General features: G+C 62.1%; 90 protein-coding genes and 2 tRNA genes (2 of these 92 only partly in view). 37 read left to right on the top strand and 55 right to left on the bottom strand.

Annotation, left to right across the window (positions count from 1 at the left end):
* From ACR9Y2_RS31780 to ACR9Y2_RS31760, 5 genes are all read right to left on the bottom strand, one after another.
* On the bottom strand, window positions 1–431 hold the 5' portion of the coding sequence (locus ACR9Y2_RS31780) for a recombinase family protein (RefSeq protein ID WP_435046347.1). Its footprint begins 187 nt before the window's first position; the window shows 431 of its 618 coding nt (coding positions 1–431); its start codon is at window positions 429–431; its stop codon lies beyond the left edge, outside the window.
* 60 nt (window positions 432–491) lie between these two features.
* On the bottom strand, window positions 492–983 hold the full coding sequence (locus tag ACR9Y2_RS31775; protein ID WP_435045904.1) for a recombinase family protein: 492 nt from the start codon (window positions 981–983) through the stop codon (window positions 492–494).
* Window positions 984–1,280: 297 nt separating this feature from the next.
* Window positions 1,281–1,354: transfer RNA gene (locus ACR9Y2_RS31770), tRNA-Gln, on the bottom strand.
* A 49-nt stretch (window positions 1,355–1,403) separates the two neighbouring features.
* Window positions 1,404–4,613, bottom strand: coding sequence for an SNF2-related protein (locus ACR9Y2_RS31765; protein WP_435045903.1), 3,210 nt, complete (start codon window positions 4,611–4,613; stop codon window positions 1,404–1,406).
* A gap of 75 nt (window positions 4,614–4,688) precedes the next feature.
* A complete protein-coding gene (locus ACR9Y2_RS31760) occupies window positions 4,689–7,958 on the bottom strand; it encodes a S41 family peptidase (RefSeq protein ID WP_435045902.1) in 3,270 nt (1,089 codons plus the stop codon).
* Window positions 7,959–8,069: 111 nt separating this feature from the next.
* Between ACR9Y2_RS31760 and ACR9Y2_RS31755 the strand changes: the two genes are divergently transcribed.
* Together ACR9Y2_RS31755 and ACR9Y2_RS31750 are read left to right on the top strand one after the other, a co-directional pair.
* Window positions 8,070–8,597, top strand: coding sequence for a MerR family transcriptional regulator (locus tag ACR9Y2_RS31755; RefSeq protein ID WP_435045901.1), 528 nt, complete (start codon window positions 8,070–8,072; stop codon window positions 8,595–8,597).
* Between the two features lie 5 nt (window positions 8,598–8,602).
* Complete coding sequence (locus ACR9Y2_RS31750; RefSeq protein WP_435045900.1) at window positions 8,603–10,045, top strand: sulfatase family protein; 1,443 nt, start codon at window positions 8,603–8,605, stop codon at window positions 10,043–10,045.
* A gap of 6 nt (window positions 10,046–10,051) precedes the next feature.
* Here ACR9Y2_RS31750 and ACR9Y2_RS31745 read toward each other — a convergent pair whose 3' ends face one another.
* From ACR9Y2_RS31745 to ACR9Y2_RS31735, 3 genes are all read right to left on the bottom strand, one after another.
* A complete protein-coding gene (locus ACR9Y2_RS31745) occupies window positions 10,052–11,860 on the bottom strand; it encodes a glycoside hydrolase family 35 protein (RefSeq protein WP_435045899.1) in 1,809 nt (602 codons plus the stop codon).
* Between the two features lie 32 nt (window positions 11,861–11,892).
* The gene (locus ACR9Y2_RS31740) at window positions 11,893–12,909 is read right to left on the bottom strand and encodes a DUF2891 domain-containing protein (RefSeq protein ID WP_435045898.1); all 1,017 of its coding nucleotides are present in this window, start codon (window positions 12,907–12,909) and stop codon (window positions 11,893–11,895) included.
* Window positions 12,910–13,103: 194 nt separating this feature from the next.
* Entirely contained in the window at window positions 13,104–13,307 is a 204-nt protein-coding gene (locus ACR9Y2_RS31735) for a hypothetical protein (RefSeq protein WP_435045897.1), read from the bottom strand.
* A gap of 259 nt (window positions 13,308–13,566) precedes the next feature.
* Here ACR9Y2_RS31735 and ACR9Y2_RS31730 point away from each other — a divergent pair, with 259 nt between their 5' ends.
* The 5 genes from ACR9Y2_RS31730 to ACR9Y2_RS31710 all read left to right on the top strand — a co-directional run bounded on the left by ACR9Y2_RS31730 (window position 13,567) and on the right by ACR9Y2_RS31710 (window position 19,742).
* The gene (locus tag ACR9Y2_RS31730; protein ID WP_435045896.1) at window positions 13,567–14,784 is read left to right on the top strand and encodes a site-2 protease family protein; all 1,218 of its coding nucleotides are present in this window, start codon (window positions 13,567–13,569) and stop codon (window positions 14,782–14,784) included.
* Window positions 14,781–16,037 carry an acetate/propionate family kinase gene (locus ACR9Y2_RS31725; RefSeq protein WP_435045895.1) on the top strand — a complete coding sequence of 419 codons (1,257 nt, stop codon included), beginning with the start codon at window positions 14,781–14,783 and terminating at the stop codon, window positions 16,035–16,037. The genes ACR9Y2_RS31730 and ACR9Y2_RS31725 overlap by 4 nt, the downstream gene beginning before the upstream one ends.
* Window positions 16,030–18,390: a phosphoketolase family protein gene (locus tag ACR9Y2_RS31720; protein ID WP_435045894.1), complete on the top strand. Its 2,361-nt coding sequence runs from the start codon at window positions 16,030–16,032 to the stop codon at window positions 18,388–18,390. Before ACR9Y2_RS31725 ends, ACR9Y2_RS31720 begins: the two co-directional genes overlap by 8 nt.
* A gap of 71 nt (window positions 18,391–18,461) precedes the next feature.
* Entirely contained in the window at window positions 18,462–18,767 is a 306-nt protein-coding gene (locus ACR9Y2_RS31715) for a zf-TFIIB domain-containing protein (protein WP_435045893.1), read from the top strand.
* 114 nt (window positions 18,768–18,881) lie between these two features.
* Complete coding sequence (locus ACR9Y2_RS31710; RefSeq protein WP_435045892.1) at window positions 18,882–19,742, top strand: universal stress protein; 861 nt, start codon at window positions 18,882–18,884, stop codon at window positions 19,740–19,742.
* Between the two features lie 26 nt (window positions 19,743–19,768).
* Here the strand turns inward: ACR9Y2_RS31710 and ACR9Y2_RS31705 are convergent, their stop codons facing one another.
* From ACR9Y2_RS31705 to smc, 6 genes are all read right to left on the bottom strand, one after another.
* A complete protein-coding gene (locus ACR9Y2_RS31705; RefSeq protein ID WP_435045891.1) occupies window positions 19,769–21,340 on the bottom strand; it encodes a sulfatase family protein in 1,572 nt (523 codons plus the stop codon).
* 132 nt (window positions 21,341–21,472) lie between these two features.
* Window positions 21,473–22,072, bottom strand: a complete 600-nt coding sequence (locus ACR9Y2_RS31700) for a hypothetical protein (protein WP_435045890.1) — start codon at window positions 22,070–22,072, stop codon at window positions 21,473–21,475.
* The gene (locus ACR9Y2_RS31695) at window positions 22,065–22,610 is read right to left on the bottom strand and encodes an RNA polymerase sigma factor (protein ID WP_435045889.1); all 546 of its coding nucleotides are present in this window, start codon (window positions 22,608–22,610) and stop codon (window positions 22,065–22,067) included. Before ACR9Y2_RS31695 ends, ACR9Y2_RS31700 begins: the two co-directional genes overlap by 8 nt.
* 101 nt (window positions 22,611–22,711) lie before the next feature.
* The gene (locus ACR9Y2_RS31690; RefSeq protein WP_435045888.1) at window positions 22,712–23,692 is read right to left on the bottom strand and encodes a SelL-related redox protein; all 981 of its coding nucleotides are present in this window, start codon (window positions 23,690–23,692) and stop codon (window positions 22,712–22,714) included.
* A 118-nt stretch (window positions 23,693–23,810) separates the two neighbouring features.
* Window positions 23,811–24,428, bottom strand: coding sequence for a uridine kinase family protein (locus ACR9Y2_RS31685; RefSeq protein WP_435045887.1), 618 nt, complete (start codon window positions 24,426–24,428; stop codon window positions 23,811–23,813).
* A 3-nt stretch (window positions 24,429–24,431) separates the two neighbouring features.
* Complete coding sequence (gene smc, locus ACR9Y2_RS31680) at window positions 24,432–28,331, bottom strand: chromosome segregation protein SMC (RefSeq protein WP_435045886.1); 3,900 nt, start codon at window positions 28,329–28,331, stop codon at window positions 24,432–24,434.
* A gap of 607 nt (window positions 28,332–28,938) precedes the next feature.
* Between smc and ACR9Y2_RS31675 the strand changes: the two genes are divergently transcribed.
* The 3 genes from ACR9Y2_RS31675 to ACR9Y2_RS31665 all read left to right on the top strand — a co-directional run bounded on the left by ACR9Y2_RS31675 (window position 28,939) and on the right by ACR9Y2_RS31665 (window position 34,331).
* The gene (locus ACR9Y2_RS31675) at window positions 28,939–30,063 is read left to right on the top strand and encodes a pyridoxal phosphate-dependent aminotransferase (RefSeq protein WP_435045885.1); all 1,125 of its coding nucleotides are present in this window, start codon (window positions 28,939–28,941) and stop codon (window positions 30,061–30,063) included.
* 199 nt (window positions 30,064–30,262) lie between these two features.
* On the top strand, window positions 30,263–33,700 hold the full coding sequence (locus ACR9Y2_RS31670) for a TonB-dependent receptor (protein WP_435045884.1): 3,438 nt from the start codon (window positions 30,263–30,265) through the stop codon (window positions 33,698–33,700).
* Window positions 33,701–33,836: 136 nt separating this feature from the next.
* Window positions 33,837–34,331 carry a DinB family protein gene (locus ACR9Y2_RS31665; RefSeq protein ID WP_435045883.1) on the top strand — a complete coding sequence of 165 codons (495 nt, stop codon included), beginning with the start codon at window positions 33,837–33,839 and terminating at the stop codon, window positions 34,329–34,331.
* Between the two features lie 2 nt (window positions 34,332–34,333).
* On the opposite strand, the gene ACR9Y2_RS31660 is transcribed toward ACR9Y2_RS31665, so the two are convergent.
* The 6 genes from ACR9Y2_RS31660 to ACR9Y2_RS31635 all read right to left on the bottom strand — a co-directional run bounded on the left by ACR9Y2_RS31660 (window position 34,334) and on the right by ACR9Y2_RS31635 (window position 39,663).
* Complete coding sequence (locus ACR9Y2_RS31660; RefSeq protein ID WP_435045882.1) at window positions 34,334–34,564, bottom strand: YgjV family protein; 231 nt, start codon at window positions 34,562–34,564, stop codon at window positions 34,334–34,336.
* Between the two features lie 8 nt (window positions 34,565–34,572).
* Entirely contained in the window at window positions 34,573–35,397 is an 825-nt protein-coding gene (locus ACR9Y2_RS31655; protein WP_435045881.1) for an HAD-IB family phosphatase, read from the bottom strand.
* Window positions 35,398–35,667: 270 nt separating this feature from the next.
* Window positions 35,668–36,438, bottom strand: coding sequence for an enoyl-CoA hydratase/isomerase family protein (locus tag ACR9Y2_RS31650; protein ID WP_435045880.1), 771 nt, complete (start codon window positions 36,436–36,438; stop codon window positions 35,668–35,670).
* Complete coding sequence (locus ACR9Y2_RS31645; RefSeq protein ID WP_435045879.1) at window positions 36,435–36,761, bottom strand: AtuA-related protein; 327 nt, start codon at window positions 36,759–36,761, stop codon at window positions 36,435–36,437. The genes ACR9Y2_RS31650 and ACR9Y2_RS31645 overlap by 4 nt, the downstream gene beginning before the upstream one ends.
* On the bottom strand, window positions 36,758–38,092 hold the full coding sequence (locus ACR9Y2_RS31640; protein WP_435045878.1) for an acyclic terpene utilization AtuA family protein: 1,335 nt from the start codon (window positions 38,090–38,092) through the stop codon (window positions 36,758–36,760). The genes ACR9Y2_RS31645 and ACR9Y2_RS31640 overlap by 4 nt, the downstream gene beginning before the upstream one ends.
* Window positions 38,089–39,663, bottom strand: coding sequence for an acyl-CoA carboxylase subunit beta (locus ACR9Y2_RS31635; RefSeq protein WP_435045877.1), 1,575 nt, complete (start codon window positions 39,661–39,663; stop codon window positions 38,089–38,091). The genes ACR9Y2_RS31640 and ACR9Y2_RS31635 overlap by 4 nt, the downstream gene beginning before the upstream one ends.
* A 259-nt stretch (window positions 39,664–39,922) precedes the next feature.
* Here ACR9Y2_RS31635 and ACR9Y2_RS31630 point away from each other — a divergent pair, with 259 nt between their 5' ends.
* From ACR9Y2_RS31630 to ACR9Y2_RS31620, 3 genes are all read left to right on the top strand, one after another.
* On the top strand, window positions 39,923–40,126 hold the full coding sequence (locus ACR9Y2_RS31630; protein ID WP_194451566.1) for a cold-shock protein: 204 nt from the start codon (window positions 39,923–39,925) through the stop codon (window positions 40,124–40,126).
* Between the two features lie 118 nt (window positions 40,127–40,244).
* Window positions 40,245–41,756 (top strand): hypothetical protein, encoded by a 1,512-nt coding sequence (locus ACR9Y2_RS31625; RefSeq protein WP_435045876.1) that lies wholly within the window; start codon window positions 40,245–40,247, stop codon window positions 41,754–41,756.
* The gene (locus tag ACR9Y2_RS31620) at window positions 41,753–42,817 is read left to right on the top strand and encodes a P1 family peptidase (RefSeq protein WP_435045875.1); all 1,065 of its coding nucleotides are present in this window, start codon (window positions 41,753–41,755) and stop codon (window positions 42,815–42,817) included. Before ACR9Y2_RS31625 ends, ACR9Y2_RS31620 begins: the two co-directional genes overlap by 4 nt.
* Before the next feature lie 56 nt (window positions 42,818–42,873).
* Here ACR9Y2_RS31620 and ACR9Y2_RS31615 read toward each other — a convergent pair whose 3' ends face one another.
* Genes ACR9Y2_RS31615 through ACR9Y2_RS31560 form a run of 12 tightly spaced genes read right to left on the bottom strand, consistent with a single transcriptional unit; the run spans window position 42,874 to window position 55,527 of the window.
* The gene (locus ACR9Y2_RS31615) at window positions 42,874–43,275 is read right to left on the bottom strand and encodes a cytochrome C oxidase subunit IV family protein (RefSeq protein ID WP_435045874.1); all 402 of its coding nucleotides are present in this window, start codon (window positions 43,273–43,275) and stop codon (window positions 42,874–42,876) included.
* 18 nt (window positions 43,276–43,293) lie between these two features.
* On the bottom strand, window positions 43,294–43,962 hold the full coding sequence (locus ACR9Y2_RS31610; protein ID WP_435045873.1) for a cytochrome c oxidase subunit 3 family protein: 669 nt from the start codon (window positions 43,960–43,962) through the stop codon (window positions 43,294–43,296).
* Between the two features lie 31 nt (window positions 43,963–43,993).
* Window positions 43,994–45,646: a cytochrome c oxidase subunit I gene (gene ctaD / locus ACR9Y2_RS31605; RefSeq protein WP_435045872.1), complete on the bottom strand. Its 1,653-nt coding sequence runs from the start codon at window positions 45,644–45,646 to the stop codon at window positions 43,994–43,996.
* A gap of 13 nt (window positions 45,647–45,659) precedes the next feature.
* Window positions 45,660–46,601, bottom strand: coding sequence for a cytochrome c oxidase subunit II (gene coxB, locus ACR9Y2_RS31600; protein ID WP_435045871.1), 942 nt, complete (start codon window positions 46,599–46,601; stop codon window positions 45,660–45,662).
* Window positions 46,598–47,494 carry an SCO family protein gene (locus tag ACR9Y2_RS31595; protein ID WP_435045870.1) on the bottom strand — a complete coding sequence of 299 codons (897 nt, stop codon included), beginning with the start codon at window positions 47,492–47,494 and terminating at the stop codon, window positions 46,598–46,600. Before ACR9Y2_RS31595 ends, coxB begins: the two co-directional genes overlap by 4 nt.
* Before the next feature lie 10 nt (window positions 47,495–47,504).
* Window positions 47,505–48,044 carry a hypothetical protein gene (locus ACR9Y2_RS31590; protein WP_435045869.1) on the bottom strand — a complete coding sequence of 180 codons (540 nt, stop codon included), beginning with the start codon at window positions 48,042–48,044 and terminating at the stop codon, window positions 47,505–47,507.
* Between the two features lie 20 nt (window positions 48,045–48,064).
* The gene (locus ACR9Y2_RS31585) at window positions 48,065–49,267 is read right to left on the bottom strand and encodes a quinol:cytochrome C oxidoreductase (RefSeq protein WP_435045868.1); all 1,203 of its coding nucleotides are present in this window, start codon (window positions 49,265–49,267) and stop codon (window positions 48,065–48,067) included.
* An 8-nt stretch (window positions 49,268–49,275) separates the two neighbouring features.
* On the bottom strand, window positions 49,276–49,887 hold the full coding sequence (locus ACR9Y2_RS31580; RefSeq protein WP_435045867.1) for a c-type cytochrome: 612 nt from the start codon (window positions 49,885–49,887) through the stop codon (window positions 49,276–49,278).
* 5 nt (window positions 49,888–49,892) lie between these two features.
* Window positions 49,893–50,480, bottom strand: coding sequence for a DUF3341 domain-containing protein (locus tag ACR9Y2_RS31575; RefSeq protein WP_435045866.1), 588 nt, complete (start codon window positions 50,478–50,480; stop codon window positions 49,893–49,895).
* Window positions 50,480–51,889: an NrfD/PsrC family molybdoenzyme membrane anchor subunit gene (nrfD, locus tag ACR9Y2_RS31570; protein WP_435045865.1), complete on the bottom strand. Its 1,410-nt coding sequence runs from the start codon at window positions 51,887–51,889 to the stop codon at window positions 50,480–50,482. Before nrfD ends, ACR9Y2_RS31575 begins: the two co-directional genes overlap by 1 nt.
* A 3-nt stretch (window positions 51,890–51,892) precedes the next feature.
* Window positions 51,893–54,862 carry a TAT-variant-translocated molybdopterin oxidoreductase gene (locus tag ACR9Y2_RS31565; protein ID WP_435045864.1) on the bottom strand — a complete coding sequence of 990 codons (2,970 nt, stop codon included), beginning with the start codon at window positions 54,860–54,862 and terminating at the stop codon, window positions 51,893–51,895.
* A gap of 17 nt (window positions 54,863–54,879) precedes the next feature.
* Window positions 54,880–55,527: a cytochrome c3 family protein gene (locus ACR9Y2_RS31560; protein ID WP_435045863.1), complete on the bottom strand. Its 648-nt coding sequence runs from the start codon at window positions 55,525–55,527 to the stop codon at window positions 54,880–54,882.
* Window positions 55,528–55,665: 138 nt separating this feature from the next.
* On the opposite strand from ACR9Y2_RS31560, the gene ACR9Y2_RS31555 reads away from it, so the two are divergent.
* Both ACR9Y2_RS31555 and ACR9Y2_RS31550 read left to right on the top strand, forming a co-directional pair.
* Window positions 55,666–57,141: a sensor histidine kinase gene (locus ACR9Y2_RS31555; protein ID WP_435045862.1), complete on the top strand. Its 1,476-nt coding sequence runs from the start codon at window positions 55,666–55,668 to the stop codon at window positions 57,139–57,141.
* Between the two features lie 18 nt (window positions 57,142–57,159).
* Window positions 57,160–57,792: a response regulator gene (locus tag ACR9Y2_RS31550; protein ID WP_435045861.1), complete on the top strand. Its 633-nt coding sequence runs from the start codon at window positions 57,160–57,162 to the stop codon at window positions 57,790–57,792.
* A gap of 6 nt (window positions 57,793–57,798) precedes the next feature.
* Here the strand turns inward: ACR9Y2_RS31550 and ACR9Y2_RS31545 are convergent, their stop codons facing one another.
* Both ACR9Y2_RS31545 and ACR9Y2_RS31540 read right to left on the bottom strand, forming a co-directional pair.
* Window positions 57,799–60,447: an ADOP family duplicated permease gene (locus ACR9Y2_RS31545; protein ID WP_435045860.1), complete on the bottom strand. Its 2,649-nt coding sequence runs from the start codon at window positions 60,445–60,447 to the stop codon at window positions 57,799–57,801.
* Between the two features lie 12 nt (window positions 60,448–60,459).
* Window positions 60,460–60,807: a PadR family transcriptional regulator gene (locus ACR9Y2_RS31540; RefSeq protein ID WP_435045859.1), complete on the bottom strand. Its 348-nt coding sequence runs from the start codon at window positions 60,805–60,807 to the stop codon at window positions 60,460–60,462.
* A gap of 103 nt (window positions 60,808–60,910) precedes the next feature.
* Between ACR9Y2_RS31540 and ACR9Y2_RS31535 the strand changes: the two genes are divergently transcribed.
* The 4 genes from ACR9Y2_RS31535 (at window position 60,911) to sthA (ending at window position 66,161) form a co-directional block, all read left to right on the top strand.
* Complete coding sequence (locus tag ACR9Y2_RS31535) at window positions 60,911–63,031, top strand: amylo-alpha-1,6-glucosidase (RefSeq protein WP_435045858.1); 2,121 nt, start codon at window positions 60,911–60,913, stop codon at window positions 63,029–63,031.
* 252 nt (window positions 63,032–63,283) lie between these two features.
* Window positions 63,284–64,093, top strand: a complete 810-nt coding sequence (locus tag ACR9Y2_RS31530; RefSeq protein WP_435045857.1) for a response regulator — start codon at window positions 63,284–63,286, stop codon at window positions 64,091–64,093.
* Window positions 64,094–64,253: 160 nt separating this feature from the next.
* Window positions 64,254–64,610, top strand: a complete 357-nt coding sequence (locus ACR9Y2_RS31525) for an IPT/TIG domain-containing protein (RefSeq protein WP_435045856.1) — start codon at window positions 64,254–64,256, stop codon at window positions 64,608–64,610.
* A 96-nt stretch (window positions 64,611–64,706) separates the two neighbouring features.
* Window positions 64,707–66,161: a Si-specific NAD(P)(+) transhydrogenase gene (gene sthA, locus ACR9Y2_RS31520; RefSeq protein ID WP_435045855.1), complete on the top strand. Its 1,455-nt coding sequence runs from the start codon at window positions 64,707–64,709 to the stop codon at window positions 66,159–66,161.
* On the opposite strand, the gene ACR9Y2_RS31515 is transcribed toward sthA, so the two are convergent.
* The 3 genes from ACR9Y2_RS31515 to ACR9Y2_RS31505 form a co-directional block, all read right to left on the bottom strand.
* Window positions 66,162–67,127, bottom strand: coding sequence for a transglutaminase family protein (locus ACR9Y2_RS31515; protein WP_435045854.1), 966 nt, complete (start codon window positions 67,125–67,127; stop codon window positions 66,162–66,164).
* Between the two features lie 2 nt (window positions 67,128–67,129).
* Window positions 67,130–68,104: an alpha-E domain-containing protein gene (locus ACR9Y2_RS31510; protein WP_435045853.1), complete on the bottom strand. Its 975-nt coding sequence runs from the start codon at window positions 68,102–68,104 to the stop codon at window positions 67,130–67,132.
* Between the two features lie 200 nt (window positions 68,105–68,304).
* A complete protein-coding gene (locus tag ACR9Y2_RS31505; RefSeq protein WP_435045852.1) occupies window positions 68,305–69,762 on the bottom strand; it encodes a circularly permuted type 2 ATP-grasp protein in 1,458 nt (485 codons plus the stop codon).
* 98 nt (window positions 69,763–69,860) lie between these two features.
* Between ACR9Y2_RS31505 and glgC the strand changes: the two genes are divergently transcribed.
* Window positions 69,861–71,081 (top strand): glucose-1-phosphate adenylyltransferase, encoded by a 1,221-nt coding sequence (gene glgC, locus ACR9Y2_RS31500; protein WP_435045851.1) that lies wholly within the window; start codon window positions 69,861–69,863, stop codon window positions 71,079–71,081.
* Between the two features lie 22 nt (window positions 71,082–71,103).
* Here the strand turns inward: glgC and ACR9Y2_RS31495 are convergent, their stop codons facing one another.
* From ACR9Y2_RS31495 to ACR9Y2_RS31475, 5 genes are all read right to left on the bottom strand, one after another.
* Complete coding sequence (locus ACR9Y2_RS31495; protein WP_435045850.1) at window positions 71,104–72,996, bottom strand: hypothetical protein; 1,893 nt, start codon at window positions 72,994–72,996, stop codon at window positions 71,104–71,106.
* Window positions 72,986–73,765, bottom strand: a complete 780-nt coding sequence (locus ACR9Y2_RS31490) for a tetratricopeptide repeat protein (protein ID WP_435045849.1) — start codon at window positions 73,763–73,765, stop codon at window positions 72,986–72,988. The genes ACR9Y2_RS31495 and ACR9Y2_RS31490 overlap by 11 nt, the downstream gene beginning before the upstream one ends.
* Window positions 73,766–73,788: 23 nt before the next feature.
* A complete protein-coding gene (locus tag ACR9Y2_RS31485; protein WP_435045848.1) occupies window positions 73,789–76,275 on the bottom strand; it encodes a transglycosylase domain-containing protein in 2,487 nt (828 codons plus the stop codon).
* 38 nt (window positions 76,276–76,313) lie between these two features.
* Complete coding sequence (locus tag ACR9Y2_RS31480; RefSeq protein WP_435045847.1) at window positions 76,314–76,754, bottom strand: hypothetical protein; 441 nt, start codon at window positions 76,752–76,754, stop codon at window positions 76,314–76,316.
* A gap of 65 nt (window positions 76,755–76,819) precedes the next feature.
* On the bottom strand, window positions 76,820–77,731 hold the full coding sequence (locus ACR9Y2_RS31475) for a proline dehydrogenase family protein (protein ID WP_435045846.1): 912 nt from the start codon (window positions 77,729–77,731) through the stop codon (window positions 76,820–76,822).
* Window positions 77,732–77,901: 170 nt separating this feature from the next.
* Between ACR9Y2_RS31475 and ACR9Y2_RS31470 the strand changes: the two genes are divergently transcribed.
* Window positions 77,902–78,192 carry a hypothetical protein gene (locus ACR9Y2_RS31470; RefSeq protein ID WP_435045845.1) on the top strand — a complete coding sequence of 97 codons (291 nt, stop codon included), beginning with the start codon at window positions 77,902–77,904 and terminating at the stop codon, window positions 78,190–78,192.
* Here ACR9Y2_RS31470 and ACR9Y2_RS31465 read toward each other — a convergent pair whose 3' ends face one another.
* On the bottom strand, window positions 78,193–80,463 hold the full coding sequence (locus ACR9Y2_RS31465) for a heparinase II/III domain-containing protein (protein WP_435045844.1): 2,271 nt from the start codon (window positions 80,461–80,463) through the stop codon (window positions 78,193–78,195).
* A 61-nt stretch (window positions 80,464–80,524) separates the two neighbouring features.
* Between ACR9Y2_RS31465 and ACR9Y2_RS31460 the strand changes: the two genes are divergently transcribed.
* Entirely contained in the window at window positions 80,525–81,796 is a 1,272-nt protein-coding gene (locus ACR9Y2_RS31460; RefSeq protein ID WP_435045843.1) for an amidohydrolase/deacetylase family metallohydrolase, read from the top strand.
* A 9-nt stretch (window positions 81,797–81,805) separates the two neighbouring features.
* Here ACR9Y2_RS31460 and ACR9Y2_RS31455 read toward each other — a convergent pair whose 3' ends face one another.
* From ACR9Y2_RS31455 to ACR9Y2_RS31445, 3 genes are read right to left on the bottom strand one after another with little or no spacing between them, the layout of a single operon-like run.
* Window positions 81,806–83,335, bottom strand: a complete 1,530-nt coding sequence (locus tag ACR9Y2_RS31455; RefSeq protein WP_435045842.1) for a VWA domain-containing protein — start codon at window positions 83,333–83,335, stop codon at window positions 81,806–81,808.
* A 59-nt stretch (window positions 83,336–83,394) separates the two neighbouring features.
* Window positions 83,395–84,537, bottom strand: coding sequence for a YncE family protein (locus ACR9Y2_RS31450; RefSeq protein ID WP_435045841.1), 1,143 nt, complete (start codon window positions 84,535–84,537; stop codon window positions 83,395–83,397).
* Entirely contained in the window at window positions 84,534–84,806 is a 273-nt protein-coding gene (locus ACR9Y2_RS31445; protein WP_435045840.1) for a hypothetical protein, read from the bottom strand. Before ACR9Y2_RS31445 ends, ACR9Y2_RS31450 begins: the two co-directional genes overlap by 4 nt.
* Before the next feature lie 30 nt (window positions 84,807–84,836).
* Between ACR9Y2_RS31445 and ACR9Y2_RS31440 the strand changes: the two genes are divergently transcribed.
* From ACR9Y2_RS31440 to ACR9Y2_RS31395, 10 genes are all read left to right on the top strand, one after another.
* Window positions 84,837–85,670, top strand: coding sequence for a hypothetical protein (locus ACR9Y2_RS31440; protein ID WP_435045839.1), 834 nt, complete (start codon window positions 84,837–84,839; stop codon window positions 85,668–85,670).
* A 41-nt stretch (window positions 85,671–85,711) separates the two neighbouring features.
* Window positions 85,712–86,737 (top strand): rod shape-determining protein, encoded by a 1,026-nt coding sequence (locus ACR9Y2_RS31435; protein ID WP_194451605.1) that lies wholly within the window; start codon window positions 85,712–85,714, stop codon window positions 86,735–86,737.
* Between the two features lie 34 nt (window positions 86,738–86,771).
* Complete coding sequence (gene mreC / locus ACR9Y2_RS31430; RefSeq protein ID WP_435045838.1) at window positions 86,772–87,947, top strand: rod shape-determining protein MreC; 1,176 nt, start codon at window positions 86,772–86,774, stop codon at window positions 87,945–87,947.
* The gene (gene mreD, locus ACR9Y2_RS31425) at window positions 87,944–88,480 is read left to right on the top strand and encodes a rod shape-determining protein MreD (protein WP_435045837.1); all 537 of its coding nucleotides are present in this window, start codon (window positions 87,944–87,946) and stop codon (window positions 88,478–88,480) included. Before mreC ends, mreD begins: the two co-directional genes overlap by 4 nt.
* Before the next feature lie 9 nt (window positions 88,481–88,489).
* Entirely contained in the window at window positions 88,490–90,391 is a 1,902-nt protein-coding gene (gene mrdA / locus ACR9Y2_RS31420) for a penicillin-binding protein 2 (RefSeq protein ID WP_435045836.1), read from the top strand.
* Complete coding sequence (rodA, locus tag ACR9Y2_RS31415) at window positions 90,391–91,482, top strand: rod shape-determining protein RodA (protein ID WP_435045835.1); 1,092 nt, start codon at window positions 90,391–90,393, stop codon at window positions 91,480–91,482. Before mrdA ends, rodA begins: the two co-directional genes overlap by 1 nt.
* Window positions 91,483–91,774: 292 nt before the next feature.
* Complete coding sequence (locus tag ACR9Y2_RS31410) at window positions 91,775–94,405, top strand: Rne/Rng family ribonuclease (protein WP_435045834.1); 2,631 nt, start codon at window positions 91,775–91,777, stop codon at window positions 94,403–94,405.
* A 9-nt stretch (window positions 94,406–94,414) separates the two neighbouring features.
* Window positions 94,415–95,257: a hypothetical protein gene (locus ACR9Y2_RS31405; protein ID WP_435045833.1), complete on the top strand. Its 843-nt coding sequence runs from the start codon at window positions 94,415–94,417 to the stop codon at window positions 95,255–95,257.
* 86 nt (window positions 95,258–95,343) lie between these two features.
* Window positions 95,344–95,433 (top strand) — tRNA-Ser (locus ACR9Y2_RS31400).
* Window positions 95,434–95,628: 195 nt separating this feature from the next.
* A complete protein-coding gene (locus ACR9Y2_RS31395) occupies window positions 95,629–96,672 on the top strand; it encodes a FecR domain-containing protein (protein ID WP_435045832.1) in 1,044 nt (347 codons plus the stop codon).
* Between the two features lie 77 nt (window positions 96,673–96,749).
* Here ACR9Y2_RS31395 and ACR9Y2_RS31390 read toward each other — a convergent pair whose 3' ends face one another.
* Complete coding sequence (locus tag ACR9Y2_RS31390) at window positions 96,750–99,920, bottom strand: carboxypeptidase regulatory-like domain-containing protein (RefSeq protein ID WP_435045831.1); 3,171 nt, start codon at window positions 99,918–99,920, stop codon at window positions 96,750–96,752.
* Window positions 99,921–100,304: 384 nt separating this feature from the next.
* On the opposite strand from ACR9Y2_RS31390, the gene ACR9Y2_RS31385 reads away from it, so the two are divergent.
* Complete coding sequence (locus ACR9Y2_RS31385) at window positions 100,305–101,582, top strand: hypothetical protein (protein ID WP_435045830.1); 1,278 nt, start codon at window positions 100,305–100,307, stop codon at window positions 101,580–101,582.
* A gap of 17 nt (window positions 101,583–101,599) precedes the next feature.
* Here the strand turns inward: ACR9Y2_RS31385 and ACR9Y2_RS31380 are convergent, their stop codons facing one another.
* Together ACR9Y2_RS31380 and ACR9Y2_RS31375 are read right to left on the bottom strand one after the other, a co-directional pair.
* Entirely contained in the window at window positions 101,600–104,236 is a 2,637-nt protein-coding gene (locus ACR9Y2_RS31380; protein WP_435045829.1) for an ADOP family duplicated permease, read from the bottom strand.
* A 14-nt stretch (window positions 104,237–104,250) separates the two neighbouring features.
* Window positions 104,251–104,598 carry a PadR family transcriptional regulator gene (locus tag ACR9Y2_RS31375; RefSeq protein WP_435045828.1) on the bottom strand — a complete coding sequence of 116 codons (348 nt, stop codon included), beginning with the start codon at window positions 104,596–104,598 and terminating at the stop codon, window positions 104,251–104,253.
* A gap of 111 nt (window positions 104,599–104,709) precedes the next feature.
* Between ACR9Y2_RS31375 and ACR9Y2_RS31370 the strand changes: the two genes are divergently transcribed.
* The 3 genes from ACR9Y2_RS31370 to ACR9Y2_RS31360 all read left to right on the top strand — a co-directional run bounded on the left by ACR9Y2_RS31370 (window position 104,710) and on the right by ACR9Y2_RS31360 (window position 108,748).
* On the top strand, window positions 104,710–105,363 hold the full coding sequence (locus ACR9Y2_RS31370) for a LysE family translocator (protein WP_435045827.1): 654 nt from the start codon (window positions 104,710–104,712) through the stop codon (window positions 105,361–105,363).
* Window positions 105,364–105,442: 79 nt separating this feature from the next.
* Entirely contained in the window at window positions 105,443–108,082 is a 2,640-nt protein-coding gene (locus ACR9Y2_RS31365; RefSeq protein WP_435045826.1) for an ADOP family duplicated permease, read from the top strand.
* 141 nt (window positions 108,083–108,223) lie between these two features.
* On the top strand, window positions 108,224–108,748 hold the full coding sequence (locus ACR9Y2_RS31360; protein WP_435045825.1) for a hypothetical protein: 525 nt from the start codon (window positions 108,224–108,226) through the stop codon (window positions 108,746–108,748).
* 10 nt (window positions 108,749–108,758) lie between these two features.
* Here the strand turns inward: ACR9Y2_RS31360 and ACR9Y2_RS31355 are convergent, their stop codons facing one another.
* Together ACR9Y2_RS31355 and ACR9Y2_RS31350 are read right to left on the bottom strand one after the other, a co-directional pair.
* Window positions 108,759–109,994, bottom strand: a complete 1,236-nt coding sequence (locus tag ACR9Y2_RS31355) for a mandelate racemase/muconate lactonizing enzyme family protein (protein WP_435045824.1) — start codon at window positions 109,992–109,994, stop codon at window positions 108,759–108,761.
* 83 nt (window positions 109,995–110,077) lie between these two features.
* Window positions 110,078–111,559 (bottom strand): UbiD family decarboxylase, encoded by a 1,482-nt coding sequence (locus tag ACR9Y2_RS31350; RefSeq protein WP_435045823.1) that lies wholly within the window; start codon window positions 111,557–111,559, stop codon window positions 110,078–110,080.
* 249 nt (window positions 111,560–111,808) lie between these two features.
* Here ACR9Y2_RS31350 and ACR9Y2_RS31345 point away from each other — a divergent pair, with 249 nt between their 5' ends.
* The gene (locus ACR9Y2_RS31345) at window positions 111,809–112,387 is read left to right on the top strand and encodes a hypothetical protein (RefSeq protein WP_435045822.1); all 579 of its coding nucleotides are present in this window, start codon (window positions 111,809–111,811) and stop codon (window positions 112,385–112,387) included.
* Between the two features lie 70 nt (window positions 112,388–112,457).
* Here ACR9Y2_RS31345 and ACR9Y2_RS31340 read toward each other — a convergent pair whose 3' ends face one another.
* The 4 genes from ACR9Y2_RS31340 to ACR9Y2_RS31325 form a co-directional block, all read right to left on the bottom strand.
* Window positions 112,458–113,132 (bottom strand): BON domain-containing protein, encoded by a 675-nt coding sequence (locus tag ACR9Y2_RS31340; RefSeq protein WP_435045821.1) that lies wholly within the window; start codon window positions 113,130–113,132, stop codon window positions 112,458–112,460.
* Window positions 113,133–113,347: 215 nt separating this feature from the next.
* Window positions 113,348–114,055, bottom strand: a complete 708-nt coding sequence (locus tag ACR9Y2_RS31335; RefSeq protein ID WP_435045820.1) for a pseudouridine synthase — start codon at window positions 114,053–114,055, stop codon at window positions 113,348–113,350.
* A 30-nt stretch (window positions 114,056–114,085) separates the two neighbouring features.
* On the bottom strand, window positions 114,086–114,901 hold the full coding sequence (locus ACR9Y2_RS31330; RefSeq protein WP_435045819.1) for an alpha/beta hydrolase: 816 nt from the start codon (window positions 114,899–114,901) through the stop codon (window positions 114,086–114,088).
* Between the two features lie 50 nt (window positions 114,902–114,951).
* A protein-coding gene (locus tag ACR9Y2_RS31325; protein ID WP_435045818.1) for a cytosine permease crosses the window boundary here: on the bottom strand, window positions 114,952–115,343 show its 3' portion. 925 nt of this gene lie beyond the right edge of the window; only the last 392 of its 1,317 coding nucleotides appear in the window; its start codon lies beyond the right edge, outside the window; it ends in the stop codon at window positions 114,952–114,954.

Genomic DNA, 115,343 nt, shown 5'->3' with positions numbered 1-115,343 from the left:
GCCGTCGCCCGGCAGCGGTAGTAGCGGTAGACCTTGTTCCCATGGCGAGTGCTGTGAGGCGATAGCGGACGTCTGCAGGTTCCGCATTCCAGCCTCCCCTTCAACGGCCACATTGGTCCGTATCGGACACTCTTCGCATGCCGAGTTCGGCGTTTGGCCAGTGCGCTTCCGGCGGCATCGAACAACTCGTGGCTGACGATGGTGAGATGACATCCCAGCCGGAAGCTGCGACCATCCTTCAGCATTCCGACGTGCACCGGATTTCGCAGTGTAGCCAGAACCTGGCGGGCGCTCCACGGACCGCCGACTGGTGCCTTGGTTCGGCACCCGCGCGCGTTCGCCGCCTCGGCTATCTCCGATGGTTTCCGCCCCGAAGCGGCTTCTGAAAACATCCACCGGACGACCGCTGCTTCCTTTTCGTTCGGCGCCAATTGCTTCGTCCGCGCGTCGGAGTCATATCCGAACGGAACACCGCCGGCGAATCTCAATCGTCAGGCCTTCAACCGCGCCCTCGAATCCGCGATCCGCGCGGAGATCAACTCTCGTTCGAACTCAGCGAAGGATGCCATGATGTTCAACATGAAGTTGTCCTGTGCAGAGTGGCCAAGCTCCGGCGCGGTGACGATGACGAGCCCCACTTCGAGCCGCCGAAACTCGTCCAGCAACGCCACGCAGTGACGAACACTTCTCGACAGACGGTCGAGCCGGTGAATGAGGATCTGATCGACGACGCCGCGACGGACAACAGCTATCAGCCGGTTCAACCCAGGACGGTCGAGCGTCGCGCCGGAGTGGCCGTCGTCATCGAATCGCTCCGGCAGCAGCGTCCACTGGTGCCCGCGTTGCGACTGAAGATACAGGGAGCAGGCCTCGTGCTGGACTTCGCACGAAGACAAACCATCAGGCGAACTCACCGACTGGCGGGTGTAGATCGCGCACCGAACCGGCCTTCGGCGCAACCCCTGTTCAGCGGCATTGAACACTGATCCTATTCTCTGCCATCGCGATGCGGTTCGAAAGCGGTTGAGAAAGGGCGGCCTCTCCCAACAGGGCTGTCAACTTCAGCGGAGGCGTCAACGGAGAAACCGGAGAGTTCGAGCGGTTGAGGGAGGCAAACGCTCCGAACCAGCATGGTTGAGAGCGCACCCCGGTTTGCACTACTTCAAACTGGAGAAACCACGCGGAACGCAAATACCACGGAATGTTTGGGATACGGGAACGGCGGGAACCGGCAGATGGCGTCAACTACAACAGCGAGAGAAACTTAGCAAAACGGAAGTTGGCTCCCCGACATGGATTCGAACCACGATTCACGGCTCCAAAGGCCGCTGTCCTACCATTAGACGATCGGGGAGCAGGGTGGCAGTGACTACCGCCAACACTGTTAGTTTAACCTATCTCGGCTAGCTGAGCAGCAACTCCAAGTCCTCGCGAGTGAGGTTCTTGAGCAGGCTGTTGTCCTCGCTGAGAATCGCATCCGCCAGATCCCGCTTGCTCTTCTGCAGCTCCAGCACCTTCTCCTCTACCGTGCCCTTGGCGATCAGGCGGTATGCAAAGACCTGACGGGTCTGCCCGATGCGGTGGGCACGATCCACGGCCTGCGCTTCTACAGCCGGATTCCACCACGGATCCAGCAGGAACACATATTCAGCCGCCGTCAGATTCAGCCCGAGGCCGCCGGCCTTCAGGCTGATCAGGAACAGGCCGCATTCGGGGTCGTTCTGGAAGTTCTCGACGCGGGCCTGGCGATCGCGCGTCGCGCCGTCGAGGTATTCGTAGCGGATTCCGAGCTTGTCCAGACGTGCCCGAACGATGGCCAGCAGGCTCGTGAACTGTGAGAATACCAGCGCTTTGTGGCCCTCCTCGCGCAGTTCCTCCAACTGATCGATGAGGAGATCAATCTTGGCGCTTGGCTCGTTTGACCGGCGCGGATCCAACAAACCGGGATGGCAGGCCGCCTGCCTCAACCGAAGGAGTGCTTCGAGCACGTGCATCTTCGAGCGCCCCAGTCCGCGCGCCGTTACCCGCTGCAGCAGCGATTCACGATAGTGAGTCCGCAGCTCTTCATACTGGCGCCGCTGCGCCGGCTCCAACTCGCAATACACGGTCTGCTCAGTCTTGTCCGGCAGTTCCCGAGCCACCTGTTTCTTGGTCCTGCGCAGGATGAAGGGGCGCAGGGCCTGCGAGAGCAGCCTGCGCGCTTCGTCGCTCGGATTGCGCGCCAGGCCACCCGCCATCTGCAGCACCTTGGCCTCCCCGAGCATGCCCGGGTTCAGGAACTCAAACAGGCTCCACAGCTCCCCCAGGTGATTCTCAACCGGAGTGCCGCTGAGCGCTAACCTGTGCCGTCCGCGCAGCAGCCTTACCGCCTTGGCTGAAGCCGTGGAAGCGTTCTTTATCGCCTGTGCTTCGTCCAGAACCAGGTAATCGAACTCGATCTCCGCCAGGCGCGGAGCGTCCCTCAACACGGTTCCATAGGTGGTTAGGACCAGGTCATACTCCAGGATCTCAGCCGCGTCCCGGGCTAGGCCGCTGTATTCCAACACGCGGAGGGCCGGGGTGAAGCGGGCCGCCTCCTGACGCCAGTTGAAGATCACCGAACGTGGCGCGACCACCATGGACGGCCCATGCCCTTCGGCGCGCCTTTGCTCCAGCACGGCCAGGACTTGGGGGGTCTTGCCGACACCCATGTCGTCGGCCAGGCATCCGCCGAAGCCGAAGTCGCGCAAGAAGGCCATCCAACCGAGCCCGGCCCTTTGGTAATCCCTCAATTGCCCGACAAACCCAGCCGGCTGCTCCATCGAGGAGATGCCCTGGAAGCTGGTCATCCGTTCGCGAATGCCCTGGAACTGCTCGTCGAAATGGACCGCGGGCTGAGCGGCGAGCAGCGCGTCCAGCAGCATCGCCTGATTCATGCGAAAGCGAAGGTGGTCGTCCTGCTTCTGGCCCAGGCCGGCGAGCGGACCGAACTGCTGGAGCCACTTCTCCGGTAGCAGGCCGTACGTACCGTCGCCCAACTGGATCATCCCATCGCCCCGCCGGAGAGCGGCGAGCAGCGCCGGCAACTCCACCGTCGCATCGCCATAATCCACCGAGCCGTGCAGCTCAAACCAATCGATACCTGAGCGAACATCCACCCGAACCTCGCCGGCCCGACGGAACGCCTTGCCTTCCGCTTCCACATGCCAGGCTGCCTGCACTAGCTCGCGCACGACTTTGGGCATCGCCTTTGTGGCCAGGCGCCAGGCGCCGCGCCCGTCACTGGGCGGACGCAAGCCAAGGCTGCGCAGCATTCCACGCGCCTCTTCCTCCAAGCCCTGGTCCCGCAGGAAGAACACTCGTTCCTCCGCTAGCCAGAAGCCGCGGCCGGGCGACGCCTCTTCCTTCCAGCCAAACCCGTAATCGAAGATCAGCCGCGACTGGAAGTACTCCTCGCCCCACATCTCGCGTTTCTGCGAGATGCGTAGACCGACGCGGGCCGGGCCGCTGCGCTCCTCAAATTGGAGCTCCTCGCCCAAATCCATATGAGGCAGGACAGGGCTGGCCAGCAGCCGTTCCATGACGGTGTCGCGCTCGCGATCAGGGAACGGAATCCTCTTAAACTCGCGCAGCTGGGACATCCAGGGGTGCGAATCGGGCTGTTCCAGCCGGGCGACCCGTCCGCGGGCAAACAGGAATCCTGCGCTGGACATCAGGCTCGGCTCATCGAGCTCCATCCGCTCTTCCCCGCGGCGTAGCGAGCCTTCGATGCCCCACTGGTCGTGGTCGTCCTGCCGGATCTCGAGCCAGAACTGCCAGGGCGGCCCATCATCCCACTCAGCCGCCTCCAGGTCCCCGACTGCGCCCGCTCCGCGTACCATCAAACGGCCGGTACCTGCCATTTGGGGAATCACCCTTTGCGCCAGGGCGGCAGGAAGCGCCCGTCGGCGCTGCGACCCCAGGGCCGGAGCGTACATCATGTACGTCTCCTGTGCCCCCATCAGCGACGCCAATACTTCGACATCCACCGGATCGGGCAGCGAGGCGACCTGCTGCGCGTTGATCCGGAAGTCCTTCAAAGTAGTCCATTCGCCGTTCTTTTTCCGGCTGCGGAAGTAGATATCGAGCACCACGGCACCCGCTGACTGGGAGGCGGCACTCTCTACAACGTATTGAATCTCAAAGTCCGCCGGCAGTTCCGGCCCGTCCACGCGACGGCCCTGGAATTGCCTCTCGATGGAGCCCAACTGTTCGCTCCAAAGGGGCAACTGAGGGGCCGGAGGGGCGAAAGCAGGGGCCACCCCTGGCTGAGTCTGGGGCGGATCATCGCGCAATTGGAGGGTCCGCGCCTCGGCGGCCTCGGACAGGGATCCCCGGTCATCCGCCGCGATCACCGCTGCCCACACATGCTTGCAGGGACCTTCGTCGAGGAAGTAGGGACAATTGCACTCTACATACAACCGGTTGAGGTCGTAGCGGAGCGTCACCCTATAGGGCCGAGAGCCCTGAACATCCGCGATCAGATGGCGCGGGCTGGCCTGACGGACGGTAACCGCACCACCTGCGAAGAGATCCTGGCCCCGGAATTGAACCCGCCTGTCGAACTGATAGGCGAGTTTTGAAGAGATCGTCATTGAAGAGGAGGTAATCTTTCATTTTAGCGGCCTCCTCCTCTCTCATGCTGAAGCAAACGAAAATGAACTTTCGTTCTACTTGGTTTTTACAGGGTCCGGAGGCCGGTTCGGCAGCTTCCTGCCGCCCGCCTGGATGCGCTTCATCACCTCGTCGATGGCGCGTTCCAACTGCGGATCGTGGCCGGCGATGATCGATTTCGGGTCATTCTCGACAGTGATGTCCGGCTCGACACCGATGCCTTCGATGATCCATTCGCCTTTCGTGTTGGCGAAGCCGAACTCAGGCACGTTCACCACGCCCCCATCCACCAGGTTGCCGTGGTTGGTGATGCCGACCACGCCGCCCCAACTGCGCTTCCCGATCAGTGGACCGAGCTTCGCTTCGCGGAACATGGCAGGGAAGATGTCCCCATCCGAGGCGGAAGTTTCGTTCAGGAGACACACCATCGGGCCAATCATCACGCCATCGGGATAGGTAGTGGGTTCGTCCGAATTGCGCGAGAAACCAGTGGCCAGCATCTGGCGCCGCAGGCGTTCAATCAGCATGCGCGATACATTGCCGCCGCCGTTGCCCCGATCGTCGATCACCAGGCCATCCTTGCGAACCTGGCCGTAATACCACTTGATGAACTCGCGGATGCCCTCGGCGCCCATGTTCGGAACGTGGATGTAGCCCACCCGGCCGTTCGTCGCCTTGTCGACGCGGGCCCGGTTGGCTTCGATCATCTCGAGATAGATCAGGTCGGTCTCAGTGTCGACAGGCTGGAAGGTGATCTCCTTCGAGCCGTTCATCTCAGGCCGGCTATTCACCGTAAACCGCACGGCCTTGCCAGCCTTGCCCCGCAGCAGGCGGTAGGGGTCCTCACTGGCCTTCAATTCCTCACCATCCACCGCCAGGATGTAGTCGCCGGCCTTCACATCCACCCCAACTTCGGTCAAAGGCGAGCGGTAGACCGACTCCTCATTCTGTCCGGCGAAGATATGCGCGATCTTATACCGCCCGGAGGCTTCGTCCAGCTCAAACCGGGCTCCGGGCAGGGCTACCCGAGGCCGTTCCGGCCGGTCCCAGGCGCCGCCATCGATATAGGCGTGGCCCGAATTCAGTTCCGCAATCATCTCGCCGATGATGTAATTCAGGTCGGAACGGTGGCCGACATATTCCAGCATGGGCGCGTACTGCTGCCGCAGCGCCTCCCAGTCGTAGCCGTTCATATTCTTCGCGTAGAAGAAGTCGCGGTAACGGCGCCAGACCTCGTTGAAGATCTGCGCCCACTCCTGCGAAGGAATCCGCTCGATCTTCAGATCCGCCGTCGACACGGCCTTCTTGGAATCGCGGCCCTTCGGATTCACGTCGTACAGGGAGAAGCCGGCACCCTGCCGCACGAGCATCTTCGATCCGTCGAAAGATGTCGCGTAGCCGCCAGCACCCTCGGCCAAGGCCGATTCCTTGCGATCTTTCAGCGCAAAGATCTGGATGGACGGCTGCGTCTCGCTCTCACGGCCGTAGTATGGATTCCCTGCCTTGACATAGACCAGATGGCCCTTCACGGCGGTTAGGGAACCATAGTTCGCCGCTGGCAGCGGCACAGTCACCACTCTCGCGCTGATGCCATCGAAGTCGATGCGAAGCGGCTTCTTCTCTTCTGCCTTCTTCTCATCCGGCTTCTTCTCATCAGTTTTCTTGTCGTCGGCCTTCTTCTCATCCTGGATCTGCACCTGATCGTCCTCGGGCGCGAAGGGATTTTTCACATCCTTCCGCAGGGCGAGGCCGTAAATCAGGGTGTTGCGCGCCGTCGCGTAGTTGAATTCGGAAGCGCTGATGATGGGCGCGTACTCCCGGTCGCCCAGGAACCAAAGGTAGTTGCCCTCCGGATCCCAGGCCGGCGAGTATTCGTTGAACATCTCACTCGTCACCTGATGGGCCTTATTCTCGCTCGTACTCCAGATCCAGATCGACTGGAATCCGTTAGGATCGTTCAGGCTGTAGGCGATGTAGGCGCTGTCTGGCGACCAGACATACTCCTGCATGCTGCCTCGGCGGTCGCGGGCCACCTCCAACACCGACTTGTCCGACAAAGTCAGCACATACAGCTTGCCGTCCTTGTCGCTGAACGCAATCTTCTTTGAGTCAGGCGACCATGTCGGACGGTAGCGCATCGCTCGCCCGCCGGTGGTGAGCTGTTCCGGTTGACCGGAACCGTCCTGATTGATCAGCCACAGCTCTTCTTCACCCGAGCGGTCACTGATGTAAACGATCCGCCGCCCGTCCGGAGACCACTCCGCCGCCTTGTCATGGGCATTCGAACTGCGGGTCAGATTACGGACGACGCCCTTCTCGATCGGCGCCGTGAAGAGATCGCCGTGCGCCACAAACAGCGCGCGTTCGCCCTTCGGACTGAGGTCAAACCCAGCCACCTGTGCGCCGACGTTCACGAGCGAGGGCCGCGAGGCAACGCCGTCCGTCGGGACATCAATGGAGATCTTCTTCGACTGGCCGTTCTTCGCTTCGAGAACCTGCAGCTCGCCGTTCAGCTCATAGACAATGTGTCCCTGGCGATCGGCACTGGCCCACCGCACATCCCATTTGGTGGAGTTGGTCAGTTCCTTGACCTTCTTCGAGGCAGGATCGTACTCGTAAATGTTGTACGTCCCCGTACGGTCTGAGGAGAAGTAGACTTTCGAGCCAATCCACATGGGTTCGCGTTCGGTCCGCGGCGAGTTGGCAATCGCTTCCACGTCGTTCGTCTTCAGGTCGTAGATGTAGAGATCCTGCTGCCAGCCGCCCTGATACCGCTTCCAGGTCCGGAAGTCGCGGAACAGTGGCGAATAGAGAACCTTCTGCCCATCGGGGGACATCACACCGGGACCCGACTTCGGCATCGGCAACGCCTTCGCCGGGCCACCTGTTGCCGGCACGGTGTACAACCGCGAATCGGCCACAGCCCAGGAGTCGCGTACCGAGCGGAAGATGATCGACTTCCCATCCGGCGTCCAGCCATACACCTGGTTGTCGTAGCCCCAGCGAGCCGGCAGAGGCCCGCGCGCCGGGTAGTAGGTCAATTGCTTAGGCACCCCGCCCGAGGCGGGCATCACATATACCTGCTCATCCCCGTCATACTGCCCGGTGAAGGCGATCCATTTCCCATCCGGCGAGAATTTTGCGAAGAGCTCCATGCCGGAATGGGCGGTCAACCGGGTCGCTGTCCCACCGGACGCCGCAGCGGTCCAGATGTCACCCGAATAAGTAAAAGCCACCTTGTCGCCGTAGATGTCGGGGAACCGCAGAAGCTTGGTCTGGCCAAAGGCGAGCGATGCGCTCAGAAGAAGAAGACAAATCTGCCTCATACACCTCGAATCCTAGCATGCGGAGGGTGATTGACCCTGTAAACTCCAGTCGCCGCTTGACCCGACTACGGCTTCACACTTCAGAATGAAGACGTGAGGTGATCCGCTGTCATGAATATTACGGAACTGGGCCGCCGGCACGGCCTTTCCCGGTCCACCCTGCTCTACTACGACCGCATCGGCCTGCTCACCCCCACGGGCCGCCAGCTGAATGGTTACCGCCGCTATACCGCCTCGGATGAGCAACGCCTGGGGCAGATCTGCCTCTATCGCCAGACAGGACTGCCGCTTTCCGAGATCCGCAAAGTCATCGACAAGCCGCGCAAGGACCTCTCAGCATCGCTCGAGCGCCAACTGCAGCACCTCGCCACCGAGATCGAATCCCTCCGCAATCGCCAACGCATCATTGTCGGCCTGCTGCAGAACCGCCGGCTGCTGGAGCGCGTCAACATCATGAATCGCGAAACGTGGACCAAGCTGCTTCGCGCCTCCGGGTTCACCGACGCCGATCTGCATCGCTGGCACCAGGACTTTGAGCGCATGGACCCGGATTACCATCAGCGTTTTCTCGAGTTTCTCTGTATTCCGGAAGACGAGATCGCAGCTATTCGCAGTTGGTCGCGCGACGCCATAAAATAGCAGCCATGTTGCGCCGCAATTTCCTGAAGGCCGCCGGAGCCGTCGCCGCCCCCGCCTTCGCCAAGACCGATCGCCGCCCCAACATCCTGTTCATCATGGCCGACGATCATGCAGCCCATGCCATCAGCGCCTATGGCAGCACGATCAACGAGACACCCAATATCGACCGCATTGGGCGCGACGGCATCCGTCTGGACAACTGCTTCTGCACAAACTCCATCTGCACGCCCAGTCGCGCCGTCATCCTCACCGGCCAGTACAGCCATGTGAACGGCGTCAAGACTCTGAACGACCCGCTGGATCCCGGCCGCCAGAATGTAGCCAAGCTGCTGCAGGCTGGAGGTTATTCGACCGCCATGGTGGGCAAGTGGCATCTGCACAAGGATCCCACCGGCTTCGACTACTGGAACATCCTGCCCGGCCAGGGCGCGTATTACGACCCCGAGTTCATCGAAATGGGGCAGCGCAAGAAGCACACTGGTTATTGCACGGACCTCATCACAGATTTCTCGATCAATTGGTTGAAACAGCGCCCCAAGGATAAGCCGTTCTTCCTGATGTGCCATCACAAGGCCCCCCACCGGCCCTGGCAGCCCGCGCAATCTCACGCCTACGACGCGGCCACCCGCACGATCGAAGAACCAGTCACCCTGTACGACCACTACGAGAACCGGTCAGAGGCCGCACGCCGGGCCACAATGCGCGTGGGCGAGAGCATGACCAAGGCCGATGTCAAGACTGACCTGCCCGCGGACCTGAAGGGCGACGAATTGCGAAAGTGGGGCTATCAGCGGTACATCAAGGATTACCTGCGCTGTATCCAGAGCGTTGACGACGGAGTGGGCCGATTGTTGAGCCAACTCATGCGCGACGACCTGGAAGAGAACACCGTTGTCATTTACACCTCAGACCAGGGCTTCTTCCTCGGCGATCACGGCTGGTTCGACAAGAGGTTCATGTATGAGGAATCACTGCGCATGCCCTTCCTCATCCGCTATCCGAAGGAGCTCAAGCACGGCATCAACAGCGACATGATCCTCAACCTCGACTTTGCCGGGACGTTCCTGGATTTTGCCGGTGTTGCCGCACCTTCCGACATGCAGGGCCGCAGCTTCCGGCAGAATCTGCGCGGCAGAACCCCAAACGACTGGCGGAAGTCGATGTACTACCGCTATTGGATGCATCTCGCGGATCACAACGTCGCGGCCCACTACGGCGTGCGCACTGAGCGCTACAAGCTCATCTATTACTACGGCAAGGCGCTGGGCACCTCGGGCTCCATCGACAGGGACACACCACCCGAGTGGGAGCTGTTCGACCTGCTGAAGGATCCTCGCGAGCTCACCAATGTTTACGCGGACCCCGTCTACCAGAAAACAATTGTCGACCTCAAAACGCTGCTCGCGCGATTGCAGGCAGAGTATGGCGACCAGCCCTGTCCAGCCTAAACGTCGTCAGCTGTTGGCCCAAACCGGATCCTTGACACCCGCGAGCGTTCTGACGCCGCCGTCCTCCAGGTCGAGCACGACAACTTCGTTCACGCCGCGCTTGAGAAACTGCTTCGGACAATATAGCGTCTGCTGCGGCCCGATCTTCCAGTGCCGGCCCAGACAATGGCTGTTCACCCAGACATAGCCTTTGCCCCACCCCTGCGTGTCGAGATACGTGTCGGCGGCGGCGGCCAGCGCAAAACTACCGCGCCAGAACGCCGGCGCTGCTTCGGGCTGTTTGGCGAAGGTCAACTTCTGCAGCTTGCCAATCTGGTAAGGGCTCATGCTCCAGCCGCGCAGTTCCTCTCCGTTGAAAGTAACAGTGCCGAGAATGCCCTTACGATCCTCCATCAGCTTCAGGCCGAAGTTAATGCGGCCCATATTCTCGACCAGGATCCGCAATGGCTCGCCAGCCTTCAGTTCCACTTCGAGTGAATCCTGATCCAGGCGCCGGTCCAACCGCCCCAGCAGGCGACTCCCCTGCATGACAAGGGCGTAGTCATGCAATCCCTCGATTCTCAGTTTGCCCTGCCCGGCTGCCTCGATGGGCGTCTGGTACAGAACGAACCCATAGTCCAGCCCGATCGATTCGAAAGTCTGCGGCTTTTCCGCCGTCAGGACAGGCTTCATCTCGCGCAGCAGAGGAGCAGATTCTTTCAGTTCGAACCTCGGAATCTCGATCACCGGCAGCGGCGCGGGCAGTTCCGGTATGACTTCCCCAGGCAGCAGGTGCTTCTCGATCACGGCGCGGTAAGCGGCAAACTTCTTCGCCGGCCGGCCGGCTTCATCGATAGGCGAGTCGTAGTCGTAACTCGTAATGTCCGGCTGGTAGACCTTGTCGAAGTTCGCGCCGGCCATTGGGCCGAAGGAGGTTCCGCCATGGACCATATACAGGTTGAACGAGATGTTCCGCTCCAGCATCCAGTTCAGGCCGTCCAGGTGAACTTTGTTGTCGCCCGTGTGGTGCTTCTCACCCCAGTGGTCGAACCAGCCCACCCAGTATTCTCCGCACATCAGCGGCACGCCCTGACGGAACTTCGCGAAGTTCGCGAACTCTTCCCGCGGATCGCCCCCGAAGTTGACGACGGAGAGGAGATCCGGCAGCGTCCCGCCGCTCAACATGTAATCCAGCGACCCGTCCGAAGTGTAGAGCGTGATCTCCAGCCCGCCGTCGACCAGCATCTTCCGGATCGCGTTCAGATAGGCCTTGTCCTTTCCAAACGATCCGTACTCGTTCTCGACCTGGGCCAGAATCACGGGGCCGCCGCGAGTGATCTGCATGGGGACCACTTCCTTCACCAGGCGTTTCAAATAGCGGCTGGCGGGCTCCAGGAAGCGCGGATCCGTGGTGCGCACCTTGATGTCCGGATCCTTGAACAGCCACGAGGGATAACCGCCGAACTCCCACTCGGCGCAACTGTACGGGCCTGGCCGCACAATCACCCATAACCCTTCCTCCTGGGCTGTCCGGATAAACGCAGCGATGTCGAGGTTGCCGGTGAAATCGAACTCGCCCGGTCGGGGCTCGTGCAGGTTCCAGAAAGAGTACATGCAGAGGGTATTCAGCCCCATGGCCCGCATCTTCTTCATGCGGTCCCGCCAGTACTCCCGGGGGACGCGGGCGTAGTGCATCTCACCAGCCCGAATGACCCATGGCTGACCGTTCAGTACAAATCGGCCGCCCTCGACCCCAAATGTCTGACGTGCCGGAGCACCGATCAGAGGCTGGGCCGCCGCGGCCGCCAGCACACCCAAAGCATCACGCCGTCTCATATTTACCAGACTACCGCCGCAGCCAACCCAGTTCACTTGGAAATCACGCCGCGGCCGCTCACCAGGTAGACCGCAAAACTCCCCAGCCAATGGCCGCCTTCGTAGTGGTCTCCCGTAATGCTGGCCAATCCGGCCTGCCTCAAACGGCCCGCCAGGGCGCCCAGCGTTTTCCGGCGCGGCTCCACATCCGGCAGCCGGGACACGATTCCCTCCAGCATCCACGCACGGCTCAAGTTCAACCCAGCCAAATGCCACATCTTGCCATCCGTCACGTCGGTGACCACGGTCGGCTCCATTTCGATGCGGGGCAGAAACGCGGAAAGCCAAACGGAAAATTCCTTGGGAGGGAGAATCCTGCGCACGACGTCCGCTTCGGCCAGACAGGGAGACAGGAAGTCTTCGCCGGAAGGCTCATAGGATACCGGGCAAGCCCTGTCCTTCAAGTAATAATCGCGGGCTCGCGATTCAACCAGCCGGCCAAATTCAGTATTCCCGGTCACGCGGGCATAGTCGATCATCAGGCCGAGGGAAAAGGCGGTGTTGTTGTGCTCGCCGGTGCGGATGGGCCAGGCCAGTTTGGGCAGCCACGAACTAAGCCGTCCTGTGACTGCCTGTTCCAGGGGTTTCAGGTTGGCGGCCCAGCGCCGGGCATCGGGATCGTCCCATTCGTGCAGTTCCGCCGCGAGTTGCAGCAGCCAGGCCAGGCCATAAGGTCGTTCGAAGGTGCCGCGGCCGGGTGCATTCAGATACTTCACCTCCTGGGCGATGTTTTCCGGCGTCAGGCTCTGGTTCACGGCCCGGCGCGCCTGGGCAGCGAAGCCGGCGCGGGGGAACTGCCGCGCCAGGCGGACCAGCAGCCAGTGGCCGTGCACGCAGGAGTGCCAGTCGAAGCAGCCGTAGAACGCGGGCGTCAGCTCACGAGGCGGCTTCACATCCGCATCGGAGTTCAAGGCGTGCGCGATCTTATTCGGATATTCGGAGTGGACACAATCGAGGGCGAGATTGGCAAACCGACCGGCCGCCGCGTCATCGAACACAGTCTGGGCCATCAACCCTCCAGCGAGGCAAATCCCAAGCAGCAAAATCCGCATGTTCTCCCAGAATACCCGCTGGGGCTGGCGGCCTTAGGGAACGACCATGATCTGAGTCCGCCAGAAGGCGGCCTTGCGGGCCTCCGGCTGGAGCACCGTCGTCTGGCAGGTATACTCTCCTGGTGCCAGCCGGTCGATGGCAAAGCGCAGCTTCAGGGGGAGTCGGCAGCCAGGGCATAGAGGGTGTCCTGCGACCTTTGGAAGCCGGAGGTGATGGAGGCGGCGGTTGTGCCGCTATACACGCCGATCTGACCCGGAGAACCACGCGAGGCGTCCCCCAACGGAGCATCCGCGGAGAGTCCCCGGGCATCCACGGGCCATAAGTTGACCCCGGCGCGGATGGCCGCGATTAGCAAGATGCTCGAGGTCTTTTTACATTGCAGTGACGAGCGGCGGACATCCGTGACCAACTGTTGTCACCTGACCACATAGCGTTACCCCGCCAGCCGCGCTCACGGACTGGTACTCGACCTGCGGTCAATCAGCGCGGATGGCAGCGGGAATTCAATGGGTTGGCACGCTTCGTGCATGTCTTGAAGTTGGCATGCCCAAGATGACACCAAGACGTCGAAAGCGCTATTGCGCTACCAGAAGTAATCTCCGACAGGCGTCCCCATGGCCGGTTTGACCCCGGGTAGCCCGGCGACCGGCGGGACTCTCGCCTGGAGGAGGAAACTGCGGCAGGGCAATCCGATGGCCCGGTCCACAGTCAGCGTGGGCAGGATCCTGGGCATCCCGATTCAACTCGACTATTCCTGGTTCCTGATCTTCGGCCTTCTCACCTGGATGCTGGCGAGCAATTACTACCCCAAGGAGTTCCCGCATTGGAGCCCAGCGATGTACTGGGTGACGGCCGCGGCCACCGCCCTGCTACTGTTCGCAAGCGTCCTGTTGCATGAGCTGGGGCATTCCTTTGTGGCGCTGCGGTCCAACATCCCCGTGCGCAGCATCACGCTTTTCATCTTCGGCGGGGTAGCGCAGATCGGGGCGGAACCGATCACCCCCAAGGCGGAGTTCCTCATCGCAATCGCCGGGCCAGCGGTAAGCCTGTCCCTGGCGCTGCTGCTGACCATCGTGCAACCGGCACTGGTCACCATCGAGCCGTTGCTCGGGCTGGCAAAATACCTCGCCTACATCAACTTTGCACTGGCGGTCTTCAATCTGATCCCCGGATTCCCGCTGGACGGAGGACGAGTGTTCCGGTCGATCATCTGGGCAGCCACCAAGGACATGAGGAGGGCCACCCTCATCGCCGCGAATTCCGGGCGATTCTTCGGTTACCTATTCATCTTCAGCGGCGTGTGGCGGGCACTCTCCGGCGATCTGGGCGGGCTGTGGATCGCCTTCATCGGCTGGTTCCTGGAGAACGCCGCGTCGGCGCAAGTGCACCAGGTGACCTTCCAGGGCCTTTTGGCGGGCCATCGCGTGTCACAGGCCATGAGCACGCAATGCCCCTCCGTGGCGCCGGAACTCACGCTGCAGCAATTGGTGGATGAACATGTCCTGGGCGGCGGGCGACGTTGTTTCCTGGTTGGCCACGGCGAAGAGACGCTAGGCCTGATGACGCTGCACAGGATCAAGGAAGTTCCGCGATCGGAATGGGACACGACCACGGCGGCGCAGGTGATGCTCCCCATCGCGTCACTCAAGAGCATCAGCGCGGGGACGGACCTCTGGGCCGCCCTGCAAATGCTGGATCGCGACGGAGTCAATCAACTGCCGGTCATGGCGGGTAATCAGGTCATCGGCATGCTCAGCCGCGATGACGTCATCACTTTCCTCGGCACCATGCAGGAACTGGGCTCCACCACACCCCAGCTAAACCCGCGATGACCGCCCACGGCATTGCGAATCCGGCAGCAGCCTCCATTCTGACGATCAATGGCGGCTCTTCCAGCATCAGGTTCGCGCTCTTTGGCCCGGGGGTCTCGGCAGAGCGAACCCTGCATGGAAAGCTGGACCGCATCGGCTTGAGCGACCCGGTTCTCACCTACCGGGATGACTCGCTGGACCAGCACGGCAGCATTGCCATGGATCCGGGCGACGCCAGGCCCGCTGTGGAATTCCTCCTCGACTGGCTGGAGGCCCGCGTCCCCTTCGATGGACTTGCGGCGATCGGCCACAGAGTTGTGCACGGCATGCACTACACGCAGCCAACCCGCGTGTACAGGGCACTGCTGGACGGGCTGCGGCGCATCAGCCCTTATGATCCGGAGCATCTGCCGCGCGAAATTGAGCTGATCGAGGCCTGCGCGGCGCGTCACCCCGAACTCACTCAAGTTGCCTGCTTCGACACCGCATTCCACGCCAGCATGCCGCGGGTGGCACGGCTACTCCCCATTCCGCGCCGCTTCGAGGCGCTGGGCGTCCAGCGCTATGGCTTCCACGGGCTTTCCTACGCTTTCCTGCTGGAGGAGTTGGCCCGGGCGGCTGGACCCGCACAAGCCCAGGGGCGCTTGATCCTCGCCCACCTGGGCAATGGGGCCAGCCTGGCTGCAGTGCATCACGGCCAGAGTGTCGATACCAGCATGGGCTTCACACCAGCAGCCGGACTACCGATGGGCACACGGCCAGGCGACCTGGACCCCGGCGTGGCCTGGTACCTCATGCAATCCGAGGCTCTGACTCCAAAACAGTTCAACCACCTCATCAACCACGAGTGCGGGCTGCTGGGCGTCTCGGGCACCAGCCCTGACATGCGGGATCTGATGACGCTGCAGGCTAACGACGGGCACGCCGCCGAGGCGGTGGAGTTGTTCTGCTACCAGACCCGCAAGTGGATCGGCGCGTTTGCCGCGGCCCTCGGCGGGCTCGAGACGCTGGTGTTCTCGGGCGGCATCGGGGAGAACAGCCGTGAAGTGCGAACGCGGGTGTGCCGGGGACTTGAGTTTCTCGGCATCGAACTGGACGAGCAGGGCAACACCGCGAACGCACCCCTGATCTCCACCGCCGCCAGCCGGGTGGCCGTGCGGGTGATTCCTACGGATGAAGAGCGGATGATAGCCCGCGAGGTCCGCCGAGTGACCAGTGGTCAGAATCTAACCCAAACAAGTGATGCAGCACACAAGGAGCCCACTGATGGATGAATCCCAGTCCCCTATTTCATTGGCCCGACTCGACGCCTATTGGCGGGCCGCCAACTACCTCTCAGTCGGTCAGATGTACCTCTGCGACAATCCGCTGCTCAAGCGGCCGTTGGTTCTCCAGGATGTGAAGCGCATGCTGCTGGGCCACTGGGGCACAACCCCGGGGCAGAACTTCATCTACGCTCACCTGAACCGGGTGATCAGGAAATACGACCTCGACATGATTTACGTCTCCGGCCCGGGCCACGGCGGTCCGGCCGTGGTGGCCAATACCTACCTGGAAGGCACCTACAGCGAGGTCTACCCGGACATCAGCCAGGACGAAGCAGGCCTCCGCAAGCTCTTTAAACAGTTCTCCTTTCCTGGTGGAATCCCCAGTCATGCTTCGCCGGAGTGTCCCGGCTCCATCCATGAGGGCGGCGAACTGGGCTACTCGCTGAGCCACTCCTTCGGAGCTGTCTTCGACAATCCCCAGCTCATCGTCGCCTGCGTCGTCGGCGATGGCGAGGCGGAAACCGGCCCATTGGCGACAGCTTGGCATTCCAACAAATTCCTCGACGCGGCGACCGACGGCGCGGTGTTGCCCATCCTGCATCTCAACGGGTACAAGATCTCGAACCCGACCCTGCTGGCCCGCATCCCGCGCGAAGAGCTCGAACAGTTGTTCAGGGGTTATGGCTGGACGCCGATTTTCGTGGAAGGCCACGAGCCCGGCCCCATGCACCAGGCTATGGCCGCGGCACTCGACACGGCCATCGAACAGATCAGAAAGTCCCAGAACGACGCGCGCCTGGAAGGCGTTACCGGCCGTCCGAGTTGGCCGATGATCGTCCTCAATTCACCCAAAGGCTGGACCGGGCCGAAGATCGTTGATGGGCTCAGAGTGGAGGGCACCTTCCGTTCGCATCAGGTACCGCTATCCGATCCCGCCACTCACCCGGGCCATCTTAAGTTGCTGGAAGACTGGCTGAGAAGCTACCGCCCGGAGGAGCTCTTTGATGAAACCGGGAAGCTGAATCCAGACCTGGCGGAACTGGCCCCCAGCGGACAGCGCCGCATGGGTGCGAATCCGCATGCCAACGGCGGCCTCCTGCTGCACGATCTCCGCATGCCTGATTTCCGCGACTACGCTTTCGAAGTGCCGGCACCAGGCACCAAGGGGCCGGGCGACACACACATCCTGGGGCGTTTCCTGCGTGATGTTGCGACTGCGAATGCCGAACACCGGAACTTCCGCGTCTTTGGACCCGATGAAACGCTCTCGAACGGACTGGAAGCCCTCTTCGAGGTCACCAACCGGCAATGGGATGCGAGCGAGCTGCCGGATGACCAGTTCCTCGCGCCCGCTGGACGAGTGGTGGAGATGCTGAGTGAACACCAGTGCGAAGGCTGGCTGGAAGGCTACCTGCTCACCGGCCGCCACGGCCTGTTCAATTGCTACGAAGCTTTCATCCACATCGTCGACTCCATGTTCAACCAGCACGCCAAGTGGTTGAAGGTGACCTCGCACTTGCCGTGGCGCAGGAAGATCGCCTCGCTGAACTACCTGCTCGCTTCGCACGTGTGGCGCCAGGACCACAATGGCTTCACCCACCAGGATCCGGGGTTCATTGACCATGTGGTGAACAAGAAGGCGGAAGTGGTGAGGGTGTATCTGCCACCGGATGCAAACTGCCTGCTCTCCGTAATGGACCACTGCCTGCGCAGCCGGCACTATGTGAATGTCGTGATTGCCGGCAAACACCCGGCGCCGCAGTGGCTGAGCATGGAGGCAGCGGACCGGCACTGTGCGCAGGGCATCGGCATCTGGGAATGGGCCAGCACCGACGGCGGCCTCGCCCCTGATGTGGTGATGGCCTGCTGCGGAGACGTACCCACGCTGGAAACCCTGGCCGCGGTGTCCATCCTGCGGGCGAACCTTCCTGCACTGCGAATTCGCGTGGTCAATGTAGTCGACCTGATGAAGCTGCAGCCGCAATCCGAGCACCCGCACGGATTGAGCGACACTGAGTTCGACGAGCTGTTCACCAGGGACAAACCGGTGATCTTCGCCTTTCACGCCTACCCCTGGCTGATCCATCGCCTGACTTACCGCCGTACGAATCACGAGAACATCCACGTGCGCGGCTACAAGGAGGAAGGCACCATCACCACTCCATTCGACATGACGGTCCTGAATGACCTGGATCGTTTTCACCTCGTGATCGACACCATCGACAGGCTGCCGCAGACCGGCGAGCCAGGCGTCTATCTCAAGCGCCAGCTGAGGGACAAACTCATCGAGCACAAGCAGTACATCAACAGGTTCGGTGAGGATTTGCCGGAGATCCGCGGCTGGCAATGGCCCGGTTGACCCCGCGCGGAGGGCGACTGCTGCGGGCAGAATCCCGCTGATATTCACTCATTGCCATCACAAAGGAACCTATGCCGAAACAACCATTTTCAAATGAGCAGACTTACTTCGCCCTCCAGGAGGTGGAACGAACCCACCTGGCATCGCAGGAGAACCAATCCTTGAAGCTGGAAGAGGAGCGGGCGCGCGAAAAGGCACTCCACTTCATGAAATGTCCGAAGTGCGGCCAGCCGCTGGAAGAGACGCCGATCGGAGCGGTCCGCGTAGACCAGTGCCGGGCTTGTGCAGGGATCTGGCTGGAAAAGGGCGAGCTCGAAGCAATTCAGAAGGAAGAGGGTGGTTTCGTTGCCAAGCTCTTCGATGTCTTCCACAAATAGCCTTGGCTCGACGGCGGCGATCATTGCCGCGGCCAGTTGTACCGCCCCAGCGGAGGGAAGCACCGCCCGCGGCGTCCGTCCCGTGCCTTCGTCCTTCCATCGAAATGAACTTTCATGCTCCAATTCAACAAAATTCTATTTCCCCTGGACTACTCGGAAGACTGCCGGGCGTTGGTCCCTTACGTAAACGAAGCCGCCCTGCGTTTCTCGTCCAAGCTCATCCTGCTGCATGCCCTCGATGGAGGGCTGCACTTCCCCGGTGAATCCGGCCCACTCACCGAATCCATGGAGAACCTCCGCAATCTGGAGGAGAATCGTCTCCGCGACTTCGCGACCGGTCACTTCGCCGGCGTCGCCAACGTGGAAACTCTCCTCGAAACAGGCGACCCCGCCACGGTGATCCGCGGGATGATTCAGCACGCTGGCATCGATCTGGTGATGATGCCGACGAAAGGCCTGGGCACGTTCCGGCGCCTGCTGTTGGGATCGGTCACGTCGAAGGTGCTGCACGATGTGCACTGCCCGGTGTGGACGGGGGTCCACTCTGCGCTGGGTACATCCGCGGACCACCTGCCCTGCCGATCGATTCTGTGCGCAGTCGGCCTGGATCAGGAAACGCCCGGAATCCTGAAGACCGCCGCGGCCATGGCGCAGTCCTGCGAGACCAGGCTCTCGATCCTGCACGTAGTGGAAACTCCACCGATGTCGTTCGAGATCGACTTTGCCCAGTTCCGGAAGGAACTTATGGATAACGCGGACTTGGAACTGCGCGGCATGCTCCGGACAGCGGCAATCGACGCCGAGTTAATCGTCCTGGCAGGCGCACCCGCCCCTGAAGTGAGCCGGGAAGCGCTCAAGCAGCAGGCGGACCTCATCATCGTCGGCCGCGGGCACGACCAGGGCAGGATCGACCGCATGTTTTCGCAGCTTTATGAAATCGTGAGAGAGGCCCCCTGCCCTGTACTGAGCGTTTAGTGGAAACGTGCCCACCGGCCAACACGTCAGCTCGCGAACCATCCGTGGGGCGCGCGTTTCGGTGTGTAGTCCGCCTTCGGCAGATCGTCCTGGGTGCGCATCGTCCAGCGCAGCAGTTCCGCCAGCAGTTGCGGCTTGATTTCCGCCGCCTCAGGCGCCGTCCATAGATTCTTCAGCTCGTACGGATCACGCACGACGTTATAGATTTCGCTCGTTCCTTCCGAGTCGAACACGAGCTTCCAGTCGCCCATCCTCACCATCTTCATGGTGCCGCTCTGCGTCACGGAGTTCAGCTCGTCGTAAGTTGGAATCGCCTCGGCAGTGCCGCGGCCGCGGCCGGAGTTGGGCGGCAGCACGTCGCCCGGGCCATAGCTAAGACCGCCGAAGCCGACCTCGGAGTAAGTGCTTTCGAACTCGCGCTGGGGGTATGGCTGTCCGGTCAGCATCGGCCACAGGCTGCGGCCCTGGCTGCCGAGGGGGATCTCCGCGCCGATCGCCTCGCAGAGAGTCGGCAGGACATCAGCCGTCGAGACGAACGCCGGGAGTTTTGACTGCGGCTGGACATGCCAGCCGGACCAGGTCATGGGAATGCGCGTTAGAACCTCCGGCAGTTCCGCGCCCTTGCGCTCCAGCCCGTAGTCGCAGAAGAAGTCGCCGTGATCGGCCAGATAGAGGACGATCGTATTGCGCGCCTTACCGCTGGTCTCCAAATGACCCAGCAGCCGCCCAACCTGGTCGTCGATCATGCGTAGCATGCCGAGATAGTTCGATCGCGTCCGCCTCCACCGATCCGCATAACCGGGATAGGTGCGCTCTTCCAACTGGCGCAGCCAGCGCCACCGGAAGCTCTTGGAAGCCAGCGCCTCCAGCCCCACATCGCGAGGCGGAACGGTATCCGGCGGGAACATGTCGAAATACGGCTTGGGCACCTGGTAGGGATTGTGCGGTTCCGGGAAGCTGACCCATAGGGCAAATGGATCGTTCTTCGCGCTGTCGATGAACTCGATTGCACTGGAGACAATACGGTGCGGGAACTGCGTTTCCACCGGAAACGGCGTCGCCTCCTGGCCCGTGCCATGATTCAAGTGCTTCATCCACTGCTCAAAGGCGACCAGTTCCTTCGGCGCGGGATCCGGCAGCCAGCCGTCCAGATGACTGAATGGGCGCCAGAGATCGACGCGCGACGCGTTGACGTGCGAATGGTTTTTGCCCGAAAGACCGGTCCGATAGCCCAGATCCCGGCAGACATGGAACAGGTCCTTCTCGAAAACAGCGGCATTCGCGGCGCTGTTCTGCCGCACGCGGTGCGCGTGGGGCCATCGCCCGGTCAGCAGGCTGATCCGCGCGGGTACGCAGAGCGGAGCCGTCGTGTAGGCCCGGTCGAAGTTCACCCCGCGCGCCGACATTCCATCGACAGCCGGCATCGTATCCAGGGGAAATCCGGAAGCACGCGTCAACCCGGCGCGCTGCTGGTCCGACATCACAATCAGGATGTTGGGACGTTCCCCGCTTGCTGCGCCGCGAACCGGAACCTGCCCGGCCTTGGCCAGCGCGGCGGCGGGCAGCGATTTCAGAATGTCTCGTCGATTACAGTCCATGGGATCTCAATATACAGAGCGGTCTCACGGGCTATCATATCGAAGCTGTCCCAGGCGCCGGCTTGTTGCCGCCTCACCCCATCACTGCGGCAGAACCGGAGCCTCACGTCCCTTTTTAACCGCAGCCCTTGACTAAGGAGTCGACCGCGCGAGATCATCCAACTCCTCGATCTCGCGCTGCAATATCCTCTGCTCCTTCGCCCGGCGCGCAAAGTAGGCGAGGATCCATATCACCAGCAGCGCCATGAATGGGAGGCCATTGGGAAACAGGCCTTTCCCCGCGGCGCCGCTCAGCGCCAGTGCCAGCAGGAATGTCCCCAGCGTCAGCAGTATCGGCCCAAACGACCACAGCAGCAAGCGGCTCAGTAATTTCCGACGCCGCTCGAGTTCCGCGCGACAGAACTCCAGCCCCGTGCTGAGTCCGGCATCGCCAGGCATCGCGGGCGACCACATTTCGTGGTTCAGGAAGTAGATCCCGAGCAGGCTCCAACCCAGGGCAATCAGGAACAAAGGGTGCATCACGTGGGCAAGCCGCGGGAATTGCCGCATTCCGAACGCGTAGACCAGCGCGGCGGCCAGCGGTCCAGCCAGTGCGCCCAATGCCTGCCGTCGTGTTTTCGCCTGAAGGTCACGCACCTTCGATCGCATTAGCTTCAAGGTCATGGTAGAGGGCTCCGTTGGCTGGTTGTGCCAGATTGCTTTCAATTCGTTGCCGGGCAATTCGTCACTCATGAGCTGTTCCTTGGTGAAACCACTTTGCCAGCACGTTCTTGCTCCGATGAATCCGGATCGCCACATTGCCGGGTGACAGCCCCGTGATCTCGCCAATGGCGGCGGCGTCCATCTCTTCCAGGAAGCAAAGCATCACCTGCCGGTCTATCGGTTTCAGTCTCTGGATCAACGCCGAGATCCGGTCCAGATGCAATCGCTGGTCGGCCGACTCCAGGTCTCCCGGGTTGTCCGGATAAGCCTCAGCCTCTTCCAACGTGACCAGCTTCGAGAAGATGCGGCGTTCCCGGATGACATGCGACGCCGCCACGTGGTGAGCCACACGGTACACCCAGGTCCTGAGTGAACAGCGTCCGTCAAATCGCTCAAAGCTGCGCCACAACTGGAAATGGATGTCCTGGCTCAGGTCGCGGCGCTTCTCCGCATCGGCCTCATAGGCTCTCGTGAGCCGCTCCAGCGCTGGTCCAAACTCGACCGCCGCATCCTGGTAGCGCGCGTCCTGTTGGGTGGATTCCGTCGAGATGGGTGAATTGCCTCCCACACTCAAGGTAGTCGGTGGGAGAGGAGGTTTCTTACGGTCGGCAACGGGAGTTCGGCACGAACACCGGTTTGCCGTGGCGGGCCATCCGGCTGGGAAAGCCGCTAACTGTCTCGCAGTTCTGGTGCGGCATAGTCCCGGCCAGTCACCAGCGCCAGGTAATCGGGGCGGTCCGCCGGGCTTTGGTGGCGGTACGTGCGGACGATTTCGCCGTGGAACAGCAGGAAGGCGCCGGGCATTTGAAAACCGTCGCCCATGGGCCGCCCCATGCCGTGACGGTTCAGAATTCCCACCTGGAAACCGCGCCACCAGACTTTGGGACCAAAGAGGTCCAGCAGGCTGCCGCGAGACAATGCGAATGCACGGTAGAGCGTGCGCTCCGGGTCGCTGATCCGCTGAGCATTCTCCAAGCCATAGTGGCTGAAGAAATTCGCCGCATACGCCTCGCGCCCCATGTGGACCAGCACCAATCGGGCGCCCTGCGCTTCCACCTCCGGCTGCGTGCGCGCCAGGTCGGTGAGCGCCTCACGGCAGAACATGCAGCCCGTATGACGCAGAAATACGAGCAGCACAGGGGTTAGCCGCGAATGCTCGTCGAGCGTAATGCCGTACTGTGTCTTCCGCCGAAGTGCGAAGCGCAGTACATCGGGCGAGACAGTCCGCCGGATGCGCAGCATCATCTCGTGGGTGCCGTGCAACACCACCGCGAAAACGAGCGCCCATACAAGATTGTCGAGAATAACAATCAGCCAGGCCGCGGGGTCGATGCGGTGGCGGACAATCTCAATCGCGAGTCCGGCTCCCATGGAAATCTTGGCCAGGAAGCCCATCATGACTACCGGCCAGTGACGGTAAACATGACTGGACGCGAGCCAGAAACCAGCCCCGAATACACCCATCAGCAGGGCGGCGGCATCCAGGAAGTCCAACCCAAGTCCGCTGGGCACCGGTTTGCCCGGGGCCAGGTATCGAAGCAGGATGGCGGGGTAGAGGATGGCGCAGACCACCAAGCCGATGTGGAAGGTTCCCGCGGCGCGCAGCACCCATTTCATCCACTCCGGCGGCCGCTCTGTCAGATAATGCATGCTGTTCCGCTGTTATGATGCACGCCCGCAGGGCCGTGGATCAGAATCATCGCACCCTCACAGACGGCGCCCAGCGGCACCCAGTTCGTAAAGATCTGGTTAAGATCCCAAGCGCCGGCTATTCGTTGGTAGCGAGGTACTCCATCACCCGTTCGCCCGAACGTTCAATGGGATCCGTTCCTGAGAGTGAAAGATCCGCAAAGTCCTGGCAGGGGTAAATGAAGGTACGAGCGCCGGGCAGGACGCTGGTTTCGAACTGCCACTTCACGCTTTCCGGCGTCCGGGCACGCTCGCGAATGTCGCGGTAGAGCCGCCGCTCCAGGCAGACCGCTTCGGGCGCCTCGACGTACAGTTTCAATGTGAGCAGATCTCGCAGTTCAGGCCAGTAGAGCGCAAACAGGCCCTCCAGGATCACGCAGGTGCCCGGATCGATGATGTCGTCGCCCGGCGTCCTGGAATGGGTTTCGAAACTGTAGTGTGGAGCATGGATTGGCTGCCCCGACGCCAGCGCCCGGGCATGTTCCAGGATCGCGTCATGGTCGACGATGTGCGGCTCGTCGAAGTTGGTCTTCTCGCGTACGACCATCGGCAGATGGGAGAGGTCGAGATAGTAGTGGTCGAGATTGAGAACCCGCGCGCCGGTCCTGGCGGACAGCCAGCGCGCGAGTTCCGTCTTGCCGGAGCACGAAGGCCCCGCGATTCCGATCAGCTTGACCGGTTGGTACTGCCTGCTCACTGCTTACACCCTCGCGGCCGTTTGCATGCTTTGCGCCGGGGGAGGCGGCGGCGCCTGCAGTCTCACGCTCACCAGTTTCGACACGCCCTGCTCCTGCATGGTGACGCCGTAAAGCATCTCGGCCGCCTCCATCGTTTTCTTGGCGTGGGTGATCACGATAAACTGCGTTTGCGCCGCCATATCCTTCAAAAGATTGGCCAGACGGCCTACGTTGGCTTCGTCGAGCGGAGCGTCGACTTCGTCCAGGATGCAGAACGGGCTGGGCTGGTAATGGAAGATCGCCATCAGCAGCGCCACCGCCGTCAGCGCCTTCTCACCGCCCGAAAGCAGCAGGACGTTCTGCAGCCGCTTGCCGGGCGGCGAGGCCACGATTTCGATGCCTTGGTCGAGGGCATCGCCATCGCCGGTCAGGCGCATTTCGCCTAACCCGCCGCCGAACAACGACCTGAACATGTCGCGGAACTTGTCGTTGATCACCGCGAAGGCCTCAACGAACCGCTTACGCGACTCGCTGTCGATCTCGTTGATCGCCTTCTCAGTATCACGGATCGAATCGAGCAGGTCCTGCCGCTGGGTGTTCAGGAAGTCGTAGCGCTGCTGGGACTCCTGATACTCGTGGAGCGCTTCCGGATTCACCGGTCCCAGGGCGTCGATCCGCTTGCGAAGTTCGGAGACCCGCTCCTCGATGTCGGAGACGGCCATTTCGTCCAGTTCGACCACGGCCGGTGCGGTCTCGCCTTCCGCCGCTTCCGCCGGAGCGGCCGCAGCCTGCGCCGCCAGATCGGCCACCGGGATGTCGAGGTCTTTCCTACAAGTGTCGTCGAGGAACTTCAACTCGCTCTGCCGGCGCACCAGGTTCAGTTCGATCTGGTTCCGTTTGTCGTGCGCCTCGGCCGAAGCCTGGCGGGTCGTTTTGATGTTCTCTTCGCTGGCGGACAGGGCGGCGCGCTGCGCGGTTTCCAGTTCCGCCAGCTCTCCCACCGTCTTCTCGAAGAACTGCTGTTCGTCGGCCAGCGACCCGGCGCGCTCTTCGAGCTGCATGTTGTTCTCGAGGAAGCGGTTGCGGGCTACGCCCAGGCGCTCCATCTCGGCCTGCAGGCTCTGCCTGCGATTCGTGACTTCGCGGATCTGATTCTCCAGGCGAGCCGAGGCGTTTTCCACACCGCGGCGGCGCTCGTCGAATCCAGCCAGTTCGACACGGAGCACCGAGTGCTCTTCGGCGAGCAGGTTCACTTCCTGCTTCAGCGATTCGAGGTCGGCGCGGCCCTGTTCCAGGGACTGCTCGACCGCCATCCGTTGCTGCTCACGCTCAACTACCAGCGCCTGCTTCTGCTGGCGCTGCTCCATGCTGCGGTCCGCATCGCGCTGCAAACGCTCCAGTTCCACCCGGGAGACGGAAAGCTTCTGGTTGGCGCGATTGAACTCCTCGGAGATCTTGCGCATCTCCTGGTCGAGGACTAGGGTGTCTTTCTCCTGCCGCTGCTGGTCGGTTCGCAGCCGCTCCAACTCTTCACTGAGAGACTGGATTTCGCCGTCCAGTTGATCCAGCGTTTCCTGCGCCGTGGCCAGCGCGGTCTGCCGCACCTGGAACTGGCCGCTGATTTCGCGCAATTCGCGCTTCAGCGCCAGAGGACCGGTGCCGGTCTTCTTACCACCGCTGACGGCGTGGCCGCTATAGCAGACGCCGTCCGGCAACAGGAAGAACAGATCCGGATACATCATCGCCAGCCGCTGGGCCGAATCGCGGCCTTCCGCCAGGAAACAGCGGGCCAGGCGCGGCAGCAGGGCGGCCGGAGCATTCGTCAACCCGTTCGTGAAGCGGATGCCATCACTGAGCCGGCCAACGATCCCGGTTTCGGGACCGATAGCCGGCTCGTGAACGGGGGAGGCGGCGACAGGTGCGCTGTCGCCGTTAAGGTGGGGCTCCACGAGGAAGGTGGCCCGGCCGTCGAGATCGCCGCGCAGGACTTCAATGCCGCGCTGGGCATCGTCCCACGTCTTGACGACCACGTACTCAAGCTCTTCGTGGAGGAATTCTTCTGTCGCCTTTTCGAACTTCGGATCAGTCAGGTCGACGAAGTCGGCTAGCACGCCGGCGGGCTTCAAGTCCTGCGCCTGTCCGCGCTCAATCGCCGTAAACAAACGCTTTACAGATTCAGTCGTATAAGCGCGGTGGGAAAGGATTTCCTCCAGTGAATCGCGGCGCGCGCGAAGCCGGGAAGTCTCCGTCTTCAACCCGTCCAACTGGCGGCGCGTCTCCTGGGCACGGGCGCGACGTTCCTGCAGATCGGTGTCCACGCTCTTGCGCCGGGTCTGGATGTTCTCCAGCTCCATCTGGCGGTTTGAAAGCCGGATTCCGAACTCGGCCTTGGACTGTTCCAACCGGGCCAAATCCGTAATCGCGGTAGTCTCGTCGTGCTTGACGCGGGCTGTATCCCGCTCCATCGCAGAGAGGTAGGTGTCGATTTGTCCGACTTGGTTCTTGAGTTGGGAGCTCTCGCCCAGCAACCGGACCACCTGCTGGCGGGCGGATTCGAGACCGCGTTCCCGCTCGCGAAGTTGAGCCTGGAGCGAGTCCTTTTCCTCGTTCTTCGCCATCAGGCGCTCACGAGCCTCGCCCGCCTGCACCTGCAACTGCTGAAGCTGGGCGGCGAGGTTTGTCCGTTCCTGGTCAAGCGCTTCCAGGCGCTTGTACATCTCCTCGCTCTCGCCTTCGCCCTGTTGCAGGCGCTGGTCGATCCCGCCAATCTGGCGGGCTTGCGATTCGATCTGGCCCCGCGTGCGCTCGGTTTCGATGCGGACTTCCGCCAGCCGCTTGCGGGCCTCGGTCAGGTTGGCTTCGGTCTGGTAAAACGTTTCGCGGGCCGACGTGAGCAACTTCTCTTCGGTCTCAACACTGGTGTGCAGTTCCTGGAAGGTGCGGGTGGCTTCGCCGAGTTCCAGGGCGACACGGGTCGCCTCGCGCTCCAGCAGGCGGTAACGGCCGGTGAGGGCGACGCGCAACTGTGCGTCGAGCTCAGTCTTTAACTCCTCATAACGCTTGGCTTTACCAGCCTGGCGTTTGAGTGAATTCACCTGCCGGTTGACCTCTTCCAGGATGTCGAAGACGCGCGTCAAATTCTGCTTGGCGCCCTCGAGCTTGGCTTCGGCCAACCGGCGCTTGGTCTTGAACTTGCTGATGCCGGCTGCTTCCTCAATCACTGCGCGGCGGTCGAGCGGCTTGGACGACAGGATCTGGCCGATGCGGCCCTGCTCGATGATGGCGTACGATTCCGGACCGAGTCCGGTGCCCATGAACAAGTCCTGAATGTCGCGCAGGCGGGCCTGCTTGCCGTTGATCAGGTACTCGCTCTCACCAGACCGGAACAACCGGCGGGTGATGACGATTTCCTGCTCTTTTCCGGGCGAATGAAGGGAGAAGCCATTGGTCCGGGTCTTGCCGTTCGCGTGGTCGTTTGTGTGCCCGTTCGTAAGTGCTTCAGCCTGGGGGACTTCGATCACTTCAACAGGACCTTCGACGGGCACGGCCTCGACGGGCGTTTCCACCGTGGGCTCAACCGCTACCGGGGCGGCTTTGGCAGCCTTCGAAGGCTTGGGCTGTTCGGGTCTCGCTCCGGGGATGACGACACTACCGGTAGGGTCGACCAGAACCATGGTGACCTGCGCCATACCGACGGGTTTGCGACCGCTGGTGCCGGCAAAGATCACATCTTCCATGCGGGCGCCGCGCAGCGATTTCGCTGATTGTTCGCCAAGAACCCAACTGATGGCGTCGCTGAGGTTAGACTTGCCACAGCCGTTGGGGCCAACGACAGCGGCCACGCCACGGCCTTGGAATCGCATCTCAGTGCGGTCGCAGAAGGACTTGAAGCCCTGGATTTCAACGCGTTTGAGTGTCAGCAAAGGCGTCTTCCTCTCAATGGAATGCCAGCGTTTCGACGCGCACCCAATAGGGAGCCGCCACTCGGGGGGGGTACTTCCGAGAATACACCTCCAAAACGGAAAAGGCAAGCACTATGCCGCGAGATTCAGCGGTCAGTTTTCAGCGACCACTACTGGTAGTGGTCAGGAGGAAAAACTGTGGGAAACCAGGGGGAAAGAACAGGCCGCGCATGTATTTTGACGGTGGTATCCGCCGTGGCCTCATGTTTCACATTCACGATCCTCTTCAAACAATTCATTGCAATGACAATACTTCTGCCAGGTAGCCGAAATTACGCACCAATCCCTCTAAGTTTGACGGATTGTGGCAGTTAGCGGTTGCCATGCAAAGAATGTGGGGAGTCTCAGCCCTGGCCGGGCAGCAGGCGGCCGCAGATGGAGCCCGCGGCGAATTACATTGACAAAAGGTCTGTTTTCCCGTAATTTCTACTGAAACGTATAGCACCCGCCAAGCGTCGCGAGGTGCTGCCCCACCCACGTCGCACCCGAACTCCCCTGACCCGTCGCCAAGACCAGTGTCGAAGCGGCTTTCCCTAACCACGCCACACCTCTACAGGGAGATTCACCCATGGAAACGCAGAAGTTCAGCCGCCGGGGCATGGCTCGCATGGCCGCGCTGCTCACGGCCGGCTCCAGCCTGCCCTTTTATAATGAAGCCGCACTGGCGCAGGAAGCCCAGCGCGGCATGTCGCGCGGCGCGATGCCGGCGGATGCGGTGCGCATCAGCTCCAATGAGAATCCGCTGGGGCCCTGCCCCGAAGCGCTGGAGGCCATCTACAAAGTTGCCAAGTATGGCGGGCGGTATCAGCCTTTTGGCGAGACGGCGGCCTTCATCAAGACGGCAGCGGAAGTGGAAGGAGTGAAGGCTTCCTATATTGCTCCGTTCGCCGGCTCGAGCGATCCATTGCACCGCACTACGGTCGCCTTTACGTCGCCGGAGCGGAGCTTTGTCATGGGCGATCCGGGTTACGAAGCGGGCGCGCGTTCGGCTCAGTTCATCGGCGCCAAGGTCCATCGGATCCCGCTCCGCAAGGACTTCTCGCACGATGTCGAGGCGATGTGCAAGGCGGATGCCAACGCGGGTGTGATCTACATCTGCAACCCGAACAATCCGACAGGAACACTTACTTCACGCAAGGACATTGAATACGTCCTGGCCAACAAACCCAAAGGCGCGATTCTGCTGCTGGACGAAGCCTATGTCCACTTCGCGGACATGACGCCGGCCTCCGACCTGGTGGCGGCGGACAAGGACGTCATCGTCCTCCGTACCTTCTCCAAAGCGTACGGTATGGCAGGCATCCGGGCCGGCATGGCGATCGCCAGACCTGACCTTTTGGAAAAGATGCGTCCATACGGTGCGGGCATGCTGCCCATCACCGGACTGGCAGCCGCCACGGCCAGCATGCAGGTGAAGACGCTGGTAGCAGAACGCCGCAAGATCAACAAAGACATCCGTGAGGATACGTTCGAGTTCCTGACGGCCAAGAAGTTCACCTTCGTCCCGTCGCAGAGCAACAAGTTCATGCTCGAAGTAAACAAACCCGGCATGGAAGTAGTGAAGGCCCTGGCGGCGGAGAAGGTCTTTATCGGGCGCGTCTGGCCCATCTGGCCGACCCATGTCCGGGTGAGCATCGGAACGCAGGACGAGATGAACAAGTTTAAATCCGCGCTCGTGAAGGTGATGGCGTAAATCTGGATTAGCTCTCAGCGGTCAGTTTCCAGGAACGGATAGCTGAGAGCAAGCAGCCGGCCGTTTTTCGTCAACCCACATGTTTGGGCCGTGTTGGGGCGGCCCACCCCCCACAGACAGTGTCCAGGCTCCATGTCCGGAGCCGCCTCCCAGCCGAAGTGTGTCTGACCGCACCCGATTTCACTTTTGGAGAAACCAGATGCGATTGCTGTCGTACTTTGTTTTGGCATTACTACTCTGTGGGGAGAGTCTCTCCGCCCAGAGTTTCCAGGGGAGCTTGCGCGGAAGGCTGACCGACGAGAGCGGAGCCGCCGTGCCGGATGCGAAGGTAACGTTGCGCGATGAGGCGACGGGGATCTCGCGCACGTCGTTGACCAGTTCGGCGGGTGAGTATACGTTTCCCTCCTTGAATCCGGCCACCTATACGGTGGTGGCGCAGGCGCCGGGGTTCAAAACGATGGAGAAGCTGGGTGTGGTGGTGGCGACGCAGAGCGCGGTAACCGTGGATCTCACGCTGGCCCTGGGGCAGGTCTCGGAAAGCGTGAACGTCACGGAAGAAGTGCCGCTGATTGAGACCGCCAACGCCTCGACCGGCCAGGTGATCGACCGGCAGAAGCTGGAAGACCTGCCGAACCTGGGGCGCAATCCCTTTATGATGTCGAAGCTGTCGCAGAACGTGGTGCAGGTGGGGAATCCGAAGTTCAACCGGATGCAGGATCAGTCGGGTTCGTCCCAGATCTCAATTGCAGGCGGACCGGTGCGAGGCAACAACTACCTGCTGGATGGCATTTCGATCACCGATTCGACCAACCGCGCGGTAATCATCCCCTCGCTGGAAGCGGTGCAGGAAGTGAAAGTCCAGGCGAACACGTATGACGCGGAGATGGGCCGCACGGGCGGCGGCACGTTCAATACGTTCCTGAAGTCGGGATCGAACCGGATGCACGGCAGCGCTTTTGGCTACCTGCGGGAGACAGAGTGGCTGGCCAACAACTTTTTCTCGAACCGCGCGGGGCAGCCGAGGATCGATCAGCCTTTCCGCAACTACGGCGGGTCGATCGGCGGACCCATCCGGATCCCCAAAGTGTATGACGGCCGGAACAAGACGTTCTTCTGGATCTCGGGCGAGGCTTACCGGCAGACTGAGGCGGCGGGGACAGCGCTGGCCGTGCCGACAGCGCGGGAACTGGCCGGCGACTTCAGTCAGAGCAAGGCGCAGGCCGGCGGACTGCAGTTGATGTACGACCCCCTGACGACCCGTACCGAGAACGGCGCCATTGTGAGAGACCTTTTCGCGGGCAATATTATCCCGGCCAACCGGCTGAGCAAAGTGGGTACAAGCCTGGCCGCCTACTATCCGGCGCCGACGCGCACGGCTGCGTTCTACGGAGACACAAACTTCGATGCCACCGTGGGGGCATACAACCGGGCCGACCAGACAACCTGGAAGGTGGATCACGAAGTGACGCGCTGGTGGCGGGCCAGCGCCTCCTACCTGCACTACGGAAGCCGCGAGCCGGGCAACGCCTGGTTCCCGAACATCGCATCGCCGAACCAGGGCGTACTGTTCCGCAAGGTGGACGCGACGCAGTTGAACAGCACGCTGACACCGACGCCCACGATCGTCGTGGCACTGCGCTATGGATTCAACCGCTTCCCTAACTTCAGCGCACCAACCAGTTTTGGGATGGACATGACGAAACTGGGCTTCCCCACTTCCCTTCTCTCGCAACTGCCGGTACAGGCCTTCCCGAGTGTTGGCATGTCGGACCTGACGGGCTATGGCGGCGGCGGCGTGTCGCAAAACGTATTCCACTCCAGGACGTTTTCGGCCAGCCTTTCGAAGTTCGCCGGCCGGCACAGTTGGAAGTTCGGGTTCGACTACCGCGTGCTGAACCATGACGGGTCGCCGACTGTGACTCCGGGCTCATACAGCTTCAGCGATGTATTCACGCGGGCTACGCCAACCAGGACGACCCTGGGCACGGGCTCCTCGCTGTCGGCGCTGCTGCTGGGCTATCCGGCCTCGGCCAGCGCGACTGTATCGACCAACGTCTACAACTATGTCCGCTACTATGCGGGCTTCGTGCAGGACGATTTCCGCGTCAATTCGAAACTGACACTCAACCTTGGTTTACGTTACGAGTTGGAGACGGGCATTGGCGACCGCAACAACAACTTTGTGGTGGGCTTCGATCCGGACAAGACCAACCCATTACAGGCGACCGTAACGGGCCTGACCCTGAAGGGCGTAGTGATGTACGCGGGTTTGAACGGGAATCCGACACGGTCGGGCGACCCGAACAAGAACAAGTTGTCTCCGCGCATCGGCGTCGCGTATTCGTTGAATTCGAAGACCACACTGCGAGGCGGGTACGGCATGTTCTGGGCTCCGATTCCGTTCAGCCTGCAGGATCCGATCGGCTATACGCAATCGACGCCATATGTCGCCTCGATCGACAACAATGCGACGCCGTCGGGCACTTTGGACAATCCGTTCCCGGCGGGTCTCTTGAAGCCGGTGGGCAACTCGGCGGGCGAACTGGCGGGCATCGGCCAGGGCATCTCGGCGTATGACCTGAAGGCGCGTTCGACGCTGGTGCAGCAGTACTCGTTCGACATCCAGCGGCAACTGGCGGGCGGAGTGGCGCTGGCGCTGGGTTATGTGGGTTCAAAGTCGACGCACCTGGTGCAGGGCACGGGGAATATCAACATCAACCAGCTGGCCTCGCAATACCTGTCGCTGGGTGCGGCGTTGAACCAGTCGGTGGCGAACCCTATGGCGGGCAACGGCGGCCAGTTTGCCGTGGCGAGCACGACCATTACGCGTTCGCAGTTCCTGCGGCCGTTCCCTGAGTTCACCAGCGTCTCGCTGCAGAACTCGGATGCGAGCCGTGCTCTGTACCACTCGTTCTTCGTTCGCGGGCAGAAGCGATTTGCGACGGGCATGAGCTTTGTGGCGACTTATACGTGGTCGTTGAACCAGGACAGCGCGTTCTCTGGCGCGGGCAATGTCTATAGCGGCCAGGCAGGCACGGCACAGAACAACTACGACCTGGAGGCGGAGTATGGTCTCTCCACGTCGCACACACCGCACCGGCTATCCACCGCAGTGACTTACGAACTGCCGTTCGGCAAGGGCAAGCAGTTACTCACCAGCAGCCGGATTCTGGACTACGCCGTGGGCGGCTGGAGCCTGAACGTGGTGGGCACGATCCAGAGCGGATATCCGCTGGCGATCACCCAGGTGAATAACAACGGCGTCATCGGCACTTCGGTGCAGCGGCCGAATGCGACTGGAGTTTCCCCGGTTACGCCGGGCGCGCTGACCGACAGGCTGGACAACTACATCAGCACGGCGGCATTTACCCAGGCCGCGCAGTTCACCTTTGGCAACGTGAGCCGCACGATTCCGATGCGGGGTCCGGGGCAAGTGAACTGGGATGTCTCGATGTTCAAGACGTTCCAGGTGACCGAGTTGTTCAAGGCCCAGTTCCGTGCGGAAGCCTTGAACTTCACGAACACGCCCTTGTTCTATGGGCCCAACACGCAGTTCGGCAACGTTGCGTTCGGGCGCATTACGAGCCAGGCCAACTTTTCACGCATGATCCAGCTGGGAGTGCGTTTCCTCTTCTAGCCGGGACAACGGTTCGACGGGTTTGAAGTAATGATGCTGGCCGGGTCCACCCCTGAGACCGGGCTTGGGACGCGGTGCATTGTAGCTCCCCTGCGATGCACCGCTATTTTTTCGTCCGCGCTATTGTGGAGTTCATATGGCTGAACCCTGGCTGAGCGGGACTCTGGGCGAATACCACGCCGTGGTGCGGGCTGTGCTGCATGGGCTGCAGCAGGCTCAAGAAGATATTGAGGAATGGACCGACGACCTAGTCGATGAGGAACTGTGGCTGCGGCCCAGCGAACTGGCGCCGGTGGGCTTTCAACTGCGCCACATCGCGGGCAGCATCGACCGGCTGCTGACCTATGCGCGCGGCGAGCAACTGAGCGCCGAACAACTGGCGACGTTGAAGTCGGAGGCGGCGCCGGGGGCAAGCCGCGGCGACCTGATGACGCTGGTGGAACAGACGTTTGCGCAGGCGGCGGCGCAGGTGCGCGGGACGGATCCAGCTACGCTGACCGAGGCCCGCGGAGTCGGCCGGAAGGCCCTGCCGACCACCGTGGGCGGATTGCTGATTCACTCGACCGAACACACGCAACGGCATGTGGGCCAGTTGATTGTTACAGTGCGTGTGCTGCGCGCGGCGCGCTGAGTTTACGGCTCCGGCTGCGCCACGGCGGGGCGGCGCAGTGAGGAGACGAGCGCAACGGTCGCGACCAATACGTTGGAGACGATGACGGGCATCGACTGGATGAAGACGCCGTACGCAATCCAGAGGACGGCCGCGGTCGCCTGTAGGCGGCGCAGCGCGCTGGGTCCCTTGAGGAAATACGAGGCGGCGAACGTCCCCGTGGCTACATAACCGAGCAGATCAACACCTTGCATGGGGCTCCTTAAGCGAACTGAGCCGAAGCCTGACCGTGCTCGGCGATGGTGAGCGTGTCGGTGCGGACCTTGTTCCAATCCTGGAGCGCGAATCCGTTGGCGGTGAAATAGGCGCGGATGCGGAGTGAGTCCCAACCGGCCACGTCTTCAAGAATGGGGATGAGGACGCTGAGCGCGTCGTCACTGAGGATCGTGCGGCGCGCGATCTGGCTGATGAACTTGGCTTCGGAGACGGCGATGGTGAGGCCTTCGTGCCGGTTGACGTTGAGCATAACGTGCACGTCGGAGCTGCCGTCACCCACATAGACCACGTGGTCGTAGCTGATCTGGAGAGAATTTCGCAGTTCTTCGAGTACCGCCACTTTGCCGTATCCGGCGGAGACGCGCAGCACTTCCTGGATCTCACCCGTCTCGGGGTGATAGCGGAATTTGGTGCCGTAGATGTTCTCGGGCGGCACAATGCCTTCCAGCGCGGATTGAATCACTTCCTCCGGGGCGGCGGAGACGACATAGAACGCGAAATTGCGTCCGTCGATGTCCTTGAGCAGCTGTGACAGCAGGCGGATGTTCTGTTTCAGGCGGATGTGCTTGCCGACCTCGTACAAGTGCTCTTTGCGAACGCGGCGGTACTCCGGATCGTGCAGCAGCAGATAGGCGAGTTCGCCACCCTGCTGGACCATGTGAATGCGCGAGAGGCCTTCCACTTTTTTGAGGAAGTCCTTGGTACCCAGCAGTTCACTTAGCACAATGCCGGAATCGTTGAAGCTCAGCGTTTGGTCGAAGTCGGTGGCGAAGAGATACTGTTTCGCCGTGTTGGTGCGTTCCTGGATCATATTCGAGAAAACTCCTTTCCTTCGGGCCCGGCGACACTAGGATCGCGCGAGGAATTATCAGCGCGATGTCGAATTCGTTACAGTTCGAGCGGGGTACTGTGTAGGGACACTCCGGCCTGGAGATGGCTAATGAACTGAATGGAAAACGGGGATCTTGTGGCGGCAGGGCCTTGCGGGAATTACATCTCTATTATATCAGACGCGCGGGGTCGGGAACAGGATTCAATCGAGCCCGTTAGATAGGCGAATACAAAACGACAAGCGCTTTGTTTATTTCACGTTAAGGGAGGGCCAATCAGGCTTGCGTTTTTCCCGGAAGGCTCGCACACCTTCGATGAAATCGGCGGAACGAAAAGTCTTGGTGCGGAATTCAGCGGCCAGGCGGCCGGCGGTTTCCCAGCTCATTTCGCGGCTCTTCTGTACAAAATCGAGGCCGCGGCGAAGCGTTTCCTGGCTCGCGTAGGCAAGCATGCGGGCTGTATTCGTGGCGCGGTCGTCCAATTCGAACGGCGGCACTACTTCGTGGACGAGCCCGTATTGTTGAGCGTCGTTTGTGCCGAAAATGCGGCCGGTGAGGGAGAGTTCGACGGTCCGGCGTTCACCGATGGCGAGGGCCACGGCCCGGTGGATGATGAAGGGCCACAGGCCGACACGGATCTCCGTGAGTCCGAAGTTGGTGCCTTGCGCGGCCAGAACGACGTGACAGTTGGCCAGCAGGCCGATGCCGCCGCCGAGCGCCGCGCCCTGCACGGCGGCCACGATGGGCTTGTGATAGTGAACACCGAAGGTAAAGAGCTGTTCGTGGATCTCGGTGCGTTCCGGAGCATCGGGTTGGAGCGCGTCCTCAAGATCCATACCCGAGCAGAAGACTTGGCCGGCGCCGTCCAGCAGGACACAGCCGATGGTCCGGTCGCGGCCGGCTTCCTTGAGTGCGGCTACGAGGTCGCGGCAAAGCTTCTCATCCAGGGCGTTTCGCTTCTCGGGATTGTTCAGGGTGATGCGAAGAACCCGTTCCTCGCGCGAAATCATCAGTTGGCTCATGAACTTGCAGTATCCGTTTCGATTTCGAGGCGCAGCAGTGCCGCGCCAAAGGTCTTGCCCTGCGCGTCGAGGCGCAGTGTCACGGTCCCGCCGCCGCCGAGAGCCCCTTGCAGGACAAAGTTGAGGGCGTGGACGTTGGGTAGTTCGTACCGCACAACCGGACCGCGTACACGGGAGCCGAAGAACGAGTGTACCTTTTCGGCGGTGAGTTCGCGAAGCAGTAAGGCGTAATCCTCAGGGCGCCAGGCGATGACTCCGATGTTCACGGTGTCACCTTTGTCACCGGAGCGGGTGTGCGCGAAATGCGCCAGCGGGGCTTTCAACTCAGCACCTCAACTTGCGGCGTGATCTCTTCTCTGGGCAGCAACGCCGGCCAATAGGCGATGACTTCGCGCACCGCGGGCCGGCCTTCGCCATAGCCGGTCGCCCCGGGCGGGCCGCTGAGCACCAGAGGGATGAGCTCGCGGGTGAAGCGGTCGACATCCTGCCTGGAGGAGCCGCGGGCGCCGATCCGGAGCATGACCTCCGGCGGATCCTCAGTCAGCGGCGCGGCCGGGCCGTGGCAGGAATTGAAACCGACAAACTCGCTGTAAATCTCCTCGAACTGGAGCTCGAGCCGGGCCAGGCGGCCGCGCACAATGCGGTCTGCGGCGTAGGCCTTTTCCAGGGCTGAGGGCCAACAGTAGACCAGACTCCCCTGTGCCTTCCAGCCGGCATGGTAGCTGATGGAGGCTTTGAGCTGGGCCGGAGCCGCGGCTCCCTTGGCGCCGCTGATGCGGACACGGTCCAGGCCGGCGTCTTCGATCTGGACGGAGGTGAAGTCGGCCACGCAGTCGGGGGTGAAGTAGGCGCGCGGATCGCCGATCTCATACAGCATCTGCTCGATGACGGTATGGCGGTTCACGGCGCCCCCGGTACCAGGGTGCTTGGTAACGATGCAGACTCCGTCGGGCGAGGCCTCGATGAGCGGATAACCGATATTGGCGGGGTCGGCCATGGTCTGCCAGTCGACCTGGGAATTCCCACCCGTGCACTGCGAGCCGCATTCGATGATGTGTCCGGCGATGGTGCCGGCACAGAGCAGATCGACGTCGGAGGGCCGCCAGCAAAACTGGTGGATCATGGGCGCCAGGGCCAGGGCGGCATCGGCGCAACGGCCGGTGATGATGACATCCGCGCCGGTGGAGAGAGCCTCCGCGATGGGGAAGGCTCCGAGATAGGCGTTGGCGCTGGTGACGGCAGGGCGGACGGTGGATAGCGGCTCATCCGTATCCATATTGCGGAGCTCAATGCCGCGCGACAGCAGGTCGTCCAACCGGGGATACATATCGTCTCCGGTGACTATGGCGACCTTCAGTTCCGGCGCGAGGGCAAGGACCTGGGCGGCGCAGGCCTGCGGATTGACTCCGCCGGCATTGGCGATGACGCGGATGTTGCGCTGCTTGAGGCGGGCAGCCAGCAGAGCCATCAAGGGCGGGAAATCGCGGGCGTAACCCAACTTCGGATCGGCCTGCTTCTGCTTCTGCAGGATCGACATGGTGACCTCGGCCAGATAGTCGAGGGTGAGATAGTCGATGGGCCCCTGTTCCACCAGATGGACCGGCGCGTCCAGCCAGTCGCCCCAGAAGCCTTGCCCATTGGCGATACGGATCATGAACCGAGAACCTCCAGGGCAGTATGCGCGCGATGGCCCGAGGCGCAGGCGCATTCAAAGGCGAAGGCGAGCAGCAGGCGGGTCTCCAGCGGGTCGACCAGCGCGTCGACGTGGCCGCGGGCGGCAGCGTAACGGGCGTCCAGCCAGCGGTCGTAGTCGGCGCGGGTCTTATCGATGCGTTGCTGTAGTTCGGGCGGCACGGGACGGCCTTCCGCTTTCAGCTTATCCAGTTCCACACCATGCACCGCCTGGACGGCGGAATCGCCTTCCATCACTCCGATGCGGGCGGTGGGCCAGGCAAACGTGAAATTCGGGTCGAAGCCCTGTGCGGCCATGGCGTAGTAGCCGGCGCCGGAGGCATGATTCAACGTGAGGATGATCTTCGGCACCGTGGCGCAAGCCATCGATTCCACCATCTCCGCGCCGGCACGGATGATGCCGGCAGCCTCAGCGTCCGGGCCCACCATGAAGCCGGAGACGTCCTGCAGGTAGAGCAGCGGCAGATTCCGGCGTTCCGCGTACTCGACGAAATAGGACACCTTGCGGGCGGTTTCCGTGTAGACGATGCCCCCGATGCGTGGTCCGGCATTCGACTTCAGGAAACCGCGGCGATTCCCGATGACGCCGATGGCTCGGCCGTGCAGCCGGGCTTCCAGGCAGTACATCTCTGGAGCAAAGTCGGCTTGGAACTCGGTCTGGGCACCCGCATCGAGCAGACGATCGAGGATTTCGCGGATGTCGTAGGCTTGGCGATGGTCGGGCGGAAGGATGTCGTAGAGATCCTCGGCCGGCTGGGCGGTATTGGCGCCGGCAGGCCGGGCGGGCGGTGCGGGCAGGCCGGCAATGCGTTCCCGAATCTGTCGGATACAGTCAGGATCGTCGGTGGCTGTGAAGTGCGCGACGCCGCTGAGGGAGGTATGCATGCGTGCACCGCCCAGCGTTTCACTGTCGGTTTTCTGGCCGGTAGCGCCCTTGACGAGATTGGGCCCGCCGAGGCCCATAAAGCTGGTGCGTTCCACCATGTAGATGAAGTCGCTGAGGGCAGGCAAATAGGCGCCCCCGGCGATGCAAGGCCCCATCACAGCCGCGATCTGGGGAATTTTGAGAACCCGCCGCATGAGCGAGTTGTAGTAAAAAATACGGGCCGCTCCGTACTGACCCGGAAAAATACCGTCCTGCAATGGTAAATTCACGCCGGCGGAATCCACAAGATAGACGATGGGCAGCCGGTTGCGCATGGCAATCTCCTGCACACGCAGGATCTTGGTGATAGTTTCAGGCCACCATGCCCCCGCTTTGACGGTGGCATCATTCGCCACGATGACTACTGGATGGCCTTCGACACGGGCCAGCAGCGTGACCACGCCGGCGGCTGGAGCTTGGCCTTCATAGCGATCCCAGGCGACCAGCAGGCCGATCTCGAGGAGCGGGGAAGATGGGTCGGCAAGCCGCGCAACTCGTTCACGGGCCGTGAGTTTCCCGTCGCGGTGCTGGCGGTCGGCCTTGGCTTGGCCACCCCCCTGGACAAGGCGTTCTTCCAACGCGCGCAACTGCCGTAGCAGAAGGCGCATACTGTTATCAGGCGTGCTCGTCCCAGGAGTCACCGATCACTAGTGTACGGCAAGCGGGTACGTTGAGTAACATTCGCAGAAGGGTCCGTTTCGCTTTGAAGTTTTTTGAACCCTTTGCGATACTGGGTGAGTCCGTACAGTAAAGAAGCTTAACCTTTCCTTGGCTCTTCGACAATTCGCATCGAAGTGACTCCCCGTTGAAGTTCTCTTTGACGTAACAGAGCACAGGAGAGGTGTGTCGATTTTAGGAGAAGTATCTGTGAAGGAAAAAGGTGTCGTGAAATGGTTTAATGCCGCGAAGGGCTACGGCTTTATTCAGCGGCATACGGGGGAAGACGTGTTTGTCCATTACAGCGCCATTCAGATGTCCGGCTACCGGACCCTGGACGAAGGCCTGGAAGTGGAATTCGAACTAAAGACCGGCCCCAAAGGCCTTCAGGCTGAAAACGTTACGCGAGCATAGTTAAGGCTCTCATCCAGTATCGGCGACGGGTCTCTCCAGAGGGGCGGCCCGCGCCGATCGGCACCCGCAAGGCGCCTCGCGCAGCGTGCGCCGGCAGGAAGCTTTATCCTGGACAGGAATGGGCCTCCGGTTTCGCACCACGCTGGGTCGTTGGATTGTACCCTCACTGGCAGATCTGCTGCTGGCCGCGCTCGTTTTGCGCCCTTATCTGTTCCCGGGCGGACTGGAAGAACTACTGTCAGATGCAAGCGTAGGGATGCACATCCGCACCGGCGATCTGATCCGTTCCACCGGTTCCCTGCCCCACACAGATCCGTTCTCGTTTGCATTGCCGGGCAAAGAGTGGTTCGCCTGGGAGTGGCTGACTGAGCTCGGGCTATCCTTCGTCCACTCCTATTTCGGGCTTGCCGCGATCGCACTACTGGCGGTTGCCATGATGGCGGGCACTTCGGCACTGGTGCTGAGAAGCAGCCTGCGGCGCGGCGAGAGCGCCCTGCTTGGACTGATGCTGGCGATGGCCGGATTCCAGGCCTCGATGAATCATGCGCTGGCGCGGCCCCATCTGATCACCTGGCTATTGCTAGCCGTCTCCATCGCAATCGTCGAACGGGAAAGGCGCGCGGCCTGGCGTGGCTTCTGGCTGCTGATTCCTCTCGCGGCGTTGTGGGCAAATCTGCACGGTGGCTTCGCGATTCAGCCCGTTTATCTGGCTGTCGTCTGCACCGGAATGGGGATTGAAGCGCTTTGGAACCGGTCGAACTGGCGAGGTGTCTGGCGCATGGTGGCGTGTGGACTGCTGGTGGGTGCGGCTACACTTGTGAATCCTTACGGCATTCGGCTGCACCAGCATTTGATCGAGTTCGTCTCGTCGCCCTGGGCGATCCAAATGATCGAGGAGTATCATCCTCCGTCGCCCACACTCGGGGAGCAATATTACTGGTTTCTCGCGCTCGGGACGATGGCCGCGATGGCGGCAGCCTCGGCGTTGTGGCGCCGGCGTGTGAGTGACGCCTTGGTGTGCATGTTCTTCCTGATCTCGGCCAGCAAATCAGCCCGGCACATCCCGTTGTTTGTCATAGCGGCGACGCCCATTCTCGCCAGCGAACTGAGGTGCCTGTGGGATGCCGTGCGAAGCAGGACCGGTAAACGCGGGACGGCCGAACACATTCACAAGCTGGACCTGGGCATGCAACCTCAGTTCAGCCGGCACAGTGTCTGGCTGGCAGCATGCTTTGTTCTCGTCCTGCTCTTCAGGACGCCTCTGGGCCTGCCTTCCAACTTCCCCACGAAACGATTCCCGGTGGACCTGGTCGCGGCCAACAGGGAGATCCTGCGCTCCGGCCGCGTATTTTCCACCGACGCCTGGGGCGACTTCCTGATCTACACAGGCTACCCGGGCCAGCATGTTTTCATTGATGGTTTGCAGGATTTCTTCGGCCCGGCGCTGGCGGAGGACTATCTTGAGATGCTGTCCGCGGGCCCAAGGACCGAGGCTCTGTTTCAGCAGTGGAAGTTCGACACCGCCCTGGTGCCGGCCAGACAGCCCCTGGCGCAATGGCTAAAGGGGAGATCGAACTGGCGAGTGGTGGCGGAGACGCCCCTGGCGATTCTGGCGGTGAAGGAGAAATGATGCGGATTCTCGTAGCCGCCTGTTGCGTGGGCGCCGTGCTGGCTCAATCGCCCAAGCCCAGGGCGAGGGAGGCCGGGATCGTAACGGGAAGGCTGCCCGTGGGCCGTTGGAACGCCATCACCGATGTACCCGGGGTGCGCGTGGGCTACTCGACGCTCGTACGCGGCGGCAATATTCGAACCGGCGTGACGGCGATCGTGCCGCATAGTGGCAATCTGTTCCTCGAGAAAGTTCCGGCGGCCATCTTTGTGGGGAATGGCTTCGGTAAGTTAATGGGCTCCACGCAGGTGGAAGAACTGGGTGAACTGGAGACGCCGGTCCTGCTGACCGGTACGTTGAACGTGCCCCGTGTAGCCGACGCGCTGCTGGAGTACATGCTGGCGCTGCCAGGCAACGAGCAGGTGCGCAGTATCAACGCTGTGGTCGGCGAGACGAATGACGGGTATCTGAATGACATCCGGGGCCGGCACGTTGGGAAGGATGAAGTCTTCGCAGCCCTGCGTTCAGCTCATGACGGAGCAGTGGAGGAAGGGGCTGTGGGCGCCGGAGCCGGGACGGTGGCGTTCGGCTACAAGGGGGGCATCGGGACGTCTTCGCGGCTGGCGGGCCGGTACACCGTGGGCGTACTGGTGCAGAGCAACTACGGCGGCGATCTCATGATCGCAGGCATCCCTGTCGGCCGTGAGTTGCAGCGCACGGGGCAGGGTTCCAAGGACGGCAGTTGCATGATTGTGATCGCGACAGATGCGCCGGTGGATGCGCGGAACCTGAAGCGCATGGCCGCTCGGGCGATGCTGGGCATGGGCAGGACGGGGTCGTCAGGCTCGAATGGCAGCGGTGACTACGCCATCGCCTTCTCCACCCATCGCGGCGGACAGACACTGTTGGCCAATGACGCCATGACACCCCTGTTCGAAGGCGTGATCGAAGCCACGGAAGAAGCCATCAATAACTCGCTATTCAAAGCGGAAACGGTGACCTCCAACGGGCATACCGTCGAGGCACTGCCAGTTGAGCAGGTCCTTGAAATCCTCCGCGCGCACAAAGTACTGAACAAATAGAAAACGCCACACTCCGAAAGGAGCATGGCGTCTTCGAATCAGCGATTGAATGACGGTTACGGAGCAGGCGTGCCGGCAGGCTGTCCAGTCGAGGGCCTCACCGGCTTGTTCAGCGGGGCTCCGGGGAACTCGAGCACGGGTTCTTTCAGGTTTGACGGCAGGATCGTCTCCCGCGTGCCAAGGTCGAACATGGTCCAGATAATGAAGATCGACAGGAACAGCAGGCCGCCGACAAAGATGACTGCGTTGAACTTGTCGTGGCGCAGGTGCATGAAGAACAGCGCGACGAGCGAAGCCTTAATCGTTGCGATGATCAGCGCAACCACCGTGTTCATGGATCCGAAATCAACATAGGAGGCCTGGACGGTGATGATGGTCAGCACCAGCAGGCCCAGCAGGACGGCGCCGTAGGTCTTCGGCCCGGTAATGTGTGCGGCGTGCGAATCAGATTGGGACATGGTTCCGGGTGGTCTCCTCTAGGAAATCAAGTACATCAGCGGGAACAGGTAGATCCAGATGAGATCGACCAGGTGCCAGTAGAGGCCGGTGACGTCCAGCGGCCCGTAGTAGCCCGGACCGAAATCTCCGCGGACGGCCCGGAAGATCAACCAACTGATTACAACCATGCCCAGCAGCACGTGTATACCGTGCAGGCCGGTCATCATGAAGTAGAAGCTGAAGAACAGGAACTGGCCGGGGACCGTGTCGCCTTCGTGCGTATAGTATTTGCCGGGCAGCAGCCCTTCGTGGAACTTGTGGCTGTACTCGGAATACTTGATGCCCATGAAGGTGGCAGCACAGAGCAGCGTGATGACCAGGAACAGAATGACCAGGCCCTTGCGTGAGGTCTGGGCGGCCCAGATGGCCATCACCATGGTGAAGCTCGAGAACAGCAGGACGATGGTATTGATGGCGCCCAGCGTGCGGTCCAGGTGGTGGTGAGCCGCCAGGAAGGCCTGCGGGTGGTTGGCATGCATGATGCCGTAGCCGATGAAAAGGCCGCCGAACATCAGAATTTCAGTGACGAGGAACAGCCACATACCGATCTTGGCGGTATTAAACTGCTGCTCCATGTCACGGAAGTGATGCTGGAGGAACGGCGAGTGCCCGTGATCGGCGCTGGTCGTATGGGTCGCAGTACTCATGATTTGCGTCTCTTGAAGAACTCCGTCAATCCTAGTGGCTGTGCTCCTCCACGCCTACGGGCGCAGGGTTTTCGCGATAGTCATAGGGGCCGTGCTGCAGAACAGGCTGCCCCTCAAAGTTATGAGTGGTGGGCGGAGAATCGGTCTCCCACTCCAGCGTGCGGCCGCCCCAGGGGTTGGCCGACATGCGCTTGGGCTGGCGCAGGGAAGCCAACAGGTACGCACCGATGAGGAACAGGCCCGAGGCCAGGATCCAACTGCCGATCGTCGACGCCACGTGCAGTGACTGGAACTCAGGCAGGTAGTTGTAATACCGGCGCGGCATGCCGCGGCTGCCCAGCACAAACTGCGGCAGGAACGTCGCGTTGAAGCCGAGGAAGACCAGCGCGGCGCCAATGGCGGCCAGCCGCTTGTTGTACATCCGTCCGAACATCTTCGGCCACCAGTAGTGGATACCGGCCAGGAACGCGATCAGGTTCGAACCCGCCATCACATAGTGGAAGTGCGAGACGACGAAATAGGTGTCGTGCAGGTGGACGTCGGTGGAGAGCGCCGCCAGGAACAGGCCGGTCAGGCCGCCGATGGTAAAGATCAGCAGGAAGCTGATGGCGTGCAGCATCGGCGCTTCCAGCGAGATGGAGCCGCGCCACATGGTGGCAATCCAGTTGAACACCTTGATCGCCGAAGGGATGGCGATGAAGAAGGTGATGAAGCTGAAAATCGCACCGGCGAAAAGGCTCATGCCGGCAGTGAACATGTGATGCGCCCAAACCAGGAAGCCGAGCAGCGCGATCGCCACAGACGAGAAGGCGATGGCCTTGTAGCCAAAGATCGTCTTCTTCGAGAAGGTCGGGATCACTTCCGAGATCACGGCGAACGCCGGCAGAATCATGATGTAAACGGCCGGGTGCGAGTAGAACCAGAAGAAGTGCTGGAACAGCACCGGGTCCCCACCCAACTGCGGATCGAAGATTCCGATGCCAAGCACGCGCTCCATGCAGAGCAGCAGTAGCGTGATCGCCAGCACAGGGGTGGCGAGGATCTGGATGAGCGCCGTGGAATACATGCCCCAGCAGAAGAGCGGCATTTCGAACCAGCCCATGCCGGGCGCCCGCAACTTATGCATGGTGGCAATGAAGTTCACTCCAGTAAAGATGGAACTGAAGCCGAGCACAAACGCGGCCATCACCATCAAGGTGACTCCGCCGCCCGTCGTGCTGGAGTAAGGCGTGTAGAAAGTCCAGCCAGTGTCGACGCCGCCGAGAGCGAGGGTTGTCACCGCCATCAGCGCGCCGGTCCAATAAACATATAGGCTGGCCAGGTTGAGCTTGGGGAACGCCACGTCCTTGGCCCCCAGCAGCAGGGGTAAAGCAAAGTTACCCAAGGCAGCCGGGATCGCCGGAATGATCACCAGGAACACCATGATGGCGCCGTGCAGGGTGAATACCCGGTTATACATCTCGGCCGTCATGATGGTCTGCTTGGGCGTCAGCAGCTCGATGCGGACCAGCAACGCGAAGATACCGCCAACCAGGAAGAAGAAGAAGACCGACCACATGTACATCAGGCCGATGCGCTTATGGTCGACAGTCGTCAGCCAACTGAGCAATCCTTTTGGATCTTCCAAATAGTCGCCGTGGTGAGCGGCGTGACCGTTGCCTTGGGTCGTTAAAGTATCTGCCATTCCAATGCTCCTGTTACTTCACCGACTTGATGAACTCGATCACGCCCAGGATTTCGCGCTCGCGCAGGAGACCCTGGAACGTCGGCATGATCGGCTCGAATCCCTGTACGACCACAGCCTGGGGCTGCAGCACCGACTGACGGATGTAGTTCGCATCTACTGTGTAAGGCTTGCCATCCGCGCCCTTGCCGGTCTCGCCCCAGATTCCTTTCCAGGAGGGGCCCTGGCCGCGGGTGCCGTCCAGAGAGTGGCACGTCGCGCAGCCCTTGTTTTCGTAAACCAGCTTGCCGAGGTCCTTCAACGGCATCTTGCGGACCTGTTCGTCGCCTTCACGCAGGAACGTCTCGTACTGCTCGGGTGTATCCACAAAGATGCGAGCCATCATGTCGGAGTGGCCCTTGCCGCAATACTCCGCGCAGAACACCTGCTGCACGCCCGGCTCGGTCGGTGTGAACCAGAGCTCCGTGTAGCGGCCCGGGATCACGTCGCGCTTCAGCCGGAAGCTGGGCACGAAGAAGCTGTGGATCACGTCCTCAGAGTGCATCACGAGCTTCACCGGCTTATTCAGCGGCACGTGCAGATCGTTCAGCGTGCGAGTTCCGTCCGGATACTCGAATTGCCATACCCACTTCTTGGCGGTGACGACAATCTCCATGGAGTCGTTCGGCGGCACCCAGGCTTTGACATAGCCCTTGAAGCCCCAGAAGAAGATGCCCATCACGACGAACAACGGGATGATGCTCCAGATGAGCTCCATCTTCGTGTTGTGGGTGATATGCGGCGTCACCTCCTTCGCGGAGCGCCTCCGCCATTTCCGTACGGCGTAGAGGATCAACGCTCCGTTGAAGAAGAAGAAGAATATGGTGAGGTAGACGATGAACATGTAAAGTCCATCGACGTCACCGGCATGTGTGGCCGCCGCTTTGGGCAGCATCCAGTTCTGGAACCAATTCATTTCGCAGTCACCATAGGAGGGTGGTTGAATCCAACCCGGCGTTCACGTCGCCACAATCGAAACAGGACAAAACCGAAAATCAGGAGAGCCAGCGCGCCGCCGCCGCGCATGAAATTACGCGCGAAGAGGACATAGCCGCGGGAGGCCGGATCGTAGTGGAAGCAATAGAGCAGGATGCGGTCGCTGACGCCGAACTTCTCGCTCGCCGCTTCCGTCAAAGCCATCTGAATGTCGAACGGCTTGAAGTTGACACCGTAGAGGTAGCGGCTGATCATGCCTTCGGGCGAAAGCACGAAGATGGCCGCCGCATGCGCGTACTGGCCGGTACGAGGATCGCGCCGGTAGCCGAAGCCAATCTGCTTGGCCAGCTTGGCCACGTTCTCCTGATGGTCAACCAGGAAGTGCCAACCCGCGGTCTCACGCTCGTAGGAGGTGAGGTACGAAGCCTTCTTACTGCGCGCCAGGCCGAAGTTCTCTGTTGGGTCGATGGAAATCGTCACCACTTCGAACTCATTGCCAATGGTCCACTTCAACTTGCGAAACGCCTGCGTCTGGCCGTTCATGACCAGGTTGCAGAGCATCGGGCAGGCGTAGTAGACAAGGTTCAGGACGACCGGCTTACCCTTGCTGAAGTACTCCTTCAGCGCGTGCGGATAGCCGTCTTCGCCGATGAACTGAAGATTGAGATCGATCTTTTGACCCAGGTGTTCGACGACATCGACGCCCGAAAGCTCCTTCGGGGTCTTCTCGTCTTCAGACTGGGCCAGCAAACCGGAAACACCCGACATCAACAGCACGGCGGCCGGCACAACGGCCAGGCGGCGAAGACGCGTGAGCGCCTGCGCGCCGTAGCGCTGCATCCTTTCGCTTTGTGCTGTTTTCAGAGTGAGCATGAAAAAGTCCCTAATGGGCCGCTTTATGTTCCGTGGCGGCCGGCTTGGCGGGAGTAGTTGCGGGCGCCGCCGGGGCAGCACCTGCGGGAGCGGTTCCGGCTGGCGCGGCGCCGGGTGCCGGAGCATTGGCTCCGCCGGCAGCGCCACCGGGCAATTCATCCTTCACGGCGTAAGACTTGGTGTTGTAGTACACCTTGCCTTCACCGAATTCCGCGGCAACGATATCGATCGCGCGATCGATCGGGATCCGGACAATCCCCTTCTCTTTGTCGATGAAGGAATAACGGTGAAGCTGTTCTTCTTCCCGATCGTGGATCGCCTGCAGTTCCTTGCTCGCGACGCCGGTGTACTGGTCGTATTCCACACGTTCGTAAGCGACCGTGTACAGCCAGTACACACCGATGATCATCGCAACGAATAGACCCATCACAGCGATGGAGACCACAGCGATGAGGCCGGCCTTGGCGTCACGGCGGTCGTAATCGACGCCGTCGACCATGATGGCCGTATCGGGCATTGTCGGATCGTGTTCCTGATTCGGATCAAGCATCTTCAATACTCCAGGGGTCCCTAGACGTTATGGAACGCAAGACACTGGTCGAGCCGGGGATCACCCACCGGCACCAGCGGTTTCTTGCGCAGTCCGGACCAGAAAACCAGGCCAAATGCGCTACCAACGGCAAGGAAGGCCACGGGATCCATCCAGCTCACCTGCGGACCCTTAGCGTGCAGTACCGGCATGATCTCCCAGTACAGGTCGAAGTAATGCATCAGCATCATGTAGCCGGCAAAGAAGCCCAGCATCTTCATGTTCCGCTTGCTCGCTCGAGGCATCAGCGCGAAAAACGGAATAAAGAAGTGGCCGAAGATCAGGAACGGCCGCCAGTTGTACCAGCCGCCGGCCAGGCGCCGCTGGAACCAGGCCACCTCTTCCGGCAGGTTGCTGTACCAGATCAGCATGTACTGCGAGAAAGTGACATAGGCCCAGAAGACCGTCAGCGCGAAGAGCCACTTGCCCAGGTCGTGGTAGTGCTCTTCTTTTACGGAATTCTCGAGATAGCCGGCGGACCGCAGCCCGAGGCAGATCAGGATCAAAACAGCCATGAAGGCCAGCGCGCCGCCGGAAAGGAAGGCCACGCCGAACATGGTGGAGTACCAGTGGGGATCCAGCGACATCACCCAGTCATAAGCGGCCAGCGAAGCGGTAAGGAACAGCATCAGCAGCCCCGGGGCACTCCAGCGTTCCGCGGCCTGGGTGTGCTTGAGGGAACCAGTGCTGTCCTGCGCCCGCGAGATCGCGTAGAGGCGCCAGGAGAACAGGCTCCACAGGCCCAGCACGATGAAGCTGCGGATGATAAACCACTGATCGTTCAGGAACCCCAGCTTCTTGGACAGGATGGGATCCTTGGCTGCGGCAGCGTGGGTCCACTCATACATGAAATGCGTGCCGAATATTACCGGCAGCACCAGGATGAGGGCCACCGGTACGGTATTCATGATGTTTTCCATCAGGCGTCTCACCGTCACGCTCCAGGCTGAGCCGGTGAGGTGCTGCACCATCACATAGAACATGGCGCCCAGGGCTATGGAGACGAAATAGGCGAAAGCGACGAGATAGGAAAACTGGAACTGTTCGCGGTTGGTCGCAAACCCGAAGGCGAGAGCCAGCCAGCTCACCAGCGCCACAAAGACAATCGAGTTGCGGACCTTGGTCCACGTCTCGGGCGCCAGGAAGTAGTTGTCGGTAACTTGATGATGATCGTGATGCGCCATGGGTCTGCTTACCTCACCTTGGCCTGTGACTCGGCCGGGACATCGGCCATGGTGCCGCGCCACGAGCGCTGTAGCGCCCGCACATACGCGACAATGGCCCAACGGTCTTTCTCGGAAACCTGGAATCGGTAGCCCGGCATGGACCGCCGGCCGTTCGAAATCACGTGGTAGATCTCTCCGTCCACCATGCCGACAATTCGGTCGTCATGGATGTTGCCTGGAACCCAGGTCGCTTTGCTCGGCACCACCCCCCGGCCGGAACCGGTACGGTCGTGGCAGGGGGAACAATAGGTGTTGAACTTCACCTGGCCGTGCAGCAGCGTTTCCTTCGTCAGGGGCAGCGGGTTCTTCGCCAGGTAAGTATTGTCGGCCGCGACACCAGTGGACAGCGTTTCGTCGGCTCGGTACATCTCCTGCGAAAGCGTGCCCGCCACCGGACGGCGGCTGCTTCGGCCGTCGGCGAAGAAATCAGAATGCATCTGGGGCTTGTACTTGTCCTGCCGCTTCATGTCCGGGAACACCCAGATGGGCGGCTGGCGGGACGGAAAGTTGGAGCAGGCGCCCAGCAGGGAACTGGCTGCGACAACCAGCAGCATTTGCGCGATGCGTCGAGAATCCATGGGCATCAGGCCTCCACCAGTTCCGTGTGGCGGCTGCCGCACGAATCCAGGAAGGTCTTGACCTCCTCGGCGTTGAACTTGGGATCGGCTACTTCCACGGCCAGCAGGAACCGGTCATTGGTGGCGCCTTCGGCCTTGGAGTAGTTAAAGAAAGCGTGATAGTAAGTGGGCAGCCGATTCAGGTGCAACATCCCGAACACCGCTCCGAACGCGCTCAGCAGCACGCTCAGCTCGAACATGATCGGCACCGAAGGTTCCAGTGCGAACAGCGGCTTGCCTGCTACCGAAAGTGGATAGTCCACTGCGCCGGTCCACCACTGCAGCAGGACTGCCGAAACCAGCCCGGTGAGACCGCAAACGATGACGATCCTGCCCAGCGGCGAGCGCGGCGCGCCCAGCGCCTCGTCGATGCCGTGAATCGGGAACGGCGAGTAGGCTTCCATCTTGGAGAAACCCGCGGCGCGGGCCGTGCGAACCGCCCGCAACAGGTCTTCAGGCGTATCGAAGTTGGCGACCACACCGTAGTGCTTCACCTTCTTCGATTCACTCTCGAAGCCGGGCAGGTTGAGCCGGGCGAGAAGATTGGTGGCCATTAGTGCGCGCCTCCCTTCCCGGCCGTGGCCGGTTGGGTGTTGATCTGGTGATGGAGCACGCCCTTCACTTCGCTGATGGCGATCGCCGGCAGGAAGCGCAGGAACAGCAGGAACAATGTCAGGAATAGGCCGAAGGTGCCGGCGAACGTCCCAATGTCCACCCACGTGGGCCGGAAGTAGCCCCAGCTCGAGGGCAGGAAGTCACGGTGCAGCGAAGTGGCGATAATCACGAAGCGCTCAAACCACATGCCGATGTTGATGAAGATGCACAACACGAACATCACCGGAATGGACGTGCGCAGCTTCTTGAACCAGAAGAACTGCGGCGCGATCACGTTGCAGCTGATCATCGTCCAGTAAGCCCAACCGTAGGGGCCGAAGGCGCGGTTGCGGAAGATGAAGCGCTCATACTGATTCGCGCTGTACCAGGCGATGAAGAACTCAGTCGCGTAGGCGAAGCCCACAATCGTGCCGGTGGCCAGGATGACCTTGCACATGTTCTCAAGGTGCTTGATGGTGATGAGGTTCTCCAGGCCGTAGATGTAGCGGGCCAGGGTCATCAGCGTGATCACCATCGCGAAGCCGGAGAAGACGGCGCCGGCGACGAAGTAGGGCGGGAAGATCGTCGTGTGCCAACCGGGCAGCACCGAGGTCGCGAAGTCGAACGACACGATGGAGTGCACTGAGAGCACCAGCGGCGTCGACAGGCCGGCCAGGATCAGGTAAGCAAGTTCGTAGTGGCGCCACTGTGTAGCGGAGCCGCGCCAGCCCAGGCTGAGAATCCCGAAGATCGTCTTGCGTACCGGGTTCTGCGCACGGTCGCGCAGCGTGGCCAAGTCGGGAATCAGGCCGACGAACCAGAACAGCGCGGACACGGTCGCGTAGGTCGAAACCGCGAATACGTCCCACATCAGCGGGCTGCGGAAGTTCTGCCACATGTGCAAGAGCTCATTGGGCGCCGGCAGCAGCCAATAGAATGCTCGCCACGGACGGCCAGTGTGGAAGAGAGGATAGATGCCGGCGCAGGCCACGGCGAAGAGCGTCATCGCTTCGGCCGCGCGGTTGATCGAGGTCCGCCACTTCTGGCGGAACAGGAACAGGATGGCGGAAATCAGTGTACCGGCGTGGCCGATACCGATCCACCACACGAAGTTGGTAATGTCCCAGCCCCAGCCGACGGGTACGTTGTTGCCCCATACGCCGATGCCGGTGAAGGCGAGGTAAGTCAGGCAGACGCCCAGTAGGCCCAACAGCGGCAAAGCCACGCCGAAGAACACCCAGTACCATTGCTTGGGCGGCGCGGTCTCGGTAATGACGCTGATCTGCTGATTGACTTCCGCGTAGGTGGCGCCGCTGGTGATCAGCGGCGGATTCAGTTCCATTCTCGGGTCGAGTGCGAGGTCGGCCATGAGTTATGCCAGCTCCGGATTGGGATTGCGCATCTTCGCCAGGTAGGTCGTGCGCGGCTTGGTGTTCAATTCCTCGATCACGATGTAGTTGCGCGGCTGCTTCTTTGCCTTCGCTACGCGGCTCTCGGGATCGTTGATGTTGCCGAATACGATTGCATCGGCCGGACACACCTGCTGGCAGGCGGTCAGAATCTCCAGATCCTTGATCTGGCGGCGATTCTCGGTCTGCGACTGGATGCGCGCGCCTTCAATGCGCTGCACACAGTAGTTGCACTTTTCCATGATGCCGCGCATGCGGACGGTGACGTTCGGGTTGAACACCATCTTGCGCGACTCAGGCACATCTTTGTTCCAGTTCAGGAAGTTGAACCGGCGCACCTTGTACGGGCAGTTGTTCGAGCAGTAGCGCGTGCCGACACACCGGTTATAGGCCATCTCGTTGATGCCTTCCGGACTGTGCACCGTCGCCGCCACCGGGCAAACCGACTCGCAGGGAGCCTTTTCGCACTGCTGGCAGGCCATGGGCTGCATCACCGCCTGCGCGTCTTCCATGCTGCCCGTGAAGTACCGGTCCATGCGGATCCAGTGCATTTCACGGCCCCGATTGATCTGGTCTTTGCCTACCACCGGGATGTTGTTTTCCGCCACGCAAGCCACCAGGCAGGCGTTGCAGCCCGTGCAGGCATTCAGGTCGATCGACATGCCCCACTGGTAACCCTTCGAGTAATCCCAGCCGGCAAACATATCCTGCACCGGCTCGCCGTGCTCTTCGTGCAGAATGCCCGGCTCCTTGGCGTACTCCTCCACCGGCAGTTCCTTCACGATGTCCGTGCGCATCAGGTGAGTGATGGGCTCTTCCAGCGTGTGGTGCTCCTGGGTCGTCACCAGTTGGTACTTCTCGCCGCTCTTGCGAGCCTGCACGGCCGCCATGTGGAAGCCGGCCACGGTGCGCAAGCCTTCCGCGCGATGCCCGACGTTTTGGCCCACCCGTCCGCAGGACGACCGGCCATAACCCAACGCCACCGAGATCGAGTCATCGGCATGACCCGGCATGATCATCGCCGGCATCTTGATCTCTCTGCCGTTGGCCGACAGCGTCAGCATGTCGCCGTTCTCGACTCCCAGCTGCTGTGCCGTCTTGCCGCTGACCAGCGCCGCGTTGTCCCAGACCACCTTGGTCATCGGGTCCGGCGCTTCCTGCAGCCAGGCATTGTTCGAAAACCTTCCGTCGTAGGGACCGGCCGAGGGGTAAAACACCACCTCGAGTCCGCTCGACGCAGGCTTGATCGCTGCCTGCGCGGCCGCCAGCACTTTGCCGGCATCCGCCTTGGCATCCACCGCAGCCTGCTTCGTCCCCTCGATTACTCCGTCATGCAGCGCCTGATTCCACTTCTTCGCCGCATCGGCGCCCCACTGCGAGGTCCACGACTTCTTCACGATGTCGTAGCCCTTGCCCTCGGTCCCGGCGATCGCCGCCGCCAGTTCCAGAACACTCTTGCCGCCGTACAGCGGCTCGATCAAAGGCTGCTGGATGCTCGCCGTACCGTCCAGCGCAAGGGCGTCGCCCCACGCTTCAAACGGATGCGCTTCCGGCAATTGCCATTCCGTCGAGGCCCACGTTTCGTTCTCATCGGCGGTCAGGGCTACTGTCGCCGGAACTTTCTTGATGATGTCGGCGAAGGCCAGATCGCCCGGCATCGTATAGGCCGGATTCCCGCCCAACACGAACAGCGTCTTCACCACACCCGAGTTGATATCGGCGCTGAGCTGCTTGACGCCGTCCAGCGACGCAGCCGCGTCCACCACCGGCTTCGAGTACACCACCGTTTGGCCCGTATTGCCCAATGCCTGGTTGATCAGGGCCACCAGCGCGTGCACTGCCGCCGGTTGCCGCGGGCCCGCCACCACAATCGACTTGCCCTTCTTCGCCGCCAGATCCTTGGCCAGGGCGGCAATGAACTTCTTCGTCTTACCCGTGTCCGATCCGCCCAGCACCTTCAGTTCAGTGCCGCTCACGTTCAGTTCCTTGGCCAGCGCCAGCGCGAACGCGCCCGCGTCAGAGGACTTCAAACGCAGCCGGTGATCGGCCATCGCACCCGTGATGGTGAAGTTCGACTCCGCCACATACAGGCGGTTGATTTCCGCCTTGGGGTCCTCCACCTTGCGTCGCGCGGAGAACTGCTTCGTCGGCAGGACGGTCAGCGAATCCAACCCGAGGAAATCACAATCCAGGGCAAAGACCACATCCGCCTTGTCGTACTGATACTGCGCCTCGAGAGGCTGCCCAAAGGCCAACTGGGCGCCAAGACGGGGCTCGTCGGAGCTGACCGAGTTGTACTCCACCCACTGCGACTTCGGATACTTCTTGAGGATCTCCGCCTTCTGCGCCGCAACCGCCGGCGAATTCGAACGCTCCGACAGAATCCTCAGGCCGGCGCCGTCGCCCAGCCCCGCCGCCTGCTGCTTCCACCAGGCGTTGAATTGATCCCACGAAGCCTTCTTGCCCTTCTGCGAGACACCCTTCACACGGTCCGGATCGTAAACATCCAGCACCAGGGCCTGCGTATGCGCGCTGGTTGAACCCAGTGAGGAGGGATGCCGCGGATTGCCTTCCACCTTGATCGGGCGGCCGTCGAACGACTTGACGATCAGTCCGATAGCGGCGCCGCCCACACTCGCCACCGTGGCGTAGTGGACCGGAACTCCGTGTACATAGCCCTCGATGCCCTTCGACATCGGCAGGATGTGCTCTACCGGGCGGCGGCAGGCCGTCAGGCCGGCCAGGCCGAAACCAGCGGCCATCAACTTCAGCAGTGTGCGCCGCGAGCCGCCGGCAAGCATCTCTGAGGCGCCATCCTGGAATTCACGCTCCGCCCATGCGCGGAACTGCGGAGTGTCCGCCAGTTGGTCCAGACTCCGCCAATACTTTTTGCCAGTCAGGCTGGTCGGGTTGATTTGTATGAAATCGTTCATCGTCTCGCACCAGCGGATTATCGATGGCACCCCGAGCAGTTCGTCGGGGGATGGATGCCCTTGGCCTGGATCAGCTTCGCACCCAGCTCCGCCGGGTCGCCTTCCGGTTTCCAGTCCAGCTTCGTCACATACTCTGTCGGCCGCACGTTCGGAGCAGCATTCCGATGGCAATCCAGGCACCACGCCATAGACAGCGGCTGCACCTGGCGGATCTCCACCATCTGATCCACACGGCCGTGGCAACTCACGCAGCTCACACCGGACGTCACATGCGCCTGATGGTTAAAATAAACGTAGTCCGGCAGCCGGTGGACCTTCACCCACGGGATGGGCTCGCCGGTCGCGTAGCTGTCGCGAACCATCTGGAGCTTGGGGCTCTTCTCCTTCACCCGCACATGGCAATTCATGCAGGTTTCGGTCATCGGGACGGCGGCGTAGCTGGACTTGTCCACCGTGTAGTGGCAGTACAGACAGTCCACGCCCAGGTTGCCGGCATGCAGTTTGTGGCTGTAAGCCACAGGCTGCACGGGCGTATATCCGGTGTCAAACTGCTTAGGGTGCAGCAGATACCCCATCACGGCGCCGGTCGCCCCCAGAACGAGGACGATTACAACGGCGGCCAGACGCAGTTTTGTGTCGAACTGCTTCGAGAAGATAGCACTCATGCCAGGATGTCTTTCAGAACCAGTCCAGCCTCAGCCCCTCTGATTTGGCAAGGCGGGTTTGCACTGCTCCGCGTGCGCGGAGAGCTTACATGATTTTCTACCATAACAGTACTATTTACGCAATAGGAGCAAGAATTCTTGTCTGGCAGTAATTCGATGCGCTCGGACCCCGACGGGACTCAGCCGATTGGCGGTGTACCCGGAATTCCTGCCAAGGTGATGGAACTGCGTCCGCTCACCGGCATCAGCCGCCGTTTCGGCGACCTGCGCGTCCGCCCGAAACTGATGGTCCTGCACAACAGTTTCTTCCTCATCCTCACCTGCGCTGTCTACTTCACCGTCATCCACTTCGTCGAAGTCCGCATGGAGCAGGCCAAGGCCCGCGAGCTCACGCTCATCTACAACTCTTTCTCGTATCTCTCTCCAGACAATGGAGAACAGGAACTTCGACCCTACGACCTCAAGACCGGCACCGCCGACGACTTCGGCCTCTCCGACGACGCTCGAGCCTGGACCATCCGCTACCCCGGCCGCATCTGGCAGCACCAGCCCACCAGCGAGCACATCTATAAACTGATCCCCGGCTCCAACCGCTACTACCGCCTCACCCTGCCCCTCAGCTTCTACAGCGGGATGGTCGCCTCGGTCGCCGTCGGCGCCTTCGCCGTCCTCGGCATCATTTATATTCTGGCCGTCCTCGTGCTCGAGCTGGTCATCATGCCCCGCTACGTCTACCAGCCCCTTCGCCTCCTGCTCGAGGCCGACCGCGCCACCCGCGAGGGCGACCGCGAGGCTGAGATCATCGACGAAAGCTTCATCCCCGGTGACGAGATCGGCCAGATCCTGCAATCCCATAACGTCACTGTCCGCGAACTTCGCAAACATGAGGATGATCTGGAACACGCCAAGCGTACGTTGGAAGCCCAGGACCGCCTGGTCAGCCTCGGCATGCTCAGCGCCAGCGTCGCCCATGAGATGAACACCCCCCTGGCCGTGCTGCACGGTTCTGTAGAAAAACTCATCGAAACCGTGGACGACCCGGCCGCCCAGGCCCGCCTGGCCCGCATGGTCCGTGTCACCCAACGCCTGCGCCGCATCAGCGAAAGCCTGCTCGACTTCGCCCGCCAGCGCCGCCAGGAAATGGGCCCCGTCGAACTGCGCCCCGCCATCGAGGAAGCCTGGCACCTCGTCGCCATCGACGAGAAAGCCGGAGCCGTCCAATTCGTCAACGACATCCAGCCAGGTCTCAGCGTCACCGGCAATGCCGACCGTCTGAACCAGGTCTTCGTCAATCTCCTGCGAAACGCCCTCAACGCCGTACCCGACTGCGGCGGCGCCATCCGCGTCTCCAGCCGCTCCAGCCATCTCGACGGAGGTCCAGCCTACTCCATCACCGTGGACGACAATGGGCCGGGCATCCCCGCCGAAGTCCTGCCCGAGATCTTCGAGGCCTTCGTCTCCACCCGCCTCGATTCCTGCGGCACCGGCCTGGGCCTCACCGTCGCCGAGGGCATCGTCCACCAGCACGGCGGCACCATTGCAGCTTCCAACTGCAAATCCGGCGGCGCCCGTCTCGAAGTTTGTTTACCCGCGGCCCCAGTCAGCGGAGAATAGGTTGAGCAGCCGAACCACATGAGCGCGGAACAGATCGTCACCAATCCTTCTCTCATCGACATCGCCGTCCTCGACGACGACATCGACTTCCTCACCTACGTCGAGGACTTCCTGAAGGACGAGGGCCTCTATAGCGTCCGCACCTTCGACAAACCCGACACCCTTTTCGATTCCGCAGACGACCACCGCCCCGACATCGTCCTGCTCGACATGAAGATGGGCGAAGTGCGCGGCGACAAAGTGTTGGAGCAACTGGTCGCCCGCTACCCCGGCATCTGCGTCATCATCGTCACCGGCTATCCATCCCTCGAAGACATGCGAGCCACTTTCCGCATGAAGGTCTTCGACTACCTCGCCAAACCCTTCTCCCTGTCTCAGCTGCGCCAATCACTTTCCAATGCTGTGGAACAGTTCGGGCTCGGCCGTACCCTGCCCGACCGCCTCCGCGAGAAGCTCGGCCACCGCATTCGCATCCTGCGCGCCGAGCGCGACTGGTCGCTGAAAGATCTCGCCCTCTCTTCGAAGCTGAGCGTCAGCCAGATCAGTTCCATTGAACGCGGCGCCAACCTGCCCTCCATCGAAAGCCTGCTCGCGATATCGCGCGCCTTCGGCCTGAAGCCCAGTGAGATCCTGACGTCCATCGAGTTCTAATCCGCGCTATTCGTACCGCAGGCAAGACGCCGGATCCACTCGCGTCGCCCGCCAGGCCGGCAACAGCGCCGCCCCCGTCGAAATCAGCATCAGGAATAGACCGGCCGCCACCGTGGTTGCCAGGTCCGCCGGTTTCAAGCCGTAGAGCTGCGATTGGATCAGCCGCCCCGCAAACAGGGCCAGCGGCAGCCCGGCCACCAGGCCCGCCACCACCATCCAGGCACTCTCGCCCAGAATCATGCCCAGGATCGCCCCACGATCCGCCCCAATCGCCACACGGATCCCAATCTCACGCGTCCGCCGCGCCGTCGAATACGACAGCACTCCGTAGAGTCCAATCGCCGCAAGGGCCACCGCCAGCAGGCCCAGCGCCGTGGACAGCATAGCCAGCAACCGCTCCGCTGCCAGCGCTTCATCAATCTGCGCATCCATCGTCGTCAATTTGTCGACCGGCAGCCGCGCGTCGGCCGACTGGATCAGCGAGCGCAGTTGATTCTCCACCAGCTCCGGAGACGCTGTACTCCGCACCTGCACCCATGCGCTGCCGGGCATACTGTCCGCCGTAGCGGGCAGGTAGATGATCGGCTCCGGATCCTCACGCAGCCAGCGGTACTTCGTCGTCCCCACCACTCCAATTACCCGCACCTTGCGCCCGCCGCCATAGGCCAGCGGCTTCCCCACCCCGTCGCCGCCCAGGTAGCGCTTCGCAAACTGCTCGTTCACAATCGCCGGACTCTCCCCCTCCGTCCGGTCCTCCATGGCAAAGTCGCGACCCCGCCGGAACGGAATGCCCATCGTCCGAAAATAGCCCGGGCTCACCGATGTGTAGTACGCCACCGGCGGCATACCCTTCGGCGGTACATACCCCGGTATCCGCATCACAAACGAAGCCATCGAGCCGGTGAGGATATTGATGCTCGCCACGCTTGCCGACTGCGCGCCAGGTAGCGCCCTCGCCCGAGACAGCAGGTTCTGCATCGCCTGCGCGGCCCCTGCCTCCGAGTAGTTCAGCCGTTCGAAATCCACCTGCGCCAATACAACGTGCTGTGGCTGGAAGCCCAGGTCGATCGCGCGCAAATTGTGCAGGGTCTGCGCCAGCAACCCGGCCGTGAAAATCAATGCCACCGAAACAGCGATCTGCGCCGAAATCAGATACCGGTAGCCCAGCGCCCGCTTACCCGCCGCGAACAACGTCCCCGACTGCACCAGCGGCATCGGATCGGTCCGCCAGGCTCGCAGCGCGGGCAGCAGTCCAAACAGCAGCCCCGAGCCCAGCGTCACCGCCGCGAAGAACCCCAATACCATCGGATCCGGTTGAACATGCTGCGTCAGGCTCTCCCGCTGCGGCCCCATCAAACCCAGCAGGGCGGCAATGAAGAACTGCGCCAGCCACCAGGCCACCGCACCACTCACCAGCGACAGCATCAGGCTCTGTACCAGGAACTGCCGGATTACCGCCCAGCGCGTCGCACCCAGAGCCACCCGGATCGCCGCTTCCCTTGCCCGTTCAATCGATCGCACCAGCCACAACGCCGCCAGGTTCGCACACGCCATCACCAGCACCAGTCCCACAATCGACAACAGCAACAACACCGGACGGCCCAGCTTCTCTTTGCGCGAGCCCATCCCCTGGCTGCCGTCACGCAGGATGAATTGATCCTTGTCGTCGACCTTGAAGCCGATCTCGCGCTGCAGCCTCATCCCCACCGGATTCAACCGCAGCCCCGCCTCCTGCCTCGACACCGCAGGTTTCAGCCGCCCAATCACCTGCAGCCACCCGAATTTCTCGCGCGGAGTACCATAGAATGCCTCCGCCCAGGCCGTCGTGATCTGCACATCCACCTGCCCGTGCAGCGTCGCTCCCTGGAACCCGGCCGGCGTCACCCCCACAATCTGGAACGGTTCCTTATCCAGCAACAGCTTTCTGCCCACCACGCCCTGGGCGCCGTTGAAGAATGTTCGCCACAACCGGTCGCTGATGACGCAAACGCGCGCACCCTTCTCCACCCGGTCGTCCGACTCGTCCAACAGCCGCCCCATCGCGGGCCGCATGCCCAGCATCGCGAAATAGTTGCCACTGACCAGCTCGGCCGACACGGCGATCCGCCGGTCGCCATCCACCACATCCCGCTCAATGCTGGCAGCGGCCAGAAACTCCTCGAACCCCGTGTCCTGCTTCCGGATTCCCTGAAAGAAGCTATAGGAGAAACAGCAGTTCTCCATGTGGAACATCTCGTTGTTCTGCCGCAGCAGCACCAACCGGTCCGCCGCCCTCACCGGCAGCGTCTTCAGCACAATCGCATTCACAAACGAAAAGATCGCCGTGTTCGCGGCCAGCCCCAAGGACAGCGATCCCAGCGCCAGCAGTGTGAACGACGGGCTCTTCCGCGACGTGCGCCAGGCCAGCCGGACGTCCGCCGCCAACTGCTCCAGCCAGCGGAACGCCCACAAATCATGGCTCGTCTCCCGGTATCCGGCCGCATTCCCAAACTGCCGCCGCGCCGCGTACTCCGACTCCTCCGGCTCCACCCCCTGCGCCCGCAGTTTGCGCGCCCGCAACTCCAGGTGGAGCCGCATCTCCTCGTCCAGCTCCTGCTCCAATTGCGTACGCCGGAACAGGTGCGCCAGGCGCCGCCACAGTTCATTCATGCTCATGAATACCTCCCCCTACGCCGGCTGCAGGATCCGCGCAATCGCCGCCGACACCCGCTGATACTGCGCCAACTCCTGGTCCAGCCGCGCCCGGCCCTCGTCGCTCAAGGTGTAGTAACGCGCCCGCCTGTTCTCCGCGGTCTTGCCCCACTCCGCCTCCAGCCAGCCCTTCAGCAGCATCCGCTGCAGCGCCGGGTACAGCGACCCCTCTTCCACTTGCAGCACATCCGCAGAAAGCTCCTGGATCGCTTCCGCAATCTCAAAGCCATGCAGTTTCCCATTGCGCGCCAGCGTGTTCAGGATCAGCATGTCCAACGTACCGGGCGGGATGGGGTCTCGCGAAGTTCGCTCAATGAGTGACATAGATCGTCTACGTAATTAACATAGACAGTCTATGTCGAACGCCGGCCCTCTGCAATAGCTTCCTCCGAATTGTTACGCCAGATAGGCGATAACCTATATTTCAATGAGAGTGCGAAGTACCCTGACCCTGCTCCTCCTCAGCGCCGCGCTGCTGCCCCTGCCTACGCCGGCCCAGGTGATCACGAAGCCCGCTCAACCCAACAAGTTCATCGAAGCCGTCGGCCGCCGAGCCGCACTCCTCGGGCACGAGGACGGCAACTTCGAAGCCTGGACGTACCCCATTAAGGTCCTGCGCGACTTCCAACTCTCCGTCTATGTCGACAACGCCCTCGAGCCGACACCCCTCAGCGGACTGGCCGAAACCGTCGAAGTCCACCCCGGCCACGTCACCATCACGCACATCACCGGAGCCTTCACCGTCCGCCAGACCTGGGTCGCGTCCATCGACCACCCCGTCCTGGCCGTCCTGCTCGACATCGACACCTCCAAGCCGCTCAAATTCCGAGCCACCTTCATTCCCGAAATGAAGCCAATGTGGCCCGCCTCCTTTGGCGGCCAGTCCACCGGCTGGAATCAGAAGGAGGGCGTCCTTACCTTCACTGAGGGGATGGGCCGCTTCCGCCCCGTCCTGGGCAGCCCCCGCTTCAACCGCATCAGCGAACAAATCGGCCATCAATTGCCCGACCGCACGGTGATGATCGAATTCGACATCGACAAGAGCGGCCAGGTCCCCATCGTTATAGCGGGCTCCCGCGCGGACTACAACGCAGCCATCCAGGATCCCGGAGCCCTGGTCACTGCCGCCGATGCCTACTACGACTCGTTCCTCAAACGCACCACCAGCATCCAGGCCGAAGGCTTCACCGCCGCCTACGACTGGGCTCGCGTCGCCATAGAGAAAGGCTGGGCCTGCAACGACGGTGTCGGTTGCGGCCTCGTGGCCGGTTGGGCCCCCTCCGGACTCAGCGAACGCCCCGGCTTCGGCTGGTACTTCGGCGGCGACACCATGATGAGCGCCTGGGCCATGCAGGACTACGGCGACTTCGAAGGCGCGCGCGCCGCGCTCGAATTCCTCCTCGACCACCAACGCGCGGACGGCAAGGTGATGCACGAGTGGACCCAATCCTCCGCCCTCCTCGATTGGCCGAAGTACCCCTATGGCTACTACCACGCCGACACCACGCCGCTCTTCCTCTTCAGCGCCGCCCGCTATGCCCGCCAATCCGGCGACCTCGACTTCGTCCATAAACATTGGGCCAGGTTCGAGCAGTCCTACCGCTTCTGCCTCACCATGCTCGACGACGATGGCTTGCTCTCCAACGTCAAAGGAGGAGCCGCCGCCGTGGAAACAGGAGCCCTCAGCGGCAAAGTCGCCCGCGACATCTATCTGCAGGGCGCCTGGCTGGCCGGCCTCGCCGGTTTCGTCGACCTCGCCGCCTGGCAAGGCCAAAAGGCCCTGGAATCCGAAGCCCGTACCCGCCTCGCCCAAGCCCGCGAAGCCATCAAACCCTGGTTCGTCCCCGAAAAGAACATCTTCGCTTTTGCCCAGTTGAAAGACGGTTCCCGATACGAAGCCAATTCCGGCTGGCAGGGGTTGCTCCTCTCCAGGGGCGGCATCGACCCAACACTTGCCGCCAAAGCGGCCGCATCCCTGGCGCTCCCCACCCTCGCTACCCCCTGGGGTACTCGCATGTTTGCAACGGATAGCCCGTTCTACAACCCGGTGGGCTACAACGACGGCAGCGTCTGGCCTTTCGTCACCGCCCAGGCCACCCTCGCCCTCTTCCGCCATGGCCAGCCCGCCGCCGGATACCGCTACGTCCATGGCATGGCACAGGCCACCGGCTTGAGCGGCGCCGGCTTCATCAGCGAGTACTTCAGCGGCGATCGCTTCGCCGAAGGACCTCGCGCCGTCCCCCACCAGCTCTTCAGCTCCGTCGCCCTCGTGAATCCTCTCATTACGGCCATGCTCGGCCTTAGCAGCGACGGCATCGCCGGGGAAGTCACCATCGCGCCGCAGCTACCCTGCTCCCTCGGCCCGGTCCGGTTTCAGCACTACCGCGTCGGAAAGAGCATTCTCTCCGGCGAGATCCGGCCTGCTAAGCCCCAAACACTGATAGACATACGGGTGGAAGGTCCGCCTGTCAGGATCCTCAAGCAAGCGGCTCCCTGCTTCGACTTGCCCCTGCTCAAACCCCTCATACCCGGCCAGCGCGGCGAGTAAGTACTTAATTAAGGGCGCGGGAACATCGCATTCAGTCCTGCTAAACTACCGCGCACCAGCCTGCGTCGTTTGGCGCTAGAATGATGATACGGCGGTCTTTGTGAATCGATGTGGCCGATTCTCACGATAGCCTGCTGATAGCGTCGCGCCAACGTTCGCCGCCGGGATCGAGGTATCTTAGTACGTCGCACCTAGGAAATTCTAAGGTGAACGGTCCTTGGTTCTAAGGCAGTACCTGCATTCTCAATGGTAATGGACCTCCTTAGAATCAAGTACGAGGTTGGAAAGGGGACGATCATGAACGTTGTGGCGCCGCACCAGCATGACGAACTGGATGGAAGGGACGCAAAGCCGGCCATGAGTGAACAACCCGAAACCGAAGCCCGGAAGATTCGAGTCATGATCGCTGATGACCATCCGATTGTCCGGGAAGGTCTGCGGAAACTACTCAATCTGGAAGATGACATCGATGTCGTCGGCGCCGCCGCCGATGGCCGGGAACTCATCGAACGGGTCGAAGAACTGATGCCCGATGTCATTCTCCTCGACCTGCGCATGCCCAATCTCGACGGTTTGGGCGCGCTCCAGACCCTGCAACACACCAGCTCGAAGGCCCGGGTCATCATTCTCACCGCTTCGGAAGACAAAAACGAATTCGTACAGGCCATGAAGCTGGGCTGCTCCGGCATCGTGCTCAAGCAGACCTCAGCCGACTTGATCGTGAAATCGATTCGCAAAGTCTACGCCGGCGAGATCTGGCTCGATTCGCATACCACCGCGGCTGTAATGCGGCAGTTTGCAGCACCGGGCGAGACAAACCTCGGCCCTTCGGCAAGCAAAGCCCGTGAACGGTCGCCCCTCAGCACCCGCGAACGCGAGATCGTCGCATTGGTCGCTCAGGGTTACAAGAATAAGGAAATGGCCGAGAAGATGTTCATCAGCGAGCAAACGGTTAAGAACCACCTGCACAATATCTTCGACAAGCTCGGCGTCTCAGACCGGTTGGAATTGGCTCTCTACGCCATCCACAAAGGTCTCCACCTGCAGCAAAACGAACGCTAACTTCTACTCCTCTCAGTAGTTACAGTCCACGAGCCGCCCCTCAACCGGGCGGCTCGTTCTGTTTCTGAACGAAGTTGTAGAATTTTTCCGCCAAATCAGGACCTTCCCCTCTTGCATTCTCCTCACCATAGGCCTACGATCAAACTTGGAGGATAAAAAGATGCGCTTCTCCCTTACATTCCTATCTACGATCCTGCTGGTGGCGCTGGCTGCTCCTCCGCTCCTGATGGCACAGGATTCCATTCCCCGGTGCACGACCGTTGAGCCGGCCAACGGCAAGGTCGGTACCGAGTTTGTAGTCACTGGCGAGAATCTCAGCAAAGATACCGTCGCGAAGCTGTACCTCACCGACGGCACTACCGATATCGAAGTCCCCATGAGCGAACAGTCGGCCACCACGATCAAAGCAAAAATTCCGAACTCCGCGAAAGTGGGTGAGCGCTACAAGCTCATGATCCTCACCAAGGGCAAAGAACCCAAGCTCATTGAGCAGCCTGTCCGTTTCGAAATCGAATAGGCGCCCCGCCCCACATCGCCCGCGATAAGCACCAAGTGTGCTGGTATACCCTGTTAAGATCGATAGAGCCGGAACACTCCGGCTCTATCTGTTTCTATGGTGCCCTCCAACCACGCCTACGATTACGATTTACTGGTGATCGGCTCCGGCCCCGCCGGGCAGCGTGCGGCCATCCAAGCCGCTAAGCTCCAGAAGCGCGTGGTGCTCGTCGAGAAGAAAAGCGTCCTCGGCGGCGTCTCCGTCAACACCGGCACCATCCCCTCCAAAACCCTGCGCGAAGCGGTGCTCGACCTTTCCGGCTACCGGTCCAAAGAGTTCTACGGACTCTCTTACTCCGTCAAACAGCGCATCACCATGCAGGACCTGCTGCAGCGCGTCGACACCGTCATCCGCCACGAAATTGACGTCACCCGCGCCCAACTCCTCCGCAACCGCGTCGAGGTCGTCAGCGCCACCGCGTCATTTGTCGACCCGCACACCATCCGCCTCGAATACGTCGAGGGCGGCGGCCAGCGCCTGCTCACCGCGGACAAAGTCATCGTCGCCGTCGGCACCGAAGCCACCCGCGATCCCCACATCCCCTTCGACGGCCACCGCGTGCTCACCAGCGACGACATCCTGGTGCTCAACGAGCTGCCCCGCACCCTCACCGTCATCGGCGCCGGCGTCATTGGCTGCGAGTACGCCTCCATGTTCGCCGCCCTGGGTGTCCGCGTCACCCTCGTCGACAAACGCCCCCGCCTGCTGCCCTTCGTCGATTGCGAGATCATCGACACCCTTGCCTATCACCTGCGCGAAAACCGCGTCACCCTCCGCCTGGGCGAAAACGTGCACGGCATCGAGTTGTTGGAAGACGAGTCGGGCGAACGCGTCCGCATCGTCCTCGACAGCGGCAAACAGATAGTCACCGAGAAGGCGCTTTATTCCATCGGGCGCACCGGCAACACCAACCGCATCCACCCCGAAGCGTCCGGCCTCAATGTTGACGACCGCGGCCGCATCACCGTCGACGACGACTACCGGACCAACGTGCCGAACATCTACGCCGTCGGCGACGTCATCGGCTTCCCCAGCCTCTCCTCCACCTCCATGGAACAGGGCCGCCTCGCCGCCTGCCACGCCTTCGGCATCCAGGCCAGCAGCGTGCCCGATCTCTTCCCCTACGGCATTTACACCATCCCGGAGATCTCCATGGTGGGCAAAAACGAGGAAGAGCTCACCCAGGCCGGCATCCCCTACGAAGTGGGCAAGGCACGTTACCGCGAAATCGCGCGCGGTCAGATCGTCGGCGACACCACCGGCCTGCTCAAGCTGCTCTTCCACTTTGAAACCCGCCAGTTGCTGGGCGTGCACATCATCGGCGAAGGCGCCAGTGAACTGATCCACATCGGCCAGGCCGTGCTCGCTTATGGCGGAAAGGTCGACTACTTCGTGAATACGGTCTTCAACTACCCCACCCTCGCGGAGTGCTACAAGACCGCCGCCTTCGATGGCGTCAACCGCATCGGAGGAGGCTCTGATCCAATCGCCCCCTCCAAACCAACCGACTGATCACTGCTGCTGCATCTGCTCCTGCTGGCGCAAGAGATCTTCCGGAACGTTCAGGTCGCGCTCCACATCGGCGTCCCACTCCGTCACCATCTCCGCCAGTTCCGGCGGCAACTCCTCGCACGCGCTCACTCCGACAGCCACGGTCAGCTTCGAATCCGCTTTGCCCTTCAGCACGCCGCGCGTCGGCGGGACATCCGCATAGTCGCGGCCAATCGCCGTGCGGACATGCCGCTCGCTGGCGATCAGGTCATTTGTCGGATCGAACCCAATCCACCCCAGCGTCGGCAGGTACGCCTCCACCCAGGCGTGCGTGGCGCCATCGGACGAACGGTCGCGGTCTTCCGCCCGGTGGAAAAGGTAGCCGCTGACATACCGCGCCGGAATCCCCAACTGGCGCAATACCGTGATCATGATATGCGCCATGTCCTGGCAAACGCCTTTGCGCTGCGACAGCGCCTCGTCGATGGGCGAGTCCACGCGCGTGGACTGCGGAACGTAATCCAGCGCATTGAATAGCTTCGAGTTGATCTCACGCACCAGCATCAGCGGATCGTCCCTCCGCTCGATGCCCAACTCCTGCATGAAGGACAGCAGCAGTTCCGAAGGCTTGGCATACGTGCTGGGCAGCAGCTTGGGCCAGAAATCGCCATCCTCCACAGCCTTGTCCAACTCGGCCCAGGCGCCTGGCCCCAGTTCCAATGGCAGCTCAGGAAACGGCTTCATCTCCACCACGCTCTCCGCAGTGATCTGCAGATTGCGGTGCGGACCCGGAATCCCGAAGTGATGAATCGAATTGCCCAGATGATCTCGATACAGATGAATCTGCGCCTTGGGCGTCACCGTCATCTTGTAATCCAGGCAGCGCTGATTGCCCTCCGTCCGCGGGTGCATCCGCAGCTCCATCAGGCTCTCGTACACCGGATCGCTGTACGCAAATCGGGTGAGGTGTCGGATGCGGTAATACAAACTCAAGCCTCCAGTGCCGTCTCAACAGGGTACGAGATAAACGCCTTGTAGATGCCCGAGTGAATCTCGGTCGTCTGCCGCTTCAGATCCGACATCATGCCGTGAAGCCCGTTGGCGATAATCTCATCGATCTGCGAAAAGCTCAGCGCCGACCGCCAGCGGCCCGTCACACGCTGCACCTTCGCTCCGCGCCGGCTGGGCGACACCGAGCTCACGGCATCCAGCGCCGACTGCACGCGATCCGCCGAGAACCTTATCGAATGCGGAAATGTCTCGTTCAACACCAGGAACTCCGCCACCCGGTCCGGAGCGATCTTCGCCGTGTACACCTTGCAGTACGCCTCAAACGCCGTCGCGCAGCGCAGCACACCAATCCACTCCAGATAGTCCGCCGTGTCCGGACCCGCGTCCGGCCGCATCGCCGCTTCTCCCGAGAAATAGCGGAAGTGCACATCCACCAGAGTCGCCAGCGTGAACGCCCGCTCCAGAAACCGCCCCAGTTGAATGAACCGCCAGCCTTCCCCATGGCCCGACGTCGAATCCGTCACGCCCTGAAACAACAGGGAACCCTCTTTCACCGCTTCCAGGAACTCACGCGGATCGCCCGTCCACAAATCGTCCTGGGCGGCCGACTGCACTTCGTGATACAGCCTGTTCAGGTGCTCCCACATCTCTGAGCTGATCTGCTCGCGCACCTGGCGCGCATTGTCCCGCGCAGACCGGATACAGCTGATGATCGACACCGGGTTCGACTGCTCAAAGCAGAACAGGTGCAGCAGGCTGTGCGGATCCAGTTCCTGGGCCGAGGATTTGTCCATCCCCAGCGACTCCAGCACCCGCGGCCAGCGCCCAAAGCTCGCATCCTGCGGCTGCTCCAGCTCCAGGTTGATGTGAACGTTCACCACACGGGCCGTGTGCTCGGCCCGCTCCAGGTAGCGCGCCATCCAGTACAAACTGTCTGCAACTCTCGAAAGCATTCTGCCCTTTCTCAGAAGCCGGCTGGAAGCCGAGCGCTCAGCTTTCAGCGCTCAGCATTCAGCTAAACTGCCGCGGCCCTAACCCCGCGTTTTTCGGTCCTCGTGCACCGCGAAACCAGCCCGAGCTGACAGCTGATAGCTGATAGCTGATAGCTGATAGCTGATGGCCAAAACCCCGCGGTCCACAATCGTCCGCAACCCTAGTCCGCCAGCACCCACGTATCCTTGCTGCCGCCGCCCTGGGAACTGTTCACCACCAGTGACCCCTTGCGCAGCGCCACACGCGTCAGCCCGCCCGGCACAATCGTCACCTTCTCACCCGACAGGATGTACGGCCGCAAATCGATGTGCCTCGGCTCAATCGAGCCGCCTTCGATAAATGTGGGTGCCCGCGACAGCATCAGCGTCGGCTGCGCAATGTAGTTGCGCGGGTTATCGATGATCCGCCTCCGGAACTCGCCCTGCTCTTCCCTGGTCGAGTGCGGCCCAATCAGCATGCCGTAGCCGCCACTCTCGCCCACCGCCTTCACCACCATCTTGTCGAGGTTCTCCAGCGTGTATTGCCTGGAGTCCTTCTCCGCCATCAGGTAGGTCTCGACGTTGTTGATGATCGGGTCTTGCCCCAGGTAATACTTGATGATCCGCGGGACGTACGCATACACGGCCTTGTCGTCGCTGACGCCCGTGCCAATCGCATTGGCCAGCGTCACGTTGCCCGCCCGGAAGGCATTAAACAACCCGGCCACGCCCAGGATCGAGTCCTGCCGGAAGGCCAGCGGATCCACAAAGTCGTCGTCAATGCGCCGGTAGATCACATCCACCCGCCGCAACCCGGCCGTCGTCCGCATGTAGACGGTGTTGTCGTGCACCAGCAGGTCGCGCCCTTCCACCAGTTCGATGCCCATCTGGCGCGCCAGGTAGGAATGCTCGAAGTACGCCGAGTTGAATACGCCCGGCGTCAGCAGCACGATCGTCGGATCCGTGCGGCCCTCCGGAGCCAGCGATCGCAGCGTCTCCAGCAGCGCGTGGCTGTAGTGATCAATCGGCCGCACCCTGCACTCCTGCAATTGGCCCGGGAACACACGCTTCATCACCTGCCGCGACGTCAGCATGTAGCTCACGCCGCTGGGCACCCGCAGGTTGTCTTCCAGCACCGCGAACTCGCCCGATGGCAGCCGGATCAGGTCCGTCCCCATCACCGTGACGTAGTTGTTGCGCGGCACGTTCACACCGCGCATCTCGCGCCGGAAGTGCGGGCAGCTATAAATCAGCTCGCGCGGCACCACCTTGTCATCGAGGATGTTCTGGTCGTGGTAGATGTCGTGCAGGAACATGTTCAGCGCCGTGATGCGCTGCGTCAGTCCCTCCTCAATCGTCGACCACTCCTTCGCGGTGATGATCCGCGGCAGCAGGTCGTGCGGGAAAATCCGCTCGGTCCCCTCGCTGCGGCCATACACCGTGAAGGTGATCCCCTGGTGCAGGAAACTCAGATCCGCCGCCTGCTTCCGGCGGCGCAATTCCTCACTCGGCATTTCGAGAATCTTGTCCAGCAGAAGACGGTAGTGCTGCCGCACCTCTCCGTCATTCGTGAACATCTCGTCATAACTCGAGTTCAGAAGGTAGTTGTGAAACGGGGCTGGGAGAACGCTTTCCACCATGTCGTGATTACCCTTACTTCCGCCACAGAGGGTGCGTTCGACAGGGAACGGATATGCGGGATTGTAGCACGCCGGACACCTCTCTATTCTGGAAGTAGATGAACAACGTCTTAGCCATCCTACTGGCTGGCGGCGCCGGTGAGCGTTTGTACCCCCTCACCCGCGACCAGGCCAAACCGGCAGTGCCCTTCGGCGGCATCTACCGTATCATCGACTTCACCCTGTCTAATTGCGTGAATTCGGGCCTTCGCCGCATCTTCTGCCTCACTCAATACAAATCACTCGAGCTCACCCGCCACCTGCGGGAAGGCTGGGGTCTCTTTTCCGGCGAGATGGGTGAGTTCATTGAAGTTATTCCACCCATGCGCCGCGTCCACTCCGATTGGTATCTGGGCACGGCCGACGCCGTCTACCAGAACCTCGAGAGCGTCCTCATCGAAAAGCCTGCCCAGGTCATCGTGCTCTCCGCTGACCAGATCTACAAAATGGACTATCGCGAAATGCTCGCGTGGCACCAGCGCCATAACGCCGAAGTCACCATCGCGACGCTCCAGGTGCCCATCCCCGACGCCACCCGCTTCGGCATCACCGACATCGATCCCGTCACCTACCAGATCCACGACTTCGAGGAGAAACCGCAACATGGCCACCCCGTGCTCTCGCCCTTCGGGGAGAACATGGTCAGCGCCTCCATGGGCATCTACATCTTCAATACCGATGTCCTGCTCGAAGCCCTGCGCGAAGACGCCGCGGACGAAAACTCGGCCCACGACTTCGGCCACAACGTCCTGCCCAACCTGCTGCACCGCCGCCGCGTCATCGCCTACGACTTTCGCGACCTCAACAACAAACGAGTCCGCTACTGGCGCGACGTCGGCACCATCGACTCCTACTACGAATCGAACCTCGATCTCGTCAGTGTCCTGCCGGAGTTGAACCTCTACGACACCGCCTGGCCCATCCGCACCCGCATGCACCAGGCGCCCCCCGCCAAGTTCGTGTTTGCCCAGGAAGGCCGCCGCATGGGCGTCGCCACCGACTCCTTCGTTTCCCCCGGCGTCATTGTCAGCGGCGGCAGAGTCCACCGCAGCATCCTCTCGCCCGGCGTCCGCGTCAACAGCTACGCCGATGTCGACCATTCCATCCTGCTCCCCGGAGCCAACATCGGCCGTTACTGCCGTGTCCGCAAAGCAATCATTGATAGTGGAGTACAGCTACCCGAAGGTACCTCGGTAGGAGAAGACCCTGAGCGCGACCGCGCCGCCGGCTATCACGTCACGGAAGGTGGAGTCACCGTAGTCTTCGAAGCCCACGACTGAACATCAGGCGGCGTGGCGCCAGTTACAGCCGCGCCGCCGACCGCGCCCGCGCGATCTGCCCAAACCGGTCGTTCCGGTCTCCCGCATACTGCAGGAATAAGTCGTAGTCCCGCTGCGCCTCCGCCGGCTTCTTGGCGGCCAGCGAAACCTCAGCCCGCGTGTAGAACAGATTCGGGTAGATCAGGAAGTCATAGAGCAACTGCTGCTCCGCCGTGAGAACCGGCCACCGGACACTCACCAGTGGCGCCGCCTGGCCCGCCTGCCCGCTCTGCGTCAGGCACAATGCCAGCAGTTCACGGTAAGGAGTCTCCGTTCCGCCCGGTTGCCTGGCCAGCAGCGTCTGCCACGCCTCCGCCGCCTGCTTCCACTGGCCGCGCGCCGTCAACCCCAACGCCCTGGCCTCCGTCCTAAGTCCCTCATCCGAAATCTGCACCAGCTTCGATTCCGGATCCAGCGCCAGTGTCGCCACTGCCGCGTAGACCCGCTGGGCCGGTGTGGATGCCGTCGCACGCGCCGTGCGCGCCGCCTCCTCCGCCCCCGCATTGTCCCCATCCGCCAACGCATGCAGCGCCAGCACCGCCGCCGCAAACGGAGCCACCGGATGCCCCTTCTGCGCCGCAAACGCCTTCATCCGGTTCCGCGCCTGCACCGTCTGCCCGAACAGGTACTCCCACCGCGCCTTGCTCAATTCCAGCCAGCCGTCGCTCAGCTTCTCCCGGTCTTCGAACAGCCGCTGCAGCGTCGCCTTGGCCGCCGGCTTGTCCCCGTTCAGCCAATGCGCCAGCGCCGATTTCTCCAGCGCCGCGCCGTTGTTATACTTCCTGTCTTTCTCGTAGGAAGCCTGGAACGCCTTCGCCGCCTCGGCAAACTGGCCGCCCATTAACGCAATCTCACCCAGCGAATCCAGCGGATTGGCGGTCACCGTATCCAGGCGCCCATATTGCTCAATCGCAGCCTTTGCTTCCTTGAACTTACCAAGATAAGCCAGATTGTAGGCGTAGTTGTTCCACAACTCGGCCTGCAGCGGCGCCACCTGGATCGCCCGGTGTGCGGCCGACTCTGCCTTCTCAAACTGCCGGATCGCCACATAAACCTGCGATAACTGCAGTAGCGAAGCCGGATCGCCCGGCAGAGCCTGCGTGATCCGCTCCAGCGCATCCGCCCGCTCAGTCAAATTCCGTGTCAGGATAGCCTGGGCCAAGTCCAGCCGCGCCCGGCTGAGGCCGCTCATGCCGCTGCCCTTCACCCGGCTTTCCGCAACGGTCTTCAGAACCCCTTCCACGTCTCCGCTCTTGCTGCGCCGCTCGATCAGGCCTTCCCAGCACCAGCCGCACGACGGATCGGAGGCAACCGCCTTCTCGTAGCCCGCCAGGGCGTCCTGGGCGGAAGTGGCCCCCAGCGCCGCCGAAATACTCCGTGCCGCCTCGTCGTTGTGCAGGTCCAGCGCAGTGGTCTTGGCACCGCGGGCCAGTTGCTCCACCGCCATCGCCGTTATGCCCGGGATCAAGTCCACCCAGCGCGCCTGGCCGGCCGGCAAGTCCTTCTGCACCACCACTGCCCGGTTCCTGGCATCCTCTACGAAAGCGCGCACCACCGGCCCTGCATTCGTCTTCGTGAAGTAGCCGTAGACCAGGTGCGTAGCGCCTAGCGATACAGCATCATTGGCATTGTTCGCGGAGATAGGCGTGAGGTTCGGGACAGTCGCCAACTGCCGCCCCGCCGCCAGGGGAATCAATCGCTCCGGCCAATCGAGCGCAGCATCGCCTGTCTGGTTTTCGAAGGGCAGGAATGCGACCCGCAACGCCGCAGTTTCCGGCGCGGCGGAAGGCGCCAACCTCTTCCACAGGAATAGTCCGGTGCCACCGCCCAGACCAATCACCACCAACGCCCACAACAAAAGGCGTCTAGAGAACACGCGGCTCCAGCTTCATCAGGTCGTCAAACTCCGGTAGTGTGCGAATGGTCTCGAACTCGGCGTCCTGCATGTACTTCTTGCGCTCCTTGAAGCCCTCTTCCAGCGACTTCCGGATGTACAGCAGCGCCAGTTCCGTGCGCCCGGCCTTGGCATAGGTCTTGGCCAGATAGTAGTGGAACTTGGCCCGCTCAGTCACCGAGCGCTCCTGCAGCAGCACGCCGTGCGACCCCCGGCTCTCAAATACCTCGGGGTCGATCGACATAGCCTTCTCATAGCTCTCGGTCGCCTTCTTGTAATCCTTGCGCGCAAAGTAAGCCGTACCCAGGTTCGAATACATCGAAGCCGAGTCCGGCGAGATCTTCAGCGCACGCTGATACGTCGAAACCGCGCGGCGATAGTTCTTCTTCGCGTAATGAATGGTTCCGAGATTATTGATCGCCTCGGCATACTTCTGGTTCAGCTTCAGCGAACGCTCGTAGTATTTGCGCGCCGTGTCCAGATCCGACATCTGGTGGTAGGCAATCCCAACTTTGTTGTAAACGATGGCAGTCGGCGGCTTTGTTTCGAGATAGGTCTCCACGGCCTCCCGATACATCTTTCGCGCCATGAAGATGTCAGCTCGAGCCTCCGGCGTCAAAGGAGATGCGGCAGGTGAGGGAACCACCGGTTTGGCGTCGCGCACATCCGCGCGAATGTCCTGGGCCAGAACGGCCGCCGGCAGCGTCAAAGCGATGAATACAAAGGAACCGATCAGGCGATTGGACCACATACGGCCCTCCTCGATTCAATGGTCTACTTAAATATAGCCCGAAACCAGCCGCCGATACCCTTCTTTTCAGGCTTGGGTTGCGGTTGTGAAGGTTTTGCATCTGCAACAGGTTCTTCGGACTTCGACCGGGAGGGACGTGAACTGGGGCGAGACCCCGAGGAAGACGGCGCCTGGGCCGACGCGGCCGGCTCCGGAGTGTCCCAACTGGCCACCTGGGTCCGCCCGCCGCCGCCGTGCAGGTGGCATAAATCCACCGGCTGGGTCCCTGCAATAAACACCTCGGGACGCGGATTCGGACACGAACCTGTCGCCAGTTGGCCGCTCAACGGATCGATATCCACCGTCGCAATTCCATCCGGAGCTTCGAATTGCTGCACCCCGCGGTACTCACGATAGCGATGCCCGCGCTTCATGAACTCTGTCCAGATGGGCAACGCCGCCTGCGCGCCCTCGAGCGGCAGCTCCTGGTTGTCGTCGAAGCCAACCCATACAATACAAAGCAGTTTTGAGGTGAAGCCGGCAAACCACGCATCGTGCGATGTGCCCGTTTTTCCAGCCGCCGGCAATCCGAAGCCGCGCGACCTGGCCGCGGCGCCCGTGCCTGATCGCAGCACCTCTTCCATCAGGTTCACCACCATGTAGCTCACCCGCGGGTCCAAAACCTGGCGCCGCACTGGCCGGTATTCGTGGATCAGCCCGCCCGACGAGCTGCGCACTTCCTTGATCAGGTTCTGCTTCGTGTACACGCCGCCGTTCGAAAAGATCGTGTAGGCCCCGGCAATGTCCAGCGGCGTCACTTCGTATGAGCCCAAAGCCAGAGCCGGGGTCGCCCGCACCCCTTCCATGCCCGACTTCCGCGCCAGCGCCGCCACGTTCCCATAGCCGGCCATCTCAGCAAACTTGACGGTCGGGATGTTCATCGACTTCGACAACGCCTGGCGCATGTTCACCAGGCCGTAGAAGGCGCCGTGATAGTTCCCGGGTTCGTACTCCTGGCCGTCGTAGAAGAACGTCGTCGGCTCGTCCACCACCTGGGTCACCGGAGTGACCGAGGTATTCTGCCCTTCCAACGCTGAACTCAGGACACTGGCGTAGACAAAGGGCTTAAACGCCGACCCCGGCTGCCGCTTCGACAACACACGGTTCAGCTGGCTGGCGCCGTAGTTCCGGCCGCCGATCAGGGCTTTGATCTCCGCAGTGCGCGGATCCAGCACCAGCATCGCCACCTGCGCCTGCGGATACTTCTTCTTCCGCTTCGACAACAGGTTGTCCACCTCGGCCATGCCGAGGTTCACGGCTTCCACCGCATCCCGCTGCAGCTTCATGTCCAGCGTCGTGTAGATCCTGTACGAACTCGTCTGGAAATCGATGTCCGAGAAGTTCTCCTGCAGGTCGTCGTTCACCAGGTCGACGAAGTAGGGCGCATCGGTCGACTCCGCTCCGCCTTCCACCACCTTCACCGGCGCCTTGGTCGCCTCGATGAACTGCAAATCCGTAATGAACCCGTTCTCGCGCATCAGCTTGAGAACAATGTTCCGGCGCTGCATGGCCCGGTCCGGGTGGCGGTAGGGATTGAAGTAGTTCGGTCGCTGGATCAGGCCCGCCAGCAGCGCTGCCTCTTCCAGCCTCAGTTCGCGGATGTCTTTGGAGAAGTAAACCTGCGCCGCCTCGCCAAAGCCGTGCACGGCGAAACTGCGGTGCTGCCCCAGGTCCACCTGGTTGGAGTAGAACTCAAAGATCTGCTCCTTGGTCAGCTTCTGCTCAATCTGCAGCGTGATCAGGACCTCGGCCGCCTTGCGTTGCGGCGTCTTGTCCTGCGTCAGCCACAGGTTGCGCGCCGTCTGCATGCTGATGGTCGACGCACCGTACCGCCGGTTCTGCGTCACATCCACCCAGGCCGTCCGCAGGATTCGCAGCGGATCGAACCCGGAATGTTCGAAAAACCGCTTATCCTCGATCGAAATCACCGCTTCGACCAGGATCTTCGGGATGTCTTCATACCGCACCAGCCGCCGCTTCTCGCGCTTGCGGTCAAACAGATTGGTGATCAGTTCCGGATCCAGGAAGTAGCGCTGCCGGTCCGTGTTGTCCCGATTGGAGATAATCCTCGACACCACGCCGCCGCTCAGGAACACCACCCCCGGCTCGCTGTTGATATACGCGTCGACGCCCGGGAAGATCTCCACCCCGTCCTGCCGCACGTGATACCAGCCCAGCCGGTTGCTGCGCGACTCCGTGTATCCGCGCCGCTTCAACAAAGCCACCAGTTCGTCGGCCGACAGATTGTCTCCCACCGCAATCGGCTCGGGCGTGGCAAACAACTGAGCGGTCTCGGTAAACGGCCCTTCCTTCAGCTTCTGGTCGATCAACCGCGAATACTGCACCCAGTAGTAGCTGAAAACGCCGACGAAAACGACGAAACCAAGGGCAGTCAGGGCCAGCAGCGTTTTTCCAACGGGATGTAGAAAGAAGCGGACGAGGAGGGCTTTGCGGGGAACCTGTATACGCACGGAAAGTGGATCTCGCCCTTTATTGTCGCACGCCCCAATTACTTGCGGCGGCTGTCCAACTCTTCCAGTTCCTGCCACATATCGCCGTGGGCTTTCCACTCCGGAGGCCGCTTGCCCGAGGTGTGCACCTCAGGCTGCTCCAGCGTCCCATGGCCATACGGACAGATCGATTCCGTCCTGGGGGGATTGAAAAGAGTGGCTTTGCTCCAACTGCCCGATTCCACCGGCATCCGCAGCCGGCGCAGGCACGTCCGGCAGCGCCCTTTCTGGTCCCAGACAATCAGATATACCAGGCTGGCCGCCAGCAGCCAGAAAAGGAACATCACGCTGGTCCACCGCAGGTCCTGCGGAAACGCCTTGACCTGCTGGCGCATGAAGGTCTCAGGTGGCGGCATGACAGCCGCGACGCCCCACCAAAGCAAATCCAGCACAGCGGCCCCGGCAACCAGCTTCGCGACGAAGTAAGTCCAGTACTTCATGCGCCTCCTGTCTTCACCCGTTAGACGCTGGCAGGTAGGCGGTAGTTCCGAAATGAATTGCAAATTCAGGAGTGCAGCATGTTCTTGGCGACGAAGAACGCGTTCGCCGGCCGTTCCGCCAGCCGCCGCATGAAGTACGGATACCAGGAGTCGCCGTAAGGAACATACAGCCGCAGCCGGAATCCCTGCTGCACCAGCATCTTCTGCAAGTCCCGCCGCACGCCATACAACATCTGGAATTCGAACTCGTGCGGCTTCCGCCCCGACCGCGCCGCATGCGCCAGAATCCCGTCGATCATCCGCGGATCGTGCGTCGCCATCGCCGGATACGCGCCCTCATCCAGCAGCATCACCGCCAGTTGCAGATACCGTACATCCACGTCCGACTTCTTCGGATAAGCAATCTCCGGCGGCTCTTTGTAAGCACCCTTGCAGAGCCGGATCGGTACGCCCAGCGCACACATCCGCCGCACATCTTCGTCTGTCCGGAACAGATAAGCCTGCAGGACACTCCGCATGCAGCCATACTCCCGCTGGAAGTGCTGCACCAGGTTCAAAGTCCGGTCGACATACTCGCTGGACTCCATGTCGACCTCCACCCGGCTGCCCATCGCATGCGCCTTCGCCACCAGCGTGTCCACATTCCGGCGGCACACCTCGTCGCCCAAATCCAATCCTAACTGGGTCAATTTAATGGAGATGGTCGCCGGCAACCCGGAGGCGGCAATCGCCGTCAAGGCTTCCTCACAGAACTTCCTGGAGGTCTCAGCCTCCTGCTCCGTAGTGACGTTCTCGCCCAGGTGATCGAGCGTCGACAACGTCCCGGCGCCCTGCAGTTCCTTCACCACCCGCATCACTTCTTCCAGCGTCTCGCCGGCCACAAACCGGCTGGTGAGCTTATGCGCCTGACTCGAGGTTTCGAACCAGCGGCGCAACTTCTGATGACGGGAGAGGAAGAGAAATGTCTGCCTTAGCATACCTGGAAGTCTCAATTCCAAGGTACACGAGAAGAGCACCCACCGCCTTGGGGTGGTGCTTATTTAATCCAGACTCAACCTCAATCCCACCCGGCGATGCCCGGCCCGCCTCGCCCCTCCGCACCGAATCACAGAACTCCCCCCTCCGTTTCTCGTATCTTAGGAGTGAGATGCTGCGTTTCCTTGGTCTCCTGCTCGCGTTCCTGTTCGTGGTGCCGCTCATCCGCGGCATCATCGGGCTGCTGGCGCGCGCCTTCACTTCGTTCGCCTTCAAAAACACCAGCCAGCCGGCCGGAGCCACCCCCCAACCGCCCCGCGTGCCTTCCGGCGGAACCTTGCGCAAAGACCCCGTCTGCGGCACCTACGTCAGTGAAGGCCTTGCGATCAAACGAGTTTCCTCGGGCGAGACGTTCTACTACTGCTCCGAAGAGTGCAAAAAGAAACACCTCGCCAAAGCCTGATCACTGGCACGGCTCGAGGTTGCCCAGATTCGGCAGCGACGCCCACCGGTACGGCCCGTTCGCTCTGCACTCGATCTTTCGCCCGTTCAGCCGGATCAGCTTCGCCTTCGGAGCCGTAATCCGCACCGCCCCCTCCAGCGTGCCTTCCATGAACAAATCCACCGTCGCCCCGTCGTCCGACCAGTCCACCTGAATTGGTATAGTTTGCGACCGCTTCAGAAGCTCCGTCTCCGCGATCCCGGAGAGCACCAACTGCACCGGCTTCCCAAATACCTCATGCAGCACGGAAAACCGCCCCGGTTCCACATGGATCCGGTCGTTCATCCCGCCACCGTTCACCTGGAACTCGTTGGGCGCCGGGCTGGAGAACTGCAGGACGGAGCTGCCCTGTGTCATCGGCTCATAGAGCACCGAGAATCGTGTGGATTTCGCCTGCCGCCGGGACATCAGGAACGGTACCGGCACTTGCAGATCCGGCCCCAACCCGGTCCCGGCGACCACGATGCCCTCCGGCGACCCGATCATATGAACAACCGTGCCAAGCTGCTGCTGCCGGATGATCTCCCTCCAGTCCATGTCCCCACGATCGGCGGCAGGATGGCTCAGGTGCTGGTATCCGTTCACCCGCGAAAGGCCCATAGCTTGATCCCACCGCAAATCGCCGAAGATCTGCCCGTAGTTGTGGTACATCCAGTCGAACTGGTGCTGCTTGCCATCCTCGGCCTTCACATCGAACAGGTCCAGCGTGTACCAAGGCGTATGCACCAGCATCCGCTCCATCTCGATGCCCGGATAGGCCGCACCCGCCGACACCCGGATTGCCGTGGCCGATGGCAGCGTCACCCACTCCAGCAGCTTGCCAGTGGCGGCCGCCTGCGGCTTCTCATCCACTGAAACCGTGTTGTGAGCGATCGTCATCTTGTCCCAGGTCGCATGCGTCGGCGCCGCATAGGCCTGCGTGCCCGGATCGGCTGCCTGCTGCGCTCCGTTCCAGTAGCTGTTGATCGTCAGCTTGTCGAAATGCCCGTGCCCGCCGCCATGCGGCCCAAACTTGACGGCGACGACATGATCGTTCTCCCGCACCCGCAACGTTGCCAGCCCCGCCTCCGGCATCAGGTCGCTCACCGGCGCGACAGTCGCTACCTCCGGCAGAACCGGCGCACCCCACAGCACGGTCTCCAGGTCGGAACCCGCATGCTTCGCCAGCGGCACATACCGGCTGTCGCCAAACATCCGGTACCCGATGCTGTAGTGCTTCGCGTAGGCCGCCAGCTTCACCAACCCGGAGTCATTGAAGTTCGGTAATGTGCCATCCGGGAACACCGCCCGCAACGGAGCATCCAGCATCCTGCGGAACGCCGCCGCCTCCGGCAGGGCCAGCCCAGCCCGCTTCGCCATCTCGATGGTGAGCATCAGCGGCTCCACCGAAAAGAAGTGGTAGCCCCACGACCCCTCGAACCACGGTCCGTCCGGCGTGATGCTCTCCCGCATCTGGAACTTGAATCCGCCCGGCCCGTCCAGCGCCGCACGCACCAGTTCCTGATCCCCCACCGTCAACCCGATGGCCAACAGCGCGCAGTTGTGCCAGCTCTGCCAGTTGCTCTTGCCCCGGTTGTTCCCGGTCAGAATCGCTGCCGCATTCTTCAAAACTGAACGTTCGAACCCAATTCGCTCCTCCGCCGGCAGCGTGTCGCGCACCAGGTCGTACCCGAATACCAGCGGCACCAGCCAGCTCGCCTCCGACAGTGTCTGCGACATCACCCGCGCGCCCGACTGCGTGTTTAACTTGTTGTTGTTGTCGTGAACCGGCAGCGTCGGATACAAAGCTGTATAAGCGTTCACAATCCGCCGGGCTTTCGCTGCAAACTCAGCCCGCCCGGTGAGCAGATACGCCAGCCCGAGATCCCGCACAGCCGCCGCATTGTCTGCATTGCGCTGCATGTACACCACGTTGTCCACCGGCCAGCCGTGGTAGTCCTTTCCATCGACAGGGCATAGATTCTGCCCTCGGGTCTGCTTCAACCGCGTCCCATGCACAGGACAAACATAGGCATGCGACCACCCGGCGCCCTCCGCCGGCAGGGCCCACTCCTTCAATCCGTAGTTCTCGACATGCGCCGCCGGCCAGTTCTCGGCTCGCTGAATCAGCCGCTGCACTACTGCTTGCGCCTGCGCCTGGGCTTTGATGCGCGCCACATCTTCCCGGTTCAGCAGCAGCCGCGGTTCGGCCGCCGCCGGCAGCATCATTAGAAACAGCAGGATCCAGGCCACGGGACTATCTTAATCCGCCCAGGCCAGCAGGCTACCCCCGGCACGTCCTATATTGGTCCCCATGAGACTCGCGTTGATTCTGCTGCTTACCGCCTCAGCGTGGGCGCAATCGAGGTACGACATGCTGCTCAAAGGTGGTCGCGTCATCGACCCGAAAAACAACATCAACGCCCTCATGGACGTCGCCGTCAAGGATGGCAGAATCGCCGCCGTCGCCCCCAACCTGCCCGCCTCCGATGCCGCCAAGGTCATCGACGTTTCCGGCCTGATCGTCACGCCCGGCCTGGTCGACATCCATGCCCACGTCTTCGCCACCACCGGCATCGCCGACGCCTGGGCCGGAGACAATAGCGTCCGCCCCGACGACTTCAGCTTCCGCACCGGAGTCACCGCCATGGCCGACGCCGGAAGCTCCGGTTGGCGCAACTTCGAGGTCTTCAAGCTCACCGTCATCGACCGCGCCAAGACAAAGATCTTTGCCTTCATCAACATCGCCGGCCTGGGCATGATGACCAACATCGTCGAGCAGCACCCCGAGGACATGAAGCCCGAAGAACTGGCCCGGCTCGCCAAGAAGTTTCCGGACGTCGTCGTCGGCGTCAAAACCGCGCATTGGGAATCGCCCGCCTGGACCGCCGTCGACAAGGCGCTGGAAGCCGGCCGCCTGATGAACAAACCGATCATGGTCGACTTCGGCTACTTCAAGCCCGAGCGCCCCTACTGGCAGCTCGTCACCCAGAAGCTGCGGCCCGGCGATATCTCCACCCACGCCTTCCGGGCCACCGTCCCGTGGCTCGATGCCAACGGCAAGATCTTCAGCTACTTCAAACAGGCCCGCGACCGCGGCGTCATCTTCGATACTGGCCACGGCGGCGGCAGCTTCGCCTGGCGCAACGCGGTCCCGGCCACCGCCCAGGGCTTCTACCCCGATGCCATTTCCACCGACCTCCACACCGACAGCATGAACGGAGCCATGATGGACATGCCCACCACCATGTCTAAGTTCCTGGCGATGGGTATGCCGCTGAACGAGGTCATCCTGCGCTCCACCTGGCGGCCCGCGCAGGTGATCAACCATGAGGAACAAGGCCACCTGACCGTCGGAGCCGAAGCCAACGTCGCCGCCTTCGCCTTGAATGAAGGAAAATTCAACTTCATGGATTCGGACAAAGGCACATTCCCCGGCAAGCAGCGTTTCCAGTGCGAACTCACCCTGCGAGCCGGCAAAGTCGTGTGGGACTGGAACGCCCGCAGTGGAGTCGACTACCGCACCCTCGGCCCGGCCTACGGCGTCCGCGCCGGAGAGAGCATCGTCCCGCCGCCGCAGCACTAACCACCCGGGTCAGTTTTTGACGGGCTCCAGCGCCGGCACGGTGAGCGAGCCCGTCTTCCCACTCCGGAGATCGGTGAGGAGAATCCTTACCCGCGCATACTCCACTCCAGCGGGCACCGCCTGCTCAAAGGCGAAGCCGTTCGTCTTCAATTGCGCCAGTGCCTCGGGCGTGAATTCCACCGTGAAGCGTTGCTTCCAGTCTTTCGCCAGCGACCCATCGCTGCGCAGCAGCAGGCCCAGCACCTCAAACCGCCCCACCGAGAGCCCATTCCTGGGCTCCAGCTCCAAACCGGCCGCATCGGCCACCAATTGCGCCACCACGCCGTCCGGTCTCGATTGCAGGCGCATCGATAGCCCGATCCCGGTGGAATCCAGGGGAGCAGCCGCCAGGACTTCGACCGGCCGCTGTTCCAGCTCCTTGTTGACAGGGAAAGCCCGGTAACCTGCCCGATATCGCAGTTCGACACCCTTCCTCTGCGTCTTCACTTCGATCCGCCGGTAATGCCCATCCCACTTGCCGTGGTTGGGCTGGAAGTACAAGCGATAGACCACCTGGTCGTCGTCGAACGCCTGCTTCAACCCCTGGGCGAGATTGTTCGAATTGTAGAAGGCGACGCCTCCAGTCCGGGCGGCCATCTCGAGCATCATGTCGATGTTGTCCCGCGTTCTGCCTCCACGGCCGCCAGGCCCGGGCCAGCGGGCGCCCTGCGAAGCCCCAACACTCGCACTGAATCCGGGCAGCAGGCGCAATCCCGCGGCATCGACGGGATACACAGCGACATCCATAGCGCTCAGCCGCTCGATCGCACGCTCCCAATCAGATGAATACTTCAGCGCCAGGTTCATTGGGAAACCGGAGGTCAGCCAGACGATGGATCTCCGCCGGGGCACCGACTGCATATGCCCACCGATCGCCTCCATTCCTCCCAGCGCCTGCAGCAATCGGAGCCGCTCTTCCACCTCACCCGCTTCCGGCGCAAGCCCCTGCGGATCGGCACCCGAGGCGGTGAACACTCCGCGAGTCCGCGCCTGCGCGGCTAATGCTTCGGCCGAGTCCGTCCAGTCCTGCAGAACGTGAATCCCACGCTGATCGACCAGGAACAACCCGAAGATCGCGCCCTTCCAGGCCGAATTCTCGAGTACTTTTCTCACGGCTTTCATCGCATCGTGAGTATCCTCAAAACGCGAATTGTAGCCGTCCACCATCACGGCGATCACTGGCGGTCCGTCCGCGGCCACTCCGACTTTCCGGTTAGTCAGCCACCCCGAGACAGGCTGCACTTCGGGAACAGCGCCGGTGCGCCACGAAAACGTCTCGACAGCCGTCAGCGTCTGCTTCTGCCCTGCATCCAAGAGAGTGAAATCGTCTTTGGTAAGGCCAGTGACCGGCTTTTGGCTGCCCTTGTCCCGGGCGATGATCGTGACTTCCACCACCCGGACATCGGTGCGAAAGTCCTGGGAGGAGAGCAATCCGCCGAGCCCGATCAAAATCGACCCAAAGATCAAGCTTCTATAGGGGTGAGCCGCGACAGCGCACATGCCAGGCCAATTCTACTGCACCAGCCCGCCGCCGGGCGCATTTCCTGGAAGAATGTTTGTTAATTCGCTTCGGTAATCACGACCGCCACGGGCCGTTCCCCTACCGGAATCATGGTGAATAGCGGAGCCGATTTCGCCCGCCCCGGCGCGATCGCCGCTATGCGGATCACCGCCATGTCGCCCGACGCTCGATTCAGCACTAAGGCGTACTGCTGGTCCGGCGTCACCACGATCGAGCCCGGATCCATCCCGACTCCAGTCACCGCCACCACCTTCTGCGTGGATACGTTGAATACGGTAATGGAACCCGCCTCGGGGTTCGCCACAAATAGGTAATTGGCGACAGCGGGCGCTTCCGTCTGGGAGGAAATCGCCATGTTGCCCGGCCGGCGGCCACTCAGGGAGGTCTGTGCGATTTCCGTGCGGTAGACATAAGCGATGACCACCGCATCGCGGCCCGGACCGGTGAGGAAGAGCTGCCCGCCGTCGGGCGTCATGCACATGTGCTCGGGGCTCAGCGCCAGCGGCAACTGCGTCACAATCGCCCGGCTCGCCGGATCGACGAACGTCAGGCGGCGCGCCGCGCTTTCGGCCACTATGACCAATTTGCCGTCGCTGCGGAACCGTACGCCGCCCAGGCCGGGTTCGAGCTGAACCGCTGGCAGTGCGCGACCGGCGGCCAGGTCCACCAGCACAAGTGAACCATCCTCCAGCGTCACGGCCGCGAGGCCCGTCTGCCTGCCAAGGTCAAACGCAACGGGGGGCGCGGGCAACGGGATGGGCTTCCCTGGCCGGAAGGACGTCAGATCCAATGGCGTCAATTGCGCCGGATCCTTCATGAGGCACCACAGTTTGCCGCCCTGCGGCAGGGCCGACAGCGGGACTCCGGGCAGCTTCAAGCCGCGAGTTCGTTTGCGGGCCTTGGTGTCGATCTCTTCCAGTGTCTGGCTCTTCGGCGCCAGGGCGTAGATGAGGGCTTTTCCCGGATCAGGGTGCAGGAGCAAAGCCGAAGGGGGCGCGGGCAGCTCGATCCTCGACTTCACGGCGAAGGCCATCAGGTCGACTGCGGCCACGGCCGGTGTCCCGGCTGTCGCCACAAAGGCAAAACCACGATAGCCCGATCCAGGTTGGGTTTTGCAGCCCGTGAACAGGGCCGCGCCGCCGAGCACGCCGCCGCCCAGGATGGAGCGCCGGGAGATCACAGGAACGCGGTCGTCTTGATGCCGGAGATATCAAAGGGACGGCGGCAGCGCGGCTGTTTGCACTGCGCCTTGTCGTCCAGCAAGACCATGTAGCTCTGCGCTTTGGCGAACTTCGCCCGGTCGCGTTCGTCGGCGCCGCCGGGCAGCCGGTCTTTCTTTGTCCGCACCAGCCAGCGCAATGGATAGTCGTCCACCACGCGGCAATACGGGCAATTCAGGCGCGCCGGCTTGGTCACCTGGGATTCGGAGTAGAATAACCGCTCGTCCACAACCCCTGATCATCGCACAAAATAGAAGATGTGACAGCCTCTGCCATCGTTCTGACCGCCGCCCTCCTTTCCTGGCGAACCGATATCGAAACGAAATCGGGCACGCAGCTCTTTGTCGCCGTCGTCGAGCACGACGACGTAGCGAACACCTATACGCTGGATCCGGCCACGCCCAACCGAATGCAGTTCGCCTCCTACCTGAAACAGGAGGGCTTCCTTGAGCAGTTCAGCCGCATGTACTCCGTCATGATCCATCACAAGGAGGAGGGCCGGAACGCCTTCCTCGTCATGCTGAACGGAGCGCGCCGCAAGGAGTGGGCCGGCAACGAGGAGGCGCTGATAGCCCACGAGTTCGGCCATGCGTGGGTGAAGGCGGAAGGCTATCCGACGCCCATGTTCGTGAACAACCGCTGGGCCTGTGTGGGCATCCACGCCGGCGACATCACCCAGCACGTGCTCATCCGGGCCGAGATGGAGCGGCGCGGCATCGACCACAAAACTTTCTGGCTGAAATCACTGGAAGACGCTTCGAATCAACTGGAAGCGGGTCCGCCGCCACCCGAAAGCGACCGCTGCCGGCGCGTCCAGCAGGTGGCGCAACTGGTGGACATCTCGCTGGGCCTGAAACCAGGGGAATGGGCCGGCCAGGAGAAGTACGAACAGCGGGTCCACAAGGCGATGCCGGAGGTGGAGGGCACCACGCGCGAGGTGGTCGAGTACATGCGCAAACACAACATGGTCAACCGGGATGAACACCGGGAAGCCCTTAAGTTTGTATTCGAAAAACTCAAAGATCTCGCTTACGCGCGAACGAACGACTATCGGGTCTATGTTACGCTCAAGAGGTACCCGCACGTCACGTGATGTGGTGCGCCCAACAGGGCGCCAGTAAATCAATCCACGACATGAACATCCGCTCGCTTTTCAGCCTTTTTTCTTCGGACCTTGCTATTGACCTGGGGACGGCCAACACTCTGGTTTTTGCCCGGGGCAAGGGGATTGTCGTCAATGAACCTTCGATCGTCGCCATCAACAAAACCAACGGCGAGGTCGAAGCGGTAGGTAAGGAAGCCAAGGACATGCTGGGCCGCACGCCCGGCAATATCGTAGCCATCCGCCCCATGAAGGACGGCGTCATCGCCGACTTCAAAGTGACTGAGCGGATGCTGAACTATTTCATCCAGAAGGCCCACGGCCGAAAGATGCTCGTCCATCCGCGCATCGTCATCGGCGTGCCCAGTGAAATCACACAGGTGGAAAAGCGGGCCGTCATCGACTCCGCCTATCGCGCCAAAGCCAGTGAAGTGCACCTGGTGGAACAGGCCATGGTGGCTGCCATCGGCGCCGGCCTGCCCATCACTGAGCCCTCTGGCAACATGGTGGTCGATATCGGCGGAGGCACCACCGACGTCGCGGTAATTTCACTCTCAGGTATTGTTTACGCGCGTTCCGTGCGCGTGGCCGGCAACGAGATGGACGACGCCATCATGCAGTACTTGAAGAAGAAGTACAACTTGCTGGTCGGTGAACGTACGGCGGAATCGGTAAAGGTCCAGGTCGGCAGCGCCTTCCCGCTCGACAAGCCACTCACGATGGAGATCAAGGGGCGCAACCTGATCGAAGGTGTGCCGCGCACCATTCTCATCAATGATGAGGAGATCCGCGAAGCCCTGGGTGAGTGTGTGGCCACCATAATGAACGCCATCCGCGTCGCGCTGGAGCGCACTCCGCCAGAACTCAGCGCCGACATCAGCGACCGCGGCATCGTCCTGACGGGCGGCGGCGCTATGCTGAAGAATCTTGACCGCCGCATCCGCGAAGAGACCGGACTGCCCGTTTCCATTGCGGAAGATCCTCTGGCCAGCGTGGTGCTCGGCACAGGACGCATGCTGACCGATTTCAAACTCCTGCGCCGGATCGCGATCGAATAGCTCCCGCGCCGGGCTGCTCGCTCTGACTTAGGCTATGGAAACTTTCCTCAGCCGCTACCGCAACCTGAGCGTTTTGCTGGCGCTCATCGTGGGGCAGTTGTTGTTGCTCGCTTACCAGGTGAAAGCGCGGGAAGACGTGCGCCTCATCCGGCTGTGGGCCGTGACGGCAGTCACCCCCCTGGCGCGCGGCATCGAATGGGTTCGCGGCGGCACCGGCGGTTTCTTCACCGGCTATATCTTTCTGCGGGATGTACAGGCCGAAAACCAGCGGCTGCGGCAGGAAGTGGGCCAGATGAAACTGCGAAACCAGTTCCTGACGGCCGAACTTTCCACCGCCGATCGCGCCAAGGCCCTGCTGGAATTCCGCAGCCGCATTCCTTCAAAGACCCTGCCCGCCCGGGTTATCGGAACGGGCACAGGCGCCAACTCCCGGGTCGTCTTTGTCGACCGCGGCTCCAACGACGGCGTGAAACGCGGCATGGCCGCCATTACGCCGGAAGGCATTGTGGGTAAAGTGGTCGCGGCCTATCCCATGGCTTCGCTGGTGCAACTGATCACGGAGCAGGGCTCCATCGCGGGCGTCATCTCACAGAAGAATCACGTCCGGGGCACTTTGAAAGGCCAGGGCACTCCGAATTGCATCGTGGACTACGTTCAGAACGAGGACAAGCTGGAGCCGGGTGAATGGTTCTACACCTCAGGCGCCGACCGCATCTTTCCGCGCGGGCTGCCCGTAGGCCAGGTGAAGATGGTGCGCGAAGGGCGCGGCGGCAAGGAAGTAGTCGTGGCGCCCAGCGCAGTAACGGGTTCTGTCGAGGAGATGCTGATCGTGATCGATGGGGTGCAGGGCCTGATTCCGGAACCGGAAACGCCCGCCTCACCGCAGATCAGTATCCTGCCCGCCCCTCCTCCGATGCCCGGCGAAGACCAGCGCGTCGCCCCGAGTGTCGCGGGCGAAGCGGCCGGCACCATGCAGACCGATGCCGACAAACTGAGAGACAGATACCGTCGCATCGGCGAAAGCCAGGGTGTGGAGATCGGCTCGCCTGGGCCGCTGGCCGACTTCAATCGGAACCCGCCGCCGCAATCGGCGCAGCCGGCTCCGAATGCCGCCGCACCTCCGGGCGCACAACCCGGTACGACTCAGAAGACTCCTCCGGGCGCGCAGCCCCCAACCGCTCCTAAACCGCAGGAGCCCCGTAAGCAATGACAGAGTATGATGACCGGATCCTCCAATCCGGCCCCCGCAAGGCCAAGATCTCCCATTTCCGTCCGGCGGCGTACATCGTCATTCCGCTCATCGCCATCCTGTTTCAGGTCTACGTCCCGCGGTTTGTCGATTTCCTCTCCTACCTGGAATTGCCGCTGCTGGTCGTCGTGTACTTCTCCCTGATGCGCCGCCAGCCGGTCGCCGGAGCCGTGATCGGGACCGTCATCGGGCTGGCGCAGGATTCGCTGTCACAGCACCCGCTGGGCATGTTCGGTATCGTCAAGACGCTGGTGGGCTACTTCTCGGCCTCCATCAGCATGCGCTTCGACGTGGAGAACAATGCGCTGCGGTTCATCCTCAGTTTCTTCTTCTTCCTGTTCCATCAGTTCTTCTTCTGGGTGCTGGCGCGCGGCCTGCTGGGCCGCAATCTGGAGCTCCAGATCCCGCAGAGCATCATCTTTGCGTTCCTCAATGCTGTAGTAGCCGTCCCTCTGTTCCTGATAATGGATAAACTGAGGGTTGAGGAACAGTAAGGAACTCACGTGAAACTGATTCCGCAGGAACGGCAGCCCGACGCGTCGGTCACCCGCCCGCTGATCCGCGACGATACGAAATTCGCCGCCGGCAAAATCGCGGTCTTTCAGTACTTCGCAGTCTGCGTGTTCATCTTCCTGGCCCTCGGTTATTGGGACCTGCAGGTCCGCAACGAGGAGTTCTACCTCGAAAAGGCCTACCAGAACCAGATCAAGAGCCTGCCCATTCCCGCCCCGCGCGGCAAGATCGTCGATCGTGATGGACGGGTGATCGTCGACAACCACTCCTCCTACCGGCTCATCCTGTCACGCGACAGCCTGCGCGAAGAGCACGTGATTCCCATTGCCGCCGGCCTGAATCTGGACGCCAACGACCTTTCGGCCAAGATCCGCCGCTTCCGCCGCCAGCCGACCTATTTCACCATTCCATTGAAGGAAGAGCTCACCGCCGACGAACTGACCTTTGTCGAAGCCCACAAAGGCGCGGATTCGTTCCCGGAGATGGAGCTGATCAAATCACAGTTCCGGGTCTACCCGCGCGACGGCGTGGCCGCGCACCTGCTCGGCTACGTGGGTGAAATCAACGAGCCTGAGCTGAACTCGCAGGAGTGGGCCAACCACAATCCCGGCGACATCATCGGCAAGTCCGGCATCGAGCGCTTCTATAATGAGCAGCTCACCGGAGTCGACGGCCAGCGCCAGGTGCGCGTCGACAACCGGATGAACACCAGGGAGGTTTTGGGGATTACCGAGGCGCAGCCCGGCAAAGACCTCAAGCTGACCATCGATCTCGACCTGCAGGTGGTGGCCGAGCTCGCCATGATGAACAAACGCGGAGCCGTGGTGGCCCTCGACCCGCGGACGGGTGAAGTGCTGGCCTTCGTCTCCACTCCGGCACCCGACCCCAACCACTTCGTCGGCCGTATCGATGCCAAGGAGTGGGCGGCGCTGGCGACCGATCCTTATAAGCCGCTGTTCAACCGGGCGCTCGCCGCCCAGCAGGCGCCGGGCTCGACGTTCAAACCCATTATGGCGCTGGCCGCACTCGAGGCCGGTGTCATTGACGAGAACTTCACCGTCCAATGCAACGGCGGCGCCAACTGGTATGGCCGCTGGTTCAAGTGCCACAAGAAGACGGGCCACGGCACCGTGAACCTGAAGACCGCCATTGCCCAAAGCTGCGACGTCTTCTTCTATGCCGTGGGCAATAAGCTGGGCATCGATAAGATCGCGGAATACGCCGATATGGCCGGCCTGGGGCACAAGACCGGCATCGACCTGCCGGGCGAGAAGGAAGGCGTGGTGCCTTCGTCGAAGTGGAAGATCCGCACACAGCGCGAGAAGTGGTACGCCGGTGAAACCATCTCGGTCTCGGTGGGCCAGGGCGCGCTGACCGTCACGCCGCTGCAACTCGCTCATGCCATTGGCGGAATCGCCTCCGGCGGCGTTTGGATGCGCCCGCATGTGGTGAAGGAAGAGGCGGGCAAGACGGACAAACAGGAGCAGGGCCGCAAGGCGCAGCTCAATCCGGACAATGTGAACAAGGTGATCGCGGGCATGTATGCCGTGGTGAATGAATGGGGTACGGCGTCGATGGCGCGCATCCCGGGCGTCGAGCTGTGCGGCAAAACCGGCACCGCCCAATTGGCTTCGAATGATCTGTTGAAGAGCCGCGACATGGGCGAGGCGTTCCGCGATAACGGTTGGTTTGTGGGATTCGCGCCGCGCACTTCGCCGGAGATTGTCGTGGCCGCGCTGTATGAGAATGGCGCGCACGGCGACCGGGCTTCGTGGATCGTACGCGATGTGGTGAAGGCCTATTTTGACAAGAAGGCACGGTTGAACAAACTGCAGCAGCCTGCTCCTGGCGTGGCCAGTCTGCTCAGCCGGCCCGGGGAGATTGCCCGCTAGTGGCCAGCTATCGTTCGCTGCGTGATCTCGACTGGCCGTTGTTGGCCGTCACCCTCTCCATCTGCGGACTAGGGATACTCCAGATTTATAGCGCCACTCTGGATACAGCATGGCGCTCCGCGTGGTGGAAACAGCTGCTGTGGCTGGTCCTGGGCTTGCTCATGATGTGGCTGATGACCAAGATCGACTATCACACCTTACTTGGTCAGGTTCCACTGCTTTACGGCATCACTTTGACTTTATTAGTGGTTACTCCGTTGATCGGAAGGCTGGTGTGGGGATCGAAGCGTTGGATCCCGGTCGCGTTCGGCTTTAAGTTTCAACCTTCGGAGTTTGCGAAACTAGTGATAGTATTACTGGTAGCCCGGTATCTGACCGAACTGAAGAGCGACCGGTTGGAGGTTCGGGATCTGCTGAAGCTAGGGGGACTGGTAGGACTACCACTTGCCCTGGTGGCAGCACAGCCGGATCTAGGCACGTCTCTGACGTACGTGCCGATCTTGTTGATTGGGCTTTATTTAGGTGGTGTCCGCTGGCAGCATGCGGCGAGTGTTATCGCCCTTGCGGCCGTGCTGATGCCGGTTGGCTGGTTTTTCCTGAAAGACTACCAGCGAGCCCGTTTGGAGACTTTCATCGACCCAATGAAGGATCCGATGGGCAAGGGGTACCAGGTGATCCAGTCCAAGATCGCGGTGGGTCACGGAGGAATTTGGGGTTGGGGAGTCACACATGGCTCTCAGACTCAGCTTCGGTTCCTGCCTGTGGCTCATACAGATTTTTTGATATCGGCTTTTGCCGAAGAGCATGGGTTTGTCGGCATTCTGGTCGTGTTGGGGCTGTATTTCCTGCTTCTGATGCAGATTGTGCAAAATGCACAGACGGCGCCAGACCGGGCTGGAATGTTCATATGTATGGGAGTTTGCTCGCTGTTGCTGTTCCACCTTCTGGTGAATGTGGGGATGGCAGCGGGGCGGATGCCGGTCACCGGCATTCCGCTGCCCCTGATGAGCTACGGGGGATCGAGCATGTTGTCGGTGTTTATGATGCTGGGCCTCGTTAATAACGTACGGCTACGGCGATTTGTTTCGTGACGCGATATTGAGTGAGTGGGCCGGAAGGGACGTCCCTCCGGCGCCAGGTGACAATTCAGCATGTTTTCGAGAGCGGCTTTTAAGAAGCTGCCGCTGTGTATTCGTCTCCGGACGCGAATAGCTCTGGAATGATCGAGTTGCAGTCTAGGAAGAGAAGAGTTTCTTGAATTGAACGGCGCGCACGGGGCCGATTTCGAACCCCGGGTTGTAGCGCTCCACCTGAGCCCGAAGGTTGGACCCAGTCTCTCGAGTTCCTCCACTCCCGTCGCGCACGGAGAGCGGAGGTTGTTTGATGTCATCGAAAGAGCTGGTGATCAGCCAGAACCGCCACGAGAGCAAGGTGGCGATTCTCGAAGACGGCCAGTTGGTAGAAGTTTTCTTCCAACGCGCCAACGAATATTCCCTGGCCGGCAGTATCCACAAAGGCAGGGTAACCCGCGTTCTTCCCGGTATGCAGTCGGCTTTTGTCGACCTGGGCCTGGAGCGCGACTGTTTCCTCTACGTCTCGGACTTCTTTGAAGAGAATGCCGACGAGATCGACAAGGTCGGCGATGAGCGCAGAGGCCCAAGCCGCGAACGCGAAGGCGAACGGGACCGCGATCGGGATCGTGACCGGGGCGGCCGTGGCCGCGACCGGGATCGCAATCGCAGCCGTGAGCAGCACGCACCCGCCCCTGTCGAGGCTGCCCCCGTCATTGAAGAGTTCGAACCCGTGGAACCGGTGGAAGTACTCGCCGCCGCTACGGATGCAGTCGCCGAAGCACCGGCCGCCGAGGGCGATGCCGCCGCCGGTGACCGCAACCAGGATCGCCGCGGCCGCCGTTCGCGCCGCCGCCGCCGTGGTGGACGCGGTTTCCCCGACTCCAAATATGCCACCGCTGGTGAACCGGGCAACGAGCCGGTCGACGAAGTCGAACCTGAAGTGCCCGAGCCCGTCGCCGAAGAGATCGAGCCCGAAGTTGAAGCCGTAGCGGCGCCCGCTCCCATAGAGGAAGTGCTGCTGCTGCCGGGCGAATCCCTGGCCAAATACCGCCGTGCGCCCCGTCCGGAACCGGTAGCGGAGCCTGTCGTTGCCGAGGCCGCACCGGCGCCGGAGGTTGTTTCGGAACCCGAACCGGAGCCCGAGCCTGAACGCGTGCCGGAGCCCATCGATCTCGACGAGCTGCAGGCCGCGGCCGAAGAAGCCGCTGACCAGGCCGCCGAGCAGATCCTCGACCGAGTCGAAGAGATTGAACACCGCGCCGAAGTAGAGGAAGAAGCCTCTATCCAGGAAGCGGAAGCGGACGAAGAAGCGGACGAAGAAGACGACGAACCGGCCGCCTCGGATTCCGAGGAAGAGGCTATCGAAGCGTCCGACGACCAGGAAGAAATCGCTGCCGTCGAGTGCGAAATCGCGGAAGCAAGTGAAGGCGCGGCAGTCGAAGCAGTCGAAGGCGAAGCCTCCGACGTAGTGGAAGGCGAACCGTCGCCGGACGGACCGCAGTCGCAGAGCGCGACGGTCCGCGAGCAGAGCGGCCGGTCTCCGCACCGCATTTCGCGCCGCATGCGCCGCCGTGGCCGTGGCGGCCGTGGCCAGGAGGCGCCGGCAGCCGAAGGAACCGTGGAAGCAGCGCCGGAAGCAGCCCCAGTGGAGCGCCCCGTCGAGCGTCCGGTGGAGCGGTTTGAAGCCCGCCAGCAGGCAGCGCCGGAGCGGCGGGATCGCGACCGCGAGCGGCCGCCTATCCCATCGATTGCCGACCTGCTGCGCGAGGGACAGGAAATCATCGTCCAGATTGCGAAGGAACCGCTGGGCCAGAAGGGTGCGCGCATTACGTCGCACATCGCCATGCCCGGCCGGTACGTCGTGTATATGCCGACGGTTGAGCATCTTGGCGTGTCCCGCAAGATTTCCACCGACGAAGAGCGGCAGCGGCTGAAGCGCATCCTGCAGAAGCATCGTGAGGGTGTGGCCGGCGGCTTCATCATGCGCACGGCCGGGGAAGGCCGCAGCGAGGAAGAGATCGCGGCCGACATGCAGTTCCTGGCCGCACTGTGGCTCGACATCAAGCAGAAGGCTGAAAAGCGGCGCGCTCCTGCCCTGCTCCACCATGACGTGGAAGTGGTGCAGCGGCTCATCCGCGACCAGCTCACTGACGGCTTCAAGGCGATCTGGGTCGACAACGAGGATCTGTACGAACAGGTCCTGCATTCAGTGGAACGCCTGGCGCCGGCCCTGCTGTCGCGTGTGAAGATGTACACCCGGCCCGAGCCGATCTTCGACGCCTTTGGCATTACGCAGGAGCTGGAAAAGGCGCTGCGGCCCAAGGTTTGGCTGAAGTCGGGCGGCTACATCGTCATCAACCAGACGGAAGCACTGGTCGCCATCGACGTGAACACCGGCAAGTATGTCGGCAAGTCGAACCGGCTGGAAGACACCATCGTCAAGACGAACCTCGAAGCGGTGAAGGAGATCGTCCGCCAGATGCGGTTGCGCGATCTGGGCGGCATCATCGTGGTCGACTTCATCGACATGGACGAGCGCAAGAACCGCGCGAAGGTCATGCAGGCGCTGGAAGAGGTCATGCGGATGGACAAGGCTCCTTACAAGATCCTTCAGTTCAATGACTTCGGCCTGGTGGCCATCACCCGCAAGAGGGTCAAGCAATCGTTGGAACGCGCGCTCTGCTCGGCCTGCCCCACCTGCGAGGGTGCGGGTTATGTGAAGAGCGTGGACACTGTCATCAGCGAGATCATCACCCAGGCACAGAAGTACGCCAAGGTGGTGGATACCAAGGACGTCGTGCTGCGGGTGAACCCCGAAGTCGCGAAGGAGATGAAGTCGGTCTCCAACCAGTATCTGGAAGAGCTGGAAGAGATTCTGGGCCGCCCCGTGCTGGTCTCCGCCGATCCGTTGCTGCACCAGGAGAAGTTCGACCTGGCGTAAGCTAACAGAGTGAAGAAGTTCGCAGTTTGCGTAGTTCTGCTGGCCGCTGAGAGCATCACTCTCAGCGGCCAGCGGCTTTTGGTATACAGTGAATTCCAACGTGTGCGGCCGGATGGCGAAGTGGTCGCCGCGGATCGCGTGGAGCACCGCCGCGAGATCATCTCCCCGGCTGTCATCCGCAACGCATACACGACGTTGCGAGTTGTCGTGGAAGCCCCGCCCGGCGCGCCCTACCATTTGTATGTCGGCCAGAATCCTGACGATACGGTCCAGTGCACGCTCTATCAGGAGCAGTACACACGTGCCGGCAGCGAGTGGGTGCCCGACAAAGTGCGCATGATGCAGTTGCCGCACAGCGCCGTGCTGGGTACGGATCAGAAGGTCCAGACTTACCTGCTGGATGTCTGGACGCCGGAATCCACGCCGCCGGCGCGATTCCGCCTGGAGGTCCAACTGAACGTCGGCGACCGGTGGATCATTTATCCCATGGAAGTGCGGGTGATGAAGGAGCTTGGGCCGGGCCACACGCGGCCGGCCGAGCACCTGCCGCAGGTGGAACAACGCGTGGACGAGGCAGTAAAACCGCCGGCCTGTGAATACCTGCTGGCGACGCCGGCGGTCGGACTGAACGGCCCGATGGAGCGGATCTCGACTTTTCTATCAAGGAATGTGCGGCAGGACATGCAACTGGCGCAGTCGCGCGCCAAGCCGGAAGTGCAGGAGTTGCTCCTACGCTTGTCGGGATTCCAGGCCATAGAAACGCTCTGCAAGGGCGGACAACCAGCTCCGGCCGGGGCCGAATGGTGGCTGCGGGTTCGCGACAATTTCTACCAGGGATTACCGGTTAGGTAAGGTCGTCATGATACACTAACGGGTGAGCTCGCAATGATGCCTTGATGGCGCGGATAGCGCCTCCCGAAGGGCGTCAAAGCACCCCAGGAGAGGTGGCCGAGTGGTTGAAGGCGCACGCTTGGAAAGCGTGTATACGGGAAACTGTATCGAGGGTTCGAATCCCTCCCTCTCCGCCAGATAAGAAGTAAGTTCGATTTCCTCACTCTAAAACAAAAGGCTCCCCGGTTTTTCCGAGGAGCCTTTCTTCTTTGCCCTTTCTTCCCAACAAAGCTCCGCTGGAGTGTCTCTATACCGAATCGACTGTAGCAACCACTTTGAGGTGGTGTGCACCTAATAGGTAGAGAGTGAAGCTCGAGGAAAGGAAGAGGGTTATGAAGTCCTGGAGAATGAGGGTGGTGACGGGAAGCGTCTTCCTGGCCGCCGCAGTTTCCACCGCGAAAGGCGACGTAACTGCCCAGAATCGAGTGGGTGCGCTGGAGTATGTGGAAGGCAGCGCGTTCGTCAACGATCAGGCCGTAGCAGGCAACCACGAAAGGCTGCCGATCCTGCAGGACGGCAACGTCCTCACTACCGCCAAGGGGCATGCTGAAATGCTACTGACCCCGGGTGTCTTCCTGCGCATGGACAACCAGAGCAACCTGCGTCTGGTGAACGGGAGCCTGACCGATACGCTGCTGCGGCTGGACCGGGGCTCGGCCGTTGTGGAAGTGGATGATCTGCACAAAGACAATCTGATCCGGATCCAGGTAGGCGACCAGACAGTGCGACTGCTGAAGCCGGGCCTGTACCGTTTCGATGCCGAACCGGCCTCAGTCCGGGTTCTGAAAGGACAAGTGGCCGTAACCAAGGGTGACCGGACCGTGAAGGCGGGCAAGAACCGCGTCGTAATGGCGTCCGATCTAATGGTGACGAAGTTCCGGCCCGACCCCAGCGACGAATTGAGCCGCTGGTCGCGGCTGCGTTCGGAGTACGAAGCCGATGCGAGTGTCGCTTCGGCGCAGTATGTCAGCGACATAGGGATGTCATGGGGCTATTCCGATTGGCTTTGGAACCCCTGGTTTGACACCTGGACCTGGCTGCCGGCGTCAGGCTACTGGCTGAACCCCTATGGTTTCGGCTATTGGGGCCCGAGCCTCGTATACGACTACTACCCTGCGCGCTATTACGGAGCGCACCGCTACGCCTTCGCCCAGCGACCCGGCCGGATCAGCCCCTCGGGCCTGAATCTGCAGCGAGGCCCGGCGGCCAGGGCCGCCAGAAGCGGCTTCACCGGCCCATCGCGCATGGGATATGGCGGTGGGATGGCCGGCCGCGGCGTGGCCCACCCGTCTATGGGTGGAAGGTCGTTTGGAACGCGTTCGATCGGCGGAGGCGGGTTCCGGGGTGGCGGCGGATTCCGGGGTGGCCACCGGTGATCGGCGCGTAATGGCAGAAAAGGCCCCCCGGATGGTCCAGGGAGCCCTTTCGTTGAGCGCGGATGGGTTTGTTTCGTTTAGAACGTGAGCCGCGCGCCAAACTGCACCACTCTCGAGCCGTTGCGCGAGGTGATGATGCCGACACTGGCCGGAACGCTGATGTTCGTTCCGGGATTGCCCAGGTTGGCGTGGTTGAGGACGTTGAACGCTTCGCCGCGCAGTTCGAGGTTGATGCGCTCTGTCAGCGAGGTCATCTTGAACAGGGCGGTATCCCAATTCACGGAACCGGGCCCGGTGATGCTCATGGGCGCCGAGTTGCCGAAGGTATAGGCTGCCGGCACGGCATAAGCAGCCGGGTTGAACCATTGGAACTGGTTTTTCTGCGCAGCACCGGGATCGCCGATGATGTCGGCGCGGCCGCTGGGCCAGCCGGTCCTGTTGCTGTTGAAACTGACGGAAAGGAAGTTGCCGCTGGCGAAAGTAGCGATGCCGGCTACCTGCCAGCCGGAGACCAGCTTGTTGGTGATGCCCGAGACATTGGACAGCCAGGGCTTGCCCTTGCCGACGGGTAACTCATAGATATAGTTGGCGACGAGGTAGTTCTTCACATACTGCGAGCTGTTGCCGCGATCCAGCCGGAGGTTGGTCCAGGTGGTGGGCAGTGCTCCGTCGTAGGGTCCGCCCAGGGCGCGGGTGAACTGATACTCGGCTCCGAAGCTGAGGCCGGAGGCCGTACGGCGCGTGGCGCCCACCTGCAGCTGGTTGAGGGCCAGGTTGCGATCCGACTGGTAGTAGTAGATGTTGCCCCAGGGCTGGTAGGCGCGGCGGGGCTGGACGGCCAGCGATGACGGCAGCGGATCGTTGATGTTGACGGCCTGTACGAAATGGGTCGCTTTGCTGCCGACGTAGGAGGCGCGCAGGGCTGTGTTGCGGACAGGTTCCCATTCCATCGTGTAGTTCCACTGCTGGGAGTAGCCAATGCGGAAGTTCTTGTCGACCGCGTACAGATTGGGCGGGCTGCTGGTGGAGGACGAGCCGGTGCCGGCCCAGGGGTCGCCCCAGGTCAGGTTGGGTACGCCGTTGTTGCTGCCGAGGAAGGTCTGCGAAGCGCGGAAGGGCGGGTTCAGCCCCAGGTCACGGAGATCGACGGCGCCGTCGTATTCGCCCATGACGTTGTAGTAGATGCCGTAGGCCGCGCGGATGACGAACTTGGCGGTGCCGAGCGGGCGGAAGGCCATGCCGATGCGGGGCGCGAAGTTGCGGCTGCCGAGATTCATGTAGTTCGAGCGATCGAGGCCGAGTTTGGCGGCGTCCACGACAGGCACGACTCCGGACCAGATGGGGTCGGCCGTGCCGCTGATGACGGCCAGCGCGTTGGAACCGCGATCCCAGACGGCGAGGTCGTTGTTCTTTTCCCAGGGGGACTGGTAGTCGTAGCGCAGGCCGACGTTGACGGTGAGCCGGTTGGAGACGCGCCAGTCGTCCTGGGCGTAGGCGGAGAAGCGATAATTCACGTCGTCGAGGACGAAGTTGCTGGTCGCCCGCGAACTGGTGGAGATGTCGCCCAACAGATAGTCGCCGAAGGAGTTGCCGGTGTAGCGGCCGTCGAAAGCGAAGGAGCCGCGGTAGGGCGAGGAGTTCTGGCGGTTGATGACGTCGACGCGGGCGAAATCGACGCCGAACTTCAGGCTGTGCTTGCCGCGTTCCCAGCTCAGGTTGTCGGAAAACTGGCGCTGGTGGTTGACGTCGCCGGAGCCGGGCTGGTCGGAGAGGGTTTGGAAGCCCGTCATGGAGATGGTGGGCAGGCCGCCGAGGCCCTCCAGAGGAGGCGTGGCGCCGGGGATGATCTTGCTGGGATCCAGGTCGTGATTCTGGGGCATGCGGTAGTCTTCCCAGTAGTTGAGGCCGACGCGGGCGACGTTGGCGATGGTGGGGCTGAAGACGCGCGTGTATTGGGCGGCCAGGTTCTTGGTGCTGATGCCGAAACCGTCCCAGTTACCGAAGGGGACTCCGCCGCCGGCCGTGCTGTAGGGCCCGTTGTTGGTCCAGAAGTAGCGCACCGAGACCATGTCCCGGTCTGTGATCTGGTAGTCGCCGCGGGTGGAGTATCGGTCGTTGGGCTGGTGCTGCGGGACATTGGCCACGAAGTTCGTGCCCAGGCCGGCCGTGCCCTGCCCCGGCTGGTTCGGATCCGGCATGTACTTCATGAACTGCTGGGAGACCGAGCTGATGCGATTGGAGGGGATGATGTTGCCCGCGAAGGGTGTGCCGCCATTGAGCGGATCCTTGATCACGGTGGCGGGCAGCAGGTTGCTGAGGTCGCCGGTCTTCATGGCCGCGCGCGGCATGGACATCTGCGTCGTGCTGGACTGGACCAGCCGCAGACCTTCAAAGGATCCAAAGTAGAACAGTTTGTTCTTGAGGATGGGACCGCCGACGGAGCCGCCGTACTCGTTGCGGTTAAAGGGCGGTTTGGCCAGCAGTTGGGCGGAGTGTGCCTTGGCGGTGGCGACGGCGTTGCGGTTGAACTCGAACAGGCTGCCGTGGATCACGTTGCCGCCTGACTTCGAGGCGATGACCACCTGGGCGCTCTTGCCAAACTCGGCTGGAGCGGCATTGGCGATGACCTTGAACTCGGCCACGCCGTCGAGGGAGAGCATCTGGCCCAGCAGGCGTTCGCCGATGGCATCGTCATTAGAGACGCCGTCGACGGTCTGGCCCGTACCACCGCGGTAGGCGGCTCCGGCGATGGCGGGGTTCGATCCAGCCTGCTGGACGCCCGGCGCCATGGCCATCAGGCCGTTGATGCCGGTGCGGCCGTTCAGGGGCATGGAACGAACCTGGTTGCTGTCGACGACATTGCCGACGGACGAAGTTTCGGACTGCACCATGGGCGCCGTGGCTTCCACTTCCAGGGTGGAGGTGACGCTACCGACTTCCAATTGAATATCGATGCGCGCGGTCTGGTTGACCAGCAGCGTGATGCCGCGTTTGTTCACGGTTTTGAAGCCGCCGGCGCTGGCGGTCATATGGTAACTGCCGGGAATTAGGCGTTGGAAAACGAAGTCGCCTTCCTCGCCGAGGGCGCGAACTTCTGTGATGCCGGTGCTGTCGTTGGTCAATTCGACGCGGGCTTGCGGAATAGCGGCGAGGCTCGGATCCGTCACGCGTCCCACGATGGTGCCAGTTGTTTGGGCCCAGAGGGTCGCCGATGCGAGATACACGCCCCAGAGCCATACCCTGCTCATGGATTTCATGGTGTAGTCCTTTCGTGGTGGTCGCAACTCGGGTGCTCGGTGAATGGGCGCAGGCGCCGCCGCACGGAGATCAACCTGGAAAGACTGAGGAACCTGCTCCACGCGGACACGAACCGAAGACCCGGGCATAAACCTGCACTATGTCGATTCTTGCCCCCAAGGTTCATGGAAGTTCAGTAGTTCACGGTGCATTTCACCGTAAAACGCATGCTATACTCTTGAAAGTAAAGACCCCTTTCGCGGCGGTTGTGCCTCGGCGGGGTCCAGGTGAAGGGTGCCGGTAACGGTCCCGTTAGCCCCTGGACAGTTAGCTTCAACGAGCGCTGCGGTGCGGACCAGGACGGTCCGGACCGGAAGCTGCAAGGACTTGGCCCGATGTCGACTTCCTCTGGCGCCCGTGATGCGCTCAATCCGCTGGACCGGGCCAGAGTGGAAAGTGATCCCCGCTGGGCCGTGGTGCAGCGCATTCTGGCCTCCCCTGGATTCCACAAGTCGGCCCGCCTTTCCGCCTTCCTGGTCTATGTCTGCGAGCGCACCATTCTGGGGCGGGTGGACGAGGTGAGTGAGCAGCATGTGGGCAGCCATGTCTTCGAGCGGCCGCCGGACTACAACGCCAGTGAGGACAACATCGTCCGTTCACACGCTCGGCTGCTGAGGAAGAAGCTGGACGAGTACTATGCGGAAGAGGGCCGCCATGAGGCGATCCGGATCCAAATACCCAAGGGGGCCTATCTGCCCGTCTTTGGTACAGTATCGGACCCGGTGCCGGAGGTGGCGCCGGAGATCGCGCCTCCTGTGCGCCAACGCCCTGCCCTGCTCCGTTGGGTAGGCATTGTATTCCTGCTAGTTGTGGTGGGCTACACGCTTTACCGCTGGACCAGGCCATCGAGGCCCCAAATCCTGGTGCGCCAGTTCTGGAGTCAGATCTTCAGCGCGGAGCGGCCGACGGTAGTAGTCTCTTCCGATACGGCGCTGGTCCTCTTCGAAGGGTATACGCACAGTTCGGTCACGCTGAGTGAATACCTCTCCCGGGATTTCTGGCAGAAGTTCCAACCTCAGCCGGACATTCAGGGGAACTGGATTTCCGGATTGCGCGACCGCCCGTTCACGAACAATGTCGACCTGAACTTCTGCTGGCGGTTGGCGCGGCAGCCGGATATCGATTTCCGGCGGGCGGTGGTCCGGCCGGCTCGCGAATTGGGGATGGCCGACCTCAAAGGAGCCAACGCCGTCCTGATTGGCGCCCGCCGCGCGAATCCCTGGGTGGAGCTGTTCGACCAGAAGAACAACTTCCAGGGCCTGTTCACGGAGGAGATTCGGGACTACATCCAGAACCGCGCGCCGCGGGGCTCGGAACTGCCGGTATATCGCTGGAGCCGGGTGGAAGGCGCCACGCGCTCCTACGCGCTGATTGAGTTCAATCGCGGGCTCACCAGCAACGAGCATGTTCTGATTCTCTCCGGGCTGAACACGCCCGGCACGGAAGGCGCGGCCGATTTCCTGCTGAACCAATCGACACTGGGGCGGTTCCTTGAGACCATCACGCTGTCAGACGACCGCGTGCCGCACTTCGAGCTGCTTCTGGGTGTGGACAACATCAATGTCACGGCGCCGCGGGCCGAGGTGGTGGCCTATCGGGTCCGCAAGGACTGAAGGCCGGACCAGGTTCATTACTCGTGGCGGACGGCGAGCAGCGGGTCGATCCTTGTCGCGCGGCGGGCCGGCAGGAAGCTGGCTGCGAGCGCCACCAGCAACATCAGCAGCGCCACACTGGCGAAGGTGAGCGGGTCGCGCGGGCTGACTCCGTAGACCAGGTTCGACAGAAGCGGTCCGGCCGCCAGGGCGGCAGCGAAGCCGGCGGCGATCCCGATGCCCGCCAGGCGGAGGCCCTGCCCCAGGATCAAGCGCAAAGCGTCGGAACGCTGAGCGCCGATGGCCATGCGGATGCCGATTTCGCGCGTCCGCTGCACCATGGTGTAGGAGATGACGCCGTACAATCCGACGGCCGCCAGGATGAGGGCAATCAGGCCGAGCCCGCCCACCACGGCGGCCGCCAGTTCCTGCTCATACATGTTGGAGCGGACAACCAGGCCCAGGGTGGAGAGGGTCAGCACGGGCGCCCGTCGGTCGACGGCAGCCACCGCAGCTCGAAACAGACCAGCCAGGCGCAACGGGTCGCCGTCCGTTTCGACGAGCATCAGGATGTTGTCGCGATTCGACTGGGTATAGGGCAGGTAGAAATAGGGCTCAGGCGTCTCGAGGATCGAGTTGATGCGGGCGTCCCCGGCGATGCCCACCACCTGCCGGTTGACGCCGGGTGGATCGGAGTCCGCGTGGAGGAACTGCCCGATGGCGTCCTGATTCGGCCAGAGGCGCTGTGCCATGGATTCGCTGACGACGACAACGGGTGGAGCGCCAGCGCTGTCGCGCAGTTCGAAATCGCGGCCGTGCAGCAGCGGGATGCCCAGCGTCCGGAAGTAGTCCTGGCCGATGACGTTGAACTTCACGGATGGTTCCGGAGTGCCGGGAGGAACCGTGCGGCCCGGGATCTGGATGTGCTGGGCCGTACCACCTTCTGAGCCCCACAGCGGCGGCCGCATGGCGAGCGTGGCCTGGCGGACTCCGGGTGTGGCGCGCAGGCGCTCCAGGATCTGGCGGTAGGACTCGCGGACCTGGGCTGAACCGCCGGAGGGCAGGATATCGGCCACCAGGACGTCCTTGCGCTGAAACCCGAGATCGGCATGCATGCTGTAGAGGAACGTGCGTACGAGCAGGCCCGAGGCGGTGAGCAGGAGCATGGACAGGGCCACCTGAACGATCACCAGCAGACCGCGCGAACGGCTGCGCGCGGGTCCCGTCTGGTCGGCGCCTTTCAGCACCGCAACCACGTCGGGACTGGAAGCGCGCAGGGCGGGAAAGAGTCCAAAGGCCAGGACGGTGAGGAGGGAGAGGGCCAGTGTGCAGGCGAGGACGCGGGCATCCATGCGGAATTCGAAATGGGTATAGATGTCGCCCGGCGGCGTGACGGCCGCGGGCAGGAAGGCGATGAGCCAGCGCGCCAGCAGGAGTCCGGCGGCGACGCCGAGGCTGGCGATCACGGTACTTTCGGTGAGCAATTGGCGGACGATGCGGGCGCGTCCGGCGCCGATGGCCATGCGGACGCCGATTTCGCGCGAACGCACTCCGGCGCGGGCCAGCAGCAGGTTGGCGACATTGGCGCAGGCAATGAGCAGGACGAGGGCTACGATGCCCAGCAGGATGCCGGCCAGGGAGCCGGCGGTGCGCAGGCGGTATTCCAGGGCGGAGTATAAAACGCCGTGGCGGCCCTGGTTGAAGCGCGGATAGGCGCGTTGCAGGTTGCGGGCAATGCCGTCGACTTCCGCGCGTGCCTGAGTCATGGAAATGCCAGGGCGCAGCCGGCCCAGGGCTGTGAACGAGGGTGACTCGCGCTGGATGCGTTCCCCGCCCTGGCTGGGGTCCCACGAGCTCATGGGGATCCAGAAGTCGGAGTCGATCCACTGCTCAATGCCGCGGAAGCCGCGGGGCGCGATCCCGATGACCGTGTACAGGCGGCCCAGGCGGACCGGCTTGCCGACGATGGCGGGATCTGAACCGAAGCGGCGGCGCCAGAGGCTGTCGCTCATCACGACGACGGGTCCGGCTTCACGGGCGTGCTGAGTGAAGACACGCCCCACCTGAGCGCTGACACCGAGGACGGAGAAGTAGTCCTCACTGACGACGTTGGACATGGTCGCATCGGCGAACCCGTCTCCTCTCAGGATGGGGCCGCGGCGCTGGGTGACGGCGAGGCCGGACAGCGTCTTCGATTGATCGCGAAAGTCTTCATACTCGGGGAAAGAGATGCCGCCGAACACATCGCGCTCAGTGGCCAGGGAGAGGTAGACCAGTTCGCCCGGACTCTTCACCGGCAGGGGCCGCATCCACATGCCGTCGACCAGGCTGAAGACGGTGGAGTTCACGCCGATGCCCACGGCCAGGCAGAGCACGGCCACCGCTGTGAAACCGGGCGCCCGCAGCAATTGGCGGCAGGCGTAGCGGGCATCCTGGGTGAGCACTTCCAGCGCGTGCCAGCTCCACATTTCGCGGCTGCTCTCCACCAGTAGAGCCTGATTTCCGAACTGGCGCTGCGCCAGATAGCGGGCCTCGGCGGCAGGCAGGCCGGCGTCGCGGTAGGCGTCCGTCTTGCTTTCAGTGTGGTGGCGCATCTCCTCCGCGAGGTCTCTTTCGAACTGCCGCTTCCGCAGAAGAAACGCCAGCCGGCGCCAAAACTCGCCAAACCATTCCATGGGTACACCTGTGATCAGGCAGGCTGGATCACACGCGTGATCGCCCGCATTACCTTTTCAAATTCCGAGATCTCGGCGCTGAGCTGCTTGAGGCCGGCCGGGGTCAGGCTATAGTAACGGGCACGCCGGTTCTTCTCCGACTGACCCCATTCGGCGACCACCCAGCCTTTGATCAGCATGCGCTGCAATGCGGGATAGAGCGAGCCTTCCTCCACCTGAAGAACGTCCTGGGAGGTTTGCAGGATGTGTTGTGCGATGCCGTAGCCGTGCATGGGACCCAGGTGGGCCAGGCTCTTGAGGATCAGCATGTAGAGGGTACCGGGCGGGATCTCCGAGCGACTGAGGGCTTCGTCTTTTCCCATAGTTTAACTACTGGTATTTTGCGACGGAAGCTAACCCTGGTCAAGCGGTCTGAATGTCTTTTTACAGGACGCCGGTAGCCGTGCAAAATGGTCAACAATAGAAAGACCGCCATGCAACTACTGCCTCCCCCCGCAGAGCTGTTGATTTTCGTCACCGCCGCCATGGTGCTGTTGGTGATTCCAGGACCGGCCGTGCTGTATATCGTGGCTCGGAGTGTGGATCAGGGACGCCGGGCGGGCTTTGCTTCGTGCGCCGGAATCTCCACGGGTGGGTTGGTGCATGTGCTGGCCGCCACATTCGGATTGTCGGCCCTGCTCGTCTCGTCGGCGATGGCGTATTCCGTGGTGAAGTATGCGGGCGCCGCGTACCTGATCTACCTCGGCATCCGCAAACTGCGCGAAAAACCAGTAGCGAGTGACGTGGGTCACGCGGAGCCGGCGAGCCTGCGCAGGATCTACGCGCAGGGGGTGGTGGTGCAGTTGTTGAACCCGAAGTCGGCGTTATTCTTCTTCTCGTTTCTGCCGCAGTTTGTGAATCCGGCGCGCGGGCCGGTGATGCCGCAGTTGCTGGCGCTGGGGCTGCTGTTCGCCGCCATGGGTTTTGTGAGCGACTGCCTGTGGGCGTTCACGGCCGGGACCGCATCGGGCTGGCTGCGCGGCCATCCGGCGTTTCTACGGAACCAGCGGTATGTGTCGGGATCGGTCTATATCGGGCTTGGCCTGGCGACAGCGGTGAGTGGTTCGCGCGCGTCGATCCGTCACTGAGCAACCCAACTTGTTACAGTCCTCTTACTCAGACAGCTATATACTAGGACAGCTGAGTATAAGAACTAGGTAACCGGGCATGTCTCTTTGGACGCGCATCACGAATGTCTTCCGCGGCGACGGGTTGAACCGCGAGATCGACGAAGAGCTGGAAGGGCATGTGGCCGACGCGGTGGCGGAAGGCCGAAATGAAGGCGAGGCGCGGCGCGCCCTGGGCGCCAAGCTGAGGATCAGGGAAGAGAGCCGGGACCTGCGGCTGCTGCCGTGGCTGGACTCGCTGCGGGCGGACGCGGTGTTGGGCTGGCGGCAGATCTCGAAGCGCAGGATCGCCTCGGCTTCGGCCATTCTCTCGTTGGGCCTGGCCATTGGCGCCTGTACGGCCGCCTTCCGCATTATCGATGCGCTGCTGCTGCGGCCTCTGCCGGTGGAACGGCCGGAGGAATTGCATGCCCTGACGCGGACAGGTTTCGGTTTTGACGGGAAGTTCGATGTGTTCTACGCCTGGGCGTATCCCTCATTCCGGCTGATGTCGGACGCGGTGCGCGGACAGGCGGAGTTGCTGGCCCTGGGCTTCGTTGAGCGGGTCGATCTCACTTACTCGACGGACGAGGAGATGGAAAAGGCCAATGTGCAGTACGTCTCCGGGCGGATGTTCCCATCGTTTGGACTGCGGCCAGCGGTGGGCCGGCTGTTCAGCGGCCGTGAGGACGACATGGCCCAACCTCAACCCTATGCCGTGCTCTCGTTCGACTACTGGACGCGGCGGTTTGGGCGGGATCCCGGCGTGGTGGGCCGGCGGCTGCAAATCGGGGAGAAGGTCTACGAAATCGTGGGGGTGAGCGGCGAGGCGTTCACCGGGACGGAACCGGGCATGGTGACAGGTGTTTTCCTGCCGGCGGCGATGCACACCGGAGCGAAGGAAGAGGGTTGGACGTGGCTGCGCACACTGGTCAGGATCCCTCCAGGCCGTGCGTTGGGACCGGTCAGGGAGAAGCTGGCCGCAACGTCGCGGGCGTTCGAAGAGAACAGGGCCAAGGGGTTCCAGGGTATTACGCGCGCCAACATCCAGCGCTATCTGGACCGGACGGTGGGCCTGCGGCCGGCCTGGACGGGGTTGTCCAACCTTCAGGAGGAATACCGGCGCGCGCTGGGCGCCATGGCTGTGCTGGTGATCCTGGTGCTGCTGATCGCGTGTGCGAACGTGGCCAACCTGATGACGGCCCAGGCGGCGGCGCGGGCGCGGGAGATGGCGCTGCGCGTCTCGATTGGCGCAGGCCGCGGGCGCCTGGTGCAATTGGTGCTGGTGGAAAGCGGGCTGATCGCGGTGCTGGCGGCACTGGCGGGCGGAGCGTTCGCCACATGGGCGGCTCCCTTCGTCGTGGGCAGGATCAATCGGGCGGACAATCCAGCCCATTTGGACATGCCGGCGGACTGGCGCGTGCTGGCCTTCGCTTTTGGGTTGACGCTGCTGGTGACGTGCCTGTTCGGGCTCGCTCCGGCGCTACGCGCTTCCGGAGTGAAGCCGGCCAGTGTGCTGAAGGGCGGCGCGGATCCGCACTTACGGCGGCGATTGATGCACGGCCTGATCGCCCTGCAGGTTGGTTTCTGCTTCGTGGTGTTGTTTGTTTCGGGGCTCTTCGTGGAGACGTTCCGGCGGCTCTCTGAGCGGCCCATGGGGTTCGCGCCCGGCCGGTTGCTGGTGGTGTATGCGACGCCGAAGCAGCGCCAACTTCCGGCGGTGTGGGAGGAGTTGGCCCGGCAACTGGGCACGACGCCGGGAGTCGAAGCGGTGGCGACATCCTCGTGGCCGCTGCTGGACGGCATGTCGTGGAACAACTTCCTGTCGGTGCATGGCGGTCCGCCGAGTTCGGTGCTGGCTTACTTCCTGGCCGTCTCACCCGGCTGGATGGACACGATGAAGATCCCGCTGGTGGACGGGTCGGACTTCCGGCCGGACGCCACGTCGCCGGGCATCGCCATTGTGAATGAGACCTTCGTGAAGACGTTCTTTCCCGGAGAGCGCGCGGTGGGCCAGACGTTCCTGAAGTTCCGCGACCAGTTTCAGATTACCGGCGTGGTGCGGGATACGCCGTACAAGGGGCTGCGCGGCCCAGCGCTGCCGATGGTGTTTGTCCCGCAACATGAACTGGACCAGCAGGGCCTGTTGATGCCGATTCGAAGCATGGCCTTCGTGGTGCGGACGAAAAGCGAACAACCGCTGGCGCTGGCGGGCACACTGCGCAGCGAGATCCGGCGGCTGCGGCCTGATTTCCGTGTCACCAACATTCGTACTCAACAGGAGTTGATCGATGGGCAGACACTGCGCGAGCGGCTGTTGGCCCTGCTAGCCGTGTTCTTCACGGTGGTGGCGCTGCTGCTGGCGGGCGTGGGGCTGTACGGCGTCCTGGATTACTCCGTGCTGCAACGGCGGCGGGAGATCGGCATCCGCATGGCGATCGGAGCCCGGGCGGGCGATATCGGGCGGCTGGTGACCTCAGCGTCGCTGCGGATGGTGCTGGCTGGATCCGTGGCGGGCGTGGGGTTGGGTTTGGGCGCGGCGCGCTGGGTGGAGTCGCTACTGTATGAGGTGAAGGCATCGGATCCGCGGATGCTGGCGCTGCCCTGTGTTGTCATTGTGGCGACGGCGTTGGCGGCGGCGCTGCCGGCCGTGATCCGGGCGGTGCGGGTGGATCCGGTGACGAGCCTGCGCATGGAGTAAGCCGGCAAGGACTCCATTAACGCAGCTTAACAAATGACAGGTCCAGTTCCGCTCGAACTTTCGGGGCCCTCATCGATAAGAGGAAGCGAGAAGGTCCGATCCCCGAGAAGATCCGCCTTTTCGGAAAGATTGAGAACCTCAATGCTCAGTTCGATTGGGAGTGCAAGTTCGGTATACGATTCCTTGTCCTCAGAGCAGACGCGGTCGAAGATGGTCGACCAGATGTTCGAGAAAGTGGACGCGAACCGGGACGGCAAGATTACCAAGAACGAGTTGGCGAGTTCGATTGAGTCGGACTCATCCACGACAGCCAGCAGCAACAGGAAGATCAGCGTGGACGAGGTCTTCCAGATCCTCGACTCAGGCGGCAAGGGCTACATCACCAAGCAGGATGCAGCCGACGGCCTGGAGCAGATGGCGAAGAAGGTGGCCGAGGTCTCTGACCAGAAGGCCGAAGCAGGAGCGCCGTCGGGCGGCGGCGGCCGGGCCGGTGGCGCCGGTGGAACGGAGAGCACTTCCAGCGGCACCGTGTACGACCCCCGCGACACCAACAAAGACGGGAAGGTCTCGGCACAGGAAGAGATCAGCTACGTCGTAAAGCAGTACAGCACGCCTGCCGTCGCGGGTAGTTCCGCTGAACAGGCCGTGCCCACTACGTACGCCTAGCGGCGCGCGTCTACCAGTTCGTCACGGACCCATCAGGCCGCCGGTAAATGGGCGTCGGCTGGGTCTTTTCCGTGATCTCAGATAACAGCGTCAGTTGTTTGGTGTCGACCTCCACGCCGAGCCCGGGCCGATCGTTCGGCCACAGTTTGCCGTCGCGGAAGTCGAATGCCTTGGGCAGGTAGGGCGTACCGTTGATCGCGACCCTGGGCAGCATTTCCATCAGCACCGGACCGGAGAACGAGCCGCAGAGGTGGACCAGCGCGGCCTCGGAAATAGGTCCAGTGAAGTGCGGGATCAGGCCGACGTAATGGGTCTCGCAGAGCGCGGCGATCTTGACGAACTCCGTAATGCCGCCGACATTGGGGACGGTGGCGCGGCAGTAGTCGATGAGGTGGCCTTCGATCAGTTCGTTCATGTCCCAGCGGGAGCCGAACTGCTCGCCCACGGCGATGGGCACCTTCACCAGGCCGCGCAGCGTCTTGTAGACGGCCGGATCCTCTGAGCGCACCAAGTCTTCGACAAAGTACGCACCGAGATTCTCGATAAGGCTGGAGAGTCGCACGGCGTCGTTCATGTCGAAGCGCGTGTGGTAGTCCACCGCCCAGCCGCCGTCCTTCCCTGCCCCCTCGCGCGCGTCGCGGCACATCTGCGCGGTACGGTTCACCATCTCGAAGCGGTCATAGGGCTGGCCGTCGGCCGGACCGATGCGGAAGGCGCGATAGCCGTCCTGGATGCAGGCGGCGGCGGATTCCTTCAGCGTCGCTTTGGGCGGGTAGCCGGTGGCGTAGCACTCGATGTGGTCGCGCGTGAGGCCGCCCAGCAACTGGTGGAGCGGAACGCCGAGAGCCTTGGCCTTGAGATCCCACAACGCCATGTCGATGGCGCCCAGCGCGTGCAGTTTCTCGCGGCCGGCCGGATAGAAGTAGCCTCGGAACAAGACCTGCCAGATGTCCTGGATGCGGAACGGGTCCATGCCAATGATGGCCGCCGCGCACTGCTCCAGCGTATCCTTGGCGCCGCCTTCGCCGATGCCTGTCAGGCCGCCATCGGTCTCGATCATCACCACATTGGTGCTCTGGTTGAAGAGGCCGGGCACCTTGGTCTTGCGCAACGCCGCATCGCCGCCGGTCCCGTAATAGAGCACCCGCTTGATCTTCAGGCCGGACTTGCGCGTGGGCGTCTGGGCCGCCGCGGCGAGGGTGGTGGTCCCGGCGGCTGCCGCGCTCAGGAACGATCTGCGTTTCATGTGGAGCTCCTTCAGTCAGGGACGGGCTGGCTGCTGCGCGGCCGAAACGGACCGGCCCTCTATATCTATCGCAAAACGGTGTGCTATGGCAGGAAGCGCTTCAGGTCGACGTCGACAAATTCGGCGCGGCGGAAGCGGTCTTTCAAGCGGTAAGGCACCGTACAGTCGAAGATCGTTTTGCAGGACGTGGCGTCGGCTGGGATGGTGTGGCTGAAATCGGGCGACTGGGAGGGGTCCAGGGGATGGCAGCGGACACCGGGAATGAAGATGGTGCTGACGTCGCCTTGATAGCGGGTGGTCATCGCCCACAGGACGTCGTTGGTGTCGTAGAGGTTCACGTCCTCATCGACCAGCACGACGTGTTTCAGTTCAGGGAACGCGGCAAAAGCAGTGAGGGCGGCCTGCCGCTGGCGTCCTTCGTCGCTGGGTGCGGACTTTTTGAATTGGAGGATGGCCAGGTACTTCCCGCCGCCGGCGGAGTGGCAGTAGACGCCCAGCAGTTTGCCGGGCATGCTGTCGTTGACCAGCTTCAGGATGCTCGCTTCGGTGGGAATGCCGGCCAGGTTCACATGTTCTTCACCGGGCCCGATGATGGTCTGCAGGATAGGGTGATGGCGATGGGTGATCGCCTTGATCCGGATGAGCGGCAGGGACGGCTGTGCCTTGCCCAGGTAGCCCGGGAATTCCGGCATGCAGAAGCCGGTATTGGACTGCACATCTTCGCGGATCCGCTCATGGGGCAGGATCTCGCCTTCCAGCACGATTTCAGCCCGCGCGATGGCCTTGGCATTGACTGAGACGCACTGCACCAGTTCCACCGGTCTACGCCGCAAGCCGCCGGCGATGGTGAGCTCGTCGAAGCCCAGCGGCGTAGTGGGCGGCTCGAAGCAGGCAGCGAGATAGACAGCGGGATCGAGTCCCATGCTGATGGAGACAGGCAGTGCTTCGCCGCGCTGTTCGGCCTTGATGCGGAAGGCGTCGATGTGGCGGCCGGGAACGAAGTAGACGCTCAGCAGGTCTGGCCCCTGCAGACAGAGGCGGTGAATGGTGACGTCGGATTCGCCGGTCTCGGGATCTTCCGCCCGGATGAGCCCCATGTTGAAATAGGGGCCCGCGTCTTTCAGGGTATTGGTGGGGGCGGGGATGAGAGTGCGCAGGTCGAACGGCGGCCGTAAGACCACCTCCTGGCAGGGGGCCCCGGAGGCTGGAATCACGACGGGTTTATGCGGGTGATTCAGCGCGTCCAGCAGGTCGAAGGGCAGGCGTTCGACGGTGCTGTTGAGGAGCATGGCTGTCCGCTGGCGGCTGGCCAGGACTCCGGTGACGACCGGCATGTTGTAGCCTTTGACCGACTCAAAGACCATGGCCGGACCGATGCGGGTGGGCGGCATGACGGGCGTGCCCGCGCCCACCAGGCGGTAGACGCCGGCAAGCTCGGCCACGGGGTCCACCGGCTCGTGCGTCGAGACAAGTTGCCCCGGGATCGACGCTAGAAACTCCAGGGCGGAACGAAGATCCACAATATCGGTGGCCCGCGACACGGGTGGCGCCAGATTCGTCGGCATATGAGATTCTCCAGCCGGCCCGCGGCTGATCTGTTCCCGCCGCCCGGCCATTACCATCTTATGGAAATGCAACGCCGCAGGCGGGCCATCGGAAGCGGGCCCGGCGTGGCGGCGTCTGGCCTTCGATATGATAGTTTGTGAGCAGCAATGAGAATTGAACCCGCTGTCCGTGCCGGTGTCTGCGTACTCGGCCTTTCCCTCTCCTCGTTTTGTTTCACTTCTCAGCCTCCCAGCGAGTCTGAGGAGCCCATGAAGTACGTCCTCAAAGAAGCAGTGCCCGTACCCCCGAGGGCTGCCCCGGCCGATTATTCGGCGGCGGGCAAAGCAGGCAAAGTCACCATCGCGGCAGACTTCACCGGTCATGGTGTGCCCGGGCCCAGCGGGGTCATGACCACGGAAGACTATGTTGTTGTGGAGGTGGGGCTGTATGGCGCGGCGGGCGACCAGCTCAACATCTCGATCGACAATTTCTCCTTGCGGATCAATGGGAAGAAGACGCCCCTGCCCAGCCAGCCTTACGGACTGGTGGTGAAGTCGCTGAAGGACCCCGATTACGAGCAGCCGAAGAAGCAGGAATCGAAGTCGAGCATCGGCGGCGGAGGTGGCGGCGCGCAAGGCGATCCACCGCCAATGCCTGCCAAGCTACCGGTCGAAGTTGTGCGTTCCCTGACGCAGCGCGTGCAGAAGGCCTCGCTGCTGGAGGGCGACCGCGCGCTGCCGCAAGCGGGACTGCTCTACTTCCAGTACCGCGGCAAGACCGAGAAGATCCAATCTGTCGAACTCCTGTACGACGGGCCGGCCGGCAAAGTCACGATTCCCCTGCTGTAGCCGCGAAGCATCTCCGGACACAACAAAGGCTCCCAGGTCGCCCCGGGAGCCTTTCCAATTGTGAGCCCGCTTACTTCTTCTTCTTTACCGTTTTCGGCTTACTGGGGTTGGCGACCTGGATATGATTCTCCACCGAGAACACTCCGGGGACGCTATTGGCCTGCATCACGGCCACCTGCTGATCGGCCGCGTTGTCCACGACGCCTTCCAGCATGACGTTGCCGTTATTCACGATGATGTGAATCGGATGCCAGCCGAAGGGCGGGTCGTTGGTAATGCCGCCGGCCACACGAGCCGGGCTGAACCACATCGGGGTGCCGCGGCCGGGGTTATAGCGGCTGAGGATCGGGTGATAGTAAATCGCCACATAGGTGCGCGCGCGAATGACATCATCATTCGGAGATAGCGACAGGACTTTGATCTCGTTCACTACATTCGTCACGCCCTCGATCTTCTTCACAACACGCTCCGCCGAATCTTTCAAAATCGGCCGGGATGCGAAGCCACGCAGCGTCACAGTGTAGTCTTTAATCTGATACGTAATGCTGTCGAACACGCCGTAATCAGTCAAAGACAGGATCTCTTTCTCCACCTGGCGGGCCATCCGCAGTACCGACTGCGGGGTCTGTGTTTTCTGGGCCGCAGCGATAGGATCCTCGTCCTGTTTCGGCTGCTGCGCAAACGCGGGGCCCATCCACAATAGGGCAGACAGGGTGCCGCCGATTAGAACTTTCGCGCTTTTCATACGGTTCCTCCTTACAACCAGCCTGTTCATTCCAGTTCTTACATCTGTGAGATGAGCGAGTTGATAACAAGGTTTCGATAAACAGATCCCGACGCCCATCAAATGGCCGGGCGAACAATCGAGGAATGGGGGAGGGTTATAAATACTCTCAATGTAAGCGGTTTATTCCGCTGGCTGCGCGATCTCGCTACTGATTGGCAGCCTGATGCCGGCGGCTAGCCGCGGCGGAAGCGGCCAGGCGTGGACGGGCCTCGTTTGGAGATGGCCGGATCCACCAGGCGGCGCCCGGGCACGGAGTCGATGAGAGGAGTGGTCCTGGCATTCGGCGTGTTGCGGCCCGGCTTCGCCAGCGCGCGCAGTTCATCGGCGGTGAGATCCCGCCACACGCCCGGCGTCAGGCCCTCAATGGTGAGTTTCCCGATGCCTACGCGCACCAGGCGCAGAGTGGGCAGCCCGGCCGCGGCCGTCATGCGCCTGACCTGGCGGTTGCGGCCTTCGGTGAGAATCAACTCGAGCCAGGCGGTGGGGATGAGGCGCCGGAAACGGATGGGCGGGTCGCGCGGCGGCAGCGAAGGTTCCCCTTCCAGCATCCTGACCTGGGCGGGCCGGGTCTTGCGTCCCTGGATCTCGACCCCCTGGCAGAGCGAGGAGACCGCCTCCGCCGTGGGCGTCCCTTCCACCTGGGCCCAATAGGTTCGGGGATGCTCGAAACGCGGGTCGGTCAGGCGATGCTGCAGCGCGCCGTCGCTGGTGAGCAGCAGCAGGCCTTCGCTATCGGCATCGAGGCGGCCGGCGGCAAACACTCCGGGCACGTCGATATAGTCTTTCAAGGTCGGCCGGCCCGTGCCGCTCTCGTCCGTGAACTGGGTGAGCACCCCGTAGGGCTTGTAGAACAGCAGGTGCCGGTGCGGCTGGATGTCCATGTATTCCGTTTCTATTGTGCCCGCTGGAAACTAACGCAGCTCGCGCCGCAGCCACTCCACCACCTTGGGCTTCCAGGTCTGCCAGGCAGGGTTCTTCTCCATGCCCTCCACGCCGTGCGGAGCCCCCTCGATCAACAGCACCTCACAACGTGCGCCCGCGGCCTTCATCTGGTCGCACATGGCAGGCGACTGCTCCCACGGAACTGCTTTGTCCGCCGTACCGTGGATGAACAGGAATGGCGGCATCTTCTTGTGGATGTAAGTCGCCGGCGAAGCCGCCTTGTAGGTCGCATCGCTGCTGTCGGGCAGGAACTGTTCGAGGTTCTTCGATTTGCCGCGCTGCTGGTTGATGAGCGGCAGATCGTTGGCGCCATAGAAATCGACCACCGTCTTCACCTTCACCTTGCCGCGCGCGCCCACCAGCGCCACCAGGTGGCCGCCGGCCGACTCGCCCATTAGCGCGATGCGCTTGGGATCGATGTTCCACTTCTTCGCGTTGGCCTGCACCCACAGCACCGCCGCCTCCACGTCTTCCGGGGCGGCCGGATACTTCCACTGCGGCGCCAGCCGGTAGTTGATGGTGAACCAGGCGATGCCTGCCTCCGTCAGCGTGGGAAACCACGGATTGATATACGTCCGCTTGCTACCCGCGTTCCAGCCTCCGCCGTGGACCATAATGACGGCCGGCTGTGCCTTCGCGCTCGCCGGGATCCACGCATCGAGCGTGAGCGCGACCCCGGCGGGCTTCGCGAATTCGACGTCCTTCAATTCAGTCGGCGCCGTGGGCGGAACGGCCCACAACGTAGCGCTGGCCAGCAGGACGAGGGCGGCGGCATGGAATTTCATTTGAGTCCATTGTGCGCCGACGGGCCCGGCCGGGTCCAGTGGGGGTCGTGCTACCTGGGCATGGCGACGGTCTTGGGCTGCAGGCCGGCCTTGGCCAGCAAAGCATAGACCACGAAGCCGGTGATGAAGCTGTAGAGCACCGCCGGCTGCGAGTATTCCTGCACTTCCTTGCTCACCGGCAGGAACGGGATGATGCCCACCAGGAAGCCGACGGCCCAGGCACCATAGCCGGCCCAATTGATGCCTTCGCGCGGTCCGGCCCATTTCTTGCCGGAGAGGAAGTAGTCGGCGGCCATGGCTCCGCAGATGGGGCCGAAGGAAGCGCCGACAATCGTGAAGAAGCCCACCAGGTTCTCGGCCACGCCGCTGACCGCCAGGATGATCGCAACCGTCATGCCCGCCATGGTCGACCCCATGCGTGAAACGCCCGGCAGCATGGTGG

It is taken from the genome of Paludibaculum fermentans (assembly GCF_051172195.1).
Classification (GTDB): Bacteria; Acidobacteriota; Terriglobia; order Bryobacterales; family Bryobacteraceae; genus Paludibaculum; species Paludibaculum fermentans_A.
The sequence above is the reverse complement of the archived record's forward strand: the minus strand, read 5'-3'. Positions and strand labels throughout refer to the sequence as shown.

What these genes read in the sequence shown, in the direction of transcription:
- ACR9Y2_RS31765 (WP_435045903.1), bottom strand. Translation starts at nt 4,613, where the DNA reads ATGACGATCTCTTCAAAACTCGCCTATCAGTTCGACAGGCGGGTTCAA.
- ACR9Y2_RS31760 (WP_435045902.1), bottom strand. Translation starts at nt 7,958, where the DNA reads ATGAGGCAGATTTGTCTTCTTCTTCTGAGCGCATCGCTCGCCTTTGGC.
- ACR9Y2_RS31755 (WP_435045901.1), top strand. Translation starts at nt 8,070, where the DNA reads ATGAATATTACGGAACTGGGCCGCCGGCACGGCCTTTCCCGGTCCACC.
- ACR9Y2_RS31750 (WP_435045900.1), top strand. Translation starts at nt 8,603, where the DNA reads ATGTTGCGCCGCAATTTCCTGAAGGCCGCCGGAGCCGTCGCCGCCCCC.
- ACR9Y2_RS31745 (WP_435045899.1), bottom strand. Translation starts at nt 11,860, where the DNA reads ATGAGACGGCGTGATGCTTTGGGTGTGCTGGCGGCCGCGGCGGCCCAG.
- ACR9Y2_RS31740 (WP_435045898.1), bottom strand. Translation starts at nt 12,909, where the DNA reads ATGGCCCAGACTGTGTTCGATGACGCGGCGGCCGGTCGGTTTGCCAAT.
- ACR9Y2_RS31730 (WP_435045896.1), top strand. Translation starts at nt 13,567, where the DNA reads ATGGCCGGTTTGACCCCGGGTAGCCCGGCGACCGGCGGGACTCTCGCC.
- ACR9Y2_RS31725 (WP_435045895.1), top strand. Translation starts at nt 14,781, where the DNA reads ATGACCGCCCACGGCATTGCGAATCCGGCAGCAGCCTCCATTCTGACG.
- ACR9Y2_RS31720 (WP_435045894.1), top strand. Translation starts at nt 16,030, where the DNA reads ATGGATGAATCCCAGTCCCCTATTTCATTGGCCCGACTCGACGCCTAT.
- ACR9Y2_RS31715 (WP_435045893.1), top strand. Translation starts at nt 18,462, where the DNA reads ATGCCGAAACAACCATTTTCAAATGAGCAGACTTACTTCGCCCTCCAG.
- ACR9Y2_RS31710 (WP_435045892.1), top strand. Translation starts at nt 18,882, where the DNA reads ATGCTCCAATTCAACAAAATTCTATTTCCCCTGGACTACTCGGAAGAC.
- ACR9Y2_RS31705 (WP_435045891.1), bottom strand. Translation starts at nt 21,340, where the DNA reads ATGGACTGTAATCGACGAGACATTCTGAAATCGCTGCCCGCCGCCGCG.
- ACR9Y2_RS31700 (WP_435045890.1), bottom strand. Translation starts at nt 22,072, where the DNA reads ATGAGTGACGAATTGCCCGGCAACGAATTGAAAGCAATCTGGCACAAC.
- ACR9Y2_RS31690 (WP_435045888.1), bottom strand. Translation starts at nt 23,692, where the DNA reads ATGCATTATCTGACAGAGCGGCCGCCGGAGTGGATGAAATGGGTGCTG.
- ACR9Y2_RS31675 (WP_435045885.1), top strand. Translation starts at nt 28,939, where the DNA reads ATGGAAACGCAGAAGTTCAGCCGCCGGGGCATGGCTCGCATGGCCGCG.
- ACR9Y2_RS31670 (WP_435045884.1), top strand. Translation starts at nt 30,263, where the DNA reads ATGCGATTGCTGTCGTACTTTGTTTTGGCATTACTACTCTGTGGGGAG.
- ACR9Y2_RS31665 (WP_435045883.1), top strand. Translation starts at nt 33,837, where the DNA reads ATGGCTGAACCCTGGCTGAGCGGGACTCTGGGCGAATACCACGCCGTG.
- ACR9Y2_RS31660 (WP_435045882.1), bottom strand. Translation starts at nt 34,564, where the DNA reads ATGCAAGGTGTTGATCTGCTCGGTTATGTAGCCACGGGGACGTTCGCC.
- ACR9Y2_RS31655 (WP_435045881.1), bottom strand. Translation starts at nt 35,397, where the DNA reads ATGATCCAGGAACGCACCAACACGGCGAAACAGTATCTCTTCGCCACC.
- ACR9Y2_RS31650 (WP_435045880.1), bottom strand. Translation starts at nt 36,438, where the DNA reads ATGAGCCAACTGATGATTTCGCGCGAGGAACGGGTTCTTCGCATCACC.
- ACR9Y2_RS31640 (WP_435045878.1), bottom strand. Translation starts at nt 38,092, where the DNA reads ATGATCCGTATCGCCAATGGGCAAGGCTTCTGGGGCGACTGGCTGGAC.
- ACR9Y2_RS31635 (WP_435045877.1), bottom strand. Translation starts at nt 39,663, where the DNA reads ATGCGCCTTCTGCTACGGCAGTTGCGCGCGTTGGAAGAACGCCTTGTC.
- ACR9Y2_RS31625 (WP_435045876.1), top strand. Translation starts at nt 40,245, where the DNA reads ATGGGCCTCCGGTTTCGCACCACGCTGGGTCGTTGGATTGTACCCTCA.
- ACR9Y2_RS31620 (WP_435045875.1), top strand. Translation starts at nt 41,753, where the DNA reads ATGATGCGGATTCTCGTAGCCGCCTGTTGCGTGGGCGCCGTGCTGGCT.
- ACR9Y2_RS31615 (WP_435045874.1), bottom strand. Translation starts at nt 43,275, where the DNA reads ATGTCCCAATCTGATTCGCACGCCGCACACATTACCGGGCCGAAGACC.
- ACR9Y2_RS31610 (WP_435045873.1), bottom strand. Translation starts at nt 43,962, where the DNA reads ATGAGTACTGCGACCCATACGACCAGCGCCGATCACGGGCACTCGCCG.
- ctaD (WP_435045872.1), bottom strand. Translation starts at nt 45,646, where the DNA reads ATGGCAGATACTTTAACGACCCAAGGCAACGGTCACGCCGCTCACCAC.
- coxB (WP_435045871.1), bottom strand. Translation starts at nt 46,601, where the DNA reads ATGAATTGGTTCCAGAACTGGATGCTGCCCAAAGCGGCGGCCACACAT.
- ACR9Y2_RS31595 (WP_435045870.1), bottom strand. Translation starts at nt 47,494, where the DNA reads ATGCTCACTCTGAAAACAGCACAAAGCGAAAGGATGCAGCGCTACGGC.
- ACR9Y2_RS31590 (WP_435045869.1), bottom strand. Translation starts at nt 48,044, where the DNA reads ATGCTTGATCCGAATCAGGAACACGATCCGACAATGCCCGATACGGCC.
- ACR9Y2_RS31585 (WP_435045868.1), bottom strand. Translation starts at nt 49,267, where the DNA reads ATGGCGCATCACGATCATCATCAAGTTACCGACAACTACTTCCTGGCG.
- ACR9Y2_RS31580 (WP_435045867.1), bottom strand. Translation starts at nt 49,887, where the DNA reads ATGGATTCTCGACGCATCGCGCAAATGCTGCTGGTTGTCGCAGCCAGT.
- ACR9Y2_RS31575 (WP_435045866.1), bottom strand. Translation starts at nt 50,480, where the DNA reads ATGGCCACCAATCTTCTCGCCCGGCTCAACCTGCCCGGCTTCGAGAGT.
- nrfD (WP_435045865.1), bottom strand. Translation starts at nt 51,889, where the DNA reads ATGGCCGACCTCGCACTCGACCCGAGAATGGAACTGAATCCGCCGCTG.
- ACR9Y2_RS31565 (WP_435045864.1), bottom strand. Translation starts at nt 54,862, where the DNA reads ATGAACGATTTCATACAAATCAACCCGACCAGCCTGACTGGCAAAAAG.
- ACR9Y2_RS31560 (WP_435045863.1), bottom strand. Translation starts at nt 55,527, where the DNA reads ATGAGTGCTATCTTCTCGAAGCAGTTCGACACAAAACTGCGTCTGGCC.
- ACR9Y2_RS31550 (WP_435045861.1), top strand. Translation starts at nt 57,160, where the DNA reads ATGAGCGCGGAACAGATCGTCACCAATCCTTCTCTCATCGACATCGCC.
- ACR9Y2_RS31545 (WP_435045860.1), bottom strand. Translation starts at nt 60,447, where the DNA reads ATGAGCATGAATGAACTGTGGCGGCGCCTGGCGCACCTGTTCCGGCGT.
- ACR9Y2_RS31540 (WP_435045859.1), bottom strand. Translation starts at nt 60,807, where the DNA reads ATGTCACTCATTGAGCGAACTTCGCGAGACCCCATCCCGCCCGGTACG.
- ACR9Y2_RS31535 (WP_435045858.1), top strand. Translation starts at nt 60,911, where the DNA reads ATGAGAGTGCGAAGTACCCTGACCCTGCTCCTCCTCAGCGCCGCGCTG.
- ACR9Y2_RS31530 (WP_435045857.1), top strand. Translation starts at nt 63,284, where the DNA reads ATGGACCTCCTTAGAATCAAGTACGAGGTTGGAAAGGGGACGATCATG.
- ACR9Y2_RS31525 (WP_435045856.1), top strand. Translation starts at nt 64,254, where the DNA reads ATGCGCTTCTCCCTTACATTCCTATCTACGATCCTGCTGGTGGCGCTG.
- sthA (WP_435045855.1), top strand. Translation starts at nt 64,707, where the DNA reads ATGGTGCCCTCCAACCACGCCTACGATTACGATTTACTGGTGATCGGC.
- ACR9Y2_RS31510 (WP_435045853.1), bottom strand. Translation starts at nt 68,104, where the DNA reads ATGCTTTCGAGAGTTGCAGACAGTTTGTACTGGATGGCGCGCTACCTG.
- ACR9Y2_RS31505 (WP_435045852.1), bottom strand. Translation starts at nt 69,762, where the DNA reads ATGGTGGAAAGCGTTCTCCCAGCCCCGTTTCACAACTACCTTCTGAAC.
- glgC (WP_435045851.1), top strand. Translation starts at nt 69,861, where the DNA reads ATGAACAACGTCTTAGCCATCCTACTGGCTGGCGGCGCCGGTGAGCGT.
- ACR9Y2_RS31490 (WP_435045849.1), bottom strand. Translation starts at nt 73,765, where the DNA reads ATGTGGTCCAATCGCCTGATCGGTTCCTTTGTATTCATCGCTTTGACG.
- ACR9Y2_RS31480 (WP_435045847.1), bottom strand. Translation starts at nt 76,754, where the DNA reads ATGAAGTACTGGACTTACTTCGTCGCGAAGCTGGTTGCCGGGGCCGCT.
- ACR9Y2_RS31475 (WP_435045846.1), bottom strand. Translation starts at nt 77,731, where the DNA reads ATGCTAAGGCAGACATTTCTCTTCCTCTCCCGTCATCAGAAGTTGCGC.
- ACR9Y2_RS31470 (WP_435045845.1), top strand. Translation starts at nt 77,902, where the DNA reads ATGCTGCGTTTCCTTGGTCTCCTGCTCGCGTTCCTGTTCGTGGTGCCG.
- ACR9Y2_RS31460 (WP_435045843.1), top strand. Translation starts at nt 80,525, where the DNA reads ATGAGACTCGCGTTGATTCTGCTGCTTACCGCCTCAGCGTGGGCGCAA.
- ACR9Y2_RS31455 (WP_435045842.1), bottom strand. Translation starts at nt 83,335, where the DNA reads ATGTGCGCTGTCGCGGCTCACCCCTATAGAAGCTTGATCTTTGGGTCG.
- ACR9Y2_RS31435 (WP_194451605.1), top strand. Translation starts at nt 85,712, where the DNA reads ATGAACATCCGCTCGCTTTTCAGCCTTTTTTCTTCGGACCTTGCTATT.
- mreC (WP_435045838.1), top strand. Translation starts at nt 86,772, where the DNA reads ATGGAAACTTTCCTCAGCCGCTACCGCAACCTGAGCGTTTTGCTGGCG.
- mreD (WP_435045837.1), top strand. Translation starts at nt 87,944, where the DNA reads ATGACAGAGTATGATGACCGGATCCTCCAATCCGGCCCCCGCAAGGCC.
- ACR9Y2_RS31410 (WP_435045834.1), top strand. Translation starts at nt 91,775, where the DNA reads ATGTCATCGAAAGAGCTGGTGATCAGCCAGAACCGCCACGAGAGCAAG.
- ACR9Y2_RS31395 (WP_435045832.1), top strand. Translation starts at nt 95,629, where the DNA reads ATGAAGTCCTGGAGAATGAGGGTGGTGACGGGAAGCGTCTTCCTGGCC.
- ACR9Y2_RS31390 (WP_435045831.1), bottom strand. Translation starts at nt 99,920, where the DNA reads ATGAGCAGGGTATGGCTCTGGGGCGTGTATCTCGCATCGGCGACCCTC.
- ACR9Y2_RS31385 (WP_435045830.1), top strand. Translation starts at nt 100,305, where the DNA reads ATGTCGACTTCCTCTGGCGCCCGTGATGCGCTCAATCCGCTGGACCGG.
- ACR9Y2_RS31380 (WP_435045829.1), bottom strand. Translation starts at nt 104,236, where the DNA reads ATGGAATGGTTTGGCGAGTTTTGGCGCCGGCTGGCGTTTCTTCTGCGG.
- ACR9Y2_RS31375 (WP_435045828.1), bottom strand. Translation starts at nt 104,598, where the DNA reads ATGGGAAAAGACGAAGCCCTCAGTCGCTCGGAGATCCCGCCCGGTACC.
- ACR9Y2_RS31370 (WP_435045827.1), top strand. Translation starts at nt 104,710, where the DNA reads ATGCAACTACTGCCTCCCCCCGCAGAGCTGTTGATTTTCGTCACCGCC.
- ACR9Y2_RS31365 (WP_435045826.1), top strand. Translation starts at nt 105,443, where the DNA reads ATGTCTCTTTGGACGCGCATCACGAATGTCTTCCGCGGCGACGGGTTG.
- ACR9Y2_RS31360 (WP_435045825.1), top strand. Translation starts at nt 108,224, where the DNA reads ATGCTCAGTTCGATTGGGAGTGCAAGTTCGGTATACGATTCCTTGTCC.
- ACR9Y2_RS31355 (WP_435045824.1), bottom strand. Translation starts at nt 109,994, where the DNA reads ATGAAACGCAGATCGTTCCTGAGCGCGGCAGCCGCCGGGACCACCACC.
- ACR9Y2_RS31350 (WP_435045823.1), bottom strand. Translation starts at nt 111,559, where the DNA reads ATGCCGACGAATCTGGCGCCACCCGTGTCGCGGGCCACCGATATTGTG.
- ACR9Y2_RS31345 (WP_435045822.1), top strand. Translation starts at nt 111,809, where the DNA reads ATGAAGTACGTCCTCAAAGAAGCAGTGCCCGTACCCCCGAGGGCTGCC.
- ACR9Y2_RS31340 (WP_435045821.1), bottom strand. Translation starts at nt 113,132, where the DNA reads ATGAAAAGCGCGAAAGTTCTAATCGGCGGCACCCTGTCTGCCCTATTG.
- ACR9Y2_RS31335 (WP_435045820.1), bottom strand. Translation starts at nt 114,055, where the DNA reads ATGGACATCCAGCCGCACCGGCACCTGCTGTTCTACAAGCCCTACGGG.
- ACR9Y2_RS31330 (WP_435045819.1), bottom strand. Translation starts at nt 114,901, where the DNA reads ATGAAATTCCATGCCGCCGCCCTCGTCCTGCTGGCCAGCGCTACGTTG.